Here is a 115,343-nt window from a genome sequence, read left to right on the forward strand (position 1 = left end):
GGACATCATCAATCCCCATCGGTTTGATAATGGGTTGGCTGATTCCCAGGTTTTGCGGAAACCAGTCATTGTTGCTGTGGACTTTGTTATAGAGGTTGATGATGGCCGTTTCTCGCGGAACACCAACCTTGAAGGCAACGGTCAGTATGGCCTGGCCTGGTTGGCTGATGGAGAAAATATCATCGACATCCTGAATCTCAGACAAGACTTGCTCAGCGGGGATGGCGACGAGTTGCTCGACTTCACGGGCACTGGCACCCGGGTAGCTGATAAAAACGTTGGCGAAGGTAACGTCGATTTGCGGCTCTTCTTCTTTCGGGGTGATCATCACCGCAAAAAAACCGAGCAGCAGGCCAACCAGTGCCAGCAATGGCGTAATGGCTGAATTCTGGAAAGCGTGGGCGGTTTTACCGGAAATTCCCAATGGGGTGGTGTCTGCAGACATGGTCATTATTCTCCAGCGTGGTTGGAGGAGGCTTCAGCCTGTTGGGCAATCATTGCCAGCGCTGCGTAGCCATCAATGGCAATGGTGTCACCGGCACTGAGTCCTGCCAGAACTTCAGTCTCACCGTTGCTGTTGTTGCCCAGCCGTACCTGACGCATGGACAGTTGCTGATCCTTCATAACGTACACCGAGGTGACTTCGGAATGTCTGACGACGGCATCTTGTGGAATCATCAGGCCTTCTCGTTCTCCCACTGGCACTCTCACTTGTGCCCACATTCCGGGGTACCGGCTGGCGGCGCCTTCTGAAGGGAGTTCGGCCCGTAGACGCAGACTGTGATGCTGGTCATCGGCGTAGGGGTAAAGGGTGATTTTGTCGGCGTTGATATGGATCTGCTGATCATCGACCAGAACCTCAACACTGCTTTCGGCTTGACGGCTACGGAAATAACGGGCGATACGCTGGGGCAAATTGGTGACCGCTCGCAGTGGTTGTAATGCCAGGCCAGTCATCATGGGTTGCCCGGGGCTGACCAGCTCACCCACTTGTACCATACGGGCTTTGACGATGCCGGAGTAGGGGGCGGTAACACGGGTGTAGGACAATTGGGTGCGGGCCTGACGGACATTGGCGTTGGCTGCTGCAACTGCCGCCGCGGCGCTTTTGGCCTGGGCGGAGGCGCTGTCGTACTGGCCTTGGGAAATGGACCGTTGCTTCAGTAGTTGCTGGTTACGTTTGAGTAGGATCTGGGCGTCTTCATTCTGGGCTTCTGCCTTTGCCAGTTCAGCCTGTGCTTGGGCGAGCTGGGCTTTTTGCTGGGTGTTGTCGATTTCGATAAGCAACGCCCCTTTTTTGACCTGGTCGTTTACATCCACATGGACGGCCAGAATCGAGCCGCTGGTTTGTGCGGAAATGGTACTTTCGTTAACCGCTTCCAACGAGGCTTCAAAATCGTAAAACACCGGGATGCGGCTGGTTTGTAACGTACGTGTCTCCAGCGCATGGGTCGGCAGGGTGAGCAGGATAGACAGGCCAAGGCTCAACATTAAACGAGAAGGCAGCATAAGGAGCATCCTTTATTTACTGGCTGGGTTTACTGGCAGGACTCACAGACTGGTGTGAATTCCAGATTATTTATATTCCTGTATTAGAATATACTAATATATGAAATGCAATAACCAGACGCGCCCGGATGAGCTTCATTTTATTGCTCTCCTGGCTTCTGTGCGAGAAAGTCCTGACTGCTGCCTGGGTGGCAGCGGTCTGGGTGGCAGGCTATAGCCTTTATAGTAAATATTGATTTAACAGAGGTTGAGCTATCGTTATAAGCTATGAGAATACTTACCCACTATGGCCTAGCCCTGAATCGCACTCCAGAGAGTAAATCAGAGTGGCGGTCATGCCCCTTACTGCGGAGAAGCTGTTTATGAAACGTGTCACTATTTTTGGACGAGAAGGTTGTGGCTACTGTCGGCGTGCCAAAGAATTGTGTGAAATCAAAGAGCTGGACTTTAAATACATTGATATCAATGTTGAAGGTATCAGCAAGGCTGACCTGGAAAAGACCGTTGGCAAACCGGTGGATACCGTGCCCCAAATCTTTATCGGCACTGAACACGTCGGCGGCTATACTGAATTTGCGGCCTTGATCAACGCCAAGTAAATGGTAAGTCGATAGATTGCGGGTATCATGCCCCCTGAGTTCTGGCACCCTGGAACACCACAAAAAAGCCTGGTCTGGATGACCGGGCTTTTTTGTGGCCGGAATACTTCAAGGCAGAGCCACATGCGCGATGTGAAGCCATCAGAATCCGGCAGCAGTCACCATAAATCACCGTATTGGTCGCGCTGACACAGGTATAACCGGACATCCAGTTCGAGCTGGAAATAGTCTGGCTCCATATGCTGACAAAGTTGGTAGAACGCCTTGTTGTGGGCTTTTTCGCGCAGGTGAGCCAGTTCATGGACGATGATCATGCGCAGGAAGGCTTCAGGGGTGTTGCGAAACAGGGTCGAAATACGGATTTCGTGCTTGGCCTTCAGCTTGCCGCCCTGTACCCGGCTGACAAAGGTATGTAGCCCCAGAGCGTGTTCCACTACGTGGATCTTGTCGTCGTAAATCACCTTGCTGATCGGAGGTGATTTACGCATATAGCGGTGCTTGAGATCCTGCGCGTAGTCATACAGTAATCCGGCCGACGCCAGGGTGTGTGCCTGAGGGTAACGGTGTTTGAGCAAGTCGCCCAGTTTGTTTGCCTGCAGCAGCTGGCTGGCCTGGTGTTGCAGATCGGCCGAGTAGGCCGACAGATAACGTAACGAGTGGGAGGTCATAAAGCAGCAGCCAGGGTCGGTGAGAGAGTAAGTCGAGGCGGGATTGTAACAGAGAGACCAAGGTGGTTGAAAAACCGTCAGGCTAGCGACATGATGCTGAAATAAATTCATCTTTCAGGATTGTTCATGCGTCGCCTGCCTCCCTTGAATGCCTTGCGTGTCTTTGAAGCATCGGCCCGAAAATCCAGCTTTGTTGCTGCCTCCGATGAGTTGGCTGTGACGGCTTCGGCGGTCAGCCATCAAATCAAGACACTTGAAGAATATCTGGGAGTACAGCTGTTCAGTCGCAACAAGCGCAAGGTGGCACTGACCTCCGCTGGAGAGCAGTATCTGAATGGCATCAAACACGCGCTGGATGAAATCGAGGTTGCTACCCAGCGGCTGACCAATGGCCACGAAAGCAATGTGGTGCAGATCAGTGTGGCGCCCAATTTTCTGACGCGCTGGCTGATGCCGCATATGTCGCAGTTTCAGGAGTTGTATCCGGATATTGAGTTGCAAATCAACGCCTCGCAGGGGCTGATTGATTTTAATCGTGTCAGTACGGATATCGCCATTTATTACGGTAATGGCGAGTGGGACGATATTGAAACCCATTTTCTCTGCAAGGTCATGCTGGTGCCGGTGTGTAGCCCAGCGCTGCTGTCCGGCAAATACCCGTTGGAAAAGCCCAGTGACTTGCGTCGTCATACGCTGATTTACGTCAGCAAGCGCAAGTGGGAATGGGAAAACTGGATGCATCAGGCCGGGGTCGACAATCTGGTGCCGAAGGGCAGCTTGCAGCTGTCGAGCAGTCAACTGGCGACGGCAGCGGCGCAGGAGAACCTGGGCGTGGCCTTGGCCGACAGTACGCTGACTTCCCGTGAAATTGCCTCTGGCCGCCTGATGATTCCGTTTAATATTCAGCTGGATACCAATAAGGCGTTTTACTTGGTGTACCGCAAAAACCGGCCCTTGACCACCGGGATGAAGGCCTTCAAGGAGTGGATGATGAGTGCCATGGCAGAGTCCGGTGACTCGGTTTCAACGGGGTTCTGATCGATAATGACGACGGACGCCGGGTACGCATTAATCGGCAATGTGGCTCTCTGGAGTGCTGGAGTGCATTGTGTTGGCCATATGATGCGAAGTTCGACTGCCGCCACGGTGCTGCCTATTCAAGATCTTGTTTTAAGATCTTGTTGCTAAACACCTGGCTGTCAGCCTTCAACCCATTATACCCATGACTGCGAATATGCCCTCGGAGCGATTCGCCACGTATACTGGCCCATCTTTTTATCTGCGGTCGGCCATTGACGGCTGGGCGTAACGGTTTTTGTTGCGGAAATTCAGGATTCTATGTCTTCAGCGTTATCAGTATCGTCAAACCAGGTTGTGCAGTTTTTTTTCAAGGACGGGGCCACCACCGCCATGTGTCGCTGGCTGGACTTCCGTTTGTTTGTGGCGCAAAAACCACTGTCATTAACAGCGTCCGACACCGCCAGTGGTGATGCCAGCAATACCCTGTCGCCAGTGGATTATTTGCGCCGTTGGGAACAACAAGCCTTGCAGCAGGGCAGCGACGACGGGCTGACAACCCCCGCCCGCTGGGTGTTGTTGCTGTTGGGGCTGGTTATTGCGGTGATCGGTTTTGCCAGTATGGCGGGGGTGTTGAACTACGCCAGTCAGCAGCCGGTGAATATCTGGGTGCCTCTGCTGCTGTTCGCTTTCTTGCCTTTGCTGTTTACCCTGAGCAGCGCCTATATGACGGTGTTGGCACCAGCGCGTGAACCCGCTCGCCTGGCCAGTGCCCATCCCTTGTTGCTGGCGTTGGCCAACAAGCTGCGGCTGACGCATTTTTTGCCGTATCAGAAGGTGTTGTTCCCCTGGATGCTTTGGCAAACCCAGTGGCTGGGGTTGGTTTTTTCAGTCGCTGCCTTGCTGGCCTTTTTTGCACTGGCGACCTTTCAGGATTATCAATTTGGCTGGTCGTCGACACTGATCAGTGACAATCGCACCATGGTACACATGATGGCGGTTGTCAGCTGGCCCTGGCACTGGCTGGTGGCATCACCGGGTCTTGAACTGATCAGTCAGAGTCGTTTCAGTGCCCAGGATGTGATGGGGTCCGGTGCCGGTATGGGAAGCCGCCAGAGTGGCTGGTGGCCGACACTGGTGATGGCGATCATGGTGTACGGTATCTTGCCTCGGGTTGCGCTGGCGCTGTTGTTACGCTGGCGTTTTATCCGGCAGCTGCGCTGGAGTATTGCCAATAGCGCCGATGTTGAGCAATTTGTACTGGCACAGCAGCATCGGCAAAGCCACGAACCCCTGGTATCAGACGCAGCATTGGTGCTGCCAGACGAGATTGATATCAGCACTACGCCAGCCGATCTGATCAGTTGGCAGCAGCCAGATACCGACTGGCCGGTGGTCAAAAACCTGGGCAGTGGTGATTGGCTGGAAGACGAACAGTGGTTGGCCTCTGCCGACAGCAAGCGGCCGCGTCCGGTACTGCTGGTGGTGGATCCGGCGCAGACACCCACCGGTGAACTGGCAGACTGTATCGAGTTATTGCAGCACAACAATACCCAGGTTGTGCTGGTGCTGGTGTCCTCTGAGGTCGAGGATGAGCGCTACCAGACCCTGCTTAAATCCTGGCAGTATTTTGCCAGTCGTCACCAGATTCCGTTAAAAAAGGGGTGTTAGCATGACGATGCCAGGATTTGCGGTCGTTGGTCATCCGAACAAGGGTAAATCAAGCATTGTCGCGACCTTGACGCGTCAGGATGCAATCCGGATATCGGAAATTTCCGGTACCACGACAACAGCACAAGCGTTTGAGTTGTGTGTTGATAGTGTCAGTCATTATCGGCTGATTGATACGCCGGGGTTTCAGCGCCCACGACAAGTATTGTCCTGGTTGCAGCAACGGGCTCCCAATGCCGCTGAACGCAAACAGACGGTACAGGATTTTGTGACCGAACAACGGCATGCAGCGAGCAGCCGGTTTCAGGATGAAATCGAGCTGCTGCAGCCTATTCTGGACGGTGCCGGTATTATCTATGTGGTTGATGGATCCTTGCCTTACAGCCCGGAATTTGAAGCCGAAATGACCATTTTGCAGTGGACCGGGCAGCCTCGCATGGCACTGATCAATCCGATTGGCGGTGCTGCACATGTGGAAGAATGGCAAAACGCCCTGAGCCAGTATTTCAGTGTGGTGCGGGTGTTTGATCCCATGACCGCGGATCGCCAAAAGCAGTTCGCGGTGCTGTCGGCCTTTGCTGAATTACACGAACCCTGGCGACCTGCAATCGAAGCCACCATGGCGGCACTGACGCGTTATTTTGACCGTCTGGCCAGTCAGGGAGCGATGATTGTGGCTGAGCATATGGTGCAGATGATCAGTCATGTCAGTGATGTTCGGGTCCCGGCCGATTTTGCCAAATCTGCCTTGGAGACCCAGTTGAAAAGCCAGTATCAGCGCCACTTGCGCGATATGGAATTCAGTATGCAGCGCCAGTTACAGTCCTTGTTTGCCCATTCCAATATGCGAGTGCAAGCGCAGTTGTTAAGCGCTGATTACCCGGATCTGTTTGATAACAGTCACTGGTATCTTTACGGTCTGGATCGGCAGAAAATCGTTGCGCTGGCGGCCTCTGCCGGAGCGGCGGCGGGTGCGGTGCTGGATGCTGGGGTGGGTGGCAGTTCGTTGATGGCCGGAGCACTGGCGGGCGGACTGTTGTCCGGGCTGGCCTCATTGGCAGCAACCTGGAAACCGGAAAAACTGAACATCAAAGGTGTGCCGGTTGCGGGCAAAACCCTGACCGCCGGGCCTGTGCGGGATCTAACGTTTGTGTTTGTCTTGCTGGGGCGGGCGGTGGATTTTCTGGAGCTGATGCTGCGACGGACCCATGCTGACCGTACCGTGGCAGAGCTGGCCTCGACCGGGTTGACTGAGCGCCTGGAGCGGTTGCCGAAACTGGAGCAGGTGCAGCTTACCCGCAGCTTGCAAAAAGCCGCCAAGGGGCTGAACGATAAAGAGCTGGTGCAACTGCGTGACTGGGTTTTGCAGCTGAGCCAGCCGGTGCCAGGGGACAGTCCGACTGGCAAGCCCGGTTAATCGGAACAGGCTTCTGAGCGCATATCAGCGATATATCCGCTGTGCCCATTCGGTCAGGCCGGAGACCACGCTGCCAAAATGATCACCGTCCAGCAATGGAATATCCCCCAGGGTGCGCGCCACCGCCTGACGAATGATTGGTGAGCGGGCACTGCCACCGGTGATAAATACCTGGTCTGGCTGCACACCGGCCTGGGCGACGGCTTCAGCCATCAGTTCACTGATTCGTTGCAGCGGGCGCTGGATTGCATTTTCCAGCCCGCTTCTGGAGACCTGGGTGTCCAGCCCGGCTTCGACAAAATCCAGCGCTACGCGGGTGCTGTCGGTATCGGACAGGGCAATCTTGGCGCTTTCAGCACAGCGTACCAGTTGCTGGTTCTGCTTGTTGGTTTGCAAATGTAACAGGCGGCTGATCAGCTCTGGTTGCAGGCAGTCCCGTTGCAGTTGCTGCAAGTGGAGGGTGGTTTCCAGGCTGCTGAAGCGCGACAACGCACCGACATCATTGGTACAGACGGCATCGAGAAAGGTTTTGGTGGGCATGGGTTTGCCGCTTTTAAGGCTGGCGTTCATGCCAAACAGCGGCATCAGCTGTCTGCCCGCCAGCGTGATATCGAGATCATTTCCCCCGATGCGTTCACCGGTGTGGCCGAGAAAGTCGGCGCTGCGGTCGTCGCGGTCGCGGTGATCCGGGCCCATTCTCACCATGGCACAGTCACTGGTACCACCACCGATATCCACCACCAACACCGTCTGGTTGCCGGTGAGATGACGCTCAAAGCTTAGCCCGGCGGCAATCGGCTCATAAAGAAACTCGACGGACTGAAAGCCGCTGCGTTTGGCCGCAATACTGAGGATATCCAGCGCCTGGCGGTTGCTGTGTTCGGCATTGACGCCCTGGAAGTTGACCGGTCGCCCGATTACCGTATGAGTCAGGGTCTGGCCAAGGGATAACTCGGCCCGCTGCTTCACCGTTTGCATCATGGCGGTCACGATGTCTTCAAAAAAATGCACAAACTCCGGTCGCAGGCCGCTGGCACCCAGGTAGGATTTGGGCGATTTGACGAAGTAGCCTTCTTCCGGGTCGGCAAAATAGTGTGCAAAGGCTTGCTGGCCGACCTGCATAACGGCATCGGTGTCTTCGGAGGCTGGCCCCAGGTCCAGCTCACGCCGCGCCCGCTGGGCCAGTTGTAATGGCCCCCGCCGGGTTTTGATGAAATCATCCCGTTGCGGTCCTTCGGTCATGGCCAGTCCGACCTGCTCACAGATCAATTCCCGGCCGAGGGTGTACAGCGCCGACGGCATAAAGCATTGGTCGCCATCAACGGCCAGCAGTTGCACGGCATCCTGTGATTTGACGCCCATGGCGCAGTTGGAAGTACCGTAGTCGAAGCCGCAAATCATGGAATTCCTCGTGAGCCGGACAGCGAAAAGCCGCGCACATTAGCACAGCGGTTTGCGGGGTCAAGCAGGGAGGGATAAGAAAACAATGGCGAACAGATACCCTGCTTAAGGAGGTCAAGACTCCATACAAAGCAGTATGTTTGACCGGCGTATGACTGCGCATGCTATGACAGGCCAATAACAAAAAACGTAGGCCTATATTTATGAACAAAACATTTTCTACCCTGGTGATCTGTGGTTCAGCATTAACCGCATCTTGTGCTCATATGGACAGCATGGACGGACAGGCGTCGGTGACTGAATCCGTCAAGGTGAATGCCCCTGTGGCAGAAGTCTGGGCATTGGTGGGGGAGTTTAATGATTTGAACCGCTGGCATCCGGCGGTAAAACTCAGCAAGCAGGTATCGGATCGACGTTATCTGACCTTGCAGGACGGTGCGGAAATTGTTGAAGAAGAGACCAGCCGCGACAACAACGGCATGAATTACAGCTATCGTATCCTCTCCGGGCCATTACCGGTCGAAGCGTATAACGCGACCATCAGTGTCACGTCGATGGGTGACAGTCAGTCGAAAGTCACCTGGCAATCGACCTTTGATGCCAAGGGTATGTCCCGACCGGAAGCCGAAGCCGTGATCAGTGGCGTCTATCGGGGTGGGCTGGATCAGCTACAACGGATGTATTAACAAAGAGATTCATGGGTTTTTCTTGTTCTCAGGAAATCAGGGCAAGAGCCGGGGTGATACACCGGCTCTTTGTCAGCTGTCTGTGTTTATTCTATTCGTCTTGTTCTTGTGTTCTCTCCCGTCCTCCCACCAGTACTGAAGATAACGGCTAACGGCGCGTTGTATTTTGCCAGCGCATTTGCCGCCAGATAGTCTGTTGTTCTGCGTTGAGAAAACTCCAGGCAATAAAACGACTGCTTTTTTGACCTTGCGTCATGGTAATTGTTTGCTGCTGCACCACACCGATCTCTCGCAAGACCTTTTTCAGCGCCGGTAGCGCTGCCTGTCGTGATACCAGTGACGTAAACCAGTACACCTGGCTGGCGTACTGTTGGCTTTCCCGCATCATCTGACTGATAAAGTGGACTTCGCCACCTTCACACCATAATTCATTATTTTGACCACCGAAGTTGAGCGGCTGGTTTTTGGGAGTGGACTCTGAGCTGTGGCTTTCTTGAGGGGTGTCCCATTTGCCCAGGTTTTTCCATTTACGCTGGTTGCCACGCGACATCTGCTCTGGCGACTCATGGAACGGCGGGTTACACAGGGTCAGGTCGAGAAATTCATTGTGCTGTAGCACGTGAGTGAAATAACAGTGCTTGTCGGGTTGCTGGCGCAGGCTAATGGCGGCCTGTTGTAACGGGTTGGCGGTCAGCACACGTTCGGCGGATGCCAGGGAGACCGGGTCGATATCTGCGGCAATAAAGCGCCAGCCATATTCGCTCTGGCCGATCAGCGGATAAATACAGTTGGCACCACAGCCAATGTCCAGGGCCTGAATACGCTTGCCCGCCGGTATTTTGCCACCATTGGCGGCCGCCAACAGGTCGGCCAGATTATGGATATAGTCTGCGCGTCCAGGGATGGGAGGGCAGAGGTAGCCGTCGGGAATATCCCAGTCATTGATTTGGTACCAGTTTTGTAACAAGGCCCGGTTTAATGCCTTGATGGCCACCGGGTCGGTAAAGTCGATGGAATGATTGCCACTTGGGGTGAGCCGAATAAAAGCGGCTAACTCAGGGCTGGTGGCCGTCAATGCGTCAAAGTCATAACGCTGCTGGTGGCGATTGCGCGGATGTAATACCGCTGCCTTGTTTGCCGCTGGGGTGGCAGATGGTTTGTGGCTGGATGAGCGGGGAAACGACTTTCGGGACATGATGACTCTGGTGGTGGGGTGGTTGAGACGGTGGCTGATCGTATGAATGCAGTGTCCGGAATCAGTAACCGGGCTGTGGCCACTGCAAGGCAAAACGAAAGGTCGCTTGCAGTATAAAGATCATTGGTGGCAGGGAACACTCAATTATTCCCCATTGGGTATTGCGGAGTTTTTATAAAAAAAGAAAATAGATCCAGGGGTGTTGGTTGTAAAAATTTAAATATTTAATCATATTGTCATCTTTGTTTTGATATTACATTTCTGATTTTTTAGATTGTCCGATTGTCGATAATTAAAAAACCAAGGTTTTATAATTTTTATATAACTAATTGGTTATATGTTATATGATGTGATTTATGTCATTATTTTTTTTCATATTTCGCGGCTACAATCACCGGCCTGTTGGTTGAGACCGTTTGGTCTGAATTCTATACGTGCTTATTTGAATGCAGATGTTTGGCGTTGAAGTAGCCATTGTATTTCTGCGATTAAAGGAGATGGTCGTGAGTTATTTTGTCTGGAATGCTTCGTATGATATTGGTGTTGACATTATTGATAGTCAGCATAGACGTATCGCAGACTATGTGAATGATTTGCACCATGCGATCGAGCATAATGACGTTAGTGAAGTCTATAGCGTGATGGATCGGTTGAAAGATTATACCGTTGATCACTTCAGCTTTGAGGAGCAGTTGATGGCGCGGGCAGGCTACCCGTTGCTGGATGATCACTTACTGATACATGAGAAGTTTTGTGAACATATGGAGTTGCTGAGAGAGCAGCTCCATGGTGGTACAGACCCGATGAATGTCGCCCGGAAAATGCGTACAGGGCTGATGCGCTGGCTGCTGCAGCACATCAAGGAAGAAGATCAGAACTATGCGTCTCTGGTGCGTAAGGCATTACGCAAGGAAAGCAGTTGGGTCAGCGCAACGCTGAAGCGAGTGTTTGGTTCCGTGGATCATCATGCTTGATGCAGAATAAAAAAACATACGATATTTAAAAGTATGAGCGACAATAAAATGTGATCTGGTTATCAAAATAAAAAAATCAAACGATGGCTTTATTGACAGCTATAAAAACAAGGCTGGCTTTGAATGGTTGTTTGTGGCTGGGTGCATTTTTTTTGAATGACATATTGCGCCACCAAGTGGTGCAATATGTCGTGGGTGTCATTTAAAAATTATTTCGCTGACTTTTTTCTGGCTGTGCTTGCCGCTGTTTCTTTCTGTTACCTATGGTAAGTAACTTGTTTCCAATGGTTACATGATTGTTTTATTTCCTGAATAATACGGTTTTTTATTGGTCAGTGGTTGCTGGAAAAGTCAATATTGACAATCGTAACCGTCAAAACTGTCGATATCCTTCTTCCATTAATACTTGTTGTACCGTTGGGCGTTGCGTCATTGCCTGGTAATGAATTTGGCAGGCACTGGGTAATGTCATACCCAGGCGGTTGGCCCAGAACTCGTTATAAAACAGCGCGGCATCCACAATTGACAAATGCTCATACAGTAATGCACCGGGAGATGCTTCCAGCCATTGGGCAACCTGGTGGAAGCCTTTTTGTACCAGAGTCCGGCCCTGGCGCTCGATGGCATCACGATCATCCGCATGCAGCAGGTAGCGATTGGGAGTAAAAATACGGGTAAAACCGTGTCCATGCAGGGTGCCGACCAGATAATTGAGCCGGTCGAGGGCAACAGCCTGGGCCGTCGGATCGCTTGGTAACAAGGCTTTTTTCGGCCAGCGCTGGGCCAGCCACCAGGCAATGGCAACAAAATCGGTCAACGCCGTGCCGTCATCAAGCACCAGGGTGGGAATGGTGCCCTTCGGGTTGATAGCCAGGTACTCCGGCTTTTGTCCATCGCCCGCGGGCAGGTTCAGAACAGTGGCACTGAATACCTGTTCCAGTTCTTCCAGCAGAATATGAATACCTGTCGAGCAGGAGCCGGGGGTCATATAAAACGTCATCATCAGGCGTTACCTCATTGGCAGGGAAGACGCTGATATTGCAAATACACAACCAATCTGTACGTGATGGCATTTTCTGCTCTGGACCCGGTGGGTGCTCTTGCCGGTTGGTCTGGCTGGTCGATTGGGGTCTGGCTGGCGCTGTCGCAAAGCCGACAAGCCGGGAACAGCGACCGGTTTTGTCACGTTTCTTCCGGGGGATGTAACGACCCGGAGCGCAAGGAATCCATGTGGTGATGGCATTTACAGGGGCTGCTTGGCCAGTCGTCGGTAGGAATGGAGATTGCACTCTGACCAGCTTACATTTATCGCGGGTTGGTATTGTTTATGACGGATTCTTCGACTTCTACAGCGTGCCTGTCACCGGAATCTGCCCCTCAGGATCTTGAACTGCAGCTGGATTGGTCTGCTTACCGTGATGCGGGGATGGGGGACGCGTATGCCGATATTCCCAAATACGGAGGCCATTACGCCAAGGCCATTGCCGCGTGTATCAATAGTCGCCAGTGCGAAGCCGCTGGCAAGCAGGTGATGTGCCCCAGTTATCGGGTCAGCGGTGATCCGAATCTGGCTACCGGTGGCCGGGTGCGTCTGCTCAAGGCGGCCTTGTCGACGCGTCAGGATTCAGCGCCGTTGCTGGACCCGGAATTGCAGCAGGCAATGGATCTGTGTGTCAGTTGCAAGGGCTGCAAGCGCGAGTGTGAAAGCAGTGTCGATATGCCGCTGATCAAGGCTGAATATCTGGCGCAAAAATATGCCCTTCAGCCTCGCAGTTGGCGTTCCCGGCTGATGGCTTCATTGCCGCAATGGCAGCATCAGCATCCCTGGCTGGATACCTTGATACAGCTGCGTAACCGCAGTGGCTGGCTGCGTCGGATGGTGGACCCTGTGATGGGTCTGAACCCGGCGGTGAAGCTGCCGGTCCGGTCCGCCAAGCGGCTTGAGGCACTGGCCAGTCCGGCGGTTGCTGGCAACCTTAATGGCCATAAAGTTGCGATGTTTGTGGATACCTTTACGCGTTATTACGAGCCGCATATTGTTGAGGCCGCCATTACGGTGCTGGAGGCCGGTGGATATCAGGTGCGGTTGCTGCAGCCGGATGCTCATGCCAGTGGTTCCAGCCAGAATGCACGACCATACTGTTGTGGTCGTACCTGGTTGGCACAGGGCATGATTGATCGGGCCCGGACGGAGGCCAGTCGGCTGATTCAGGCTATATTGCCGCTGGTTGAGCAGGGTTACAGTATTGTGGGGCTGGAAGCCTCTTGTGTGCTGGGCTTGCGCGATGACGCCCAGGCCTTGGGGCTGGGGGAGGCCGCGGTTACAGCAGCCAAACACAGTCTGTTGTTTGAAGAGTTTATTGCGCGTGAGAGCAAGTCCGGACGCTTGAATCTGCCGTTGTCGAGTCCGGTTTCTGGCACGCTGGTACATGGTCACTGCCATCAGAAAGCCGTTGGGGCGATGAAGTCCGTGCGGCGGGTGCTGAAGCTGATTCCGGAGCATTCGTTTGATTTTATCGAATCCAGCTGCTGCGGCATGGCTGGCAGTTTTGGGCTGGAAGCCGAGCATGCGCAGCACAGCCTGGCCATGGCACAGCAAGGCTTGCTGCCCGCGCTGAGTAACCGGGGCGACCGGCAGGTCCTGGCGAATGGGTTTTCCTGTCGTCAGCAAATACGCCAGCACAGCGATGCCCGGCCCATGCATCTGGCGGAGCTGCTGGCGGATTGTCTGGTGGAGACGGCTGGCCGTGAATAAAGCCGGTTTCGGGTAATATCGATGTCAGGTCGATGTCAGGTCGATGGCGGTGTAACCCAGCGAAACGTCAGGTTGATACGGGGCTGTTGTACGCCGGGTTCGGCGATCACTGCGTGCTCCCAGTGTTGCTGACATTGCGGCTGCATCAGCCAGAGATCACCACTATGCATCGGAACCGCTCGTTGCTGTTCTGGTGCGGCTTTAGGCCGCAAGCGGAATATCCGTGTAGCGCCCACCGACAGGGAAGCAATCACTGGTGCTGGTCCCAGCTCCGGTTCATCATCGGCATGCCAGCCAACAGAGTCTGACCCTGAACGATACAGGGTTGCCAGTACCGAGTTAAAACGCTGCCGGGATTGGGTTTCCACTTGCTGGCGCAGGTGCTGCAAAGGTTCTGGCCACGGTTGGGTGGGTAATAAATTATCAGAATAGCGATAACAAATACCCTCATCGGCAAACCAGGCCTGTCGTCGCGGGATCGGGAAGCGCCGCCCAAATGCTTCGTAGCCGTCATCACTCCAGGTAATATTGTTGAGAAGCCAGCCTTGCCAGGCATCGGCTTCTGCTGGTGTCATCAGGGGGCCAATATAATGTAGTCCAGCGTCGGTGAGGCTTTCAGCAGTGTTGGATGATGGTGTTTTGGTAACATGGCTCACGACGACGTTTCTCATTGTACGGTTTGTGGTGTGGTGTGCGGTCTTGGTATTTGTTGCTGCAGCATCAGTGCCATTCTTGATCCCGGTTGGATTTCACCTTGCTGTTATTGCTGCTCGTTGTAACCTGATCACCTGATCGTGTTCTTTGGTTATTATCAATCACGTTTTTTCTGCTCAATCTGTCGGATTCTGGATGTCTTCCCCTTTGTGCTTCCTTACTTGTTTGCGGCGCTGGCTGAATACTGGCGCCGGTACTCCCCCGTTAGCGGGCTGGCTGTTGTTATTGGCGTTGGTACTGGTGTTGACCAACGCGCTGTTGATCGATTTTCCAGCCTGGGTGGCTGGTGTACCGCTGTGGGTCGCAACGGCCTTGTTGATCCCTCAGATAAAAGCGTCCCAACGCCGACAGATTGGCGGGCTGATGCTGGTGGGTGTTGCCGGGCTGGTCTTTGCTGCCTGGCAGGGTTCCTCTGCCTCGTATTGGCTCAAGGCGGTTGAGGGTAATCAGATGTTGCTGGCGATGATCATTGGCGTCAGTTTTTTACGGCTGGTGGCGTTGGCGGGAATGAGTGCCACAGAACGGTTGCCACAAGGCGTCCAGGCGCTGCAAAAAACCTTGTTCAGTACTCATCTGATTGCATCGGTATTGAATATCTCTGCCGCACTGATTGTTGGTGACCGTCTGGCCCATGCTCGTCAGCATCAGCCCTTGCAACCCGAACAGGGCATGGTGCTGTTGCGAGCCTTTTCGGCCTGTGCTTTTTGGTCACCTTTCTTTGCAGCGATGGGATTGACGTTGCTGAGCGCTCCGGGGGCGCAATTAATAACACTGGTGCTGTTTGGTTTGCCGTTGGCATTGGTGGCGCTGCTGTTTTCTGCCTGGGAGATTCGCCGTAACCCGGCAGCAGAAAACGCCATAGGCTACCCTTTGCGCTGGTCGTCGCTCTGGATGCCGTTGGTGTTGGCGGTACTGGTGATCGTCAGCCACTGGATCTGGCCAGAACTGGCGGTACTGACGCTTGTTACCCTGATTGCCATTGTATTCTCGTTGATCTGGCTGCTGCTGACGCGAGGCGGAAAAGGTGCCAAAGACATTGTGCAACATATCCGGGTGGGGCTGCCTGGCATGTGCAGTGAAATTGCCTTGTTTCTCGGGGCGGCAGTCCTGGCGGCGGGGGTGTCAGCCAGTATGAATGCCTTGGATATATCCGTTGCTCCCGATCAGTTTGGTGCTTTAGAAGCCTGTGTCACCCTGTTGGTGCTGGTTATCGCCGCGATTGCGGGGATGCATCCAGTGACCAGTGTTGTGCTGGCGGGCAGTTTGTTGGCGGGTAGCGTGGATGACCCGAACCTGCTCGGTTTGACCTTTTTGATGGGGTGGGCCATTGGCGTAGGGATTTCGCCACTGTCGGGTATTCAACTGAGTTTGCAGGCGCGTTTTGGTATGAGCGCCCGTGCCATGATGTGGGCCAATCGTTATTACGCGTTGCTGATGTTGCCGCTGTGCTGCGCAACCTTGTATGGGTATGGGTATCTGATAACTCTATAAGGTTGTTAAGCGGTGATCTGATTGCTTGGAAAGCTGACTGGCAGCGTAAAAGGGTGGCAATTGCCCTGAGGGTTGAGGGAATTGCCAGCGCCTGGGATTGTATCAATCATGCAAAAAAGCGTTTCACCATACGGCCGACAAACCCGCCTTCGAGTGATTTGCGGACGTAAGGGACATAATCCTTATCGTCGCGCTGGATATGATTGGTGAGCCACAAACCGATGTCTGAGCGGACTTCTTTGGCAACCTTGAAACAGTCTTCGCCGTTTTCGATGCGTTGATTGTAGGACAAAGCGCGATCACGAAAGGCTTCGTGCACTTTGGCATGAGCTGCCAAAATAGGATAATTGGCGCGCTCCATCAAAGTCTCTTCAAAAGCATTGTGTGAGATGGAATAGTCGATCAATGACCCCGCAATCTGTTTTACGGCATCAGAGTCTTGCATCAAAATAGCTCTGTCAACTTCAAGAATATATTCGAATATCCGCTTGTGTTGAGAGTCAATGATATCAATACCTGTTTCAAATTCGGGTATCCACTGGAATTTCTGCATATATATTATTCCTTTAAAATTACAATAAATTCAAAATGAAATCTGACTCATCAAGGCAGCAGTTTTTTGTGACGTTTAATGTTCTTTGTTTGTAAATGTGACCTGGTTCTTGTTTTAACCACAGAAAATAAGACAAGTAGATCTTGTGGTTTATTTAGGCTCTAAATAAATTCAGACACATTTGTTGACACATAGAAAACCGGTTATTTATTCCATTGTGTTTGTGAGGGTTTTGTTACTCTAGCACCGAGGATTCTTTTGCGTAAATAACAAGATTTGTAAATTTTGTAAGTTTCGTAAGTATGATTGATATTGAGATTTTTTTGATGATCTCATGATCATTCTACTGGGGTATCATGACATATGGGGCGGTGATGAGTGTTATGACAATGGCTGTGACAGCAGGAGAGAGTGACGTTATTTGAATATATGAAATGGCGGCGTATTGAGATGAGCTGCAGACCTGTGTGGTTTGGCGGTTCACACAAGCCTACAGTCCTACAGCGTATCACCATGTGAATAGACATGCTGACCAAGAGGATCAGGCAAAAAAGCGTTTGACCATGCGGCTGACAAATCCCCCCTCGAGTGATTTACGGACGTAAGGGACATAATCCTTATCGTCGCGCTGGATATGATTGGTGAGCCACAAGCCGATATCCGAGCGGACTTCCTTGGCCACGTTAAAGCAGTCCTCACCCTCTTCGAGGCGCTTGTCGTAAGAAAGTACCCGTTTCCGGAAGGCTTCATGCACCTTGGCATGAGCATTCAGAATGGGGTAGTTGGCGCGTTCCATTAAGGTTTCTTCAAAGGAATTATGAGAAATTGAGTAATCAATCAATGCCTTGGCAATTTGTTTTACCGAATCCGGATTTCTCATCAGGATGGCTTTATCAACCTCAATTATGTATTCAAAGATTCGTTTGTGCTGAGAGTCAATGACATCAATACCGGTTTCAAATTCTGGTATCCATTGGAATTTTTGCATGTCTTAACCTTGTGGATTTTAATAAATCCAGGAAATTGAATTTTATTTAATCAATGAATATAAAGTATATTGTTGATATATTTATAATCATGGTTGCCGAAATAAAAATTTCAGAGTGGCCAGTGTTTTCGCAATTATGTTGTTTTTATGGGTATGCGATTTTTATATCTTTAAGGTCGTTTTTTATTGGGTGTTGCTTTCGACTCTGAAAATTGATTTTGATCGATTCTCGAACGAAAGCAAAAAATCTTGAATGGTTGATTTCGGTAAAAAATTGCTAAATGAGTCGGATATGAATGATTGTTTATTCATGTAAAATAAAGCCTTCCAACTACTGCTATGGTGCTAAAAATTTGATGCTAGCAGAAGAAATTATGGATCGCAAATAAAAAATATATTGTTATTTTTGTCAATAGTCAGGGTGGGTTTTCTAAGTTGATAAGCCTATCAATATAAAAGGCAAATCTCTGCCAGGTTGGATTTATATAGAATGGCGCATGGGTTGTTGGGGGCCAGAGTGCCTGGCAAGGCAGGCACTCTGGGGATTATGGCGAAGTGATCCGTATGCAGGTTGAACAAATCAGGCAAAAAAGCGTTTCACCATACGGCCGACAAACCCGCCTTCGAGTGATTTGCGGACGTAAGGGACATAATCCTTATCGTCGCGCTGGATATGATTGGTGAGCCACAAACCGATGTCTGAGCGGACTTCTTTGGCAACCTTGAAACAGTCTTCGCCGTTTTCTAGGCGTTGATTGTAGGACAAAGCGCGATCACGAAAGGCTTCGTGCACTTTGGCGTGAGCATCAAGGATGGGGTAGCCAGCGCGCTCCATCAGAGTCTCTTCAAAGGCATTGTGTGAGATGGAATAGTCGATCAGAGACCGGGCAATCTGTTTTACAGATTCCGGGTTTTTCATCTTTATCGCCTTGTCGACCTCGAGGATATACTCAAAAATTCGCTTGTGTTGAGAGTCAACTACATCGATTCCTGTTTCGAATCCGGGCACCCACTGGAACTGTTGCATGTGTATTCCTCCTTTAAGTATACGCTAGTACAGCAAAAGGCATTCCAATATTAAGTTCTTTTAAATCAATGGGTTGAAAATGAGAACAGGGTTTATTTGTCATATAGATGACAATAGAATGTAAGTTTTATGACACTGTCCAGATGGATGGAATTGTAGGCTTTATGACATAGCTCGCGTAAGCGTGATTGCATTGTTGGCAAAAATTTTGCTGTAAAACGAATTGGTTCATATTTAAAACATTGTGTTTGACCGTAAACAACCCAACCCGGTTGAAATACTTATGGGGAAGTCGTGGCAGGTATTGCAGCAAAAGTAGTAGTGATTTGGTCGGGCTAAAGGAGTGCGATTCAAGCCCTTAAGTATTATTCCTGTTATCCGCGGGTCGAGAGATGCTGGCTCTCTATGCCCAGATACGTCATCTGGCTGCAGGAACAGCAATAGCCAGAGGTTGCCGTAACACACCTAAAAGACGCTCCGGTGGACGGACGAAGATGCATGACTCTGGTGAACGAACGACCGCTCCACGTAATGGCATGGATCAGCAATGATAAAAATAATAACAAGGCAGCAACAGCACCGAACAATCATATTGGCACTGCTACTCATGGTCACGGCGACCAGCGCGGCTGCCGAGACCATTCGCTTTGGCATGATCACAACACCAGATCACGCCTGGTCCAGGCTGATGCAGCAGTTTAAAAATACCGTAGAAAGCAGCTCTGGCAATACTATTCGGGTGCGTGAATCCCGCTTCGCCAAAGTCCGTGGAGAGTCCAGCATTATCGAGCTGTTGGGGCGAGGACAGCTACAGGCGGCGATTGTTGCGGTTGGTTCACTGACCACGCTTGATCCTGCGTTGAATGGCTGGCTGATGCCATACCAGTTCGCCGATACCGGGCAGTTACGTCGGGCGGCGCAGCGGGATGATGCCAAAACCATGTTGGTCGGTCTGGAGCGCCACAATCTGGTGGCGTTGGGGTATGCCTTTTCCGGTATGCGGGTGATTATGTCGCCGGCGGCGATGGCCTCTGTCCAGGATTTGAAAGGTAAAAAAGTAGGCACCTTCCCCAACGACGTATTCTACAACTGGTATCGGCAATTGGGGGCCGATCCGCAACCGATCCAGATTCAGGATATACGTCTCTGGTTTGAACAGGAAAAAATCGACGCTATTGATATCGACCTGGCTACGGCGGTTGATTTGCAGCTGTCTACCCAGGCTCCCAACCTGATGTACACCAGGCATATGGCTTTTCCCGGAGTGTTTGTGGTGTCCAGAAGCTGGTGGGATGCGTTAACGCCAGAACAGCAGCAGGTCATCAGTGCGGCCTTTACCCAGGCAGAGCAGGCAACTTTTGCTGGCTTGGAAAAAGCGGAGCAAGCCGACCTGAAGCAACTGCGCGGGGAGGGCGTTAGCGTGAAAACCTACACCGAAGCCGACTTTAATAGCGTGCCCCAAAAGCTGCGAGACTTTTATTACGGCACTAATGAACGCCTGAAACGTTTTGGTATGGATCAGCCGTAACCGCCTGCTCTGATCGGGTTAAATGGCTGTGGCAGCAGAGCATCGTATCCTTGATACCAAATCAGGGGGAGTTGCCAAGTTTACCGGCCGGGGCAAGGTATTGCCCCATGATAACCTTCTTGCCTGCCAGCGGAATGGCTGTCTGGTGATCCGGGTCGCGGTTGTAATGCCTCGTTCCCTGGGTCAACAGGCTAGAAAGCCAATAACGAGCCTGTGACACCTTCTACGTACCAGTTCATCCGTAATAGCTGATCGTCAGATAATTCTTTACCTTCCTTGATGCGGGTGCTGCCACGATAGCTTTTAATCGGGCCAGCAAATACTGAGTATTGGCCGGACATTATTTCTTGTTGCTTATTGGCTACCAGCCGGCGTATATCCGCGGGAATTTCAGGGCTGATTGAAACCAGCTGAGAGGTAGATTCTGCCATGCCAGTCCATTCACTGTCGGGCTTCCAGGTGTTGTTTAACAGGGCTTGAATACGATTGATATAATAAGGCCCCCAGTTATGAACAACCGACGCCAGGTGTTTGCTGGGTGCAAATGGACGCATATCTGAGTGGTAGCCGATAACATAAACGTTTTTCTGCTCGGCGATTTCGGCAATGGCGGATGAGTCGGTATGGTGTGTTAATAAATCAACACCGGATTCAATCAACTGATTGGCCAGCTCAACATCTTTTTCCGGGTCGTACCATTTATAGGTCCAGAGTACTTCGACTTCAGCCGTTGGGTTAACTTCCCTGACTCCCATGGTGAATGCATTGATGCCACGGATAACTTCCGGTATTGGATGCGCAGCAACGTAACCAATTTTGCCATTTTTGGTCATGCTGCCAGCAATCAGGCCAGAGAGGTATCTGGGTTGATAGGCTCGAGTCGCGTAATTGCCCAGGTTTCCACCTTGGCGGGATCCAGTGGCGTGTTCAAAAATGACATTGGGATTATCGCGGGCAATGCTCTCGGTGGAAACCATATAACCAAACGAAGTAGCAAATACGATATCGTTTCGGTCTGCCAGGTCTTGTAATACCTCACGTGAAGAGCGTCCTTCCGGAACAAATTCAACGACTTCTGTTTCGACTTTATCGCCAAATGTTCTTTCTATCGCAAGACGTCCCTGGTTATGAGAATAGCTCCAGCCAACATGATCGGCTGGGCCGACCAATATGAAGGCAGCTTTGATGGGGGAGGCATAAGCGGTACTGGAAAGGATGATTGGCAATAAGCCAATGGCCAGTACGGCAGCGAAGAAGGCGAATCGGGTAGTGGCAGAACCAATATGGCTGAGCAGGGAAACGGGTTTGATATTCATCACGATTAATGACCTGAGAATGCTTGGTTGTAAAACCTGACCATGTGGTCAGCTTGCGGGGATTATCAATATCTCAACCATTCAGGTCAATAAACAATCAATTTGTTAATGGGTCTTATTCGACACAGCGGACAATCCCGCAGAAGGAGCAGTGATTGCGAATGGATGGATGCCTGGTGGTTCGGTTCTGGAAGGATTTGAATTTACGTGGGGAGCGGCCCTGTCCGTGGCCGTTGGATTCCGGGGTCGGCCCGGAATGACAGATTTTTATACGGCCCTGTTTGTGGCTGTCAGGCAGGAGAGGTGTTTGTGCATTTGCGTAGAGACCGTCGAGTGGCGTCCGTAGTCGTCGGCTAGCGTCCGTGCCCGACAGGCGGCATTCCGTGTCCGCCGGTCGGCATGTTGTATGTTCTGTTGGGTTACAGCGCCTTGATGGCTTCGATCTGTTCCTTGATCTTGCCCAGATCGCGTTCGTAACCGGTTAGCTTGTCTTTCTCTTTTTCAATCACGGCAGCCGGGGCCTTGGCGACAAAACCGGCGTTGTTCAGCTTGTTGCTGATGCGGCCAATTTCTTTGCCCAGGCGTTCTTCTTCTTTGCCTAAGCGGGCGATTTCCTTGTCTTTGTCGATCAGTCCGGCCATGGGCACCAGCACTTCCATATGGCCAACCAGTTGGGTGGTGGCCATGGGGACGGTGTCGCCGTCGTTGACCCAGGTGATGCTGCTGAGTTTGGCCAGCTTGGCAAGGAAGGTCTGGTTGTCGTCGGCGCGGCGGAAGTCGTCGTCATTGCCGTCTTTTAACAACAGGTCGAGTTCCTTGCTGGGGCCAATGTTCATTTCTGCACGAATGTTACGTACCGCTGTGATAACACCCTGTAGCCATTCGATATCGGCTTCGGCTTCGGTATCGATCAGGGCTTCCTGGGGGACCGGGTAGTCGGCCAGCATTATGGAGGCGCTGGAGTCAGGCCCGCCTTTGCCAGCGAGGTCTTTCACTTGCTGCCAGACGGCTTCGGTGATGAACGGAATAATGGGGTGGGCCAGACGCAGGGTGGCTTCCAGCACGCGTACAAGGGTGCCAAGGGTGCCGCGACGAATCTCGGCGCTGGCGTTTTTGTCCCACAGTACGGGTTTGGACAACTCCAGATACCAGTCGCAGTATTCGTTCCAGATAAATTCGTACAGTGTCTGGGCGGCCATATCGAAGCGGTACTGGTCCATATGGCGACGGACTTCGGCTTCGGTGCGTTGCAGGCGCGAGATAATCCAGCGGTCGGCGAGACTCAGGGCTGCGGCTTCGCCGGTGGCACCACAGGCGGCCAGCATGTCGTCGGTGATGGCAATGGCGGTGTTGTTGGCGGCCGCGGCTTCGACGGCTTCTTCGCCAGCGATGGAGAGCATTACGTAGCGCGAGGCATTCCACAGCTTGTTGCAGAAGTTACGATAACCTTCCAGGCGTTTCATGTCCCAGTTGATATCGCGGCCGGTGGAGGCCATGGCTGCCAGGGTGAAGCGCAGGGCATCAGTGCCGTGGGGGGCGATGCCATCGGGGAATTCTTTTTGGGTGCGCTTGCCGATTTTTTCCGCCAGCTTGGGCTGCATCATATTGCCGGTGCGTTTTTCCATCAGCTCATCGAGGCTGATGCCATCGATCATGTCCAGCGGGTCAAGGACGTTGCCCTTGGATTTGGACATTTTCTGGCCAACTTCGTCGCGGATCAGGCCGGTAACATAGACGGTCTTGAACGGCACCTGGGGCTTGTTGTCGTCGTCTTTACAGAAGTGCATGGTCATCATGATCATGCGGGCAACCCAGAAGAAGATGATATCGAAGCCGGTCACCAGCACATCGGTCGGGTGGAAGTCGGCCAGTCGACGAGCCACTTCCTTGTCGTCGATATTGGGCCAGCCAAGGGTGCCAAAGGTCCACAGGGCAGAGGAGAACCAGGTGTCGAGCACGTCGTTGTCTTGCGTCAGTTCAACATCGTCGGCGAGGTGGTTCTGGGCGCGCACTTCGGCTTCATCGTGACCAACAAAGACGTTGCCTTCGGTGTCGTACCAGGCCGGGATGCGATGGCCCCACCAGAGCTGGCGGGAGATGCACCAGTCCTGGATATCACGCATCCAGCTGAAGTACATGTTTTCGTAGTTTTTCGGTACAAACTGGATATCGCCATTTTCGACCGCTTTGATGGCCGGTTTGGCCAGGGTTTTGGCATCGACGTACCATTGGTCGGTGAGCATTGGCTCAATGACGACGCCGCCGCGGTCGCCGTAGGGCACAGTGAGGTCGTGGTCCTTGATGGCATCGAGCAGGCCCAGTTCGTCGAAGTCGGCAACGATGGCTTTGCGGGCGGCGAAGCGTTCCATGCCCCGGTATTTCTCCGGAATATGAGTGTCGACTTCGGTGTTGACCGAGCCGTCGCTGTTAAACGCCTGGGCTTCGTCGCGAATATCGGCGTTGAAGGTGAGGATGTTGATCATCGGCAAGCCGCAGCGCTTGCCCACTTCACAGTCATTAAAGTCGTGCGCCGGGGTGATTTTGACGCAACCGGTGCCCTTGGTCATATCGGCGTGTTCATCACCGACGATCGGGATGCGGCGACCCACCAGCGGCAGTTCAATAAATTTGCCAATCAGGTGCTGGTAGCGCGGGTCTTCCGGGTTAACCGCAACACCGGTGTCTCCGAGCATGGTTTCCGGACGTGTCGTGGCGACCACAATATAGTTCTGGGTGTTGCCATCGGCGTCGGTGCAGGTCTCGCCATCGGCCAGCGGGTAGCGCAGGTGCCACATGCTGCCTTTGGATTCCTTGTTCTCAACTTCGAGATCCGAAATGGCGGTGTGCAGTTTCGGGTCCCAGTTGACCAGACGTTTGCCGCGATAGATCAGGCCTTCTTTGTGCAAGCGGATAAACACTTCTTGCACGGCTTTGTAGAAGCCGTCGTCCATGGTGAAGCGTTCGGTATCCCAGTCGACGGAGTTGCCGAGGCGGCGCATTTGACGGGTGATGGTGCCACCGGACTGGTTTTTCCACTCCCAGACTTTTTCGAGGAATTTTTCACGGCCCAATTCGTGGCGATCTGGTTGGCCTTCAGCTGCCAGTTTGCGTTCAACCACCATCTGGGTGGCGATACCGGCGTGATCGGTACCGACCTGCCACAGGGCTTTTTTGCCCAGCATGCGGTGATAACGGGTGAGGGCATCCTGAATGGTGTGCTGGAACGCGTGGCCCATATGCAGGGAGCCGGTGACGTTCGGCGGTGGAATCATGATGGAGTAGCCTTCGCCATCCAGGCCGTCCTGATAGGGCTTGAAGTAGCCTTTGGCTTCCCATTCTTGGTACCAGGTTTGTTCGATGGCGTCGGGCTTGTAGGTCTTGTCCATGGCGGCGGTGTGATCTCAATGGTGGTGCGGCATGCCATCCGGGTAGCCGGGTAGATTGGCAAGCGACTGATTAAACGATAAAAAAATGGCGGCCAGTATAGCGGAATCGTGGCGCGTGTTCAGCCGCTGGATGGGCCGGATGTGTTTTCAGGGTGAGTTGCTGGGGGTGTGGTGGAATGGTTGGCCAGTGAAGTTCGTTCAGTGAAGCCCAGGCCACGCGCGGGTCTGGGCGTATGGCCTGGCCGTTCGGGAGCCAGAGTATCAGTCGCGAGGTTTGCTCATCAGGATATTACGCAGTTTTTCGCGCAGGCGGGCCTGGATCACTGGAGTCAGCTCATCGACAAGGGACTCGATCAGTTGCTTCTTCTCGGTGGCCCCCAGCAGGGCGATGGCATCGGAGTCACGCTGTTGTTTTTGCTCTGTCACCCGTTGCATGGTGCGGTGCGCTTCTTCGGCACTGTGTTGGGCCGCCAGACGCTCGGAGGTGAGGCGGTCCAGTATCGACTGCGGCAAAAACGGGTTGGACGATATCTTGGCAGCTATCTCCGGCACGTCAGCGTCAGCTGCTGGAGACTCAGGCAGGACTGGTGCTTCCGGTTCCGGTTCCGGTTCAAAATGCAGGGGCTCCAGAGTGGGGGATTCCGGTTGTTGTGGTGCCGGTGTGATGGCGTCTTGCGGGATATTGCTCTCGGTGAGCGTCGGGATGGTGTCCGTGCCGGAGGTGACGCTGGAGGTTGTGCTGGCCGGGTCTGGGGCAGCGGCGGGTTGGGCTGCTGGCTTGTGCGTCGGTGTATCAGACTGGACTGGCTTGAGGGCGACCGGCTCAATATGCAGGTTTTCAGGTGCCGGGTAGTTATCTTCGACCGGGCCAAAAATGGCGTCGAGGGTGTCGGAGCTGTGGTCGGATTCGTTCTTGCGTACCATTTCCTGACGCAAGTATTCCAGAATGTCGCTAGCGACAATTCGGGGTTGGCTATCCGCTTCCGGACTTTTGACAGCGGACAGATGAGGAGGACGCTTGTTTGGCGGATTGATATTGCGTAATACCGGCGGTTCATCCTGGCTGAACAGGTCGCTCAATACCGGGACATCGTCGACAGTATTCAGCTGAGTCAAGGCTTGCTCGAGGTCAATTTGCTCACCAGCGGCATCGTCGAGGACGCGCTGCAAGGTTTCCAGTTCGTCGAGTAAGTTACGCGAATCGTTGTCGGTACTCATGTGCGTAGTCTCATATCCTGGTGAGTAATGGGGTAGCCCCTGTCACGCAAAAAACGGAAATGGTCGCGGGTATGTCCCAGTACGTCATCCTGCTGGATAACAACTTCGACCAGTCGATCAAAACGGCCAAAAAAAGATGGCAGTTGGTCGTTCAGGTTAATCAGTACGTCATGCTGCTCTGTCGGCGCATCTTGCCAGCCTATATGTACCGGGCTTTGGCTTACGGGTCGTTGTTCATCGACCAGGCTGTGTGGCACAAAAGCGGTATGACGAAACGCCCACAGCTGCCGGTCCAGTTGCTCGGCATGGCTGCGAGAACCGGTATGGATATAAATATGCTTGCCCTGGGCCAGGACTTTTTCGGTCAAACGACAGACAAAGTGCTGTTGCTCGTCGATGGTGGTCGCGGCCAGTACATAAAAAAGAATATCGGTCATGCGAGGCGTGGCTGCCGTTGTTGCAGGTCATTAATAAACTGAATGCTACCCGGTTGATGGGGGGCTTTCAAACCGCTTGATGCTATTAAACGAGGATCTTTTATATGTTCTCTGCCGGTGCGGGTTGATCGTTTGATGAATGCGCTGAAAATTGCGAGATACGGACACTAATAGTCAGTTCCAGACCATTCAGGGCCAGTACCTGTTGGCGTTTTTCGGCGGTAATGCGCCAGCCATGTGGTGTCATGGTAAGCAGGTCGGGGAGGGCGGCGGCCGGAATAAATACCTGGCTGCTGTGCTCGCTGCTGCCAACCCGCTCAAATCCCTGTTTTATCATGTCATCAGTTGGATCGTAACTGTCGCTGCGAACGTCGGTATAAATGTGCTGCCGGAGTTCTTGCAGGTGTTGCTGTGCCGGTGTAACCAGCCAGACGGGTGCTTCGGGTTTGAGCAATTCCGCCCAGCGGTCGGCCATGGTCGGGGTAAACACACTGAGTATGGCGTCGAGGCTGCCAGGCTGGAACGGCAGGCGACTGCCACTGGCCACCAGCCAGTCAATCTGCTTGCTGCGTTGGCAGGCGGTACGGACTGCATCCCGTGAAATGTCGATGCCGTACAGATGGTGGTGGATATGGTTGGCGGTCAGTTGTTGCGCCAGTGAGGCGGTATAATAGCCTTCACCACAACCACTGTCGGCAATATGGAGTGTCTGGGAGGCAGACGTGTTTGCCCGGTCTGCCAATACCGGGATCAGGGCGGTGTTGATGGCATCAGCAATGGCTTGATAATAACCGCCGTTGAGAAACTGTTGTCTGGCCCTGACCATTTCAATATTGTCGCCGGGATTGAGCGAACGCTTCTGGTTGACCAGTAACAGGTTGAAATAGCCCTGGCGGGCGCGGTCAAAACTGTGGCCATTGGCACAGCCCCGGCTGCGGGCGGAACCGTGTTTGTCGGTAGCGCCTGCCAGTTCCGGTAAGGGTTGCTGGCAAACCGGGCAGATCAGAATATCGTTTGCCTGGGGGATGGTCTGTTCTGTGTCTGTGCTTGTCATCGGCTGGCTATCCTAGCAGGCGCTCAAGAATGCCTTCGTACAGGCTGGTGAGGGTGTCGAGGTCGGCGGCATTGATACATTCATTAACTTTGTGAATGGTGTCGTTGCGAGGGCCGAGTTCCACGACCTGTGCGCCGGTCGGGGCTATAAACCGGCCGTCGGAGGTGCCTCCGGCGGTTGACAGTTCGGTCTCGCGACCGGTCACTGCGCGGATGGTATCCACGCAGGCATCAACCAGCGGGCCGTGGTCGGTAAGGAATGGCAGGCCGCTGAGGTTCCATTCAATGTCGTAGTCGACCTGGTGCTTGTCGAGAATATCGCAGGTACGTTGTTTGAGAATGTCGGCTGTGAGCTCGGTGGAAAAACGGAAGTTGAACACCACGGTCATGCTGCCAGGGATAACATTGGTCGCACCGGTGCCGGCATTGATATTGGAAATCTGGAAGCTGGTGGCGGGGAAAAAGTCATTGCCCTGATCCCATTCTTCACTGGCCAGCTCAGCCAGCGCGGGTGCTGCCTGATGAACCGGGTTACTGGCCAGGTGCGGGTAAGCCACGTGTCCCTGAATCCCCTTGACTGTCAATACTGCGCCGAGTGAACCCCGGCGGCCATTCTTGATGGTGTCACCCACCAGATGGGTCGATGAGGGTTCACCAACAATGCAGGCATCGATTTTTTCGTGCCGGGCTTCCAGTGTTTCAATCACCTTGACGGTGCCGTTGTGGGCCGGGCCTTCTTCATCGCTGGTGATCAGAAAAGCAATCGAGCCTGTGTGGTCCGGGTGCTTGGCGGTGAAGTTTTCAACTGCGACCACCATGGCAGCCAGTGAACCTTTCATATCAGCAGCGCCGCGGCCATACAGCATGCCATCCACAATTTGGGGTTCAAATGGCGGATATTGCCAGTTCTGTTCCGGGCCGGTAGGCACAACATCGGTATGGCCGGCAAAGCAGACCAGCGGGCCGCTGTTGCCACGGCGGGACCAGAAGTTATCGACTTCACCAAAGCGCAATGGCTCATTGGTAAATCCGGCGTTGGCAAGACGTTCCATCATTAACGCCTGACAACCTTCGTCTTCCGGGGTGACGGAACGGCGGGCAATCAGGTCGCAAGCCAGTTGTAAAGTAGGGGACATGACAACTCCAGAGGTTGGTGCAGGGCGAAAACGGGCGCGGATAATACCATAGCCTTGAGCGGGATAAAGCGCGTCGCACTGCGCGGTGGTGAAACACCGGTATCGATCACTGATGGTAATGGCACCGGTGTTGTCCTCAGGGCGTGCTGGCTTTGGGGTGGGCGGGGTGTTTGGGGACAGGATGCTTGAGCGGTTTGGCACCGGTAATAACCGCGCTGCGGTAGGGATAGGGGTAGCCGTAATAGGGCCCTACTCCCCAGACAAAGTGATAGCGGACCTCAGGGGCTGATGTTTTGCGCCAAAGCTCGATGCCATCGGCCTGGATATGGGCAAAACGATAGGGGTGCTCACCAATATGCCCTTCATCCATACCGGTCAGCTGTCCCCGAACGGTAACTAACCGGCCGGACTGGTAGGTTTCCGGGTCAATAAAATAATCGAACTCGGCCCGAAAGCGGCCATCGGAACGGTCGCTGTCTGAACGCGGCTGGCCAGAATCCCACAGCGGGCGCTGCAATATCTCCAGCGTAGTGTGCTGATCACCATTGATAACACTGATAATTTGCCCGCCCAACACAACGGTTTGATGTTGGTATTGCTCCGGGTTGGCTTGTATCTGTTGCAATGACGGCAACATATCGGGGTCAGGTACTGCGACTGATGACGGGTAGCTGGCACAGCCGGATAGCAGCAGTGCCAATGCGCTGCATCGCAGGCCGGATTGCCAGTGGCGCAGAGAGTGAGGGTGGTGCTGTGAGGTATGACGAAAAAAGTACATAAGCCAAGTTCCCTGTTGTGCTGAATGACGTTGATAGCCAATGGTTTGATATCAGTGCCAGAAGAATAGATCGGCAGGTTTCGCCGTTCTGGCCGCGTGTTACTATGCCGGTTTTTTACTGACATGCCGAGAAGCCTCCATGAGTGAGACACTGACAAAAGATCAGCTGGATACTGTATTGCAAGAAGCGGACTTGCTGAAAACCCCGGAGCAAGTGGATGACGCGATCAATCAGCTCGCCGCTGATCTGACTGAGCGTCTGCAAGATACGGTTCCTGTGGTCTATACCATTATGAATGGTGGTCTGGTACTGGCCGGGCGGTTATTGCCCCGGCTGCCGTTTGCGCTCGAGGTTGGCTATATGCACGCTACCCGTTATCGCGGTGATGTGACAGGCAGTACCGAACTGCAGTGGCAAGCACCGCCATCGATACCAATGACGGATCGTACAGTACTGATTCTGGACGATATTTTTGATGAAGGTCATACCCTGGCGGCCGTCGTTGAAGCCTGTCGTCAACAGGGTGCCAAAGAGGTGCTCACCGCCGTTCTGGTCGATAAGCGGCATGATCGCAAAACCGATGAACTGACCGTTGATTACGCCGGTATGGAAGTTGAAGACCGTTATGTCTTTGGTTGTGGTATGGATTACCGTGGCTTCTGGCGTAATTTGCCGGGCATCTATGCGGTTAAGGGTCTGTAACCGGCTGTTGGCCTGCCATAACAAGGGGAATAACCGCTATTCGTTGTGATTGGCAAACGGCTGTTTGTACTGGTGATGTGTCAGATAGTTAACCGTTATTATTGACGGAACTTTTCAAAAAATAACTGTGTCTGAAGCGGCGTTTTACCTCACGGCGGTGATATCACTTCTGTCTGGTTATGCCCCATTTGCCGTTTAATTGCCAGGGAGATACTGGGTGAGGGATGTTGGATCGTATGTCACTGCGGGTTCCAAAAGCCGCAAGCGGTCGGGACTGCTGCTGTTGCTGGTCACTGCGGTGGCTGGCTGCAGTTCGATTGAGCCGGTTCAGCCTGAGCCGATGACCTTTTCCGGGCTGGCTGAACCTGTTGCCAGTTCCTCTCCCACGGCTGTTGCTGCCGGGCAGGCGGTCACGGACCGCTGGTGGCAATCCTTTGATGATCAGATGCTCAATCGTCTGATTGAAGACAGCCTGGCGAATAATTTTACCCTGCAATCCGCCTGGGCCCGGCTGCAACAAAGTCAGGCGTTGTCCCGGCAGGCCGGGGCGGAACAGTTTCCCACCCTGGATGCGAGTTTGTCGCGCAGCCGCTCATTTGGGCCGGATGCCGGTACCAATCGCTGGCAGGCCGGGTTATCGGCTGCCTATGAAGTGGATTTCTGGGGGCGGGTCAGTGCACTGGAACAGCAAGGTCAATTGGATGCCCTGGCCAGCGCAGCCAGTGTGCGGGTAGCAGCCAATACGCTTGCAGGAGAAGTCGCCCAGGCCTGGTTTGGCTGGTTGCGGCAACAAGGTCGTATCCAGTTGCTAAGCCAGCAACAACAGCGGGTTCGCTCGGCGTTGGCTATCACCGAAGTGCGATTCAATCGTGGGCAGGTGGCTATTTCAGATGTCTGGCAACAGCAGCAATTATTGGAAAATCTCTCCGCCAGTTTGAGTGCTGATCAGGCCCAGCAAATTATCTATCAGCAGCAACTGGCGGTCTGGCTGGGTCGCAGCGACTGGCTGCAGAGTGAGCTTGTTCCTGAATTGGCCGCCATGCCACCACGGCCGTTGCCACGACTGCCGTCTTCATCCCCCCGTGTTTCTCTGTCAGCCTTGCAACAACGGCCAGATGTGCAGCAATCCTGGTTTGCCTTGCAATCGGCGAATGCTGCGCTGGCGGCAGCCATTGCCAACCGCTATCCAAGGCTGACGCTGTCGGCGTCTTATTCGGCATCCGACGCCAACCTGGCCGATATCTTTGATAACTGGGTAGGGAATCTGGCGGCGGGTCTGGTCGCACCCCTGCTGGATGGTGGCCGTCGCCGCGCAGCGGTGACCGCGTCGGAAGCGGGAGTGCAGGCGACGGTGGCGGATTATCAGCAAACCTTGTTGGCGGCAGCCCAGACCGTGCAGCAACTCCTGGTACAGGAACAACAGGCCAGTGACCAGCTGGCCAGCCTGGTCAAACAATTACACCTGGCCCGTAAAACAGAAGCCTTCCAGCTGGCGCGCTATCGGCGCGGGGTGGGGGATTTTCTGGCGTTGCTCAACGTACAACAGGACGTACTGGCGCTGGAGCAAACAGTACTCGATGGCCAATGGCAGCAGTTGCAATACCGTATTCAATTGTATCGATCGGTCAGTCACGGCGATTTCACCGGGGCGGATGCTGGAGAATCACAACCGTGAAGGACAACCGGAAGATGAAACAACCCACAGGCTTGCACAAGCAAACCGGTAATGTCTGGCTGGTACTGCTGGTGCTTGTACTGGGAGGTGCGGCAGCCTGGATCGTGCTGACCACCGCCCCGGTGCCGGAGCGGGTAAAACCCGTGGTGCAGGCGCGGCTGGTTGAAGTGCAGCGCCCGGGCGCTGGCGGACGGCCAACCTGGACGGCGGGTGGTCAGGTGTCAGCGGCAGAGCGAATCCTGCTGCAGGCCCAGGTCAGCGGTCGGGTTGTCTCGGTGGCCAGCGAGGCATTGCCGGGAGCGACCCTGAAGGCCGGTGCGCGCCTGCTGACCATTGAACCACGGGATTATGAGCTGGCGTTGCAGCGATACGAAGCGGCTCGCATTCAGGCGCAAGCCGATCTGGATCTGGAGCTGGGGCAGTCCGCCCTGGCCGCCGACGAATACCAATTGGCGCAGCGAGAGCTGACCGGTGCCGACCGGGCGCTGGTGTTACGAGAACCGCAGCTGGCCAGTGCCAGGGCCAAGTTGCTCAGTGCCAGGGCGGAGACCGACCAGGCCCGACTGAACCTGGCGCGTACCCGTGTGACGATGCCGTTTAACGGTCAGATACTGTCACGCAATGTGGCGGTTGGCAGTCAGGTGAGCAGTTCAGTCGAGCTGTTTGAACTGGTGAATACCGATGAATTCTGGATCGAAGTCAAAGTGCCGCGCAATTTTCTGGCCTGGCTGGATGTGGATGCCCCGATCCGGCTTTATCACCCCAGCTGGGGTAAACAGAGCCGCGAAGCCCGCATTCTGAACCTGTTGGCCGACGTCGACGAGCGTGACCGCCAGGCCCGGCTAATGGTTGCCGTAAGTGATCCACTGAGCCTCAAGAACCCGGACCAGCCGGTGTTGATGCTGAATGATTTTGTCTCTGTCGAGCTGCAAGGCAAGGCCATTCCCAATAGCGTCACCGTGCCATTACAGCAGCTGAATGACGATGGCAGCCTCTGGGTCGTGAACAACAACCAAATGGTACGGCGCACCCCCGAGGTCTTGTACCGGGGCCGGACCCAGGCCTGGATTGGCGCAGGCCTGCAGCCGGATGATCAGTTGTTGGTTAACCGGCTGGACAGTGTAACGGAAGGCTTGCCGGTACGGCTGGCCAACCGGGCGGATACTGGCGCGGCTGTGGAAGCCGCCGACGGCACCTCCAGTCGTGAGCCAGAGGTGACACCATGAGTGCGGCGCAGGGGAATGGCCCGATCGCCTGGATGTCACGCCATGGCGTGGCGCCCAACCTGTTGATGGCCGTATTGATCATTGGCGGCTTTCTGATGTCGCTGACCATCCGCAAGGAATTTATTCCATCCTACGAAGCGGACATGATCATCGTTCAGGTGAGCTACCCCGGTGCAACGCCCACCGAGATGGAGCAAGGGGTGGTACTGCCAATTGAAAATGAACTGGCAGAAGTCGATGGCCTGAAAGAGATCAACTCAACCGCCTCCCAAAGCAGCGCCAGAGTCACGATTGAGCTGGATAACGGCACGGACCGTCAGCAGGCGTATCAGGATGTGCAGCAGGCTGTGAACCGGATTACCACCTTTCCGGGGCAAATGGAGACACCGAGCGTCAGTATTGCCAGCCGTAATATCAGCGTGGTGGAAATGGCGATTTTTGGCCCGCTGGACACCTTTGCCCTCAAACGTCTGGCCGAACGGGTCAAGGATGAGTTGTTATCGTCGGCAGAGATTTCCAAGGTCGAGCTGACCGGTACCCCCGACGAAGAAATCCATATCGAAATTCCCCAGTCTGCACTCCAGCGTTATGGTTTGTCGTTGCAAGATATCGCGGCAGCGGTGGGCAAAAATGCCATCGAACAAAGTGCCGGAACCGTGCAAACCCCGGGAGGCGATATTCTGGTGGCGCTCGACCAGCGGCGCTATTGGGCGGGAGAATTCAACGACATTCCGGTGATCGCCGATGCTGGCGGTGTACGGCTGCGGCTGGGGGATATCGCCCAGGTAAGCGAAGGTTTTGGCGACAGCCGCAGACTGGTGACGTATGACGGCCAGGAAGCCATCCGTTACGACATATACCGTTCTGAACAACAAACACCCCTGACCGTGGCCGCCGCCGTACACGAAAAACTCGACGAGATTCGTGGCTGGTTGCCCCCGGGGGTCAAGATTGTGGTCACCGATGACGATGGCAAAACCTACAACCAGCGGGTCGGGTTGCTGATCAAAAACGCCGCCATCGGGCTGACACTGGTACTGGTGTTGTTAAGCCTGTTTCTGGAATACCGGCTGGCGTTCTGGGTTACCATGGGGATTCCAACGGCGTTTTTAGGCGCCTTGCTGTTGCTGCCTGCGGTGGATATGTCGATCAATATGATCTCGATGTTCGCCTTTATTGTGGCCCTTGGCATTGTGGTGGATGACGCCATTATTGCCGGTGAAAATATTTACGAACACATGCAGAAAGGCATGCCGTTTGCCGATGCGGCGGTGGTGGGTGCCAAAGAAGTCGCCAGTCCGCTGGCCTTTGCCATTCTGACCAACGTGGCAGCCTTTCTGCCCTTGCTGGCACTGCCTGGCATGATGGGGAAATTGTTCCTGGCGATTCCGATCGTAGTGATCAGTTGTTTTCTGATTTCCTGGCTGGAGGCATTGTTTATCCTGCCGTCCCATCTGGCGCATTTGAAAGAAAAACCGGAGAGCCGCTTAGGGCAAAAAATGGATGCCTTGCAACTCAAGGTTGATGGCTGTCTGGGACGTTTTATCGACCGGGTTTATCGCCCGACCCTGAAAGTCAGTTTGCGCAACCCGGGGTTGACCCTGGCCATCGCGCTGGCACTGGGGCTGACGGTGTTGGCCTGGGCATTCAGCGGGCGGATGGGTTTCAGTATGTTTCCGCGCCTGGAAGGCGAGTTTACCGTTGCGGCGGTCGAGCTGCCCTCCAATGCGCCGTTTGAACAGGCGCTGGATGTCCGGTTACAGCTGGAAGCCCGGCTGCGCGATATCGTCGAGCCGGTTGAAGCTGCCGGAACGCCCTTGCTGCTGAGTATTGAAGGCAGTATCAATGGCTCAACCATCGAAGTGGAAGCGCGGCTGGTGGACTCTGAAATCCGTCCCATCAGCGCCCACGAAGTGGCCAAACGCTGGCGTGCCGCCATGGGAGAAATTCCCGGTATTCGCAGCATTACCTTCGATTCTGAACGCGGTGGCGGCCCGTCCGGTGGTCGCGGCCTGACGGTGGAGCTGCGCGGCAACGATATCGACCTGCTGGCGCAAGCCAGTGAAGACCTCAGTGTGTTTATGTCGCATCTGGGTAACGTCAAGGATGTTGCCAGCAGTTTTACCAGTGGCAAACCACAATGGGATGTGGCGATTAACGACCTCGGGCGCAGCCTTGGGCTGGAGTCGGATGATGTGGCCATGCAGGTGCGGGCGGCCTTGTACGGTGCCAGGGCCTTGCGGCAGCAACGCCAGCGTAACGAAGTCACCGTGCTGGTACGGTTGCCCCAGAACGAACGTCGCTACAGTGCCGATATCGAGCGCTTGATGATCCGTACGCCAGCCGGTGGTTATGTGCCATTGGCAGAAGTCGCGGTGCTGGAGAAAACCGTCTCGCCATCGAGTATTTCACGCCGGGCCGGGCGGCAAGTGGTGAACGTAACCGCCGATGTCGAACCGCGTACGCAAATCCCGGCCGTGATGACGGTGTTACAGGAAGAAGCCTTTGTCGACCTGAAAGCCAAATACCCCAGCCTCGACTTTGATTTTCGGGGGCGTCAGGCCGATACCCGTGAAAGCATGAGTGTGATGCAGCTGTACGGGTTGTTCTCGTTACTGCTGATTTACGTTTTGTTGGCGATTCCATTCCGCAGTTACGGCCAGCCATTGCTGGTGATGCTGGTGATTCCCTTTGGCGCGGCCGGAGCGATTCTGGGTCATATTATCCTGGGATACGGACTGTCGATTATCAGCCTGATGGGGATTGTGGCACTGGCCGGTGTGGTGGTGAACGACAGTCTGATTCTGGTGGACTACGCCAACCGCATCCGGGCAAAACGCCAGCTGACGGCACTGGAAGCCATCAGTGAAGCCGGAGTGCGACGCTTCCGGCCCATTTTGTTGACCACTCTGACCACCTTTGGTGGGTTGGCTCCCATGGTATTTGAAACCTCACGCCAGGCGCAGTTTATTACCCCCATGGCGGTATCACTCGGATTCGGGATTCTGTTTACCACCTTTATTTGCTTGCTGGTGTTGCCTGCCCTGTATGTATTGCTGGATCAGTTACTGAGCAAATTGTCGGGTACGGCGGAGCCATTGAATAGTTGATCGTCAGATGCGCAAAATGCCATTTGTTTGGTAGCGCCTTGTGCGGATTCAATACATAGCCCGGGAATATGACCACAGGCAGTGAGTTGTTGCCCTGTACTGAATAAGCCAGCTGGTGATTGCCAGACGCATCCGGGGTAGATGGTTGCAAACGCATGATTTTTTGGTTGTATCAATCCGATATCAGGTTGAGTGAATATTTATGTCTGTAACGTATGCAATATGGACTGTTGTGGTCGCTTTATTAACATGCCCTTTGACTGTCTCGGCCGCAGAGCCGGATATCGGTTCTTCTTTTAATGGCGGTGATTTCAGTCTGTCGAAGATTATAATAAATTTATTAAAGATAGCATGCAGCGCTGCTAACAATGCCATAAGCGCGAACGCACAAAAAGATGCACTCCGCTCCGCTTTTGGTGCCGGTTATGGCAGGCGTTAAATCTTTTTCGGATGTTGACACCTCGTACGTATAGACGTACGCTTTGAGTTCGGAGATGACTTATGACAATACTTAATGCGACTGAAGCACGCTCAAAACTGTACGCCTTGATAGATGAGGCTTCTGCTAGCCACCAACCTATCATCATTACCGGCAAGAGAGGGAATGCAGTCTTGTTGGCAGAAGAGGATTGGAACGCTATAAACGAATCACTTTACCTGCTTTCTTTACCTGGAATGCGGGAATCTATTCGTGAAGGATTGGATACTAAGCTCAGTGAATGTGACCAGGATCTTGATTGGTGAGCTGGAAGCTTTATTACACCAAGCAAGCTCAAAAGGATGCTCGGAAACTTGCATCTTCTGGCCTCAAGGCCAAAGCGAAAGAGCTGCTAGAGGTAATCGAAATTAATCCTTTCCAAAATCCTCCACCCTACGAAAAACTTGTTGGGGATCTAGCCGGTTCCTATTCAAGAAGAATAAATATACAGCATCGTCTCGTTTACCAAGTACTAGAAAAAGAAAACGCCATTAAAGTTATCAAGCTTTGGGCTCATTATGAATAGTAGCTTTATAAGGCCAGGCAATGCGACCTCCTTACTGTTGGCGCTTGTTGGCGGCGTTAGGCAATCAAAAGGAAATACATTATGTCAGATGCACCAGAAGGAATGATTCCGGTCGAGGAATTTGCAAAACTAAAAGGAATCACTGCATCAAAAGCAATTGATATGGTAAGAGATGGGTTTTACGTTGGTCGTAAAGTTGGTAATGATTGGTATGTCGACATATCTGAGCCAACTAACTCTGCAAGCAAACCAACCAGGATAAAAGGCTCCGTTGTTGTTTCAAATGGCGAGTCAGCCAATGAAGTTGTTGTTACCGACATACAAATGTCTTTTATTTTCATGGTGATTTTCATGGTCAAGTGGGTTACGGTGCAGTAGGTTGAGTGGTGGCGTTGCTCACACCTTAATTCGGTGTTATGTGTCTGCGACGAAGAAATATCAGTTAAAAACAACTTTAAAATGGTAGATATATGAATGTAGAAACTTGGTTTTACTATTCGCTAGCGGTATTAATATTAACTGCTTCTCCAGGTCCTAGCGTTCTATTATGTATGACTAAGGCTGTAACCGAAGGCTTTCGAAATTCTATGTTTACTGCTTTAGGCAGTCTTACAGCAATTGTTAGTATAATGACCTTGTCTTTTTCTGGTCTAGGGGTGGTTATTGCTACGTCAGAAGTGGCTTTTAATATTATAAAATGGTCCGGTGCAATTTATTTAATATATTTAGGATATAAATCTTTTGCTTCCGAGCAAGAGACTTATCAAATATCTGAACAAGAAAAAACAATGCCAGTGGTCACAAAAAAATCTCTTTATGTTGGTGGCTTCATTGTTGGGGCCAGTAACCCAAAAGCAATAGTGTTTTTTACTGCTTTATTTCCTCAATTTATTAACACATCTGAGTCGCTATTAATACAATATTGGGTGTTCGCAATTACTTTTGCAGTTATGGAGATTTCTTGGTTGACGATATATTCATACTTGGGTGCTAAGTCGTCAAATTGGTTGCTAAAAGAAGGTAGGGCTAAATATTTTAATAGAATAACTGGTGGTGTTTTTATCAGTGCAGGTGTGTTTCTCTCTACATCAAGTAAAGCTTCTACATGATAATTTGTTGCTCCCGGATAAGTTACTCGATTTCGTTCATGATTTGCCGGTGAGTAAAGCGTTCAGACTGTATAGTCCCCCCAAAAAAAGTCTTTGCATTCAGAGTCAGAGTGCATTCTGTTCACGGATGCAGGCTGGCTTTATTTGTATTTAAGCGAAAAAGCGTTTCACCATGCGTCGAACAAAGTTGCCCTCCAGCGTTTTTTTGACATAAGGGACATAATGCTTGTCATCGCGTTGGATGTGATTGGTCAGCCACAAGCCAATGTCTGAGCGCACTTCTTTGGCGACTTTGATGCTGTCTTCGCCATCTTCCAGTCTCTGGTCGTAGCTGAGCGCTCGCCGCCGAAAGGCTTCGTGCACTTTGGCATGGGCCTTTAATACTGGATAATTTGCTTGCTCCATGAGTTTTTCTTCGAAGGCGTTGTGTGAAATGGAATAGTCGATCAGTGCTTTGGCGACGGCTCGAATTTTCTGGTCATCCCGTTGCTTGATGGCAGTCTCAACTTCTTGTAGGTAGTCAAAAATACGCTTGTGCTGAGTGTCAATAATATCAATGCCGGTTTCAAATTCCGGGCTCCAACGAATCGGTTGCACAGGTTCCTTCCTTACCATTGGGTATAAAAATGCGCGGGTGACATGACTCGAATGCGAAATAATTGCCGGTGATTGGCTGCCGCATCTCTTCCGGCTGCCCTGTTATCAATTGGCTTTCACGGCGATCATATGAGTTCACAAACAAGACACAAAACCTCCTTGTTCCGCGAGGCTGCCGGGAAAGTGGCAGTTCGTGATAGGCTTTCGGGTTTGGGTTAATACTAACGAGTGGCTTCAACACTCACCCTAAATATTAGGGAATCCCTGGTGTTTAGGGAAATTCTGGTTTGGAATATGGAACTCGTTGAACGGATCAATCTTGTTATAAAACAAGAGGGATACACTCGTCCGATGCTTGAAAAAGCGACTGGGATCAAGGCAAAGCGTTGGGAAAACATGAGTAGCAAGATAGCCAAGCCCTATGCGGAAGAGCTGGAAGCCTTGGGAAAATTATGGCCAGAATACGCTTATTGGCTGATTACTGGTTCAGAAATACCGGAAGCCGGGCAAATCAGTCCCATGACCAAAAGATCCACCACCCAGGGGTAAATAGGTATCACTCCGTTTCGTCGGCTTTGGTGAGCTTTGGTGAAGGGGGGTAACGAATGGGGTTGTTGCCTTTTGATGGATTGTGTTGGAAATATTGGATTGTATGGCGCTTGATGCGCATATTACCTTTGGAGTGACACTCTTTGTTTGGCGACGATGGCTTCTGAATGGATATGAGCGCATTGCTGTCGATCGATCCTGAATTTGGCGCCTTGTGCTGGTATAGTGCGCGGCTTTCCGGTTCCTGGGGGTATCCAATACCATGTCTTTCTTTCGTGAGTTTGCTGAAACATTCTCTCCCAACATCAAAACGGATGTGTTATCCGGTCTGACGGTGGCTTTGGCGCTGGTGCCTGAAGCGGTGGCGTTTGCTTTTGTTGCCGGTGTTCATCCTCTGGTGGGGTTGTACGCCGCGTTTATGGTGGGTCTGATTACGGCTTGTATCGGTGGTCGTCCCGGGATGATTTCCGGTGCAACCGGTGCCTTGGCGGTGGTGATGGTGGCGCTGGTGGCCGATGCCGAACGCATGTATGGCGATGGCATGGGGCTGCAGTATTTGCTGGCAGCGGTGGTGCTGATGGGGGTTATCCAGATCGCGGCCGGGGCGTTGCGACTGGGCAAGTTTATCCGCCTGGTGCCTCATCCTGTCATGCTGGGGTTTGTGAATGGCCTGGCGATTGTGATTTTTCTGGCGCAGTTGCCACAGTTGCAAATCAGCACCCCCGAAGGTAAGTGGGGCTGGTTGAGCGGTGAATGGTTCAGTGGCATGCAGTTGTACGTGATGCTTGGCCTGATTGCGCTGACCATGTTTATTACCATCAATCTGCCCAAGTTGACCAAGGCCGTGCCGTCGGCGTTGGCCGGTATTCTGGTGGCCAGCCTGCTGGCGTTTGGTCTGGATCTGGATACCCGTACAGTGGGTGATCTGGCCAGTATTGCCGGGGGCTTGCCGCCGATCGGTGTACCGGATGTGCCGTTCAATCTGGAAACCCTGATGTTTATCCTGCCGTATTCGGCCATTTTTGCGGCCATTGGTTTGATTGAGTCGCTGCTGACCGTCACGGTGATCGATGAGATGACCAATACTCGCGGCCGGGGCAACAAGGAGTGTGTTGCCCAAGGGACAGCCAATGTTGTGACTGGCTTTATTGGCGGCATGGGTGGTTGTGCCATGATTGGCCAGTCGATTATCAATGTCAGTTCGGGTGGCCGTGGTCGTTTGTCGGGTATTGCGGCGGCGCTGTTTCTGCTGAGTTTTATTCTGTTCGCTTCTCCGCTGATCGAGCAAATCCCGATCGCCGCACTGGTGGGGGTCATGTTTATGGTGGTGATTGGCACGTTCGAGTGGGCCAGTTTCCGTATGGTTGGCAAGATCCCAAAACACGACCTGTTTGTACTGGTGCTGGTGACCGTGGTGACGGTACTGACGGATCTGGCCATTGCGGTGATTATTGGTGTCGTGGTGTCGGCGCTGGTGTTTGCCTGGCAGGGTGCCAAACGTATTCATGTGCTCAGCCAGAAACAGGCGGATGGCTCCAAGGTCTACAAGCTGTATGGGCCGCTGTTTTTTGGATCGGTGGCCTCGTTCAAGGATCTGTTTGACGTAAGCAATGATCCGACCAAGGTGATTATCGATTTTGCCGATAGTCGGGTAATGGATCATTCTGCGCTGGAAGCCATTGATACACTGGCGGAGCGTTATATCGCCGAGGGCAAGGAAATTCATTTGCTGCACCTGAGTCAGGAATGTCGCACCTTGCTGAAACAGGCTGGCAGCTTGTGTGAGGTCAACGTGATCGAAGACCCCAATTACAAGGTAGCGGTTGACGAGCTGGCTTAACCACCAGGGTAACTTGCACAAGCTGATCAGACGAGGCTGCCTCATGACGCTATCGCGACGTAATTTGCTTGGCTGGTTGGCAGCGGTGCCGGCCATGTCCTTGTCTGTCTCGGCCTTGTCGGTGATGGCCACCGGCTGCAGTCAGCGCCAAGGCGATTTGCTGCTGGGCGGTGGTCGTTTTATGAATCCGGATGGCAGCGGCCAGCGCTACGTGCTGGCGCTGGTGGATCTGCAGCAACAGCAGACGGATCTGATCGATCTGGATTTTTTCCCGCACGGTATTCACTGGCACCCTGACGCCCCTGACCGGCTGGCGGTGTTTGAGAAAAAAGGCCCACATGCCGCCGAGGTAGATCTGGGGGCGCGGCGTCTGAGCCGTAAAATCGATGCTCGTCCCGGGCGCTATTTTTACGGACACGGGGCTTATTCCGCTGACAATCAGCAGCTGTTCAGTACAGAAATCCGTCTGGATGGCCTGGAGGGTGTTATTGCGGTGCGTGATGCAGACTCGCTGGCGTATCTCGGGGAATTCCCCAGCTATGGCAAAGAGCCTCATGAGTGCACCCTGATTGATAACGGTAAGACACTGGTGATCACCAATGCCGGTGGGCCAATGGGGGGAGCAATACCCTGCGTCTGTTATGTGGATGTGGCCAGCCAGCAATTGCTTGAACGGGTGGTGTTGACCCGCACGGACCTCAATACCGGTCATGTGGCGATTGCGGAAGATGGCAGTCTGGTAGTGGTATCTGCGCCACGTACTGGCATGAGCCTCCGTGCAAACGGCGGTGTCAGTATTCGTCTGCAAGGGTTGCCGATGGCCTCGATGACACAACCGGAAGCCATTGTTAAACGCATGACAGGTGAAGCCCTCAGTGTCGCGATTGCCAACGGCATGGCGCTGGTAACACATCCTGATGCCGACCTGGTGACCTTCTGGTCGATTGTCGAACAGCGCATGGTGCATTCATTGACGCTGGTACGGCCGCGGGGAGTGACCTTGACGAAAGATGGTCGCTATTTTCTGGTGACGTATGACCGGGCACCCAAAATCCTCAAAATTGCCGTTGCCGATGTGTTTGCTACTCCGGAAGTCGTGGTGACAAGCACCTATGTTTCTGGCTCACACCTGTTTGCTTGGCCTGCCTGATATCGCCTGATGTCCACAATCATTGACGCCTGACTCTTCCTTGTGACTGATTGGCCGATGGCCAGGCCGGTTGTTCTGAAGCGCTTTGTCGCATTGCGGCAAGGCGTTTTTTTAATGTCATTATTGATACTGATTCGTATTAGCATTGTATTTTAATGAATGTTGTGGATAATGAGGATCATTCCCATTTGGGTTTTTTATCTCTCTGATGTGTTGTTAAAGGTACGGTAAAGCAAATGCGATGCAGTTGTCTGGCGGTTGGCCTGTTGGTGGTTGTGACATATACGCCTGTTGTTATCGCGGAAGACGTTGCGGCAGAAACGCCGCTTCAGGAAGACGCCGATGTCTTTTATCTGGATACCTTGGTGGTAACGGCAGCGCGTGGCCAGCGGCCCTTGGCTGATACCCCGGTCCGGACTCTGATTCTTGATGAAACCACGATCCAGCGCTTACACACCCGGGATATCCGTGATGCCTTGCGGGTGATACCGGGAGTGCAGATGCGGGAAATCCACGGCAAGACCGGTGAGTCGATTCAGGTGCAAGGGTTGGACGGCGAGCGGGTACTGATTCTGGTGGACGGTATGCCGGTATCGGCAACCACCGGTTCAATGGTGGATCTGTCGCAACTGTCTGCACTGGATATCGACCATATCGAAATGATACCGGGGGCTGCGTCGTCCCTGTATGGCAGTGCGGCAATGGGGGGTGTGGTGAATATCATCACTCGCGATATGACAGGCGAAACCCGTTACCGGTTGGCGATGGATGCTGGCAGTTATGGTGAGGAGCGGGAGTTGTCGGATGAGCTGTTGCCCCAGCGTCATTATCTGGCCACCGCCGATCTGGCCCTGAGCAGTCACCGTCAGCTGAGTCTGAGTGCCGATCAGCGCAAAAGCTCGGATATCGATCTGTACGACGACAGCTGGAGCAGTAACGGCTTTGACGGTACCAAAACCACGCTGGCGGCATCCTGGCAGGAACGCTGGGGGACTGCAGGGCCCGGAGCGGTGGATGGTCATGCGACGATACGACTAGAGCAATATAAAGAAGACCTGGTTAACCGACAGTTGACCAGCAGCAATCAAGAAGGCGCCAAGGAAGAGCAGCTGGAACGCTGGCGACTGGCCGCCAATGTTGATCAGGCGCTGCTGGCGGGGCGGCTGTCAGCCAGCGTGTTGTACGAACAGCAGACAGATGATACCGCCCAGCTGGTGGTGGATGACGCCATTCTGGCCGGTAATCTCTGGCGTTCAGCCGATTATAGCCAATACAAGTTGATGACCCAGTGGCAAGCGCCGCAATGGACGCTGGGAAGTACGTCACTGCAGATGGTGACCGGCCTTGAACATTTTGGCGAACAAATGGAACAGCAGAAGCAGGAGATCAAGCTGAGTTGCTCCGGTGTTGGCAGTACCTCGACCACCACCACTCTGGATAGTGGTTATTGCCTGGTGGATACCGTCGAAGTGCCGAACGAAACCCGCCACAGTGTCGAGGCTTTTATGCAGGGAACCTTGACGCAGCAATATTCAGGAAGCCAACAGGGTGCCGGTTTGGCTGAGCTGGAGCTGTCGCCGGGGTTGCGTTGGCAAAATGACAGTGATTTTGGCGGTTATCTGTCGCCGGCCCTGGCCAGTCGCCAGAAATGGCAATGGTCACTGGGAAAGGGTGACTGGCAGATCCAGACCCGACAATCGATCGGGATGGGTTACCGGGTGCCCAATCTGAAAAATCGCTATTACGTGTTTGATCACAGTGTGAACGGCTACAAAGTGCTGGGAGACGAAGACCTGCAGCCGGAGCAAAGCCGCAGTGTGCAACTGTCGGCGACAATAACGGATGGCAAACGGCTGCACCTGGAAGTGTCGGCATACCATAACCAGATCACGGATCTGATCGAAGCGGTTTCTACTGGCGAGACAGAACAGAGCGGCACCGTGGTGATTTATCGCTACAGCAATATTGCCAGTGCCATGACGCGAGGTGCTGATGTTGCCGTCCAGTGGCAGTTTTCTCCCCGTTTTCAGCAACGCCTGTCGTATTCCTTGCTGGATGCCCGCGATCTTGAACTGGGCGTCGCGCTGACAGAGCGTTCGCGGCATCACGCCAAAGGCTTGTGGATGTGGGATGTCAGCGACACGGTCGACCTGACGTTGATATCGGAGTACGTCGGTTCGTCTTATACCGAGGTGGAAGATGAAGACAGCGGCACGGAAAACCAGATGTCGGCGGGTTATTGGCAGTGGGATATCAAAGGCAACTGGCAGTTCAACCCGGCGTTACGCTGGTATGCCGGGGTCAATAATCTGACTGACAGCGTCCGCGACCCGAGTGACTCCTATGATCGCCGCCCGACAGAGGGCCGCTTTCCTTATGCCGGGTTTGAGCTGACCTTCTGATTCTGGTGGCTCAGGCCATGCCGGCAAGCCGTGCAGCTAATCCATGCAGTGAACGCATATCGATAATTTACATCGTGAACTTACATAGCTGGTTCACATGTTTAACAACAATAACGCTATTCAACGGAGTGTTTTATGAAACAGCGATACCAATCTTTTTCAGTACTGATGGCTGCCATGTTGCTGGCCAGTTGTGGCAGCAGCGATGACAGCGACAGTGATGACAGCGATTCCGGTGCGGAGGATGTCAGCTATAGCAGCTTGCAAATCAACGCCGCGGATTACGATGCCTGGGTCTACGTCAGTCTGACAACCGGGGCAACGCTGGATCTGACTGATGAAGAAGCCGCTACCTCGACGGACTGGCAGCTGGCTTTTCGTCGTACGGCCATCAAGTTGAATGGCGGGGTGTCTGGCAGTGGCAATGTGCAGGTGGCACTGGCGGATGCACAAGACGAATTCTACGATGACGACGGCGCAGCCGATGTCTCGGTCTTTACCAATGCGGTTGCCGATACCGAAGCAGCTGCTCTGGAGGTCAGTTACGATACCAGCGCCTTGACGTTCAGCACCGATGCCAACGAAGCGGCCTGGGCTGACTGGTATGAATACGATACCAGCACCCATCATATTGCGGCCAATACGACGGTGGGATGGTTGTTGCGCCATGCCGATGGCGAGACCTACAGCAAGGTCTTCCTGGATGTGGCCAGTTACACCGATATCACCGCCCGTTTTACAACGCAGGCAGCGGATACTGCGCAGTTTGCCGGGACAGAACAGAGTGTCAGCGCCACTTTTGCGGACGATGCAACCATGTTATGTCTGGATCTGGATAGCGCCAGCGAAGTGGATTGTGACGAAAACAGTGCCGACTGGGACCTGCTTTATGAAGTCGATACCAGCAACCGGGCAATTAATATCTGGACCAATGGCGGAGTGTATGGCGATGGTGATGGTGCCGTCTTTGGTTCCATTGATGCGACCGAGCTGGCGGATTACACCAGTGCCACGCTGGTTGATAGCTATGATATTTCCAGCCACTACAGTGAAGACAGCAGCTCCAACCCATTCTCGGATGACAGCTGGTACGCCTATAACCTCAATGGCGGACATCTGCTGTGGCCCAACTTCCGTACCTATCTGATTGATACCGACAGCACTGATGACAGTGCCAGCTACTTCACGCTGCAAGTGTCGGACTATTACAGCCTGGGAGCATCCGGCAGCCCGGAAATCCGCTTTCAAACAATGTCGACAGGAGAGTAATAATGACGAACGTTACTGATATTCACGTGTTGGCGGAGCAATGGCAATCGTTGCGGCAGCAAGAACCCAAAATGCGGATTCGGGACGCCGCGTTACGGCTGGGCGCCAGTGAGGGGGAGCTGTTGGCGACCCGCTTGCTTGATGGTGAGTCCGGGGGCGGTCGCGTCGTGCGGCTTGGCGGTGATTTCAAGCGCTTGCTGCGGGATATCGAATTGCTCGGTGAGGTTATGGCATTGACGCGTAATAACGCCATGGTTCATGAAAAGACCGGTCAATACAAAGGCCTGACCGTTAACGGCAATATGGGCCTGGCGCTGGGCGTTATAGACCTGCGGATTTTCTTTAGCCGTTTTGTTTATGGCTTTGCGGTGGAAGAGCCACTGCCGGGTGCCGACGGCATGCGACGCAGCCTGCAATTCTTTAATGGCCGTGGAGAGGCCGTACACAAGATCTATCTGACCGAGGCTTCGGATCAGGAGCAATACACCCAGCTGCTGGCACGTTTTCAATCCGAGGACCAAACCCCGGGGATGGTACTGGAGCCTTTGCCAGAGACAACGCCTGAAACCGCACCCGAAACCACACCTGCCGATCTGGATGTGGCAGCGCTGCGTCAGGACTGGTCGGCATTGAAGGATGTTCATCATTTTCAGGCGCTGCTGAAAAAGTACCACCTGAACCGGATAAATGCCTACGAAGTGATTGGTGAGGAATACGCGACCGAACTGGCTCCGGAGGTGTTTGTTGCCGCGCTGGAAGCGGCGCAGGCTTCGGGGTTGTCGATCATGCTGTTTGTTGGCAGTGAGGGCGTGATCCAGATTCATACTGGCCCGATCAGCAACCTGGTACGTACCGGCGACTGGTTTAATATCATGGATAAAGGCTTCAACCTGCATGCCAAAACCACCCTGATTGATCGCGCCTGGCTGGTGCGGAAACCCACCGTGGATGGCGTGGTCAGTTCATTGGAACTGTACGACGGCGATGGCAATCAGCTGGCCTTGATGTTTGGTGAACGTAAAAACGGCCAGCCAGAACTGGAAGGCTGGCGGTTGATTCTGGAAAACTTGCAACAGCACTATGCGCTGGAGCAAGAAGGAGTTGCCTGATGGATAACCTGCACCGGTCGTCAGCGGCACGTGGTGCCGAGAGTCGGTCAATCGCGGCTGAGTGCCCTGACCGGCTGGCGTCGTTGTTCGCCATATTGTCGCTGTTTGCCTTTATGTCGGCGGCGACGGTCTTTGCTGGTCTGCTGTTCCCCGTTACGGCGTGGGCGCAGGATGGGAAGGCGGCAGGGGCACCTCAGCGGGTGGTGAGTATCGACGGTTCGATTACTGAAATCATCTATCAGCTGGGTGCCCAGGATCGCCTGGTGGCGGTGGATACCACCAGCCGTTTTCCGCAAGCCGCGACTGAATTACCCGATGTCGGGTATATGCGGCAACTGTCCGCTGAAGGCATCTTGTCGATGCAACCCGATCTGGTGATCACGACCGAGGCCGCTGGGCCAGAGATGGTCTTTATCCAGCTGAAGCAGGCTGGCATACGGGTTGTGCGGGTAGCGAATCATTATTCGTTACAGGGGGTGCTCGATAAAATCACCGCCGTTGCCGGAGCGCTGGGTAAAGAGAGCGAAGGGCAGGCATTGGTTGAACGTATTCATCAGCGCAGCCAGGCACTGCTGCAGCAGATGCCGGCGGATGATGCCTCATCCGTTATGTTTCTGCTCGGCGCTGGTAGCCGGGGCATTATGGCGTCAGGCTCCGGTACGCAGGCCGATGCCATGCTGGCGCTGGTCGGAGCCAGCAATGCCATGGGTTACAGCGGCTATAAGCCGGTGAGCGCCGAAGGTGCCTTGCAGGCTGCACCGGACGTGGTGCTGGTGGCACAGCTTGATGATGAGGTGCCAGAATCACTGCAGCAGTCCCTGGCCATGACGCCTGCCAGTCAACAAGGTCGTATCCATACGGTGGATGTCAGCCTGATGTTGGGGTTTGGGCCGCGGTTACCCGATGCTATCCAGCAGTTACAGGCCATTCTGTACCCCCAGACCAATGAGCCGGTGAGTAAGCCGCGGGCGACGGGGATGTAACAATGATGCGTGCTCTGTTGTTCTCCCGGCGTCTGAGTGATGTTGTTTATGGTTGGCGTGAGTCGATTGTGGCGCAGGGCGCGACCGGTCAGCGATTGGTGTTATTGCTGATGGCTGTGGTGCTGGTACTGGTATTCCTTCTGGGATTGACGATTGGACCGGTGTCGGTGGCGGTTAATGACGTCTGGTCGAGTTTGCAACGAGCGATCACCTTTGCCCCGATCGGGTCAGCCAACGACTGGGTAGTGCGTGAACTGCGGTTGCCGCGGGCCTTGCTGGCGATGATTGTCGGCGCAGGATTGGCGGTGGCAGGCGTTATTACTCAAGGGGTGTTTCGTAACCCGCTGGCAGATCCTGGCCTGATTGGGGTATCCAGTGGCGCGGCGTTGGCCGCTGTGGCTGTTATTGTGCTGAACGAAACATTGCTCTCTGGCTGGGTGTCGCTGACCGGGCCATTGGCATTGCCACTGGCCGCCTTTATGGGTGGGCTGGGTGTGACGCTGGTGATTTATCGGCTGGGGACTCGCGGTGGCCAAACCCAGGTAGGAATGCTGCTGCTGGCGGGGGTCGCCATCAATGTACTGGCTGGCGCCGCAACCGGGGTGTTGACCTATGCCGCTGACGATCAGCAACTGCGGGATATGACGTTCTGGTCGATGGGCAGTCTGGCCAGTGGTCGCTGGCAGGATGTGGCCGCCCTGACCGGATTGATTGGTGTGCCGTTACTACTGAGCCTGCGTTATCGACGGGTTCTGAATGCGCTGTTGATGGGCGAACAAGTGGCGATTCATCTGGGTTTTGATGTGCAGCGTTCGAAACGCTGGTTGCTGGCTTTCGCAGCCTTGATGGTAGGAGCCGGAGTCGCGGTAGCCGGTATTATCGGTTTTGTTGGTCTGGTGGTGCCGCATCTGTTGCGCATGGTGATGGGCTCTGATCATCGTGGCCTGATTCCGGCGGCGGCGATGGGCGGAGCATTGCTGTTGCTGTTGGCTGATTCGCTGGCCCGCACCTGGATGGCCCCGGCCGATTTACCGGTCGGGCTGGTCATGGCGCTCCTGGGTGGGCCGGTTTTCCTGCTGTTGTTGATGCAGCAGAATGGAGGGCAGTCACGATGATCCGGGCTGATGCGGTATCGGTCGTTAAAGGGCGAAGTACGCTGCTGGACTCGGCTTCCATGGTGTTATGCACTGGTGAGCGGCTGGCGGTACTGGGTGCGAACGGTGCCGGAAAATCAACCTTGTTATCCTGTTTGTGTGGCGAGAATACCGACTACGACGGGCAAGTGTGGCTGGGTGCCGATAGTCTGAAGGAGCTGTTGCCAGAACAACGGGCGCAGCGTATCGCCGTGATGCCACAGCAGGTGGAATTGGTGTTTCCGTTCCGGGTCTGGCAAGTGGTGGCGATGGGGCGTTCTCCCTGGGGAGACGAACAGCAGACCCTGGAATGGCAACAAGAGGTTATGAAAGCCACAGAAGTGCATCATTTGCAGCATCGTCTTTATCCGCAATTATCCGGCGGGGAAAAGCAACGGGTGCAATTGGCGCGGGTGCTGTTACAACTCTGGCATTACCAGTACCAAAGTAATGGCCAGCAGGCTTATATCCTGCTGGATGAATGCACCTCGGCGCTGGACCCGGCCCATCAGCATGAGGTGATGGATCTGGTCAGCTCTATGGTTGGCCCGGCCATCGGGGCTTTGGCCGTGATGCACGATGTGGCGCTGGCGGCATCCTGGGCTGACCGGGTGATGTTGTTACGGGACGGTCGGGTGATGGCGGCCGGAGAGGCCAGCTTGTTGTGTGACGCGGAGGTGCTGGCGGCCTGTTACGATATGTCTTCGGCCTTGTCGCGCCAATATGCCCGCGTTAATCAACAGTGGCTCGAAAGCCGTTAAGAGCCGTTAAAAGTCGTTAAGGTAGCAAGGGGTCAAAGGATCAGGCGGTTTGCGTCAGCTGATTTTCTCTGGAGTATCGGCTGGTGCCACATATAGCAGGCCGTTGAAATTCGTATCTGATTCGCTGATAGAAGCTCTTCCGCCTTATAAAATCAACAGCCTGCTAGAGCCCCTTCAATCTCATCTATTCCTTTATTTGATAGTAGTTTCATACTCGGAAATTTAACGCTCGGCTCTGGGGCTGCATGGAACGCAGCTTAATGCAGTCCCTAGCAGCCGCTTGTTAAGTGCTTTATTCACGACCAAATACGACAATATCTTCATCATTCGAGTTTTTTATAACATCTGATTTATTTCTAAAATGCACTTTTTTCTTTTCTATCAGATTGCGAAGCTCAGGTTGCAGTTGCCCACCTATTACTTTGATGTTTGTGATGTAGTATTTTTTAAAATAGTTATAGGCATGCTTGAAAACTTCAAGGCTTTTAGACCCTGCTGGTGGATTCATTTCATGTGTGCGAGTAACCCCCACAAAAAGTGATTCATATGGGTTTAAACCTGCTGATTTCATTTTTTTTACGATTGCCTGCCGCTCAGATCCAATATGAACTTTATAGTCTAAAGGGGCTTTATCAGATATTTCTCCAATAAAACTGAGTCTGATTTCATCTTCAATATCTACATCACCGAACTGTTTTTTTAATGATGAAAATATTTCTTCTCCAGCAGCATCATCTTCGAATAAAAACCCTGCAATAGGAGCAGCTTGCAAACTTGGGTCGCTTACAAAGGCCATTCCTCTCCACTTCGCCTTATTCCACAAATCAACGTCTATTATGCTACTAAAAAACATTGATTTTCTTTCTTTCGGGTCAAGAGGTTTGACGGATACTTCAACTTCCGGCTCTGCACCCAGTTCTGGTCTTTTTGATTTTGAAAGACCCAATATTCTGTTCTTTAATTTTTCTAAGCTCTCTTGATTATTGAATTGATAATATGTATATGGTTGCAAAGGAAGAGGAATATGTTTCGAATCGGAATTATTCGCTATGACGGGAATGTATTTGTCGTTTTTTGAATTTAGATTATACAGTTGCTGAATAATTAAAGTTGTTTCCCATTTTACGCCAAGACCGCTCTCATCTCCTGAATGATCATTTGCTCTTTTATAAAACAACTCAGAGCAAACAACCAATACGTAATCGGCTTGTTGGATTTGTCTCGTCATCCATTTGGGCCACCCTTCCTGAGGAGCTTCTTCATATTGGTCAATTTCTGAATCAATGCCTTTGCTGCGCAGATAATTAGATAGAGCTAAAACAGAATCTGAGAGCTGCTCAGACTCGTGCGCATAACTAATAAATACCTTTTTTGTCATTTTATATCCCAGATTACTTATATAGCAGACTAGACACTTAACGCTGCAATCACGCGCTCGTCGCGTGCATTGCCTTGTTAGCTATCGGTCATATCTGACCAGCGGAGGAAAAAGAGCAAGTATGGATCACGTATGTCAAAAACATCGCTTCCTCCGTCCCATTCAACAATACGGTCTAATGCCGCATCGTTTACGATTCTAGCGGAATGTTCACAAGCACCAGTAATACTCGATCCACTTGGAGTCGATTCCCTGCACATACCTGTGATGCGCTCATTTAGCGGTCCGTATCGGAAAGTGAGCATTGGAGGATCAAGTGACAGCGCCTTGACAAGAAGACGATAAACATCACCACTCCATCCATAGGATGTGTTGTGAATTAGCCGGTCGGATCCTCGCGTTTTGGGGCCTTCCTTCATCTTTTCGACTATTGACCCATAATCAGTGGACAGCACAGTCCTTCGGCATATCTTTTGTAACAATGACGGATCATTGGCAATCTCTACGGCCTCACTGCCAGATTCACGAACTCCCAGCTCATAGCATGAATTCAGACAGAGGTACTGCATCAGTTGCGGAGAACCGGCGGCTTCGCTGGCCAGAACATCAACGGCCGTATTACGGTAGGAAATCCCTAACTCAGGAAAGCCTTTGTAGGCAATTTTTTGAAGAATATCCTTATTCCAATACTGAAAATCGATTGAAAAGACGCGGACTCGCAAATCAGGATTACTTCTTATTACGTCGTCAGAGTGGTAAGGCACAGAGGCGCAAATAAACTTCACGCCTTGACGAATGGCCTCCTTAATCTGTCTCGCAACTTCTTTTTGTGCCTCTTTCGATATGTAATGAAAGTCGTCGATAAAAATAACAAAGTCGGTGTTTGCCACTTCTCGAATTAGAAGTTGCAAGCAATCAATTGCCAAGCTTGACGAGGTAGTTTCACTATCCGAATGGGACGACTCAGTAGATACGCTTGCCTTAGCTTTAGCTATAACTATTTCTCCTTCGATCTGGCCGGAACCTCCCACTTTGCCACCGCTACCAGATGTAGAAGAAGTGGAGCGCGAAACAGGCGTGCCTATTATATCGAAAACCTTCAACCACAGGTCTTCAGGTTGATTTACACTAGCCCCAGTAACCTGGATTAAATTCTCCCGCCCTAGACATTGTTCAACGAAAACAGTCTTTCCCGACTTTGATGGCCCAGAAATGGAAATAAGCATCGATCCCATATCCAGAGTGTCAATTAACTGCTCCCTCTTCGCCTTTAGATGGTCGTCAATAAAAGTGTGTGTGGGGAAGGATCCTGGTGTGAATATTTGAGTAGCTTTTGTCATAAATTCCCTATGCACCTTTTTAGCTAACAGTTTATTAGTGCGCATGCGCGGTTTCTGGGCAAGCCGGTTCCTGGGAAATTACCGTAACTACTTGAATGATAGGAAGTAAAATCCATTTCCAGATCAGTCCATTCTGTGAAGGCGAGCATGCGCATTAACTCCTGTGTACCTTGTGCATTAATCTGTAATCCTGCGCAACAATTTTCCGTGTATCAATGCCTTGACGATAACAACGTCCGGGAAAGCGCGCAAGGCTTCTGAAAAAGCGCGCATTAATTTGGGCAAACGTTCAATTATACTGGATATGCATACACGTCAGATCAAGGAGTGATCCATGACTTCCAGCCCCTTTCTCAATGACATTCGCCGCTTTATGCGCACCCGCGGCTACAGCCTGCGAACCGAGAAAACCTGTGTTTACTGGATTCGGTTCTTTATTCGTTAGCAAAAGCGGAGACATCTCAAAGAGATGGGGCTTTATCAATGCTCAGGCCGACAAACCAGCGATAGAGCAGTTGTACTGAATCTGCTCGACCAGCTGCCGTTCGCTGCGAATACTGAAGAGGATTTGCAGCAGCAAGGCTCTCAATAAACGCTCCGGAGGAATGGATTGTCAGCGCCACGCATGGGAGTCCGGGAATTCATTGAAAAAGAGCATTTTACCGAAGCCAGTAGGCAGCAGGGATAAAATCAACAGCCTGCTGGATATAACATTGAAGCAACGATCAAAGGGATGCCCAGAGGAATGCTGATTGATCGTGAGGCGGTGGTTGCGCTGTTTTGGTCGTCCAATCTTCATTATACCGTTATCTTCTATTTGTTTGATGAATGGCAAGTATGTCCTTCATACCGGTTATCAGGGTGAGGGATGGACGGCTATACTGGCCGCTGTATTAATGATTAACATAAGCGGGCAATATAGCTCGCGAGTTCCTGAGTTACTCCGGTACCCAAGCTGTATTTTGCCGGAGCTATTATGACCATAGAGGCCCAAAAATGACTGGATACGTTCAGAAGGGTGGCATTCAGATTGCCCAAGCCCTGTATGACTTCGTAAATGAAAAAGCAATTCCTGGCACCGGCGTGGATGTCGATGCTTTCTGGGCCGGATTTGATGCAGTGGTCAACGACTTGGCCCCTAAAAACCGTCAGTTGCTGGCCAAGCGTGACGACCTGCAAGCCAGGATTGATCTGTACCACACCGAGCGTAAAGGTCAGCCTCACAACGCAGAAGAATACAAAGCATTCCTGCAAGAGATAGGCTATCTGCTGCCACAAGCGGATCAATTTGAAGCAGAAACCCAAAACGTCGAGCCGGAAATCGGCCAAATGGCAGGCCCGCAGCTGGTAGTTCCTGTGATGAACGCCCGTTTTGCGCTGAACGCCGCCAACGCCCGTTGGGGTTCGCTGTACGATGGGTTGTACGGCACCAATGTGATTGCTGAAGATGGTGGCGCCGAAAAAGGCAAAGGCTATAACGAAGTACGTGGTAACAAGGTAATTGCTTATGCCCGTGATTTCCTGAACCAGGCGATTCCGCTGGCGACCGGCTCACACGTTGGCAGCACCGCGTATACCATTGTTGACGGTCAGTTGCAGGTTACACTGGCAGACGGTTCGACCACTGGTTTGGCCGATGCGGCGCAATTGCAAGGTTTCCTGGGCGATGCGGCGGCACCGACGGCGATTCTGTTTGTTAACAACGGCTTGCACTTTGAACTGCAAATCGACGCCAGCAGCATGGTTGGCGCCACTGATTCTGCCGGAGTCAAAGATATCCTGATGGAATCGGCTCTGACCACCATTATGGATTGTGAAGACTCGGTTGCGGCGGTAGACGCGGAAGATAAAGTCATCACCTATGGCAACTGGCTTGGTCTGATGCAAGGTAACCTGGAAGAACAGGTCACCAAAGGCGGCAAGACCTTTACCCGTCGTATGAATCCGGATCGTGAATACACCGGTCTGAATGGCGCCAGCGTGAAGCTGAAAGGCCGCTCGATGTTGTTTATTCGTAACGTTGGCCATCTGATGACCAACCCGGCGATGCTCGACAAAGACGGTAACGAAGTGCCGGAAGGTATTATGGACGCCATGGTCACGACCTTGTGCGCCATGCATGACCTGAACGGCAATGCCCCGTTCCAGAACAGCACCACGGGTTCGGTCAATATCGTAAAACCGAAAATGCACGGCCCGGAAGAAGTGGCATTTGCCAACGAACTGTTTGGCCGGGTAGAAGATACTCTGGGTCTGCCACGGTTTACCGTGAAAATGGGCATCATGGACGAAGAGCGTCGCACCACGGTTAACCTGGCCGAATGTATTCGTTCTGCCAAAGACCGGGTTGTCTTTATCAACACTGGCTTCCTGGATCGCACCGGTGATGAAATCCACACGTCCATGCTGGCAGGGGCTTTTGTACCCAAAACCACCATGAAGCAGCAGTTGTGGATCAACAGCTATGAAAACTGGAACGTTGATACTGGTCTGAAATACGGTCTGCAAGGTCGTGCCCAGATCGGTAAAGGCATGTGGGCCATTCCGGATGAAATGGGCCAGATGATGGAGCAGAAGATCGGCCATCCAAAAGCCGGTGCCAACACCGCCTGGGTGCCTTCGCCAACAGCCGCTACCCTGCATGCGTTGCATTACCATCAAGTGGATGTCTTTGCGGTACAGGAAGAGCTGAAGAAGCGTGATTTCGCATCGGTTGACGATATCCTGACCATCCCGTTGATGAGTGGAGAGCAGCAAGCTGCACTGACGGAAGAACAGATCCAGCGTGAAATCGACAATAACTGTCAGGGTATTCTGGGTTATGTTGTGCGTTGGGTTAACCAGGGGGTTGGTTGTTCCAAAGTGCCTGATATCAATAACGTTGGCCTGATGGAAGACCGCGCAACCTTGCGTATCTCTTCCCAGCACGTTGCCAACTGGCTGGAACACGGCGTCTGTACCAAAGAGCAGGTTGAAGACAGCCTCAAGCGTATGGCCGCTATCGTGGATGGCCAGAACGAGGGCGATGCGGAATACACCGCCATGACTCCGGCGCTGGACGGCATTGCCTTCCAGGCTGCGTCTGACCTGATCTTCAAAGGTAAAGAGCAACCGAGCGGTTATACCGAGCCTCTGCTGCACGCTTACCGTCTGAAGTACAAGGCTGCCCTGTAGTCTGTAGCCTGTAGTCTGTTGACCCGGAATGCCGGGTGATACGGTGACACAAACAAACCCCGATTGGCGTAGCTGATCGGGGTTTTGTTTTTTGGGGTTGTCCAAATGACTGGTAAAGCAAGACCCATTGATCGAAACCCAAAAGGCCTCTCGTGACCGATGATATCCGCATGGCATGGGGGTAGAGCACGCCCGCACGTGTAGACGTATCAAGAATGCGTTGCCGGTTTTTGTGTCTGTCTGCGCGCAAGCTCATTTCGTCTTTCTCGTCTTTCTCGTCTTTCTTCGTCTTTCCTTGTCTTTCCTCCGGTCCGTCGGATTACGTGATGATAGCCGCAGTCTCGCAGGATGGGATATGGATACAGATAGTATGCAGGCGTAAAATATCACTGGATCTGACAGTTTTTACTGTGGTTTGGCTGCAGTTCCGACCTTGTTTGGAAGAACAGGGTCATGACGTGCCTTCAAGTAGAAAACACCGCGGCTGGCGATCCGGACCGTCGGTGCAAAGGCGCCGAGAACCGAGGTAAAACGTGCGGAAAGGGGAGTTCCAGGCCCTTGCGCTGCATGAGGCTTCCGGAACCTGATGAGGGTCAAGGTGGCCACACCGCCGCATGTATTTGCCAATATCTCAACCAAAGGAGTATTCAAGATGGGTAAGTTGACTGGCAAGGTTGTTGTGGTAACGGGGGCCGTTTCGGTCATTCCCGGGTTCGATTCCATCGGCTCGGCAACAGTCCGCGAAGCCTTGGCCGAAGGGGCCGAGGGAGTCGTCATTTCCGATATCAACGACGAGCTGGGCGAGGTGTTTGCCAAGACCCTGAACGAGGAATATGGTGCCGGGCATGCGCTCTACGTGCATACCGACGTGTCCAATCCAAAGGATGTTGAGCAGCTTTTCGAGATTACCGAGAATACCTATGGCCGGGTTGATGCCATCATGGCCAATGCCGGTGTGGCGACGGCCGAGGATTTTGACAAGGACCCCGAGGCGGTTCTGAAGTCGAAAAAATTCATCCAGAGCATCAACGAGGATGGGGTGTTCAATACCGCGCTCTACGGCTCACGGCTGATGATGAAACATGGGACCAAGGGCTCAATCGTGCTGGTATCGAGCATCCACGGTGTTGCCGGCCGCCCGAAGGTGGTGAACGCAGAGACAGGCGAGGTGCTGATCGAACGCTTCAACCTGATCCAGTACACGATGGGAAAACACGGCGTTGTCGGCCTGTCGAAAGCTCTCGCACTGCAGTTTGCGGAATACGGGATTCGGGTGAATACCGTGAATCCGGGCTATATCATGACGCCGTTGTTCCAGGCTGCTGTCACGACCGACAAAGAGAAGTTGTCGCACGAGAAGACTTTGGAAACCGATGCCTTTGATTTCACCCAGCTGGCGGCACTGCACCCGCTGTGTAACGACCCGGTGAAAGATGCAGATATCGTCCCGCGCGGGAAATTCGGCGGTCGCATGGGGGTTCCGGCTGAAATCGCCAAGCCGGCGGTGTTCCTGATGTCGGACGAGGCTTCCTTTATTACTGGCCAGAAGCTGGTTATCGACGGCGGGTATACCGCAAGTTGAGGATTGGCGGATAGACCGCGTGCCCCGTCCTGCTGTGCAGGAGGGGGCACGCGTAAAGCTCATCCGACCTTCTGGCGCATATCTCACCCTTCGGATGGGCCCATATTCTGCTCACTGGCGAATACAAATGACCCAATGTGATCAAACCACCCTGGTGTAGGATTGACGCAGGATTCTGCGCTCTCTGGCATCAGAATCCTGTCTGGCTGCGTCGCCTGTTTCTAACCAGAGTTTACTTCAGATCATAGCGGTCGGCGTTCATGACCTTGACCCAGGCATTGGCGAAGTCTTTGACAAACTTCTGCTGGTTGTCGTCCTGGGCATACACTTCCGCGTAGGCACGCAGGATGGAGTTGGAGCCAAACACCAGATCGACGCGGGTGGCTGTCCATTTTACTTCGCCGGTTTCGCGATCCACCATGTGGTACAGGTTTTTACCGGCAGGTTTCCACTGGTATGCCATATCGGTCAGGTTAACAAAAAAGTCGTTGCTCAAGACGCCTTTGCGGTCGGTGAATACACCGTGGCTGGTGCCCGCGTAATTGGTGTCCAGTACTCTCATGCCGCCAATCAATACCGTCATCTCCGGTGCTGTAAGCCCCATTAACTGGCTGCGGTCGAGCATCAGTTCTTCGACACTGACGGTGTAGTCTTTTTTCACCCAGTTACGGAAACCATCGTGGATCGGCTCCAGTACGTCGAACGATGCCGCGTCGGTCATGTCGTCGGTGGCATCACCACGACCTGGAGCAAAGGGTACCGTGATATCGACTCCGGCGTCCTGTGCTGCTTTTTCAACCGCTGCCGTGCCGCCCAGTACAATCAGGTCTGCCAGGCTGACGGGGTGGCTGAATTGCGCCTGAATGCCGGTCAGAACATCGAGGACTTTCTGTAAACGATCCGGTTCGTTACCTTCCCAGTCTTTTTGGGGGGCGAGGCGGATACGGGCACCGTTGGCTCCACCGCGGTAGTCAGATCCACGGTAGGTGCGGGCGCTGTCCCAGGCGGTTGCCACCAGCTCCGATACGCTCAGGCCACTGGACAGAATCGTGGTTTTCAGTTCGGCGATATCGGCATCTGACAAAATGTAGTCGGCGGCAGGAATCGGGTCTTGCCAGACCAGGTCTTCTGCCGGTACATCCGGGCCGATATAGCGGCTTTTGGGGCCCAGGTCGCGGTGCGTCAGCTTGAACCAGGCGCGGGCAAAGCAATCAGCGAAGTACTCTGGGTCTTGCATGAACTTCTGACAGATCTTGCGGTAAGTCGGGTCGACTTTCATGGCCATGTCGGCATCGGTCATGATCGGGTTAAGACGAATGGAGGCATCTTCCACGTCAACCGGCATATCGGCGGTATCGATGGCGGAAGGTTCCCATTGCCAGGCACCTGCCGGGCTTTTTTTCAGTTCCCATTCATGGCCAAACAGCATTTCGAACCAGCCCATGTCCCATTGTGTCGGGTTGGCGGTCCAGGCACCTTCGATACCACTGACAACGGTATCCCGGCCAATGCCCCGGCCTTTGGTGTTCGTCCAGCCCATGCCCTGGGCTTCAATGTCGGAAGCTTCCGGGTCCGGGCTGAGGTCTTCGGCGCGGCCGTTACCGTGACACTTGCCAAGGGTGTGGCCACCGGCGGTAAGGGCGGCGGTTTCTTCGTCGTCCATGGCCATACGTGCGAAGGTTTCACGGATCTGGGCGGCGGTCTTGAGTGGATCGGGCTGGCCATTAACCCCTTCCGGGTTAACGTAGATCAGGCCCATTTGTACCGCGGCCAGCGGGTTTTCCATGGTGTCGGGCTGGTCGAGATCGCCATAACGGCCATCACTGGGGGCCAGCCATTCTTTTTCAGCACCCCAATAGGTGTCTTTTTCCGGGTGCCAGATGTCTTTGCGACCAAAGGCAAAACCATAGGTTTTTAGCCCGGCGACTTCGTAGGCAATGGTACCGGCCAGCAGCATCAGGTCGGCCCAGGAAATTTTGTTGCCGTATTTCTTTTTGATTGGCCACAACAAGCGGCGGCCCTTGTCTGTATTGACGTTGTCTGGCCAGGAGTTTAATGGCGCAAAACGCTGGTTGCCGGCGCCGCCACCACCACGACCATCGGACAGGCGATAAGAACCGGCAGAGTGCCAGGCAACACGGGCAAACAAGCCGACGTAGCTGCCCCAGTCGGCGGGCCACCAGGGTTGGCTGTCGGTCATCAGTGTGCGCAGGTCATTTTTCAGGGCATCAACGTCCAGTTGCTTGACCGCTTCGGCGTAATCGAAGTCGTCACCCAGTGGATTGGTCTTGCTGTCGTGCTGGTGGAGGATGTCGAGATTCAGGGCATTCGGCCACCAGTCGGTGTTGGTCTGACCGCTGGATGTCATTGCGCCATGCATGACCGGGCATTTGCCCGCGGATGATTGCGTATTGTCCATGATGAAGCTCCGGTTCTGCTGGTGGGTGGTTGCAACGGTGTATGGCAACCACGCCGGATGAAAGAAATCAGGCTCACGACGATTGGTCTGTTGCTGCTCAGAAAGGTTCGCCGCAAAGGACGTTCTGGGCACAATAAATATCGGCTCGTTGCGCTTGCTGATGTCGTTACTATAGTTGAGCCATTTATAACTTCATTCAATTAAAATAAATTCAATTGATAGCTAATGCTAATCGGTTGGGCCTTTGCTGGTGTCGTGGCAGAGGGCCGGTATAGTGTGATGATATGTGATGGAATAACCGATTATTGGGATGACGATGAAAATACTGATCGTAGGAGCCGGGGCCGTTGGAGGCTTGTTCGGTGGGCTGTTGCAGCGCCAGGGTGTGGATGTAACGTATCTGGTTCGCCAGCAGCGTCAGCTGGAATTGGCCAGTGGTTTGACGGTACGACTGCCTGATCAGACCTTCGATTTTCAGCCGCGTGGCTGCACGGCGGCTCAATTGGCCACATCGGCGGCGACGTTCGATCTGATTGTACTGACCAACAAGGCCTATTCGCTAGCGGAGGTGATCAAAGATATCCGACCGCTGGTCAGTGCGCAGACGATGATTTTGCCGTTGCTGAATGGCTTGCGGCAGCTGGACGATCTGGATGCCAGTTTTGGTGCCGGGCAGGTGCTGGGCGGGATCGCCAAAACCGTGGCGACATTGGCCGACACCCATACCGTTGTGGTGCGTAGTCCGGGCAGTCAGGTCACGGTTGGTGCCCGTACAGCAGCGCAAGACAAGGCGGTTGCTGAGATTCGGGCCTTGTTTGCGGATGCCGGTATTACGCTGGGAGATGGTCATCATATCCTGCAGTCCATGTGGGATAAATTCTGCCTGATGGCTCCGTTGGGAGCCTTGAACTGCCTGCTGCAAGGGTCGGTAGGTGACTATATGCAAAGTGAGGCCGGTGGCGCGATTGCGTTGGCGACCATCCGGGAGTGCACCGATACCGCAGCGGCCAGTGGTTATCCGTTGGCGGCGGAAGGCATTACGGCCATTGAGCGGATGCTGACCAATCCCAAGTCATCGTTTACGGCGTCGATGTACCGGGATATGCAACAAGGTTTGCCGATAGAAGGGGAGCACGTGGTGGGTGACATGCTACATCGGGCCGAGGCCATGGGTGTGGCGGCACCGAATCTGACTTTGGCTCATGCTGTCTTGCAGACCTACAGTTATAAAATCGCTGCACGGCAGGCGGGCTGAGTTGGTTATCGGTTGAGCACACCCTTGTAGTGATCGGGCAGAGAGGCAGACCTTGCAATTGGTCACTGCGACTGGTTACGGCGGAACGTTGTAAAACATCATGAAAGCACACGCTGTGTAAACGGCGTTTTCAAATCAGTCGCGGTTTGTTCCAATGAGCGGCTTTTCCTCTCCTTCCACGAATAGGGTTTGGTTCTTTCATGCGCGTTACCTCGTTTGTCCCGGTGGCTGTCTCGGTTTTGACCACAACGGGGCTGTTACTGGGCCCTTGCTTTGCTGTCGCCGATTCTGTGTATTCCTCTGTTGATCTGGTTTCCAGTTCGGAGCCGGTACCTGTGTTGGATATGGTGAACGGCTGGGATGGGCCATTTAGCGCCGGTGAATACGCTTATGCCGATGCCCGGTCGCAGGTCGGGGTGAGCTGGAGCTCTGGCCAGAGTGAAGCCGACCTCGGTGTGCAGCGTTATTTTGTCGAATGGCAGCAGCGCTGGCATTACGACTTGTCTTTCTCCAAGGGGATGTCCCGTTATTATTATTCGCTGGAGCAAGGGAGTGATCTGGCGGCAGATGAAGTCTTGGCGCTTGATGCCCGAATGCTGGTGGCCCGCGGGATACGCAGTGGTGCGCAATGGCAGCTGGACAGTGCAGCACTGGGGCTGGCAGGGCAGTGGTCAGTGACTCCGGCACTCACCGTGTATCGGGTATCGGAATGGCAATTTGGCTCACTGTCGGGGGTTGCCGAAGGCGGTGAGAGTGAAACCGCCTCGGCTTCTCTGGATTATCATTTCAGCGAAGACAAGATTCTGGATTATGACGTCGATCCCAACAATGGCTGGGGTATCAGCCTGGATCTGGCCAGTGAATGGAGTGATGGCGAATACTGGCGAGTGGCGGTACAGCTGCACGATATTCTGAACCGCTGGCAATTGGCGGACTCCGGTTATACCGATGCCTGCATTAACTTTAATTCACCATCGCAGCAGGTTTGCAGCAGCACGGCGACAGCATCGGGCAAGTCGGGGCAGGAAGATTATGTTGCCCGGTTACGTTCGACTGTCGAAGTAGCGGTAGAGTATCTGCCCTGGCAGGGGCAGATACTGGCCTACCATCATGGCGACTATGATCGGCTCGGGCTTGAGAAACGCTGGCAGCCGCTGGCGGGCATTGAACTCGGAGCGGCGGTTTACAGCACCGCGCAAGTGGGCGTTTCGCTAAACAGCCGCTGGATGCGGCTGGCCGTGGCGACTGATGATATTCGCTCCAGCCTGGCCCGGGATATGGATGTTTCCCTGGGTTGGCAGTTCCACTGGTAATCCCTGGTGATTCAAGCCATTGTCGCTGGTTCAGAAGGCGGCAGACAGAGGCTGACAATTCGCCAGCCGGGTTTGGGACGCAAGGTTTTACCGGCCAGTTTCATACGTACTTTGCCTTCCGGAGTGATTGCCAGCAAAACATGAGACCGGTCGGCATGATTCGCTTTGAAATCCGCATAGGTAAAACGTTGGCTCAGCCGGGTGGTTTTTAATCGGGCTCCCTTGGCCAACAGGTTGATAAACTGGCTGTAACTCAGGTCGGCATCAAACAGCGGCAGGCCGCGCTGGTCTTCACCGCTGTAATGTTTGGTTTTATGGCGCCGCTTGCTGGAGCTGATTTCCTTGTGCGCCAATATCCGGCTGTGCAGGGCAAAGACCCGATCAAGGCCAAACTCATCGCGAAAGTGCATGCAGGCAATGGTGTTCAGATGGTTGTCGGTCGACAGCGCCATCAGTTTGCCAAGCCCGGTGAGTGGGAGGCGGGAGCTGGCATAGTCCGACATTGGACTGCCGTAAAATATCGGTAACCCCGCCATACGGGCGCGGCGAACATTGTCGTAAACGGAATCCGCCAGCAAAACCTGGATATTCTGCCGGGCCAGTTCTTTGGCAATGGCACAGGCTACCGGATTGGCTCCCAGTATCAGGATGCCATCCGGTGGCGGTTCGACCACTCCCAGCCAACGGGCAACCGGGCGCGCCGTCGCACTCTGGAAAATCACCGTACCGAAGATTACACAAAACATCAGCGGAACAAGCATGGCAGCCCCTTCCGCACCTTGTTGTTGCAGCTTGATGGCAAACAACGCAGAAACCGCCGCGGCAACAATCCCTCGTGGTGCGATCCAGGCCAGCAGGGCTTTGTCTTTCCAGCTCAGGTCACTGCCAAAAGCGGACACCCAGATGGTGAGTGGTCGGGCGACAAACTGCATCAGGGCCAGCAATATCAATGGTGCCCAGCCCAATTGGGTGACTTCTGCCAGATCCAGTCGTGCCGCCAGCAGAATAAATAATCCACTGATCAACAGCAGCGAAAGGTCTTCCTTGAAATGCAGGATTTCTGCCAGTCGCAAATGTTTCTGGTTGGCGAGCCACATGCCCATCAGAGTGACGGCCAATAGCCCGGATTCATGGGCCAGGTAATTGGCAACAGAGAACGCCAGCAGTACCGCGGCCAATACCGCCAGGTTCTGTAAATACTCCGGGAGCCAGCGGCGGGCAAGGGCAATGCCGGTCAGCCAGCCTGCCAACAAGCCCAGGCTGGTACCGGAAACCAGCACCTTGATAAAGGTCAGTGCGACGCTGGTGGCCTGATTCTGGGCGGTAATAAATTCATACACCACCACCACGAGCAAGGCTCCGATCGGATCAATCAGGATGCCTTCCCAGCGCAAGATCTTGCCCAGTTCAGCCTTGGGTCTGACAGTGCGCAGCATGGGAGCAATAACGGTGGGGCCTGTTACTACCGTCAGGGCACCAAACAGCACCGCAAGCGACCAGTCGAGGGCAAACAGCCAGCGGCTGGCGCAGGCGACCAAAATCCAGGTGACCAGTGCGCCAAGAGTAATCAGGCGGCGGACGACCGTGCGTTGGGAGCGTATTTCAGCCAGATCGAGGGTCAGGCTGCCTTCAAACAGGATGATGGCGACACAGACCGAAACCAGTGGAAACAGCAATTCGCCAAACATGGCGTCCGGTACCAGCACGCCACTCACCGGGCCTGCAAACAACCCCGCCAGCAACAGAAACAGAATGGCGGGCAGATTGCTGCGCCAGGCGAGCCATTGGCATGCCAGAGCCGTCAGTGCAATCAGCGCCAGTATCAGGCTGGTACCCATGGAAGACTCCTTGTGCGGCTCTGATAACACCGTCCATATTGGGGAAAAGAAAAGTCTTATGGTGCCTGCGGGGCAGGGTAAGTACCATGATTAATCGCAGCATTGGCGAGCAATCTTTTATGGGTGTTGGCCGTATCTGTTATACCGTTATCTTTTGATAAATTATGGCAATCTTTGCTGCAACTGCATTACATCATCAAAAGAGAAACAGGTTGTGTCTGCACTGGGGCCGTCGTGATTATCTGAATGAACAAGAGCTGATTATTATTGTTAGTTGTCGGTAGAGGTCAGATTTGAGGAGGATTTTTTCTGGGCGTTTTTTTCAGACTTTTCAGACATGAAGCTGGCTTCTGCCTGGGATTGGTTCACGGCTTCTGATTCTTGTGCCTGGGTGGATACGTTCAGATACGCGGCAGAAATAAACAGGAAAGAGTTGATGGCAATTTTGAACTTGGGGGTCATGGTGTCCTCGTTATTTGGCCAGTGGGTTGATTGTCAGTATTGAGTTATCAACCGTTGCGACAGGGTTACTGAGTGCCTGGCGTGAAAAAAGTTTACGACTATCGGGAAGATAAGCAGATTGTCTTGTTTTTGCTTGGATGTCTTTTGTTTTTCTTTTAATTGATTGCAATTATGGAACTATAATGCACGAATCCGGCTGATTAATCAAACCGCGTCAAGATTGGGTCATGGCTGACGCTGGTACGCTTGTTGGGGCGATTCCGGTATCATGCGCGCTTTTATTGTTCCTCGGGCGTTGCATGTACCTTGACCATTTCAGCCTAGATCGTTTCCCGTTCACCATTGCCCCAGACCCGGCTTTTCTGTTCCCGTCGGCCGGGCATCAGGAGGCGCTGGCGCATTTGCATTATGCGCTGACCGGGCACGGCGGACTGATCTGTCTGACCGGGGATGTAGGAACCGGAAAAACAACCTTGTGTCGCGCATTTCTGGAACAGACTCCCGACAATATCAAAACGGCTTATCTGTTTAATCCGCAGTTGTCCCAACGGGAGTTGTTGCAGGCCTTGTGCGACGAGCTGGATATTACTTATGCCGCCGAAGCCAGTCAGCAGGCCCTGTACCAACAGCTGAATCATTCGTTGCTGGCCTGGTATGCCGAGGGCAAGCGGGTTATCTGTGTTGTTGATGAGGCACAGGCCATGCCGGTGCCATCGTTGGAGCAGATTCGGTTGTTAACCAATCTGGAAACCAGCGACAACAAATTACTGACGCTGATTCTGGTAGGGCAGCCGGAGTTGCGCGACGTCTTGCAGCGACATGAATTGCGACAGCTGAACCAGCGAATTACCGCCCGTTATCACCTCAAGCATCTGAGCCAGACCGAAACCTATGCTTATCTGCGCCATCGGCTGGCAACGGCGGGGTGTGAGCGTCAGGTGTTTGATGAAGCCGCGGCGAGCATTATCTGCCGGGGTTGCGGCGGTATTCCTCGTCTGATCAACAGTGTTGCTGACCGCGCTTTGCTGGGAGCCTATGCCCGGGGTGATAACGACGTTCATGCTCCGGTTGCACGTCAGGCGCTGGTCGAGGTGTTGGGGGATACAAGCCAAGCCGCGATACCCAAAGTCCGTACCCGCAGATTGCCCGGTGCTGCGCTGGCAGGGGCTCTGGGTGTGATGATCGTGCTCCTGATTGCTATCGGATTACTGGTTGTTGAGCCGTCCTGGCGTACCACGCTGGCGCGCTGGATAACCCCGGTCGGGACAGCGGATGGAACACGGGATTCGGCCGGTAACGGCAACAATAGCGATAAAACACTTGAAGCAGCGCCTGTGCTGGCCAAGTCGGTTGCAGATCCAGCAGCTGCGGAGAGCACGGTCGCCTCGCTTCCGTTGATCGATAATCCCCCGATTGATCCGCGCCAGGCCGCCGCCGAACATCTGAGTCAGGCGATGGGGCTGGAGGCCGGAAACTGCGATCAGTTACAAGGTCGCGGCTGGCAATGTTTATGGGTCGCCTGGCCTTACTCCCAGTTACAGCCATTGCAGTATCAGGTGGCGGTGTCTTATGACGATCAATGGCAGTTGTTGACCGACCTTGAAAGCGCCCGGATACGCCCGGACCGGGTACTGAAGGCCTTGCTGATCTGGCAGGCACCGGCGGGTTATCATGGCTTGGTCCGTCAGGGCACTAGTGCCGAGGTGGTTGCCTGGGTGAGAGCGCAGCTGGGGGTGGAATGGCACGGTGACTGGCAAAGAATTGGCCCGTCAGGCAGTGATACCCAGGCCGCTGGGCCGGACAAAACCTTTTATGATCCTCTGTTGGGTCACGCGGTCGCCCGGTTTCAGGCATCCCAAGGACTGACGGCCGACCGGATTATTGGCCCACAAACCCTGCTGTATCTGCAACGGCGAGCCTATCAGGCTCAGCAGGAGGCGCAATAATGTCGTACATTCTGGATGCGCTGAAAAAATCACAGCAGCAGCGCGCCGACAGTATCGACGATGCCATGCTGGCGCCGTTGTTGGTAACGCCCGAGGCGACGCCGGTTGTTGAGGCCCGTTTGCCCTTGAGTCTGGTGCTGATTGTTCTGTTGGCCGTAGTGGGCGCGTTTGCCCTGTATTTTATGGGTGCGGAGCCTGTGCCAGCTCCCGGAATGGAGCCTGTGGTGGCGGAGATTAACGTTAAGGAAAACGTTAAGGAAAGGGTTGCCGTGCCTGCGACTGCGGAAGCAACAGGCTCTGTATCGGAACCCAGCGTCGTAGCCGCTATCAATAATGAGACGCCGTTGGCAGTTCCTCCAGTGGAATCAGCGCAACAATTACGCCCGGAAGTCATTCGTGCCACCGATTTTGTTCCGGCAAAAGCCAGGGAGATGGCTGAAACAACCACTGTTAGTGTCACACCACAGCCACCACCGGTCGTGGTAGAGGCGGCGACACCGCCAGAGAAGGCTTCGGTGCAGAGCGCAGCACCAGAATCCACGCAAGTCAGTACGCAAGCCAATACCTCGGAGCCACCGGCAGTGGCAGACTCCTCAGCGCTTGAACGCCGCCATTTGCCGCCGCTGTCATCGCTACGCAAAGTCCCTGATCTGGTGATTACCGGGCATATTTATAGTCAGGATGGCAGCACTCGCACGGTATCGATGAACGGTCGGCAGTGGTACGAAGGCGACATGATTGTGCCAGGGGTGTTTTTGCAATCCATAACGTCATCCGGCCTGGTGCTCGATGTTGATGGTTATCCATTTCCGATTAACCGTAACAGCGGCTGGCAGTCCATTGGGGAGTAATACGCAGTGTTAAGCCAAGAAAGCAAAGAGCGTATTCAGGCCCTGTATCGCGAGTGCATCAAAAAGCTCGATCTGACCCCCCGTTATGGCCAGCGGGTGATGATTGCCGAAATTGCCAAATCGTTGGGGGCAATCACCATCGATGACAAGGGTGAGCGTAACAACGAGTCTGGCATTGTGGTGGTGGAAGCGGGCACCGGCACCGGTAAAACCCTGGCGTATTTGCTGGCAACCTTGCCGGTAGCCATTGAGCAGGAAAAGAAACTGCTGATTTCGACTGCCACCGTAGCGTTGCAGGAGCAGATTCTCGACAAGGATCTGCCCAATCTGAAAGAAACCATTTCCATGCCGTTTCAGTACGCCCTGGCCAAAGGGCGTGGTCGTTATCTGTGTTTGCTGAAACTCGATAAATCCCTGCAACAGCTGTCCGGCATTCTGTCGACGGTTGATCTGTTTGAACAAACCCCGGAAGAACAGGATCGCGAGCTGTACGAGCTGATGCTGAGCCAGTACGCCAGCGGCGGCTGGGATGGCGACCGGGATCGTTGGGATGACGAGGTGGCCGATAACCAATGGAGTCACCTTACTGCAACGCATCGTGAATGCTCCAACCGTCGTTGTCCGCACTTCGATAATTGCGCCTTTTTCAAAGCCCGGGGGGCGATGGAAGATGCCGATATTATTGTTGCCAACCACGATCTGGTGTTGTCCGACCTCAGCCTGGGTGGTGGTGCGGTGCTGCCAGCCCCGGAAAAAACCATTTATGTTTTTGATGAAGGCCATCACCTGGCCGACAAGGCCTTGAATCACTTCCGGCTGGAATTTGGTGTGCGCGCCCAGCGCCAATGGCTGAAGCAGCTGGAGCAGGGGATTGAGCAATTTGTGGCGGCCACCGGTTTGCCACCTTCGATCATGCATTCCTTGCAGGCTGCCCCGGAGCAGTGTCGTGAGTTGAACAACCATTTGAATCTGCTGTGGCCGCTGGCTTTTGATCTGTTGGGAGAACGGGACCGGCAGCGGTTTGAGTTCGGCCGTATACCGGACAACCTGCGGGACCTGCTGAATAACATCAAGGCACCCTTGCAGCCGCTGTTGCAAGGACTCGACAAGCTCAACGATATGTTGCAAGCCTCGCTGGATACCAAGGGTGAAGGTGAGTTCAGTCTGGATATTGCTGAAAGCTGGCAAGCGCCCATGGGCATGATGCTGGCGCGGGCGGAATCCTTATGGGAAGCCGTCACCTGGTTGGCGGCAGAAGAGAAGGAAGGCGAGATCCCGGTGGCGCGCTGGCTGTCGAAAACGCCGTTTGGGGAAGACTGGGATATCAAACTCAGTGCCTCACCGATTGCGGTGGCTGATCAGTTGCGCAAAAACCTCTGGTCTCGCTGTCATGGGGCTGTCGTTACGTCGGCGACGCTGACGGCGCTAAACAGCTTCGGCAAGTTGAGCTGGGAAACCGGCTTGCCGGACTGGGCCGGGTATCACCGGGTCGCCAGTCCGTTTGATTATCCGAATCTGGGCCAGCTGGAAGTGGTGCAGTTGGGGTCTGATCCCAAAAGTGATCAGTTTCAGACGGATATAGAGCAATGGATGAAAGCGCAGCTGGATTTGGGGCAGGGGACGCTGGTGTTGTTCAGCTCCCGTGCCCAGCTCGAAGCCACGCGGGATACTTTTATTCGGGACTGGTATGAAACCTTGTTGTGTCAGGGTTTTTTACCCAAAAGTGAAATCGTACGCCGTCACAAGGAACGGCTCGACAAGGGCGAAGGCAGTATTATTTTTGGTTTGGCCAGCTTTGCCGAAGGCATCGATTTGCCCGGTCACTACGTGACCCATGTGGTGATTGTCAAAATTCCTTTTGCGGTGCCGGATGATCCGATTCAGGCGGCCACCAGTGAATGGCTGGAAAGCCGCGGCCGTAATCCGTTTATGGACCTGACCTTGCCTGCGGCGTCGATCCGGCTGGTGCAGGCCTGTGGCCGACTGATTCGCAAGGAAACCGACAGTGGCCGTATCAGTATTCTGGACCGACGCCTTACGACCACCCGTTATGGCAAGCTGTTGCTGGATTCGTTACCGCCGTTACGGCGAATGTGAGCCGCTGTGTCTGTTGGATCGATAGTGGGCTGATAATGGACTGATAAGCGAGCGAATGGTCAGTTGAGCGGCAAGCTGCCAACGTAGGTCAACTGGTCGCGGGTGTTGAAGTTCATCACCTGCATATGCTGCGGCTCAGGTATCTGGCCACTGATTGCTGCCATGATATCGGGGTGCGTCACCAGAACCAGCAGGTTTTTGCGGTTGTACTCCAACCTGGTGATCCAGTTTTTCAGCTGGATCGTTTGCAGGGTGCTGATAACCTGGACGTCATCCGGAAATTCATTCAGCAACGCCAGCTCATGTACATAGCCCAGTCCCAGGCGTGTGGCGGTCTCCAATGCAGGGCACCATTGGCTCGAGTAGGTCAGCGCCTTGTGAATGCCGTTACGGCGCAGGGTGTTATAAAAACGTCGGGCAAGTACCTCACCATGTTCAGTCAGATTAAAGCGCTGGTAACACTCGGCTGTATTCGTGCTGCCTGGGCGTTGATCGCCATGTGCTTCGGCCGTCGGTATCAGCAAAACAAATCCTGGTGACTGCTTCAGGCTGTCCCACAGCAGCTGGTTGATCAGCTTTTGTTCATATTGATCCGCTGCTTCCACTTCTTCCGCCGCCGCTGCTTGTTGACCCAGGGCACCCCAAAGTACCAGAGCCAGCAATGCCAGCAGTGAGGCAAGGCGTTGCTGTGAATAAAAAGAAACGGATATAAACGGACAAATATGGCTCGGGGTCATAACGGACTTTTCGTTGCTCGGACAGTCCTGCTACTTTATGCGGATGCAGCGATGACGTCACCCGACTTTTTCATGTGTGGGCTATTAGCGATGACGCTGGCAACGATTGTTGGCCGTTATCCCACTGCCGGTGGGGTGTTGTTCAATGGATATACAGTTTGCCCGCCACTACCAGGCTGCCATTCGAATTTTTTCTGATAACAACCAGATCGCCAGAGCGAGTGTGTATGCCCGTTATGGCGGTGATATTAGCCTGATGTGTTACCAGCAGTACCGGCGTGGTGAGCGGCTGTTGCTGAATCCATTGCTCCAGAGCATCTGGTTGTGATGACTGGGCGTCGTGGCTGTGAGGGCGTTTGTCGAGTGCTGCCAACGGCGTGGGAGTGCCCAGATCAAGCAGCCGGGCGGTTTCCTGGGTCCGGCACCAGTGGCTGCTATAAAGCTGTACGTCGGTGATATGGTGCTGGCGCAAGGCGTCACCAATGCGGCGGGCATGATCTTTCCCCTCGTTGGAGAGGTTCCTTTGGGTGCTGCAATCGGTCAGGTCAAAGTTGGCTGGGTCACCAAATCCGGGGGCACGAGCGGAGCGCATCATCAACAGATAGCCGGGCTGCTGTAATTGCTGCCACAGTTGGTCGGGGCTCAAGGACGGTTCTGCCTGCAGTTTGAGCGGCAAGCAGAACAGTAGCACCAGTACCAGTATGGCGACTTGTGGTGTGCTGAGATTGAGGTGTTGGCGCGGAGAGATACAGTAGAGTCTGTTCAGAAAGGTCATGGTTGATTCCTTGCCAGTGCAGCGTCAGTGAATAAGCCAACGACGCTGCCCGCAAGAACGTTGCGTTGATCAGCGGCGGTAGCGTTTGGTCAGATCGCCATAGGCATCTACTCGACGATCGCGAAAGTAGGGCCAAATGCGTCTGAGTTGTTCGGTACGATCCAGGTCGATGCTGGCCATCAATACTTGTTCGGTACTGGCGTCTGCCTGGGCCAGAAACTCCCCCTGGCCACCACAGATAAAGCTGTTGCCCCAGAACTGGATGCCATCGGTTACCGCTGTCGGATCGGCTTCGTGGCCAACCCGGTTGATTGCGACCACCGGCAGGTTGTTGGCCACCGCATGGCCGCGTTGTACCGTGATCCAGGCGTCGGTCTGACGGGTGTTTTCATCGGCCTGTTCCGTCGGGTCCCAGCCAATGGCCGTGGGGTAGATCAGGATGTCGGCATCGGCCAGAGCCATCAGTCGGGCCGCTTCCGGATACCATTGATCCCAACACACCAGTACTCCCAGTTTACCGATAGACGTTGCAATAGGATGAAAACCCGGTTCATCGGCATCGCCGGGGATAAAATAATATTTTTCGTAAAAGCCGGGGTCATCGGGAATGTGCATCTTGCGGTAAAAACCAGCCAGCTCGGCCGAGCCATCAAAAACCAGTGCGGTGTTGTGGTAAACGCCCTTGCCACGGCGCTCAAAAATGGAGCCAACGATCACCAGTTGCAGTTCGGCTGCCAGAGCGCCGAGTCGTTGGGCGGTTGGGCCGTCGATGGTTTCTGCAAGGTCAAAGACGTCGGCGGCCTGGTGCTGGCAGAAATACGGCCCGGCATGCAGTTCTTGCAGGCACACCAGTTGTGCCTGTTGGGCGGCGGCGTCACGGATCAGTTGCTCGGTGCGGTCCAGGGTGGCGGCTTTGCTGCCGTGCCAGGCTTGCTGGATGGCAGCTACCGCGAGCAGGGATGAATCAGACATGGCTGGTCTCCTGATGAAGTTGCATGGTCAGGCAGTGTAACGAACCGTACTGCTCAACAATGGGACGACAGTTGATCGGGTGCACCCAGTGATTGGGAAAAGCCTGCATGATACGTTCAACCGCGATGGTGTCTTCTGCGACGCCGTACACGGGCAGCAAAACAGCGTGGTTGATAATCAGGAAGTTGGCGTAGGTGGCGGGCAGGCGCTCGCCATCGGTGTTGCGTATCGGACTGGGGAGCGGCAAGGGAATCAGCTGGTAAGGCTTGCCATTGCGTTGGCGCAGAGCCTGTAGTTCCTGCTCCATGGCGTGCAGGGATTGATAATGGTCATCGGACTGCCGAGCCTGACAGTAGGCGATGCTGGAAGGGGTGCAGAAGCGTGCCAGGGTATCGATATGGGCATCGGTGTCATCACCCTCCAGGTGGCCATGCTTGAGCCACAATACCCGGTCAATGCCGAGATCTTCAGCCAGTCGTGACTCGATCATGCCTTTGGTCAGGGTCGGATTGCGGTTCGGGTTCAGCAGGCAGTTTTCTGTCGTCAGCAGAGTACCCAGACCATCGGTTTCGAGGCTGCCACCTTCCAGAATCCAGTCGCTGGCGGTCAGCGGTGTCTCGCCATAAGCGCCCAGTTGCTGCAGTGTGGCGCTGATCTGGTTGTCGTGGTGGTGGTCGTATTTGCCACCCCAGCCATTAAACAGGAAATCCACCAGCGTCAGCTGGTCGTTATGGTAGACGCTGACCGGGCCGTGGTCCCTTGCCCACGTGTCGTTGTTGTCAGCTCGAAATACCTGTACCGGGGCGTGGTTCTGGTAAAGATGGCGCAGGCGACTGGCATCCTGATCCGAGCCACAGCTGATGATGACCTGTTGCTGCTGGCTGATACAGGCCACCAGCGCGTGGAAAACCGGTTCAATACGGGGCAAAAAGGGTGCCCAGTCACTGCTTTTGGTGGGCCAGGTCAGTTGTACGGCAGATTGTGGTTCCCATTCGGCGGGCATGCGTTTCTTCAATGACGGATTCTCTTGGGTGACTGCCACGGCGGGCAACAAGCAAACAGGGCTGAACTCTGGCGGTTGGCCGGGTTCTCAGTGGCGCGATTATCGCAACTTTTGCGGTCGGGTACAGGGTGAGATTCGCCTTTGTCGTCGGTCTCGGGCAAACTTGCGCCTCTCTGAGTGGCAGCCGCGCCTTCAGATGTCTTTCGGGTTACAGGAACAGATTAATTATGTCGTTGTCTCCGGGCAGTTTGCCACTGGGCATTGGGTTGCGTTATTTGTCGGCCAAGCGCCGCAATCACTTTATTTCGTTTATTTCGGCGTCTTCCATGGTCGGTATGACCCTGGGGGTGGCGGTGTTGATTCTGGTGCTGTCGGTGATGAACGGTTTTGATCGGGAGTTACGGCAACGCATTCTGGGGATGGTGCCTCATGGCGTGCTGTATGAGGCCGGTGGTATTCAGGACTGGCAAGCGCTGGCGGCTCGGGTCGAGCAATTCCCCGGTGTTGAAGCGAGCGCACCGCTGACACGACTGCAGGGCATGATGGGAGTGAATGGTCGGGTCAAGGGGGTGATGGTCACAGGTGTGGCCCCGGAGGCTGAGTCACGAGTATCGATTTTGCCTGATCATATGACCGCTGGCTCAATCACCGATTTGCAGCCCGGTGAGTATGGGGTGCTGCTGGGTGATTTGCTGGCTCGCAGCCTCGGTGTGGTGGTCGGTGACAAGCTGACCTTGATGCTGCCGGAAGCGACCTTTAGCCCGGCGGGGGTGATTCCACGGGTGCGGCGATTAACGGTCGTTGGTTTGTTTTCTGTGGGCGCGGAACTGGATTCCAATCTGGCGGTGGTGCATTTGCAGGATGCTGCCAAACTGGGGCGTTTGGACGGTGAGGCCAAGTCGTTACGCATCAAGTTTACCAACTTGTTTGATGCCCCGGATTTGATTTGGCAACTGGTCAATAATCTTGACGGCCGTTATTCCGGCAGTGACTGGACCCGCACCCAGGGGAATCTGTTTTCAGCCATCCGCATGGAAAAGACCATGATTGGTTTGCTGCTGCTGATTATTGTGGCAGTGGCCGCGTTTAATATTATTTCGACACTGGTGATGGTAGTGACTGACAAGCAAGCCGACATTGCCATTTTACGTACCATGGGTGCCAAGCCGCGTACCGTTATGGCGATCTTTATGGTGCAGGGGTTATCGATCGGTATTGTGGGGGTGTTGCTTGGCACCGTGTTGGGTGTGATGGCGGCGTTGTCTATTTCGGATCTGGTCGCTTGGGCAGAAAAATTATTTGGTTTTCAGATTCTCAGCTCCGATGTGTATTTCATCTCATATTTGCCGTCCCAGTTGCTGTTGAGTGATGTTGCGGTGGTGGTATCGGCATCGTTACTGTTGAGTTTTCTGGCCACTCTCTATCCATCCTGGCGCGCGTCCCGGATTCAGCCTGCGGAGGCGTTACGTTATGAATAATCCGATTCTGGTGGCGAAGGGGTTACGCAAGACTTACACCAGTGGCCCGCAGTCGGTCACCGTCTGGAAACAGGTGGATATTGAGCTGGCCGCCGGTGAAACCCTGGCGATTGTGGGGTCGTCCGGCTCTGGCAAAACCACCTTGTTGAATGTATTGGGTGGGCTGGATTCCCTGGATGAAGGGCAGGTACTGTTGGGGGGAGAAGATGTTCATGCGCTGGGTGAAGCAGCCCGTACCCGTTTGCGTAACCAGAGCATTGGTTTTGTGTATCAGTTTCACCACCTGTTGCCGGAGTTTTCGGCGCTGGAAAACGTGATGTTGCCGCAGCTGCTGGCTGGCGTGGCGACGGCGGCTGCGGAACAACGGGCGCGGGAGTGTCTGGAGCGTTTGGGAATGGCGTCGCGCTGTGATCACAAGCCGTCGGAATTGTCCGGTGGTGAGCGTCAGCGAACTGCTATTGCCCGGGCGATTGTCAATCGGCCAAAGCTGGTGTTGATGGATGAGCCGACAGGAAATCTTGATCAGCAGACCGCGGCCCAGGTTGAAGCCGTGATGTTGGAGTTGATTAAACAGGTGGATACCGCGTTTGTGCTGGTAACCCACGACGAATCATTGGCGCGGCGTATGGACCTGTGTTTGCGGCTGAAAGAGCAGACGCTGGTATCCGTGGACCCGGTGATGGGCTGATATCAAGACTGATCGTTGCTGTTGCGGCGATCGTCGCTGTCCTGTTCCGGAGGCTGGTTGTGATGCTCGTGGTGGCCGGTTACCACCTCTTTGACCACTTTTGGTACTCGGGCGGCGCGTTTTTTCCAGTTGTCCCAAACATGCTTGCGCCAACTCCAGTCAACAATAAAATAACTGGCGACACCCAGCACGATCCCGGTGGTCAGTGACCCAACGATCAGCGGTTCCCAGACCTGGGTCAGCTCAGTAAGCACCCAGTCCAGTGATAGCTCAATATGAAATTCTCGTGAGGGTGTGTTGAGAATCCAGGTGCCAAAGAGATAGGTCGTGTAAAAAATAGGGGGAATGGTCAGCGGATTACTGATCCACACCAGCCCCACAGAAATCGGCATATTGGCATTGGCATAAAAAGCAATCAGGGCGGCAATGCCCATTTGAAATGGTAACGGCAGAAACGCAGCAAACAGCCCGACCAAAAAAGCTCTGGCCACTGAACGACGATTCAGGTGCCATAAATTCGGTTTGGCGAATAGCGGGGACAGGAACTGCAGTGACTTGTTGGTCTGGACCTGTTCCGGTGTCGGAAAAATGCGTTTGAGAAGTTTCTTTGGCATGAGAGCCGCCGTTGCTTGAATGCGCGGCGATTATGCCGATTCTGCCAGGGAGTGGCAATGCAACATCTATGTGTCGCGGCGGGTGCCGGCATCATTCTTGGGGTTATGGTTCCCTGGAGTGGTCTTTTTTTCGCGATAATCTGGATTCTTCTATGGCTTCTGCAGCGGACGAGTCATTCGTGTCGTACTGGAATAACGGTTCGCTGGCTGGTTGCGCTGGCCGTGATGTCATTCGCCAGTATCTATGGCCAACTCTGGTTGTCTTTGCAGCTCCAGCACCGCTTGCCTGCGTCTTTGGATCGTACCGATGTCGAGCTGGTGCTGGAGGTGATCGCCCGGGAAGGCGATAGTCTGCAAACGGTATCGAGCCATGCTTCCACGTCACCAGCCGCCGATAAAAACAGACATGACAAACCGGCTGATGGTTATCAGAAAGTTACCGTTGCTGTAATACAGCAGCATCCGCTGGATGGCTTGGCTGGAGATCAGCAGTTGCCGCCATTACGACGTCTGGTCCTAGGTTATTACCAGGCCGAGCCTGTGTTGCAGGTAGGCGATACGCTGCGCGCCCAGGTCCGTTTACGAGCCATTCGGGGGTTTGCCAATGGCTTGCCCTTTGATTATGAAGCCTGGATGTTGCGCCAGGGCATTGATGGCCGTGGTTATATCCGCTCGATTGCGGCCTCTGGTACAGCGATAGATAACGCGGCACCAGAGGTGCCTTTGCTGACACAATGGCGGCAGTACGGTCTGGAGCGACTGCAGCATATTCCCTCAGCGTCTGGCCGCCGCTGGGTAGCAGGCTTGGTATTTGGTATTCAGGATGCGTTCAGTCCGCGACACTGGCAATTGGCCCGGGATACCGGCACCTTGCATCTGTTGGTGGTGAGTGGTCTGCATTTGGGTTTGGTCGCTGGCGTGTGTGGTTTGCTGATGGGTCTGGTTGTCCGCTTGTTGGCACCAGTGTATGAAATAAATGCCGGGCGACGCTTGTGGGGCAGCGGCATATGGATCGCTACGGTGTGTCTTGTGTATGCGCTGTTGGCCGGGGCGGGCATCGCGCTGCAGCGGGCCTGGATTATGTTGCTGGTTGTGTTGCTGGTGATGGGCTTGCGCCGTCGACTGGCACCGGTGGCCGCGCTGTCTTATGCCTTTGTTATTGTGCTGCTGGTCAATCCCCTGATGTTTACCTCCGCAGGTTTCGGTTTTTCGATGATGGCAGTGGCGTCCTTATTGTTATTTCTGGGTGGCCGACGGGTTAATCTGTGGCAGGGATTATGGCTGCCACAATGGCTGGTATTTCTGGGCTTGTTACCCTTGATGCTGTGGTGGGGGCAGGCGGTGGGGTGGGTGCATTTACTGTGTAACGCAATTGCTATCCCTGTACTGGGGCTGGTGATGTTGCCACTGTCATTTTTGTTGCTGGTTTGGCCTGTGGACTGGGCTGTCGCTGCAATGGAACAGCTGGATGCTATCTGGTGGCTCGGATTGGAGCAGGCGCTTGAGTGGCCCTTGCCAGTTGTAACGTTTCTGCCTGACACGATATTGGCTGCAGTGCTGTTGTTGATGCTGCTGGTGTATTTGGGGTTGCGGCCCGGGTTGTCCTTTCTAGTCATAAGTGTGGCGCTGGCGGTGGTGTTTTCTCCCCCGGGGTGGCATGCACCGGCCCCGCCGCAGGTACGCTTGCTGGATGTGGGGCAAGGGCAGAGCTTGGTGGTCAGTGCCGGCGGCAAGGCATTGGTGTATGACCTGGGTGCTTCATTTGGTCCTGAATTCAGTGCTGCCGAATTTATGCTGTTGCCATCTTTGCGGCGTCTGGGGAATCCTGCAGTAACCGACCTGGTGCTGAGCCACAGCGATTCGGATCATGCTGGCGGTCTGAATATCTGGTTACAACAGCGAGCCAACAAGGTCAGTGGCTTTAATGGCCATAACGCGCGTATCTGGCTGGGTCAGCCGCCAGCCGCTTATCGTCCCTTGATTCGGGATGACGGGCTGACGTGGCCCCTGGCGTCGGTGCAAACCTGTCATGGGGATGATCGCTGGCGTTTATGGTCTGTGGATGTTCCCACCACCGCGTCGACAGGTTTTGTCGAGCCGATGGCTGTGCGTTTTCGTTTCTTGCGTACGGCTGAACATCTTCACGATAACGACAATGATGCCTCTTGTGTGCTGCAGCTTGAGTGGTTCGGGCGGCGGGTTCTGGTACCCGGGGATATTTCCCGGCTGGCGGAGCAGGCATTGGTCGCACGTTATGGCAGCGAGTTGCGCTCCGATGTGCTGGTTGCGTCCCACCATGGCAGTGCCAGTTCCTCCTCCCGGTTGTTTTTGCAGCAGGTTGCGCCAGGGCAGGTGTGGATTTCTGCCGGATTCAACAACCGTTACCGGCATCCATCGACCAGCGTGATTGAGCGCCTGGAGCGTCTGGGTATCCCCTGGCTATCCACCATTGATCGTGGCGCAATCCGTATGGATCAGACCGGTACGGTGACGGCTGTCCGGGATGGCTGGGCACCGCCCTGGCGTCAACTCTGATGCCGGTGTTGCCGGTGATATCCGCTGGTTGGATAAAAACTGTTCGATTCGGCTGTGGGCAATGCTCTGTCGGAGATGTGACAGGGGTTTCAGGCTGTTGTGATGGTGGTGGCGATGGTCTTATGCAAGCTCTGGGCTTGTGCTAGAGTAGCGCGCAAATTGACTTATGGAGAGACTGTGCATGTTTGAGATCATCCAGAGCGGTGGTTGGATGATGGTACCAATCATTCTGTGTTCGGTACTGGCATTAGGCATCAGCGTTGAGCGTTTCTGGACGCTGCGTGTAGTACAGGTTGCGCCTCCTGACTTGTTGGCCAAAATCTGGTCATGGATGAAAAACAAGCAGTTGAATGCCGAGCGTATTCGCGAATTGCAGGAGTCTTGCCCGCTGGGACGGGTGTTGGCTGCCGGGCTGGTAAATTCTCGCCATGGTCGTCAAATCATGAAAGAGAGCATTGAGGAAGTGGCTTCCCAGGAAATCCATATTCTGGAACGCTATCTGAATGCCCTGGGCACAGTGGCCGCGGTTGCACCGCTGCTGGGTTTGCTGGGTACGGTGATCGGTATGATCAAGGTGTTTTCGGAAATCATGATCCAGGGTACCGGGCAAGCCAGTGTACTGGCCGGTGGTATCTCCGAGGCGCTGGTGACAACCGCGGCCGGGCTGATGATTGCGATACCCGCGCTGGTGTGTCATCGCATGTTGCAGCGTCGAATCGATGACATTGTGGTGTTTATGGAGCAGGAATCCATCAAGCTGGTCGATGTTCTTCATGGTGATCGGGAAGTGGTAGATAATTCAGAGGCCAGTCAGTGAATTTCAAACGCCAGCAGCGAGAAGAGGTGGCGGTTAACCTGACGCCTCTGATCGACATTGTTTTTTTGTTGCTGATCTTTTTTATGGTGTCGACCACCTTTACCCAGGAAAGCCACCTGAGTATCGATTTGCCTGAAGCCGCTGCCAGTGACAAGGCTGTACCAGCGGCATCGATCGAGGTCGTGGTCTCTGCCACCGGCGAATATTCCGTCAATGAACAGCAGCTGATCAATCAGCAGCTGGAAACCTTGAAACGGGCGATTTTCAAGGTGCTTGATGGCCGCAAGACCGCACCACTGATTATTACTGCCGATGCCAACGCGACACATGCATCGGTCGTCAAGGCGATGGATGCAGCGGGGCAGTTGGGATTGGTTAATATCAGTATTACCACCAGGCAGCCAAGCAATGGCAGTTGATCCCGAGCGTAATCCGGCGGACAAGGCACTGAAACAGCAAGACGTCAAAACACTCTACAAGCGCCTGTTACGTTATGTCTGGCCTCACAAGGGCGCATTTCTGATCAGTGTGCTGGGGCTGGCATTATACGCCTCGGCACAACCGGTACTGGCACATTTGATGGGCCTGGTTGAAGAAACCTTACGTGACCCGACCGAGCAGAAAATCCTGCTGTTGATCGGCTTGCTGATGGGGACGTTTTTTTATCGGGGTGTCGGTACGTTTCTGGGCAAGTATTTTATCGCCATTGTCGGCCGTAACGTTGTTCACTCCTTGCGGGTCGAACTGTTTGGTAAAATGACGCGGCTGCCAAGCGCCTTTTATGATGGTGAATCCAGTGGCCGCCTGATCTCCAGGGTCACCTTTGATGTGGATCAGGTGTCGGGGGCTTCAACCAGAGCCCTGACGACATTGATCCAGGAAGGTCTGACGGTCATTTTCCTGATGGGCTACCTGATTTATCTGGATTACACCCTGACACTGGTGTTTCTGGTGCTGGTACCGTTTATTGTTGCGGTGGTCGGGCTGGCGAGCCGGTTTTTCCGCCGTTACAGCCGCCGGGTGCAGCAGTCGGTAGGGGATGTCACCCAGGTCACTAACGACAGCATCAAGGGCTATCGCGAAGTGCGTACCTTTGGTGGCGTTGACTATGAACGCAGCCGGTTTACTGCCGCCAGCGAATACAATCGCAAGCAGGCGCTCAAGTTTGAGCTGACCAACGCCATCAGTGTGCCGTTGACCCAACAGATCGTATCAATCGGGTTGGGGGTGATGATTTTTGTCATGTTCCAGCGCGTGGCTGCCGGCTCCATGACCAGTGCAGACTTTTTCCAGTTTATTACTGCTGCTTCCCTGATTGCCAAACCATTGCGGGCGTTGACCGATATCAATGCCATGGTGCAGCGCGGCCTGGCTGCCGCAGAGTCCATCTTCACGGTGCTGGATGCGGATGAAGAGCGCGATGCCGGCACCCAGACAATCGATCGGGCCAATGGCACCATGTCGCTGGAAAACGTGGTCTTGCAATATGCCGGAGCGGCGGAACCTGCGGTTAAATCGGTGAGTCTCGATATCACAGCGGGCACCTCGGTGGCGATTGTTGGTAAATCGGGCAGTGGCAAAACCAGTTTGGTGAACATGCTGCCTCGTTTCTATGATGTCAGTGACGGCGTTATTCGTCTGGATGGTATTGATCTGCGGGATCTGACTCTGGACAGCTTGCGGCGGCAAATCGCCATTGTCGGCCAACAGGTCACTTTGTTTGACGGCTCGGTGCGTGACAATATTGCCTATGGCCGGGCCGGGCAGTATACCGATGAGCAGGTGCTGGCGGCGGCGCGAGCTGCCCATGCGGATGAGTTTATCGAGCAATTGCCCAACGGGTACGATACCCGCCTGGGTGAAAATGGCGTATTGCTGTCCGGCGGCCAGCGTCAACGTATTGCAATCGCCCGGGCGATTCTGAAGGATGCTCCCGTGCTGATTCTGGATGAAGCCACCTCGGCACTGGATACCGGTTCCGAGCGCCATATCCAGGCCGCCATGGAAGAGGTCATGAAAGGGCGCACCACCTTTGTTATTGCCCATCGCCTCAGTACGATTGAACATGTCGACCGGATTCTGGTAATGGACAGCGGGCGGGTGGTTGAAGACGGTACGCATCTGGAGCTGTTGGAGCAGGGCGGCATCTACTCGCAGCTGTATCTGATGCAGTTCGGCTCGGAAGGCAAGCATGTCTGACGGCGTAAAGCAGACCAATGGCCTGGCGCGCTGGATCGAGCGCCACTGGTACCGGTCGCCGTTATTCAATATCTGGCTGTTGCCACTGCAAGGGCTGTTCTGGCTGGCCGTTACGTTGCGGCGCTTTTTCTATGCGCTGTTGCCACCCCTGTCATCGGCGGTCCCTGTGATCGTGGTGGGCAATATCAGTGTGGGTGGTACTGGCAAAACCCCTCTGATCATCTGGTTGGCTAATCGCGCCCAGGAAATGAATATGCGTGTTGGCATTGTCAGTCGTGGTTATGGCGGTGAGACGGACAACTACCCTTTGGAAGTGCGGCAAGATACCCCGGCCAGTGAATGCGGCGATGAGCCAAAATTACTGTTTGAGCGCCTGGGATGCCCCGTGGTGGTTGATCCCCAGCGCAAACGGGCGGTTGACTATCTGGCTGGCAAGGTCGACCTGGTATTGAGTGATGATGGCCTGCAGCATTACGCCATGGCACGAGTCGCCGAGCTGGTTGTTGTTGATGGCGAACGGGGTTTTGGTAACGGCTGGTTATTACCTATCGGGCCATTACGTGAACCTGAAACCCGGCTCGACAGTGTCGATCGGGTGATTGTGAACGGCAAGGATTTCGTGCTGCAACCGTTGGCGATGATTAATGCGATCACGGCTGAGCGTATGGATCTGCTAACCTTGGCGAATGAAGAGGTTCACGCCGTCGCGGGGATTGGCCACCCGGAACGGTTTTTCAATACTTTGCGACAGCTGGGCCTGACACCCCTTGAACACCCGTTTGCGGATCATCATCCTTTTACTGCGAATGATCTGGCTTTTGACGATAACAAGCCGGTGGTGATGACCGAAAAGGACTGGGTAAAATGCCGGTCCTTTGTAACTGAAAATTGCTGGTACGTACCGGTGGATGCAGTGCCTGACCGTTCTACCCGGCAGGCTCTGGATACCTTGCTGACAACCTGGGGAGAGAAATACCATGGATAAACAACTACTGGCGATGCTGGTATGCCCACTGTGCAAGGGCAAGCTGAAATACGATGCTGAAGCACAAGAATTGTTATGCACCTTCGATGGCCTGGCTTTCCCTATTGTTGATGGTGTGCCGGTTATGCTGGAAGGTGAAGCCCGCCGTCTGTCGGTTGACGAAAAGCTCGACAAATCCCAATCAGCCACGACTGTCCAGCCATAATGACCGTGACGGCTACACCACAACTGTCGGTGTTATTTGTTTGCCTGGGTAATATTTGTCGTTCACCGACCGCCCACGGCGTTTTCCAGAAAATGGTGGATAACGCCGGATTATCCGATCGAGTGCGCATAGACTCAGCTGGTACGGCTGCCTGGCATATCGGCAAGTGTCCGGATTCGCGGGCAATCAGTGCCGCGGCTGGCCGCGGGTATAACCTGTCGGTACTGAAAGCACGGCAAGTGATCGCTGAAGACCTGCAGGTGTTTGACTATGTGTTGGCGATGGACAGTGCCAACCTGGTCGAATTGCAACAGCTCGCCAGGGAACAACAAGGCTTACAGACTGATGGCGCTATAGTGACAACGCCATCCCGGTTTTTACAGTTTGCGCACAATACTCCATTGCTGGATGTGCCGGATCCGTATTATGGCGGAGATGATGGCTTCGACCAGGTGCTGGACATGGTTGAAGATGGCTGTCGAGGCTTGCTGGCAGAGATTCGACGGCAGTCAGGGCTTGTCTCTTGATTTGCGCCAACGTGGATATGTCGGCCATGAACACCTTGGCTTTACCGGGGCGCAGCGAATTTTTTGCTCGTTTTGGCGATCTTTCCGATCTGTTGGAGCACATGGAATGGGCGGCTAGCCACCAGCTCCCCATTCGCATGATTGGCGGCGGCAGTAATGTACTGATGCCGGCTCAAGTTAATGGACTGGTATTACAATCGGCGATGACCGCTGTCACGGTTCGTACGTGTACTCAAGAGACACTGACCGTCGCCGTTGATGCTGGCATGAATTGGCATGACTGGGTATTAAACAGTACGACGTTTGGCCATGGGCTGGAAAATCTGGCACTGATTCCCGGTACTGTTGGTGCCGCGCCGGTACAGAATATTGGTGCTTATGGCGTGGAAGTCGCTGAATTGATCGAGCAGGTTGAAGGCTTTCAGATCAGTACGCGGCAGTGGCGTATTCTCTCCCGTCAGGCCTGCCGGTTTGATTATCGGGATTCCATTTTTCGCCATGAACTGGCCAATGATTTTATTGTTGTACGGGTGGTGTTTGCACTCAAGCGACAGTTTTCGCCCAACCTTTCTTATGCGCCGTTGGCCCAGTGGGCAGCAGAGCAGGCTTGTGTTGCTGGTCGAATGACGCCAGAGAGCCTGATTGCTGCAGTATGTGCTATTCGACAATCCCGCTTGCCCGACCCGGCGCAGCTACCCAATGCCGGATCTTTTTTCAAAAATCCACTGGTATCGACCGCTGTCGCTGATGGTCTGAAATCCCGTTACCCAGACTTGCCGGTTTATTCCGCTCGCTTGCCACAACAACGAAAACTGGCGGCGGGGTGGCTGGTTGATCAGTGTGGCTGGAGAGGGAAATCATTGGGGCCGGTCCGTATGCATCAGCAGCAAGCACTGGTATTGACTGCCCCGGAAACCGCCACCCTGGTACAGGTGCAGGCATTGCAGCAGGCCGTGGTTGATTCGGTATGGCGGCGTTTTGGGGTCAGGTTGGAACCCGAGCCGCAGATCTTCGGCGCGTGAGGTCTGGACTGGGCAAAGTGTACCGCTGTTGGGTATGTTCCGTTACTGGATAGCAAGCCGTAGCGGAAACTGTTTTAGCACCAGGCCATCGTCCTCGCTCCAGCGGATCATCCAGCCATCTTGTTCACTCCAGTCTCCCAGTACCCAGCGTTGTCGCCATTTGCCCTGGTGTTGCCACTCATGGGTGGCGGGGCGGTGGGTATGGCCATGAATCATGATATCGACTCCGGCATCGTCCAGCGCCTTGTCTACTTCGGAGAGGGTGACATCCATAATGTCATTGTCTTTCATTTGGCCGCTTTTCTGGCTCTGCTCGCGCGCCTGGCGGGCGAAGGCGATACGCTCATCGATGCTCTGGCTGAGGAATTGCTGTTGCCATTGCGGGTTGCGGAACATGTGCCGCACCTGTTGGTATTCCAGATCACGGGTACAGAGACTGTCACCATGAAGTAACAGGATGGGTGCATTGCCCAGTGTGATGGTGGCGTACTCATCCAGCAGCTGACTACCGGTGCGCTGGCAGAAGTCAGCACCAATGAGGAAGTCGCGATTACCATGCATGATATAAACGGCGCAATGGCGCTGGCTTAATGCCGCCAGCGCCTGCTCTACCTGGCGAGTCAGCCCGGTAGCAATATCATCCCCGATCCAGACCTCAAAAAAATCTCCCAGAATATACAAGGCCTCGGCATCGACCAACTGGTTGATAAACGACAAAAAACCGGCAGTAATGGCGGGTTTTTCTGATGTCAGGTGCAGGTCGGAGATGAAATAGACAGCCATTAGTCGATAATTTCCATTTTCTCGATCAAAACGTCTTCGACTGGTACATCACCATGGCCCAGCTTGTTGGTGGTCTCAACCGCCTTGATACGGTTGACCACTTCCATGCCTTCGACGACTTCGCCGAATACGCAATAACCCCAGCCCTGCATGTTTTTGCCAGTATGGTTCAGGAAGTCATTGTCCTTGACGTTGATAAAGAACTGGCTGCTGGCGGAGTGAGGATCCATGGTGCGAGCCATGGCCAGTGTGCCAGTGGTATTTTTCAGGCCGTTGTCTGCTTCGTTCTTGATTGGTTCCTTGCCTTCCGGTTTTTCGGTCATGCCGGGCGTAAAGCCACCGCCCTGAACCATAAAGTTATCGATGACACGGTGGAAAATCAGGCCGTCATAAAAACCGTCTTTGACATAGCTTTCAAAGTTGGCTGCTGTTATCGGGGCTTTTTCGTGGTTCAGCTCAATCTTGATATCGCCGAAGTTGGTTTTAAGCAGAATCATATAACTGTCTTCCGGTTGTTGAATCACTGGAGCGTGATACGTATGAATTCGTGTAACACATGCGTGTTCGGGTGCGTATAATAGCGCCTTTTTTACGGGCTTACAGCGTTGCAAATGCTTGTCTGGCATGAGGAAATGCCATTCTGGTGGCTGCAGCGCCCTGCGAGCCAATTATTTTTTGCTTTAAGGTGGTTATGACAGACGCTCCTGCTCGTGGTAACAACTTCGTTGCCAAAATCATTGAAGAAGATCTCGCCGGTGGCAAAGTACAACGGGTGGTTACCCGTTTTCCACCCGAGCCCAACGGCTATTTGCATGTTGGTCATGCAAAATCCATCTGCCTGAATTTCGGCGTAGCGGAGCAGTTTGGCGGTGGTTGCAATTTGCGTTTTGATGACACCAACCCGGAAAAGGAAAGCCAGGAGTTTATCGATGCCATCAAGGCTGATGTGCAATGGCTTGGCTTTCAATGGCAGGGCGACATTCACTACGCTTCAGATTATTTTGATCAGCTGCACGAGTGGGCGCTGCATCTGATTCGCACCGGCAATGCCTATGTGTGTGACTTGAGCGCAGAAGAGGCTCGCCAGTACCGCGGCACCCTGACAGAGGCGGGTAAAAACAGCCCGTACCGGGAGCGCAGTGTGGATGAAAACCTGGCGCTGTTCGAAAAAATGCGGCTGGGGGAATTTGACGAAGGCGCCTGTGTGTTACGTGCCAAAATAGATATGGCCTCGGGCAATATGAACTTGCGCGACCCGATCATCTACCGTATTCGCAAGGTGTCCCATCATCAGACCGGGGACAAGTGGTGTATTTATCCGACCTACGACTTTACCCATGGTCAGTCGGACGCCATTGAAGGCGTGACGCATTCCGTCTGTACGCTGGAGTTTGAAGATCACCGGCCATTGTACGAGTGGTTTATTGCCCATCTGCCGGTGCCGGTAGAGCCAAAACAGTATGAATTTGGTCGCCTGAATCTTGATTATACCGTTACCTCGAAGCGTAAACTGAAAGCACTTGTTGATAACCAGATCGTTAGTGGCTGGGATGACCCACGCATGCCAACCATTTCAGGTATGCGTCGCCGTGGCTTTACCCCGCGTTCCATCCGTAATTTCTGCGATATGATCGGTGTTACCCGCTCCGATGGTCTGGTCGACGTCGCCATGCTGGAACATGCCGTGCGTGATGACCTGAATCGTCATGCGCCGCGAGCCATGTGTGTGATCAACCCACTCAAGGTGGTAATTGAGAATCTTGCCGAAGATCATCTGGAAATGCTGAGTGCGGACTACCACCAGGAGCTGGATCTTGGCAGTCGCGCAATGCCCTTTACCCGTGAGTTGTTTATTGATCAAGACGACTTCAAGGAAGAGTACAGCAAGAAGTTCAAGAAGAAATTCACCCCCGGTAAGCGCATTCGCCTGCGTCATGGCTATGTAATTGAAGCCACGGATTACGAGAAAAACGACGCAGGACAGGTTGTATTGGTACGCGCCCAACTGATTGAAAACACCTTGGGTGTGGACCCTGAAGACGGCAACAAGCCCAAGGGGGTCGTGCACTGGGTCTCGGCGAGTCACGGCGTACAAGCTGAATTGCGCCTGTACCAGCGGCTGTTTACCCATGTAACGCCAGACAAGGCTGAAGGCGACCTGATGGAGCTGATCAATCCGGAATCACTGACGGTTGTGCATGGCTGGATTGAGCCGGCATTGGCATCCATTGCCCCTGAAACGCACTTCCAGTTTGAACGTGAAGGGTATTACGTTTCTGACCAGAAAGATCATACCGCTGCAGCGCCTGTGTTTAACTTGACGATTGGCCTGCGTGAAGACAAAGAACTGAAAAAGGATTAAACCCTGTTATGACATTGTCCGTTTACAACACCCTGACCCGTCAAAAAGAGGTGTTTACACCCCTGGTGCCCGGAAAGGTTGGCATGTACGTCTGTGGCATGACAGTTTACGACTACTGTCACCTGGGCCATGCCCGGGTGATGATTGCCTTTGATGTGATTGCGCGGTATTTGCGCCATCGTGGCTTTGAAGTCAACTATGTTCGCAACATCACCGACATTGATGACAAGATCATCACTCGGGCCAATGAAAATGGCGAAGCATTCAATGTGCTGACTGAGCGGTTTATTGATGAGATGCACAAGGACTCCGCATCACTCGGGATCGAAATGCCCGATGCGGAGCCACGTGCAACAGCCCATATCGACGATATTGTTGCCCTGATTGAGACCCTGATTGACAAAGGCTTTGCCTATCCTGCAGCCAATGGCGATGTGTATTACTCGGTGCGCAAGTTCGACGGCTATGGCAAGTTGTCGGGCAAGGTACTGGATGAACTGGAAGCGGGTGCGCGGATCGGTGTTGACGAACACAAGCAGGATCCTCTCGACTTTGTGTTGTGGAAGTCAGCCAAACCGGACGAGCCACATTGGGAATCACCCTGGGGAATCGGCCGCCCTGGCTGGCATGTCGAGTGTTCTGCCATGTCCAAATGCTGCCTGGGGGATACTTTCGATATTCATGGTGGTGGGCCAGATCTGAAATTCCCACACCATGAAAACGAAATTGCCCAGTCCGAGGCCGCCAATGGAGCGCATTACGTCAATACCTGGATGCATGCCGGGGCGGTGCGGGTTGATGGTGAAAAGATGTCCAAGTCATTGGGTAACTTTTTTACCATCCGCGAAATTCTCGACAAGTATCCTGCTGAAGTTGTGCGTTTTTTGCTGCTGTCGAGCCAGTATCGCAGTGCGATCAACTACAGCGAAGAGAGCCTGAAGGAATCACACACTCGTCTGGAGCGATTCTATAATGCCCTGGATGGAGTTGAGGTTGGTGCTATCGAAGATGTGGAAAATGATTTTTCTGCACGTTTTCATGCAGCAATGGATGATGACTTCAACACCCCGGAGGCAATTGCTGTGCTGTTTGAGTTGGCGCGAGCCATTAACAAGGCCGAGGGGGCAGAGCAGGCAGCACTGGCCGGGCAATTACGTTATCTGGGGTCGGTTTTGGGGTGCTTGCAGTCGGAGCCGAAAGATTTTTTCCAGGCTGGTGCTGGAGATGAAGCCGACTGGATTGAAACCATGATCCAGCAGCGACTGGATGCCAAGAAAGCCAAGGACTTTGCCGCGGCTGATGCGGTGCGGGATACGCTGGCAGCCAAGGGAATCGTATTGAAAGATGGGCCGGAAGGAACGACCTGGATCAAGCAGTAGTCGACCACAGCCTGATCTGTTGATCCTTCACGTCTGATAGCGATCCTGATGAACACAACAGCCCGGCATGTCCGGGCTGTTGTGTTTCTTGTTTACTGTATGGACTGGACTGTCCGGCAGGGAGTGCCTGTAACGGTTTCAGGTGTGCAGGTTTTCGCAGGCAAACAAGGTGTTTTCCAGTAGTTTGGCGCGTGTCATTGGCCCCACACCGCCCGGAACCGGGGTGATGTATGATGCACGGCTGGCGGCCTCGGCAAATTCAATATCACCAATCAAGCGGCCTTCTGGTGTGCGATTGATGCCCACATCAATCACGATTGCCCCTTCCTTGATCCATTCGCTATCGACAATACCGGGCTTGCCAACGGCAACCACCAACAAGTCGGCCTGGCGTACGTGTTGCTCCAGGTTTTGGGTAAAACGATGGCAAGTAGTGACGGTGCAGCCACGTAATAATAATTCAAGCCCCATTGGTCGCCCAACGATATTGGATGCCCCCACGACAACCGCGTGCATGCCCGCCAGTTTTTTGCCAGTGCTGTCGAGCAAGTCAATGATACCCGCTGGAGTACAAGGGCGGAGCAGGGGGATGCGCTGGGCAAGGCGACCCATATTAAACGGATGAAAGCCGTCGACATCCTTGGTTGGGTCGATCCGTTCAAGAATCTCGTCGGCTCGCAAACCATCGGGGAGGGGGAGTTGCACCAGAATGCCATCGATGGTGGCATCGTCATTCAGCTGCTCAATCAGTGTCAGCAGTTCCTGTTGCGTGGTGCTTGCTGGCAGGTCATAGGCCTTGCTGGCAATACCAACCTGCTCGCAGTCCCGGCGTTTGTGGGCGACATACACTTGAGAAGCGGGATCTTCTCCTACCAGGATAACAGCCAGCCCTGGCAGGCGTTTGCCTTGCTGTTGGCGCTCGGTAACCTGTTGCTGAATGTGCGTGCGGATAGCTTCCGCTCTGGCGTTACCGTCAATCAGTTGTGCGGTCATGAAATGAAAAACCTGTTGTAGAGATGTATCTGTTGCAATTTTCTCACGCCCGCGAAGGAAAACAAAGCGACAGCTAAATGACTGATCAGTTATCAGACAGTTTCTCGCCAAAAGCAGTGAAGTATTTGTTTTATCGAAATATTTTCAAATTCTGGTTGACCTGCTGGCAGGTCATCTATAATATGCGCAGCCACTTGGGAGGGTCAGCAAAACACTGACTGTTGCAAGTAGTGTGACGGGGTATAGCGCAGTCTGGTAGCGCGCCTGGTTTGGGACCAGGATGTCGGGAGTTCGAATCTCTCTACCCCGACCATTTAATCTCGAAGGTTAGATGGACATGCGCCCGTAGCTCAATTGGATAGAGCACCGGCCTTCTAAGCCGGGGGTTGCAGGTTCAAGCCCTGCCGGGTGCGCCAATAGCATCCCGAGCATGATATGGTGGCCGTAGCTCAGTTGGTAGAGTCCAGGATTGTGATTCCTGTTGTCGCGGGTTCGATCCCCGTCGGCCACCCCATTTTCAAGTCTTGTTTGTCTTTTCTTCTTCCTGTCAGCTTCTTCGTATCGACACCTTTGGGTCAGTTGCTCTTCGCTGCTTTCTGCCTTCAGGCACTTTCTCTGTATTTTTATTGTCCAGCACTCTTGCTGATTGCTTTTTTTGTTTCTGCAATTTGCAGTGGTTTGTTTTCTCTCGTTTATTCGTCCTCTGGCTTGCGTTATACTCCGCGGCTTTCTGAATCGGCGACCGGTATTTTCCGGTAGTGATCGTAAAAAACACTTTATCTGAGAGGCATCTATGCAAGTGTCCATCGAGACAACCAGTGGTCTTCAGCGTTGTATGACCATTGGCGTTCCTGCTGCGGAAGTAGAACCAAAAGTAACAGCAGAGCTGAAAAAGCTGGCCAAAGGTCGTCGCATTGATGGTTTTCGTCCGGGCAAGGTTCCTCTTGCAGTGATCAAACGTATGTTTGGTCAGCAAGCGCGTTATGAAGCTGTCTACCAGCAAATGCAGCAGTCTTTCTTTCAGGCTGTGCAGGAGCAAGCGCTCAAGCTGGCAGGAATGCCCAGTTTTGAACCTGTGGTAAACGAAGACGGCAAGGATCTTGAGTTCAAGGCAACCTTCGAAGTGTATCCAGAAGTTGCTCTGGGTGATTTTGCTGAGCTGTCCATTGAGCAAAAGACAGCCACCGTATCCGATGACGATATGGAAAAAATGGTGGAGACCCTGCGTCAACAAAACACCACCTGGACAGAAACCGATGCCGCTGCTGAAGATGGCGATCGTGTTGTTATCGATTTTGAAGGCTTTGTCGATGGTGAAGCATTCGAGGGTGGCAAAGCTGAAGGCCACACCCTGACTTTGGGATCTGGCTCCATGATTCCAGGTTTTGAGGCTGCAATTGTCGGCTTTGTCGCTGGCGATGAAAAAACCATTGATGTGAACTTCCCTGACGATTACCACAAGGAAGAGCTCAAGGGTAAGCCAGCACAATTCAAGATCACTGTGCAAAAAGTCGAGAAGGGCGAACTGCCTGAAATGAACGAAGCCTTCTTCAATACCTTCGGCGTAGAAACCGCTGATGAAGCCGAGTTCCGCGCTGAAATTCGCACCAATATGGATCGCGAATTGAAACGTGCCCTGCGTACTCTGACCAAGCAACAAGTGATCGATGCATTGGTTGCCAGCAACGAAGTTGAAGCACCAACCCCTCTGATTGACCAGGAAATTGATCGTCTGCGCCAGCAGGCAGTCAAGCAGTTTGGCGGTCAAATGGATGCCTCACAACTGCCTGCCGAGATTTTCAAAGGCCAGGCTGAGCAACGCGTCAAGGTTGGTCTGTTGATGAATGCTGCTATTGAAGCAGCCGACATGAAGCCATCCGATGAAAAAGTCGCTGAGCTGATTGAAGAAATTGCTTCTACTTACCAGGACCCTGAACAGGTTCGTGAGTATTACTCCAGCAATGCCGAACAAAAATCACAGATCCAATCATTGGCTCTGGAAGATCAATTGATCGAAAAAGTGTTAGCGGCTGCTACCGTTTCCGTGGTTGAAACCTCGTACGAAGACGTTATTCGCGCTGCCAATGCCAACCAAGCAATGTAATAGTTGGTATCTTGGGGACTGACAGATTCGTCTCCAATGGCTACACTCAAAAACAGCCGCTACATAGCGGCTGTTTTTGTAATGATGGTTCGATACTGGTTTTGTATGGGAGTAATTTTATGAATGACCAATTCACTCAGGGATCGGAAGTGATCCAGAATGCCCTGGTTCCTATGGTAGTAGAGCAGTCTGCTCGCGGTGAGCGCTCTTACGATATCTACTCCCGTTTGCTGAAGGAGCGGGTGATTTTTCTGGTAGGGCCTGTGGAAGATCACATGGCCAATCTGGTCGTGGCTCAACTGCTGTTTCTTGAGTCTGAAAATCCGGACAAAGATATTCACCTGTATATCAACTCACCGGGTGGTTCGGTTTCTGCTGGCATGTCGATTTATGACACCATGCAGTTTATCAAGCCGGACGTCAGCACCATGGTTATTGGCCAGGCCTGTAGCATGGGAGCCTTTCTGTTGGCTGCCGGGGCAGCAGGCAAGCGCTACAGTGTGCCGAACTCACGGGTAATGATCCACCAGCCAAGCGGTGGTGCCCAGGGGCAGGCAACGGATATTCAAATTCATGCTCGCAATATCCAGCATACCAAGGAACGTCTCAATAGCATTCTGGCGCATCATACTGGCCAGAAGTACGAGACAGTTGCGGCGGATACCGAGCGCGACAACTTTATGACTGCCGATATGGCACTTGAATATGGCCTTATTGACAAGGTTTTGACCCATCGAGGTCAATAAAATTGACCAAACGATGGCCGACAGGCTTGAAACTCGACCATTGTGCACCTATATATGAATGCTATGTACCAGAATGAGGCAGTCGAATGACCGACGATACTAAAGGCAAAGGCGAAGACGGCGGCAAGCTGCTCTACTGTTCGTTTTGCGGTAAGAGTCAGCATGAAGTGCGCAAGCTGATTGCCGGGCCTTCGGTGTTTATTTGCGATGAATGTGTTGATTTGTGTAATGACATTATTCGTGAAGAAGTCCAGGAGACCGATAACAAGGGCGGTTCTGACACCCTGCCTACGCCACAGGAAATTCGTCTGACTCTGGATGAATACGTTATTGGTCAAGATAAAGCCAAGGTGGTTTTGGCTGTGGCGGTTTACAATCACTACAAGCGTCTGCGCTTTGGTGAAGGTAAAGGCAAAGGGAAGGGCGATGTTGAGCTATCCAAGAGTAATATCCTGCTGATTGGCCCAACGGGCAGCGGCAAGACATTGCTGGCAGAAACACTGGCTCGCTTGCTGAATGTACCATTTACCATTGCTGATGCCACTACACTGACAGAAGCGGGTTATGTGGGCGAAGATGTAGAAAACATCATTCAGAAATTACTGCAGAAGTGTGACTACGATGTTGAGCGCGCCCAGCGAGGCATTGTGTATATCGATGAGATTGACAAGATTTCACGTAAATCCGACAACCCGTCAATCACACGTGATGTATCAGGCGAGGGGGTTCAGCAAGCATTACTGAAGCTCGTCGAGGGGACTGTTGCATCCGTGCCGCCACAAGGTGGTCGAAAACACCCGCAGCAAGAATTTCTACAGGTGGACACCTCCAATATCCTGTTTATTTGCGGAGGAGCCTTTGCCGGACTGGATCAAATTATTCGGGATCGGTCTGAGCGTAGTTCCATTGGCTTTGTGGCTACCGTTAAAGGCAAGGAAGACCAGAAATCAATTGGTGCAGCATTACGCGAAGTAGAACCCGTTGATCTGGTTAAATTTGGTTTGATTCCTGAGTTTATTGGCCGTTTGCCGGTTGTGGCAACGCTGGATGAACTCGACAAGGATGCCTTGATCCGGATTCTGACCGAACCAAAAAATTCACTGGTTCGTCAATTCCAGAAGTTGTTTGAGATGGAATCAGTAGAGCTTGATATTCGCGACTCGGCTCTCGATGCCATTGCCAATTGCGCAATGGAAAGAAAGACCGGCGCGCGAGGATTGCGCTCGATTCTGGAAGGAGCCTTGTTGCAGACCATGTATCGAGTGCCTTCTGAACCGGATATCAGCAAGATTGTTATCGAAGATAGCGTTATTAATGGTATCGCTGAACCCATCATGATTTATGAGAGTGGCGATGTCGCCATGGCCTCTTCAGAAAGCGATTAACACTTTCCTGAAAAACAATAAAAAGGAGCCATTGGCTCCTTTTTATTTGTTTGTTGCTTGTTTTTAACGGGCACAACCCCCACTCTCAGAATATTGCTTTGTAGCAGAGACCTAATCTGATGAATCAAGAAGTATTACCTCTCTTGCCACTGCGTGACGTAGTGGTCTTTCCCGCCATGGTTATTCCCTTGTTTGTGGGGCGGGAAAAATCAATCAATGCTCTGGAAGAAGCGATGGCGGGCGACAAACGCATCATGCTTATTGCCCAGAAGGACGCCTCTGATGATGCCCCTGGCATTGAAGGGCTCCATAGCGTTGGAACAGTAGCCACCATCCTGCAGCTACTTCGCCTCCCTGACGGCACTGTCAAAGTGCTGGTTGAAGGTGAAGAGCGTGCCTCACTGGAACGTCTGATCGATGAGAGTGACTTGTTCCGTGGCCAGGTTGTACCAGCCGGAACACGCATCCCGGATGAACGCGAGAACGAAGTACTGACCCGCTCCTTGACCGGGCACTTTGAGCAGTATGTACAGCTGTCCAAAAAAGTACCCAGTGAAGTGCTTTCCACCATTTCTGGTGTTGAGGATGTCAGCCGTCTGAGTGACACCATTGCCGCCCATATCTCTCTCAAACTGGAAGAGAAACAGGCTGTACTGGAAATGTTCGACCCCAAAGAGCGGGTTGAGCACCTGATGGAATTGATGGAATCTGAAATCGACCTGCTCAAGGTCGAGAAGCGGATTCGTGGTCGCGTTAAAAAACAGATGGAAAAAAGCCAGCGCGAGTACTATCTGAATGAGCAAATGAAAGCCATCCAGAAAGAACTCGGTGATCTGGAAGACGGCAGCAATGAGTTTGATGAGCTGACCGAAAAAATTGAAAAGGTTGGCTTGACCACAGAAGCCAAGGAAAAGGCCGAAGCAGAATTACGCAAACTGCGCATGATGTCACCGATGTCGGCTGAAGCTTCCGTTGTCCGGGGCTACCTGGACTGGTTGCTGAATCTGCCGTGGAAAAAACGTTCACGACTGAATCATGACCTGGTTCGCGCCCGGGATATCCTCGATGCCGATCATTACGGTCTGGAAGAAGTCAAAGAACGCATCCTTGAATACCTGGCGGTCCAGAATCGCGTCAAAAAGGTCAAAGGTGCAGTCCTGTGTCTGGTGGGCCCGCCGGGTGTTGGTAAAACCTCGTTGGGCAAGTCCATTGCCCGGGCGACCAACCGGCAGTTTACCCGCATGTCTTTGGGTGGTGTTCGGGATGAAGCTGAAATTCGTGGCCATCGCCGTACCTATATCGGCTCCATGCCAGGCAAGCTGGTCCAGCGCATGACCAAGGTTGGTGTGCGCAACCCCTTGTTCCTGCTGGATGAAATCGACAAAATGGGGATGGACAACCGCGGTGACCCGGCTTCTGCCTTGCTGGAAGTGCTGGACCCAGAACAAAACAACACATTTGCAGATCACTACCTTGAGGTGGATTATGATCTGTCGGATGTCATGTTTGTCTGCACATCCAACAGCATGAATATTCCCGGGCCTTTGCTGGATCGTATGGAAGTCATTCGTATTCCAGGGTACACCGAGGCTGAGAAGGTGAATATTGCCCAGCGCTACCTGTTGCCAAAGCAGATCAAGCAAAACGGCCTTAAAGCCGATGAGATTGAGCTGCCAGAATCACAGTTGCGCAGCATTATCCGGCACTACACCCGTGAGGCGGGTGTGCGAGGGCTTGAACGTGAACTGGCCAAGCTTTGTCGCCGTGTAGTCAAGACCAATATGCTGAGCCAGACAACCGCTACCTGCGTGATTACCGAAGAGTTGCTGGAAGAATTCCTCGGTGTTACCAAATACAGCTACGGCCTGGCTGGAGCCAGTAACGAAGTTGGACAAGTAACCGGACTGGCCTGGACATCGGTCGGTGGCGAATTATTGACACTGGAAGCGGCGGCCACTCCTGGCAAGGGACGGATCATCAAGACCGGCTCGCTGGGTGACGTGATGCAGGAATCCATTCAGGCGGCCCTTACAGTCGTCAGAAGTCGCGCCCCAGGCATGAAAGCGGATGTCGAGTTTTTTGAAAAGAACGATATCCATGTTCACGTACCGGAAGGCGCTACTCCGAAAGACGGCCCCAGTGCCGGGATCGGCATGGCAACCGCACTGGCATCCGTATTGACCGGCATTCCGGTTAAGGCTGAAGTTGCCATGACAGGGGAGATCACCCTGCGCGGCAAGGTGCTGGCGATTGGTGGCTTGAAAGAGAAGCTGCTGGCCGCGCATCGTGGAGGCATCAAAACGGTTATTATTCCTCGAGAGAATGAAAAAGACCTCAGGGATATACCGGAAAATATCAAGCAAGACCTGACGGTTGTTGCTGTAGACTGGATCGACGAGGTTCTGGATTTGGCGCTTGAGTCAAGCCCTGATGGTGTTTCGGCACCAATTGTTCCGACAGATGATGCAAGCGTCAGCAAGGACGAGGGTTCTCGCCCAAAGACGCACTGAGTCTGCTTGACGGTGCATAACCCAGTTGGTATAAATCGACGCTCTTTAATTTCCTGTAGCGATCGCCCAGTCGCATAACAAGAATCTAATATTGCACACAGAGTGAGGGGAAAAGTGTGAATAAGTCCGAATTAATCGACGCCATTGCCGCATCAGCTGATATTCCAAAGGCAGCTGCTGGTCGCGCACTGGATGCCATGATAGAAAGTGTTGGTACTGCGCTAAAAGACGGTGATCAGGTTGCCCTGGTTGGATTCGGTACATTTTCGGTGAAAGAGCGCGCAGAACGTACAGGCCGCAACCCTCAAACCGGTGAACCAATTCAGATCAAGGCTGCCAAAGTGCCTGGATTCAAGCCAGGGAAAGCGCTTAAGGATGCCGTTAACTAAGCTGTCAGAATGATTTGACACACTGACTGGCAAGGCGGTCTGGCATGCCGGACAGGGTAGTTACAGCAGGTTTTTACCTTGTTGTACTACCTACCCAGATAAAAGAGCGCATCCTGGATGCGCTTTTTTTATGTTGCTGTAGCGAATACCCGGAGGAAGCATGCTACAAACAATGCGTAATAGTGCCCAAGGCATTATTGCCAAGGTCATCGTATTTTTTATTATTCTTGTCTTCGCCCTGTGGGGTGTTGAAGGCATTGTCAATATTGGTTCTGGCGAAACGCCAGTCGCCGAAGTCGGTGGTGTCGAGATACTGGAGCCTGATATCCAGCGACTGATTGAGCAGCAAAAGGCCAACTTGCGCCGCCAGTTTGGCGAGCAATTTGATGAAAACCTGTTTAATGACCAGTTGTTACGTGAATCAGCGCTTGATCAGCTGATCCAGCAGCGAGTTGACGCCGTACAGGCTGATCGCTTTGGTCTGTATGCCTCCACCAGTGTGGTTGATCAGGCTATTGTCAATATTCCGGCTTTTCAACTGGACGGCCGTTTCAACAAGGAACAGTTTCTCAGCGTATTGCGTATGAACGGCTGGACGCCGCTGACATTTCGAGCCAGCTTGGGCGAAGATCTGAAAGTAAACCAGGCACAGCAAGCATTGACCATGACGTCCATTCCGACGCCATATCAAACTCGCCTTAGCGCCATGCTGAACGGAGAGCTGCGCACGGTTTCCTATGTTGAAATTCGTGCCCAGGATTTGATGGATGACATCGAACTCTCTGATGAAGACGTGCAAACCTACTACGATGACAACAGTTCCCGCTTCCAATCGCCAGAGCAGGCCCGTATTCGTTATGTCGGTTTTGACCGCGCAGCACTGGCCGCCGCAGAAGAGGTCTCTGAGGATGAAATCAAGGCCGCTTACGATGATTACCTGAATGAGCTATCCGCCAAGGAACAACGCAGTTCCCGTCATATTCTGGTTGAAGTCAGTGATGAGCGTTCCAGTGAAGAAGCCTTGGCCAAGGCAAATGAACTGAAAGCAGAACTGGATGCTGGTGCTGATTTTGCCGAACTGGCACAAACCAGTTCCGATGATATTGCCAGTGGCAGCAGTGGGGGTGATCTGGGTTATATCAGTCACGGTACCTTTGTGCCGGAGTTTGAAACGGCTCTGTTTGCGATGCAGCAAGGGGATATTTCCGAGCCGGTAAAAACTGAGTTTGGTTACCATATTATCCAGTTGCTTGATGTCAAGGCGTCGGAATCGGACACGTTTGAACAGCAGCACGATGAACTGGCCGAGTACATTCGTAACGAAAAAGCCGGGCTGCGTATCGCTGAGCAAACGCAAGAATTAAGCAATCTGGCGTTTTCATCAGACTCTGTGGATGAGATTGCCGCGGTACTGGGTCTGACAGTTCAGGAATCGGGCTTGTTTACTCGTGATTTTGGTGAAGGACTGGCCGCTAATGATGCTGTGCGCCAACAGGCGTTTGCAGAAAACCTGCTGCTGGATCGGGAGTTGAGTGAGCTGGTTGAAACAGAGCAGGGAGTCTATGTGTTTGCTGTATCTGAACATGAAGAACCCCGAACATTGCCTCTGGAAATTGTCCGCCAGCAAGTTGAAAACCTGCTCAAGCGTGATAGAGCCTCAGAACTGGCCGACACCATTGCCGCTCAAATTGCCGCAGGAGAGCAAGAATCCGATGCCTGGACTTCTGTCGAAGTCACTTATGACCAGACGACCGATCTTCCTCGCGAAGCCCAGTCCAGAGCATTTGCCTTGCAGCAAGGTGTCGTAGCAGTAGTGGACGTACAGGGCGGTGCTGCCGTTGTGCGGGTCGATGATATACAGGTAGATGATCTGGCCGATCTGACGGTCAGCGCTGAAGAGAAGGGCCTGCTTGAAAATCGGGCAGCTCGTGCCAATATCGCCAGCTACCGCAAATGGGCACAAGACAACATTGAGATCAAACGTCCCGGTGCCTGATTGGCTATTTGATTAGCCATTTGGTTGTTGATAAAAAAGCCCGCATTGATTGCGGGCTTTTTTTGTTTTTCATCCAGGATGGATTACATATTGGGATAGTTCGGACCACCACTCCCTTCTGGAGTCACCCATTCAATATTCTGGGACGGATCCTTGATATCGCAGGTTTTGCAGTGAACACAATTTTGCGAATTGATCTGGAAGTGCTTGCCTTGCTCGTCTTCCGTGATTTCGTAAACACCCGCCGGGCAGTAACGTTGAGCCGGCTCATCCCACTGCACCAGATTGATCTCCAGAGGAATTTCAGCATCGGCCAGCTTCAGGTGGCAAGGCTGGTCTTCGGCGTGGTTAACATTGCCGATAAACACGGAATCCAGTTTGCTGAAGCTTAATTTGCCATCTGGCTTGGGGTAAATGATCGGTTTGCATTCAGAGGCAGCCCGCAGAGTGTCGTAGTCTGGCGTGGTGTCGTGCAGTGTGACCGGCATGGCCAGAATATTCTGATCAATAAAGTTGAAAGCAGCCCCGCCCAGAGTCCCCAGCTTGTGAAGCGCGGGGCCAAAGTTGCGGCTGCGTTGCAGCTCTTGCCAGGCCCAGCTGCTCTCAAAAGCGGTGGTGAATTCCGTCAGCTCGTCGTGACAACGATCAGCCGCGATAGCGGCAATCACCGTCTCGGCAGCAATCATGCCGCTTTTCATAGCAGTATGAACGCCTTTGATTTTGGCAAAATTCAGCGTTCCGGCGTCACAGCCGATCAGCAAACCACCAGGAAAGGTCATTTTGGGCAGGCAGTTCAGTCCTCCCTTGGTGATGGCCCGGGCACCATAAGACACCCGTTTGCCACCTTCCAGATACTGTGCGATGGCAGGGTGGTGTTTCAGGCGCTGGAATTCATCATAAGGGCTGACATAAGGGTTGGAATAGGAAAGATCGGTAATCAGCCCAACCATGACCTGACCGTTATCCCCATGGTAGAGAAAAAAACCACCCGATGAAGATGATTCGTTCAATGGCCAGCCAGTACCGTGCATCACCAGTCCAGGCTGGTGCCTGGCAGGATCGATATCCCACAATTCCTTGATGCCGATTCCGTAATGCTGAGGGTCCTTGCCAGCATCCAGTTGATATTCATTGATCAGGCGCTTGCCCAAATGGCCACGACACCCCTCTGCAAACAGGGTGTAGCGGGCCCGTAGTTCCATTCCGGGGGTGTAACTGTCCTTGGGATTGCCCTCGGCATCCACTCCCATATCCCCGGTAATCACACCCTTGACCACGCCATCTTCAAGCAATACTTCTGCCGCCGGGAAGCCCGGATAGATTTCAACGCCGAGTTCTTCTGCCTGCTGACCCAGCCAGCGACACAAATTGCCAACGCTACCTATATAGTTGCCGTGGTTATGCATCGGTTTGGGCACAGCCCAGCCAGGGGCCTGTATCGACTTGCTGTCGCCAAGCAGAAAATACACTTCATCCCTGGCAACCCGGGTCGTGAGAGGGGCATTGTTTTCCTTCCAGTCCGGGAACAACTCCGTCAGCGCCCGGTCTTCAATAACCGCACCAGACAAGATATGGGCACCGACTTCGGAACCTTTTTCAACCAGGCAGACCGAAATCTCGTTGCCTGCTTCGTTGGCGACTTGCTTGATGCGGCAAGCCGCTGCGAGGCCCGCTGGGCCTGCGCCGACAATTACAACGTCATACTCCATTACATCACGGTCCATACGGATCTCTCCTGTTAACGGTTAGAGTTATTGGCCACGGCTGTGCTATTCGGGTTTGATTTTTTGGTGATAATCAGCAAACTACTAAGAAAGCGCTTTATAGAGGTGCAGCATTATACGTTCGTGCCTGTTTCAGGCAACCGCATCGCTCGGGAATGCTGCCGTTTTGGAAACAAACAAGCCTCACTATTGACGTAAAGGTAAAAGTCCAGAATAATTCTTCTGGTCTGAAGCCCCCGAAAAGTAGCGCCGAATCACCGCGCCACTGGGTAAATCGGGGTAAAATTTCAATCATTTGAAGATAAGAGGAATCTATGAAGGTTCTCGTCGCTGTAAAGCGCGTCATCGACTATAACGTCAAGGTACGCGTCAAGCCGGATAATACGGATGTTGATCTGAATAACGTCAAAATGGCCATGAACCCGTTCTGCGAAATCGCTGTTGAAGAAGCGGTACGTCTGAAAGAAAAGGGCATCGCCAGCGAAATTGTCGTTGTTTCCATTGGCCCTAAAGTAGCACAAGAGCAGATTCGTACTTCCATGGCTCTCGGTGCTGATCGCGGCATTCTTATAGAAACTGAAGACAAACTGGAATCACTGACTGTTGCTCGCTTGCTGCAAGCGGTAGTCGAAAAAGAAGAGCCTCAACTGATATTGATGGGCAAGCAAACCATCGACAGCGATAACAATCAGACTGGCCAGATGCTGGGTGCTCTGACCGGTATGGCACAAGGTACTTTTGCTTCTGATGTTGCGATTGACGGCGACAAGGTCAAGGTAACCCGGGAAGTTGACGGTGGCTTGCGTATTGTCACTCTTGAATTGCCCGCCATTGTTACCACCGATCTGCGTCTGAACGAACCCCGTTATGCGACCCTGCCAAACATTATGAAAGCCAAGCGTAAGCCGTTGGCCATCATGACACCGGCAGATCTCGGCGTCACCATGGAGTCAACCCAGACGTTGCTGAAGGTGGTTCCACCAGCAGAGCGTCAGGCAGGTATCAAGGTGGCCGATGTTGCAGAGCTGGTCGAAAAACTGAAGAACGAAGCGAAAGTGCTGTAAACAGGAGTCAATGAAATGAGTATTCTGGTAATAGCGGAACATGATAACGCTACCCTGAAAGGCGCTACGCTGAACGTTCTCGCCGCCGCTGCTGAAATTGGCGGTGATGTTGACGTACTGGTTGCAGGTTCTGGTTGTCAGGCTGTCGTGGATGCTGCAGCGGCAGTCGCTGGGGTCGCCAAGGTGCTGGTTGCGGACAACGCCGTATATGAACACCAGCTGGGCGAAGTCATGGGGGATCTGGTTGCCAACATAGGCACAGGTTACAGCCATATTCTGGCACCCGCCACGACCACAGGCAAAGACCTGTTGCCTCGTGCTGCAGCGCTGCTGGGCGTCAATATGTTGTCCGACGTGATTGAAGTGGTTGCTGCTGATACATTCTCACGCCCGGTGTATGCCGGTAACGCTGTGGCAACGTATCAGAGCAACGATGCCATCAAGGTACTGACGATTCGTGCGACTGGCTTCGATGCGGTTGCCGCAACCGGTGGCTCAGCAACTATCGAAGCTGTTGATTTTGTCAGCGCCTACGGCAAAAGCGTATTTTTGAGTGAAGAGTTGGCCAAATCCGATCGTCCGGAACTGACAGCTGCCAAGGTTGTGGTTGCCGGTGGTCGCGGTATGCAAAATGGCGATAATTTTGCCATGCTGTTTGATATGGCAGACAAGATGGGAGCGGCAGTCGGCGCTTCCCGTGCAGCGGTAGATGCCGGTTTTGTTCCTAATGACCTGCAAGTTGGTCAAACAGGTAAAATCGTTGCGCCAGAGCTGTATATTGCTGTTGGTATCTCCGGTGCAATCCAGCATCTGGCTGGCATGAAAGACTCCAAGGTGATTGTGGCCATCAACAAGGACGAAGAAGCACCGATTTTCCAGGTAGCGGATTACGGACTGGTTGCGGACCTCTTTGATGCTGTTCCAGAGCTGGACAAACTCGTTTAACATCAAGGCGTTAAAAAGGCCCGGCTCAGTCCGGGCTTTTTTGTGTCACCGATTTGTCATTAAATAGACATAAGCTGCGCCCCAGTGTCGTATTGTCGAAAAGAAGTGCATTTACGGACGGTTTTGTCGCAATACTTTACCGATGGAGTGTCGGAGCCACCGAACCATCAGTATGATGCATGGGTCGATAGTGATGTGCCGGGTGACCAGCGAGTCTGTATTGTTGACCGTCAGGTATTATTGTTATCAGAAAGCTGTGCAGACAGCCGGTTATTATTGACGGCCATTGTCGGTGTGTGATCCAGGTGCTCCGTTTTACGGAGTCTTGGGTCCACTTATCTTGGTCGCAACGTTGGATAATTCATGAGTTCTACCCTTGTACAAGATCAACCCGAAGACCGTGCTGAAACGATATTGATTGACCCGTCGACCCCGACGGCAAATGACCAGAACAATAGCTCCACCGGGCTGGCTACTCGCGTGCCTTTCGGTTTTGCCAAGCGTTTTGGTGTGCTGGTTGAAGGGGCTGCCGATGGGCTCAAGGTGGTACACCGGGTGCCGGTCAGTGCAGAAGCCATTATGGAAGTGCAGCGCTTCCTGTCTTTGCCATTCCGGCTCGAAGGTGTGGCCGACGACGAATTTGATCGCCGCCTGGGGCTGTCTTATCAGACCGACTCATCAGAAGCCATGGAAATGGTGGAAGGCCTCGGCGATGAAATGGATCTCGCCAGTCTGGCTGATTCCGTTCCTGAAACCGAAGATTTGCTGGAGCAGGACGGTGACGCGCCGATTATCCGTCTGATCAATGCCTTGCTGACCGAAGCAATCAAGGAAAATGCTTCGGATATCCATGTCGAAACCTACGAAAAACGCCTGGTGGTGCGCTTTCGCATTGATGGCGTGTTACGCGAAGTGGTGCAGCCCAAGCGGGCTCTGGCCGCCTTGCTTGTCTCTCGAATCAAGGTCATGGCCAAGCTGGATATCGCGGAAAAACGGGTGCCACAAGATGGCCGTATCGCCCTGCGGATCGGTGGACGGGAAGTGGATGTTCGGGTATCGACCATGCCATCCAGCCACGGCGAACGGGTGGTGATGCGTTTGCTCGATAAAAAAGCCGGGCGCTTGAGTCTTTCTCAGCTCGGCATGTCGGAACGTGATTTACGCACCATGCGTAATATCATCAGCCGACCTCACGGAATTATTCTGGTGACCGGCCCAACCGGTTCCGGTAAAACCACCACGCTGTATGGCGCCCTCAGTGACCTTAACGACACCAGTCGTAACATCCTGACCGTAGAAGATCCGATCGAATACAGCTTGCCCGGTATTGGTCAGACCCAGGTTAATGCCAAGGTTGAAATGACCTTTGCCAAAGGCTTGCGGGCCATTTTGCGTCAAGACCCCGACGTGGTCATGATTGGTGAGATCCGGGATCTCGAGACCGTTGAGATTGCCATTCAGGCTTCTCTGACCGGTCACTTGGTGTTGTCCACACTGCACACCAATACGGCTATTGGTGCGATTACCCGCTTGCAAGACATGGGGGTTGAGTCATTCCTGTTATCCTCCAGTCTGGTGGGCGTATTGGCCCAGCGACTGGTCCGGGTGCTTTGTGATGACTGCAAGGTACCGGCAATTGCCAATGCCAGTGAATGCGAGTTGCTCGGCGTCGATCCTGATCAGCCTCCGGAAATATTCCACGCCAAAGGCTGTGACAAATGCAACCAGCTGGGTTATCGCGGTCGTCAGGGGATTTACGAAATCATTGAAGTTGATGAAGGCCTGAAAACCCTGATCCATGACCGGGCAGGGGAGCAGGCCATGACCGCTCACGCCCGTCGTCTTGGTCCCAGCATCACCCAGGATGGCATTCGCAAGGTACTGGGCGGCAGCACAACCATTGAAGAGCTGCTGCGGGTTGCCAAGGGATAATTATGGCTGCATTTCTTTACCAGGCGCTTGATGCCAAGGGCAAGCAGCTGAAAGGTGTGCTGGAAGCTGACAGTGCCCGACAGGTGCGGCAGAAGCTGCGCGACAAAGGCTGGATGCCGTTATCGGTGGAATCCACCAGCGTCAAACAGAAGCACAGCTCCGGTGGTCGCGGCCCCGGCATGTCCGTACCAGACCTGGCACTGCTTACACGCCAACTGGCAACCCTGATTGGTGCCGGCCTGCCTATCGATGAAGCCTTGCGGGCGTTGTCTGAGCAAACCGGCAAAGCCAAGATCAAGGCCATGATCCTCGCCATCAGGGCCAAGGTTCTGGAAGGTTACACGCTGGCCAAGGCCTTGGCCGAATACCCGCGAGCCTTTCCGCACCTGTACCGCTCGACGGTCAGTGCCGGTGAACATGCCGGGCATCTGGACGGCGTGTTAAACCGGCTGGCAGATTACACGGAAGCGCGGCAGTCGGCAGATCAGAAGATCAAGCTGGCCGCCATGTATCCGATCATTCTCAGTATCGTGGCAATCGGGATTGTGGTTGGCCTGCTGACATACGTCGTACCTGATATTGTTGATGTATTTGTTAAAAACGGTCAGGAACTGCCTGGACTGACCCAGTTCATGCTCGATCTCAGTCATTTGATTACCGACTTCGGACTGTATATTTTACTGGCGGTAGTGGCGGTGGCGGTACTGTTTGGCCAGGCCATGAGAAGTCCGGCATTCCGTGAAAAATATCACCGTTTCATGCTTGCCGTACCGGGCATCGGTGGTTTTGCCAAGGACGCCAATACCGCCCGTTTTGGCAGCACGCTGGCGATTCTGACCAGCTCCGGGGTTCCCCTGGTTGACGCCATGCGTATTGCCAGTCAGGTCGTCGACAATATACCGATCAAAAAAGCATTGACCGAAGCCACGCTGGAAGTCAGCGAAGGCGGGAGCCTGCACAAGTCGCTGGATCACACCGGCTACTTTGCCCCCATCATGCTGCATATGATCGCCAGCGGTGAAAACAGTGGTGAACTCGATGCCATGCTGGCAAAAACAGCGCAGCAGCAGGAAACTACGCTGGAAAATACAGTCTCAGCGATGGTCAAAATCTTTGAGCCCATGATGCTGCTTACCATGGGGGCGATTGTTGCCCTGATTGTTGCCGCTATCATGATGCCCATTCTTGAATTGCAAAACATGGTTCGTTAGGAGAAACACATGCAAACCCGCAAGCGCGTACAAGGCTTTACCCTGTTGGAAGTGATGGTTGTACTGGCCATTATTGGTAGCATCATGGCGCTGGTCGCCACCAATATTATTGGTTCCGCTACCGATGCCCAGGTCAAGACCACCAAAAGCCAGATGAAGCTGATAGAAGGCGCGCTGGATATGTACAAACTCGATAATTTCACCTACCCAACCACCGAACAGGGCCTCGAGGCCCTGATCAGCAAGCCGTCATCGTCTCCAGTACCCAAAAACTACCGCAGCAGTGGTTACCTGAAAGGCAACAGCGTACCAACCGATGCCTGGGGTAATGAGTTTCTGTACTACCTGGAAAAAGGGCAGTACGAAATTGTTTCGCTGGGCGCTGATGGCCAGGAAGGCGGCGAAGCTGAATACGCCGACATTTCCTACCCCGAATAACAAGCTACTGACTGCCGGGGTGACCCGGCAGATGGACATCTGTGTTGACATCCTTTCGCCCCATGACATTACCAGCCCAGCGCCCGCTCCCGCAAAGAGGATTCACTCTGCTCGAATTGCTGGTTGTGCTGATGATTATTGGCGGCTTGTTGTCGCTGGTTAACCTGAATGCCAGCGACACCCAGATTCAGGATGAAACCGGGCGTTTTGCCACAACTCTGGTAATCGCCATGAATCTCTACCGTGAAGAAGCCGCCTATCGCAACCTGGACCTTGGCCTGGCCATGGACCGGGACGAGCTGATGCTGTTGTCGTGGCAAGATGTTCGTCAGCAGGCCGCCAAGGGCACGCTGTCAGTGGAAGAGCTCAGTGATATCGATAAAAACCCCTGGCAAGCGTATTCCAGTGCATCCCTGAATGCGCCAACCGTGCCGGAAGGTATGGTCATGGCGTTGGTGATAGATGATGACGATGTCGACTTTGAAGAGCTGCTGGACAACGACGAAGGCCCATTACCCGCATTGCAATTTCTGTCATCAGAAGAGTACACCGCCTTTGAACTCACCATTACCCATGACGCCGACAACAGCTTTGCCTTTGTGATTCATGGCGATGGCTTCAATCCGGTGTGGAAAGAGGTGGTTCGATATGAGCAATAATACCTTCAATGCCTGCCGGCGGGCCGATGGTTTTACGCTGCTCGAAGTGATGATCGCACTGACTATTTTTGCTTCCATTGCCATCGTTATCAGTGGCACCACCAGTCAGGCCGCCGACACCTTGCTGACGCTGGAAAACAAGACCATGGCATCCTGGGTGGCTGAAAATCGCCTCGCCGAAATTCGCCTCAGTCACGAAACCCCCAAGGTTGGTACCACTCGGGACACCGTTGATATGGCATCCCGCGAATGGCAAACCCTGACGACCGTGATATCAACCAGCTGGCCCGGAGTTGTACGGGTAACCGTTGATGTATCACTCGAAAGTGAACCCGACTATATCCTCGTCAGCCTGGCAACCATTATGGGTGAACACGGATGACGCGCTATCAGGGCTTCACCCTGCTGGAGGTTATTGTCGCCGTCGCCATTACGGCATCCATCAGTGTTGGCTCCGTGCAATTGCTGCACACCATTATTGTTGCCCGTGATTCAACCGAAGTCCGGTCGGACCAGATGATTGCACTGCAGCGGCTGAATGCCATTGTCAGTCGTGATATTGAGCAGTTTATCAATCGTCCCATTCTGGATGCCTATGGCGATGAACAGGATGCTCTCCTGCTGGATGACGGGGATTACCTGCTCGAATTAACCCGTACCGGCTGGCGTAATCGCCCCGGTGTTGAAGACCCGCGTTCAGAGCTGCAGCGTATCGCCTATCAACTGGAAAGCATCGACAGTGATGCCTGCGAAGCCGCCCGGCGGCGTCTGTCCGACTGGGGGATAGAAGAACCAGAAGGCGAGTGTCTGGTGCGCTATGTCTGGTCGGTACTGGATCGCAGTTATGACAGCGAGCCAAGAAGCATGGTGGTACTCGACCAGATTGAGGAGCTGGACATATCGCTACTGGCCGACACCGTCAACAGCGACGATGAAGTCACGGATTCAACCTGGTACGACAGCTGGCCCATTGTACAAGGTAGTGATGAATCGGTTATCCCCCAGGGGATGCGTTGGAAAATGACCTTGCCGATCATCGGTGAAGCAACCCGGCTCTGGACGTTGGCACATGATGGTGAGGAACTGTGATGCGCCGCCAGCAATCCGGACTTGCCCTGTTGATTGTCTTGCTGATTTTCGCTGTGGTCAGCGTTTTGGCCACCGTACTGATTGAGCGTCAGGCCAAGGATATCCAACGAACCACGGCCCAGTTGGCACGCCAGCAGGCACAAGCGTTTTTGCATGGCATCGATAGTGTGGTGCGCAGCGGCCTGTATATGGACTGGGACAACGACCCGGATATCGATCATGGCTTGGAAGAGTGGGCCATTGACCGCACGTTTCCGATGGACGAAGGCCAGGTATTTATTCGGATGGTGGATGCCCAGGGCAAATTCAATCTCAACTGGCTGGCTCCGGCTGCCAGTAATCAGAGCGTGTGGCAACAGCGGCTGTATAACTTGCTTAACGACCTGGGGCTGGATGTCACGATTGCAGAGCGACTGGCCGATTGGATGGACGCCGAAAGCCAGGTAGAAAATGACTATATGAGTCTGGAGCCGCCTTATCGTCCTGCTTATCAAATCTGTAAGCACACCTCTGATCTGATGCTGCTCGAAGGGGTCGATACCGACACTTATTACGCCCTGGAGCCTTATGTCACCTGCTTGCCGGTGACGACCCAGCTGAATATCAACACGGCCTCTGAACTGGTAATGTCAGCCCTCGATGCCAACTTTTCCATAACGGACGCACAAGCGGTTGTATCTGCCCGAGGTGATAGCGGGCTGGCCAGTGTCAGTGATTTTCTGGACCTGGATGAAGTGAAAGGTTTTGTGTCGGGCAGCAGTAACAGCAACGACAGCAAATGGACCGAAAGCGATTTCACCGTCAAATCGGAATATTTTGAAGTATTTGGGCGAGTGGATATCGGCACCAGTGGAGACTGGTTTGGTACCAATGAGTTTTTACTCAAGCGCGATGCCGATAGCGGTAATTTCCGTACCTTGTATCGGGACTATTCCCGCCGGGAAGCCAGGCGTTTGCCTGAGCTGCCCAATACCACCCCTTGATTTATTAAATTCAACCAGCGTAAGTGATATGCAGCGAGAAACAGCATGAACACAATCAAAGTGACCTGGCAGGGGCACGATGCCCAATGGCTGGTGAGCGATCCCAGCAATGATGCTGTCCCGCCCTGCAACCTGGAAGACTGGGCTGCTGACCAACCCGACCTGACTCCAGTACGGATGATTCTGTCAGCGGCCAATTACAGCTGCCACTGGATCGAATTGCCGGGCGTTTCAGGCCGTCATCTGGCCCAGGCATTGCCTTTTGCGCTGGAAGAGAACCTGATCAACGATATCAGTGAATACCTGATTGTACCGGCAGGCAAAGTGGGGGTCCGGGCTCGGGCTTACGTAACGGCCTGTGATCTGGTCGAGCGCCTGCTGGAACAGGCAGGGCATTTACATCTGACAGTGCGGGAACTGATTCCGGAAACCCAACTGCTACCGGAAGCAGCCATTGCCGTTTGGCAGGATCAAGGCTGGCTGGTCAAGCTGCCGGGAGTATTCGAAGGCTGGGTCAATGAGTTTGCCATAATGCCGGTGCTGGAATCCGTACTGGAAGACCAGCAAGGCCTGGGTGTATTAACCATTCATGCATCGGGGCTGGATCAAGCCAACCTGTTGCGCACTACGATTGAGACCGGATTTGCAGATGCCTTCGAGCGCATCGATATTTCTTCGGCGACCAGCGACTCACCAGCGTTACCCACCCATGCCCGCCCGGTCAATATGCTGATTGGCCAGTTTCAGGTACGTCATGGCCAGGCAGACAAGCCACGCTCCTGGTGGCGGCCTCTGGCATCACTGGCGACTGCTTGCCTGCTGATCATGGCGGTTACGCTGTATGTGCAAAACCGGCAGCTGGCCAATCAGAGCCAATATGTTTATCAGCAAAGTCTGGCGCTGTACAAACAGCTATTCCCCGGGGTGCGGATACGGGCACTGGAGCGGGAATTTCGCGGCCGACTGGCCGAAGGCAGTCATGGCAACAATCATGGTTTTGCGTATCTGATCAATACCACCGCCAGTGCGTTTCAATCCGTCAACCTCAAAACCATCAAGCTGGACTCAGCGCGTTATAACGAACGCCAGCAAGAGCTGATTATAGAGGTGCAAGCCAGCAACCTCAGTGAGTTACAGACTCTGCGCCAGGCCCTGTCGGAGCGCGGTCTCGATGCCGAAGTGGCCTCTGCCAGCAATGAGGATAAAAAGGTCAAGGGTCGTCTTAAAATAGGGGAGTCCGCATGAATACGGAGATACTGACCGAAATGCGCCAGCGCCTGACAGCCATCCCTCAGGTGCAAGCTGCCAGCAACTGGTACGGTGCCTTGCCTGCCAGAGACCGACTGGTCGTGCGAGGTCTGGCCTGGCTATTAGGGGCTGCGCTGGTGTACGTCCTGATATTTGCTCCGCTGTTACGGGAAAACCAGCGCGTACAGCGTGATCTGGACAAAAAACTGGACGTTTACAACCTGATTGCAGAGAACGCAGGTAAATTTGGTGGCGCCTCACTGGAAAAATCCTCCGGCCCCATTCTGACCCTGGTCACGCAAGCGGCACGGTCTGACCGCATCCAACTGGATCGCTATGAACAGGACGGGCAGGGGGTTCGAATCTGGCTTGATAATATTGAATTCGATATGTTCATCGCCTGGGTCGAATCCCTGCAAATCCGTCACGGCATTCGCGTGAGTCAGATTACCGTCGACAGTTCCGACTTGCCAGGCCGGGTTGATGTGCGGGCAACGCTGGAAAACGAGTAGTCGAGGGGCTGGCAGTGGCGGATGACTATTCTATTGCTGCTTTATAGCGTATCACTATGGCCGTTTCGCAATCCGGGCCAAACAGGCTAGCATATAGCCCAAATTTTATTGCGGAAGAGCCGCTCAGACGCTAATACTCAGAGCATCGACCGCAGTTATTCGACCAGCGCTGGAATAAGCGGGTCACTCACGGAGAAGCGTTATGTCATTTGATTTTGATTTGTTGGTTATTGGTGCCGGTTCTGGTGGCGTACGCGCCTCACGCATGGCGGCCGCCAAGGGGGCAAAAGTCGCCGTGGTAGAAAACCGTTACCTGGGTGGTACTTGTGTCAATGTCGGTTGTGTACCCAAAAAACTGTTTGTTTATGCCTCCGAATACGCTGATAAATTCGCTGAAGCCAAAGGCTTTGGTATCGAAGGAGAACTCAAGAGCTTCGACTGGCCAACACTGCGTGACAACAAAACCCGTGAAATTGAACGATTGAACGGTATCTACGGCAATATGCTCGGTAATGCTGGTGTTACAACAATCAACGGCACCGCCAGCATCAAGGATGCCAATACCGTCAGCGTCGATGGTCAGGACTACCGCGCAGAGCGCATCCTGATTGCCACCGGCGGCTGGCCGTTCAAACCCGAAGTCCCCGGTGCTGAACTGGCGATCACTTCAAACGAAGCCTTCTTTCTGGAAACATTTCCCAAGCGAGTGGTTGTCGTTGGCGGTGGTTATATCGCCGTGGAATTTGCCGGTATTTTTAACGGTCTGGGTGCCGAGACCGAACTGCTGTATCGCGGCGAGCAAATCCTGCGAGGCTTTGACTCCGGGGTGCAAGAGTTTGCCGCAGAGCAGATTGCCAGCAAGGGAGTTCATATTCGCACCCAGACCGATATTCAATCGATCAGCAAAAACGAGCAGGGCGAACTGGTCTGCACACTCAACAACGGTGACTCACTGATTACCGATTGCGTGATGTACGCCACCGGCCGCCGCCCGATGACCGACGGCTTGAACCTGGAAGCCCTCGGCGTGGAAACCCGCCGCAACGGTACCATTGTTGCCGATGACTTTTTCCGCACCACAGTGCCCAGCATTTACGCACTGGGCGACGTGATCGGCACACCGGCTCTGACGCCGGTAGCGCTGGCGCAAGGCATGAAGTTTGTTAACCAGCAGTTTGATGGCGACACCCAGCCACTGTCTTACGACAATATCGCCACCGCTGTTTTCTGCCAGCCCAATATCGCCACTGTTGGCATGACCGAAGACGACGCAGCAGAGCAATTTGCGGGTGATCTCAGCGTGTTTGAATCCAGCTTTCGACCGATGAAACACACCATCAGTGGCATGCCAGAGCGCTCATTCATGAAACTGCTGGTACAAACCAGTACCGACAAGGTATTGGGCGTACATATGGTAGGGCCGGATGCCGGTGAAATCATGCAAGGGTTGTCCGTCGCAATCAACGCAGGTGCCACCAAGTCTGTGTTTGACAGCACCATCGGGATTCACCCGACAGCGGCAGAAGAGTTTGTCACCATGCGTTCACGGGCACGTTAATCCGGCAGTCTGTACCCGCAGAATCGGCACCGCCTGAAGGCGGTGCAGACCGCAGGGGCCGGTGGCACTGTCCGTGCCCACCGGTTCCGACCATTTAGCCGCAGAACACCAATCGCACGCTGTCCATTTGTAGCTGGGCTGTTTCAATAGCGGCCAATACCGCTTGCCGTTCCTGCTGGACATCGCTGATCAGCTGTTCCGGGATGTTGGGGTTATGCTGCGCCAGTGCCTGCAATCGCTGCAGGCGATCATCAAAGGCTTCGTTGGCCTTGTTGGTGGCACGCTGGATCATTTTGTTCAGCTGACCGCCGCCGAGTTTCTCCAGCTTGTAGATCAGCGGTTTGACCTCGTTCATCTTTTGTTCCGCCAGACCTTTGGCGGTTCCGCGTTTTAGCGGCAAGACAAATCCGGCCAAATCCGGCTCATTCACTTTCAGTTCACCGGTGGGGGTAAAAGTCAGGTGCATGGCATCCGCAGGCAAATAACGTTCGATCTGTAAATGCTTGGGCGCCGGGCAGGAAGCCACAAACTGCAGCTGTATAAAACAGTCGCCGGTTTTATAGTCATGTTGCTCAACGTAGCCGACGGAGGCGTTGCCAATCGGGCCACTGGTAACCAGCTCCAGAGCCTGATCGATAAATGGATGTTCCCAGCTGAGGAACTGGACATCATCCCGAGTCAGTGCCACTTCGCGGCGAGTAGTGGCCATAAAGCCATCTTCTGGCAGGTACGGTAAATCTGGCACCAGCATATGGTCCCCAGGGGCAAGGGCAATGCAGTCGTTGTCCAGGTCGGCCACTTCCACACCAAACGCATCGGCAAACAGCTCAATAAAATCATTCAGCTCTGCTTCATCTTCGATATGGGTAATGGTCATATCCCGAGCCAGCGAACGTGAACGTTTGGGGTGGCAGGAATGTAATTCCAGCAAGCGGTCACGGCCTTGTTCAAGCTGTTGTTGCAGTTCCAGTCGTTCACTGCTGAGAGTGGCGACCAGCGCTTCCATGCCGTCACCGGTCAATACGGCGTTGTGCACGGCTTCGCGATGACGTTCCAGCAGTGTCTGGGCCGCCGGGTTGGGCTGGGTAAATACATCCAGCCCTTGATGCAACAGCTGTTGCCAACGACCAGTGGCATGTTGCTCAAAGGCCAGGCTGTGAATCTGGATTTCATTGGCCTGACCAATACGGTCAAGACGGCCAATGCGCTGTTCAATCAGGTCGCAGTTAAACGGCAAGTCAAACAACACCAACTGATGGGCAAACTGGAAGTTGCGGCCTTCGCTGCCGATTTCCGAGCATAACAGCAAGCGGGCGCCTTGTTCCGGATCGGCGAAGTAGGCAGCGGCACGGTCACGTTCAACCAGATCCATATGTTCATGGAATACCGCCACCTGCATGCCGTGCTTTTCCCACAGATAGGCTTCCAGGTCGAGCACTGTGCTGGCGTGATGGCAAATCAGTACCATTTTGGCCTTGCCCGTTTGTTTTAACAGCTCCAGCAGGTGACTGACCCGGGGGTCATCCAGCCACCAGAATGCCTGGCCCCGTTCGGGGAACAGTACGGCATTGATATCATCCGGCGCGGCTTCATAATCCGGTATCGCCAGCTGATTCAGGTGGGGGACGCGAGCCGGGAAGCCAGAGACACCATGACGGGTATTCCGGAACATGGCTCGGCCGGGGCCGCGACGATCAATCAGGGCATCCAGCAAACGGTTGTTGCCCTTGTCTTCTTCCAGTGCTGTTGCCAGGTCTGGCAAGAGTTGTTGCAACTGGCCTTGTTGCTCGGCACTCAGCGGCTCGTTTTCTGCCAGGGCACCGGCCAATTCAGCAATGGGCTGGTAGGCCTGTTGCTCGGCAAGGAACTGATCCAGGGAAGGGTAACGATCAGGGTCCAGCAGGCGCAAACGGGCAAAGTGCCCTTCAATACCAAGCTGTTCCGGTGTTGCTGTCAACAACAGGATGCCGGCACTGGCTTCGGCCAGATCTTCGACCAGCTGATACGCCGGGTCCTGATGTTCCGGTGTCCAGGTCAGGTGATGCGCTTCGTCAACAACAATCATGTCCCAATCGGTGTTCATCATGGCCACGGCGACATCTGGTTCATCGGCCATCGACATCGGACACAAATGCAGCTGGGAGTTACCAAACAAATCGGTATTGCCCGTTTCAATGGCTTCATCAATGTCGTCTTGCTGCAGGATGCTGAAGCGCAAGTTGAAGCGTCGAATCATTTCGACCAGCCACTGGTGCAGCAAGTGATCCGGCACCAGTATCAATACTCGCTGGATCCGTTGCTGCAGCAATAACCGGTGCAAGATCAAACCGGCTTCGATGGTTTTGCCCAGACCAACTTCATCGGCAAGCAATACCCGCGGAATGGAATCCTGGGTGACTTGTTGAGCGATATACAACTGATGTGGCAACAGGCTGGTACGAGCACCCAGCAAACCATAGAAAGGCCGCTGGCGTAATTTGGTGATTTGCTGGAAGCAAAGCTGACGCAATTCGTAGAGGCTATTGTTATCGATCTGGCCGGAAAACAGGCGATCGGCCGGCTGGTTTAGCTGAATGGCGCCACTGAGCTGGATTTCAGAAACCGAACGACCCTTGGTGAAATAGAAAGCGATATCGTCCATCACCTCCACATCATCCACTTCGATAACAGAGCCATCCTGAAGTGGAACGACATCACCGACCTTGAAGATTACCCGGGTAAGCGGCGCATTGTGGCTTGCGTAAGTGCGAACATCGTCAATGGAGGGGAAATAGAGAGTAACAGAACGAAAATCGACGCTTTGAACAAGACCCAAACCGAGATCGGTTTCAGCTTCGCTGATCCAACGCTGGCCAACTGCATACATAGTGATATTTATCCCGAGCTTTTAAACAAGACAGACGTCAGAGCGTGTGATATTCAGATGCTATCAAACACTCGCGAGCGGCGCGAAGTCTACCGCATGCTTGCTTGTGAGGCCATGA

General features: G+C 53.6%; 98 protein-coding genes, 3 tRNA genes and 1 pseudogene (1 of these 102 cut by a window edge). 68 read left to right on the forward strand and 34 right to left on the reverse strand.

Annotation, left to right across the window (positions count from 1 at the left end; translation table 11 throughout):
* Both Q8W24_RS02210 and Q8W24_RS02215 read right to left on the reverse strand, forming a co-directional pair.
* A protein-coding gene (locus Q8W24_RS02210) for an efflux RND transporter permease subunit (RefSeq protein WP_305474241.1) crosses the window boundary here: on the reverse strand, positions 1 to 451 show its beginning. It extends 2,801 nt beyond the left edge of the window; 451 of the gene's 3,252 nt are visible here — the first part of the coding sequence; it begins with the start codon at positions 449 to 451; the stop codon falls past the left edge of the window.
* Complete coding sequence (locus tag Q8W24_RS02215; RefSeq protein WP_303434320.1) at positions 451 to 1,509, reverse strand: efflux RND transporter periplasmic adaptor subunit; 1,059 nt, start codon at positions 1,507 to 1,509, stop codon at positions 451 to 453. The genes Q8W24_RS02210 and Q8W24_RS02215 overlap by 1 nt, the downstream gene beginning before the upstream one ends.
* A gap of 362 nt (positions 1,510 to 1,871) precedes the next feature.
* Here Q8W24_RS02215 and Q8W24_RS02220 point away from each other — a divergent pair, with 362 nt between their 5' ends.
* Positions 1,872 to 2,108 carry a GrxA family glutaredoxin gene (locus tag Q8W24_RS02220; protein WP_303434319.1) on the forward strand — a complete coding sequence of 79 codons (237 nt, stop codon included), beginning with the start codon at positions 1,872 to 1,874 and terminating at the stop codon, positions 2,106 to 2,108.
* 158 nt (positions 2,109 to 2,266) lie between these two features.
* Here the strand turns inward: Q8W24_RS02220 and Q8W24_RS02225 are convergent, their stop codons facing one another.
* The gene (locus tag Q8W24_RS02225) at positions 2,267 to 2,776 is read right to left on the reverse strand and encodes a M48 family metallopeptidase (RefSeq protein WP_303434318.1); all 510 of its coding nucleotides are present in this window, start codon (positions 2,774 to 2,776) and stop codon (positions 2,267 to 2,269) included.
* Positions 2,777 to 2,902: 126 nt separating this feature from the next.
* Here Q8W24_RS02225 and gcvA point away from each other — a divergent pair, with 126 nt between their 5' ends.
* The 3 genes from gcvA (at position 2,903) to Q8W24_RS02240 (ending at position 6,881) form a co-directional block, all read left to right on the forward strand.
* Positions 2,903 to 3,814: a transcriptional regulator GcvA gene (gcvA, locus tag Q8W24_RS02230; RefSeq protein WP_303434317.1), complete on the forward strand. Its 912-nt coding sequence runs from the start codon at positions 2,903 to 2,905 to the stop codon at positions 3,812 to 3,814.
* Between the two features lie 300 nt (positions 3,815 to 4,114).
* Complete coding sequence (locus Q8W24_RS02235) at positions 4,115 to 5,464, forward strand: DUF2868 domain-containing protein (RefSeq protein WP_305474243.1); 1,350 nt, start codon at positions 4,115 to 4,117, stop codon at positions 5,462 to 5,464.
* A 1-nt stretch (position 5,465) separates the two neighbouring features.
* Positions 5,466 to 6,881 carry a DUF3482 domain-containing protein gene (locus Q8W24_RS02240; RefSeq protein WP_305474245.1) on the forward strand — a complete coding sequence of 472 codons (1,416 nt, stop codon included), beginning with the start codon at positions 5,466 to 5,468 and terminating at the stop codon, positions 6,879 to 6,881.
* Between the two features lie 24 nt (positions 6,882 to 6,905).
* Here the strand turns inward: Q8W24_RS02240 and yegD are convergent, their stop codons facing one another.
* A complete protein-coding gene (gene yegD, locus Q8W24_RS02245) occupies positions 6,906 to 8,282 on the reverse strand; it encodes a molecular chaperone (protein ID WP_305474247.1) in 1,377 nt (458 codons plus the stop codon).
* A gap of 203 nt (positions 8,283 to 8,485) precedes the next feature.
* Here yegD and Q8W24_RS02250 point away from each other — a divergent pair, with 203 nt between their 5' ends.
* Positions 8,486 to 8,968: an SRPBCC family protein gene (locus Q8W24_RS02250; RefSeq protein ID WP_305474249.1), complete on the forward strand. Its 483-nt coding sequence runs from the start codon at positions 8,486 to 8,488 to the stop codon at positions 8,966 to 8,968.
* Positions 8,969 to 9,116: 148 nt separating this feature from the next.
* Here Q8W24_RS02250 and rlmF read toward each other — a convergent pair whose 3' ends face one another.
* Positions 9,117 to 10,163, reverse strand: a complete 1,047-nt coding sequence (gene rlmF / locus Q8W24_RS02255) for a 23S rRNA (adenine(1618)-N(6))-methyltransferase RlmF (protein ID WP_305474250.1) — start codon at positions 10,161 to 10,163, stop codon at positions 9,117 to 9,119.
* A gap of 503 nt (positions 10,164 to 10,666) precedes the next feature.
* On the opposite strand from rlmF, the gene Q8W24_RS02260 reads away from it, so the two are divergent.
* Entirely contained in the window at positions 10,667 to 11,137 is a 471-nt protein-coding gene (locus Q8W24_RS02260; RefSeq protein WP_303434311.1) for a bacteriohemerythrin, read from the forward strand.
* Between the two features lie 373 nt (positions 11,138 to 11,510).
* On the opposite strand, the gene Q8W24_RS02265 is transcribed toward Q8W24_RS02260, so the two are convergent.
* Positions 11,511 to 12,140 (reverse strand): glutathione S-transferase family protein, encoded by a 630-nt coding sequence (locus Q8W24_RS02265; RefSeq protein WP_305474252.1) that lies wholly within the window; start codon positions 12,138 to 12,140, stop codon positions 11,511 to 11,513.
* 63 nt (positions 12,141 to 12,203) lie between these two features.
* Here Q8W24_RS02265 and Q8W24_RS02270 point away from each other — a divergent pair, with 63 nt between their 5' ends.
* Together Q8W24_RS02270 and Q8W24_RS02275 are read left to right on the forward strand one after the other, a co-directional pair.
* The gene (locus Q8W24_RS02270; protein ID WP_305474253.1) at positions 12,204 to 12,374 is read left to right on the forward strand and encodes a hypothetical protein; all 171 of its coding nucleotides are present in this window, start codon (positions 12,204 to 12,206) and stop codon (positions 12,372 to 12,374) included.
* Positions 12,375 to 12,464: 90 nt separating this feature from the next.
* The gene (locus Q8W24_RS02275; RefSeq protein ID WP_305474254.1) at positions 12,465 to 13,892 is read left to right on the forward strand and encodes a (Fe-S)-binding protein; all 1,428 of its coding nucleotides are present in this window, start codon (positions 12,465 to 12,467) and stop codon (positions 13,890 to 13,892) included.
* A gap of 35 nt (positions 13,893 to 13,927) precedes the next feature.
* Here the strand turns inward: Q8W24_RS02275 and Q8W24_RS02280 are convergent, their stop codons facing one another.
* Positions 13,928 to 14,548: an alpha-ketoglutarate-dependent dioxygenase AlkB gene (locus tag Q8W24_RS02280; protein WP_305474255.1), complete on the reverse strand. Its 621-nt coding sequence runs from the start codon at positions 14,546 to 14,548 to the stop codon at positions 13,928 to 13,930.
* 193 nt (positions 14,549 to 14,741) lie between these two features.
* On the opposite strand from Q8W24_RS02280, the gene Q8W24_RS02285 reads away from it, so the two are divergent.
* Positions 14,742 to 16,097 carry a hypothetical protein gene (locus Q8W24_RS02285; RefSeq protein ID WP_305474257.1) on the forward strand — a complete coding sequence of 452 codons (1,356 nt, stop codon included), beginning with the start codon at positions 14,742 to 14,744 and terminating at the stop codon, positions 16,095 to 16,097.
* 106 nt (positions 16,098 to 16,203) lie between these two features.
* Here the strand turns inward: Q8W24_RS02285 and Q8W24_RS02290 are convergent, their stop codons facing one another.
* From Q8W24_RS02290 to Q8W24_RS02300, 3 genes are all read right to left on the reverse strand, one after another.
* Entirely contained in the window at positions 16,204 to 16,650 is a 447-nt protein-coding gene (locus Q8W24_RS02290; RefSeq protein WP_305413214.1) for a bacteriohemerythrin, read from the reverse strand.
* 541 nt (positions 16,651 to 17,191) lie between these two features.
* Positions 17,192 to 17,638: a bacteriohemerythrin gene (locus Q8W24_RS02295; RefSeq protein WP_303431710.1), complete on the reverse strand. Its 447-nt coding sequence runs from the start codon at positions 17,636 to 17,638 to the stop codon at positions 17,192 to 17,194.
* A gap of 580 nt (positions 17,639 to 18,218) precedes the next feature.
* Positions 18,219 to 18,665: a bacteriohemerythrin gene (locus Q8W24_RS02300; protein ID WP_303431709.1), complete on the reverse strand. Its 447-nt coding sequence runs from the start codon at positions 18,663 to 18,665 to the stop codon at positions 18,219 to 18,221.
* Positions 18,666 to 19,272: 607 nt separating this feature from the next.
* Here Q8W24_RS02300 and Q8W24_RS02305 point away from each other — a divergent pair.
* Positions 19,273 to 20,193 carry a TRAP transporter substrate-binding protein gene (locus Q8W24_RS02305; RefSeq protein ID WP_305474259.1) on the forward strand — a complete coding sequence of 307 codons (921 nt, stop codon included), beginning with the start codon at positions 19,273 to 19,275 and terminating at the stop codon, positions 20,191 to 20,193.
* Positions 20,194 to 20,384: 191 nt separating this feature from the next.
* Here the strand turns inward: Q8W24_RS02305 and Q8W24_RS02310 are convergent, their stop codons facing one another.
* From Q8W24_RS02310 to Q8W24_RS02340, 7 genes are all read right to left on the reverse strand, one after another.
* On the reverse strand, positions 20,385 to 21,509 hold the full coding sequence (locus tag Q8W24_RS02310; RefSeq protein WP_303431707.1) for a BMP family ABC transporter substrate-binding protein: 1,125 nt from the start codon (positions 21,507 to 21,509) through the stop codon (positions 20,385 to 20,387).
* A 419-nt stretch (positions 21,510 to 21,928) separates the two neighbouring features.
* The gene (locus Q8W24_RS02315) at positions 21,929 to 24,895 is read right to left on the reverse strand and encodes a valine--tRNA ligase (protein WP_305474260.1); all 2,967 of its coding nucleotides are present in this window, start codon (positions 24,893 to 24,895) and stop codon (positions 21,929 to 21,931) included.
* Positions 24,896 to 25,156: 261 nt separating this feature from the next.
* Positions 25,157 to 26,113, reverse strand: coding sequence for a hypothetical protein (locus Q8W24_RS02320; protein ID WP_303431704.1), 957 nt, complete (start codon positions 26,111 to 26,113; stop codon positions 25,157 to 25,159).
* Positions 26,110 to 26,550, reverse strand: a complete 441-nt coding sequence (locus tag Q8W24_RS02325; protein ID WP_303431703.1) for a DNA polymerase III subunit chi — start codon at positions 26,548 to 26,550, stop codon at positions 26,110 to 26,112. The genes Q8W24_RS02320 and Q8W24_RS02325 overlap by 4 nt, the downstream gene beginning before the upstream one ends.
* A 100-nt stretch (positions 26,551 to 26,650) precedes the next feature.
* Entirely contained in the window at positions 26,651 to 27,604 is a 954-nt protein-coding gene (locus Q8W24_RS02330) for a putative RNA methyltransferase (protein WP_305474262.1), read from the reverse strand.
* A 7-nt stretch (positions 27,605 to 27,611) separates the two neighbouring features.
* Positions 27,612 to 28,739 (reverse strand): succinyl-diaminopimelate desuccinylase, encoded by a 1,128-nt coding sequence (gene dapE, locus Q8W24_RS02335; protein WP_303431701.1) that lies wholly within the window; start codon positions 28,737 to 28,739, stop codon positions 27,612 to 27,614.
* A gap of 136 nt (positions 28,740 to 28,875) precedes the next feature.
* Complete coding sequence (locus Q8W24_RS02340) at positions 28,876 to 29,517, reverse strand: Slp family lipoprotein (RefSeq protein WP_303431700.1); 642 nt, start codon at positions 29,515 to 29,517, stop codon at positions 28,876 to 28,878.
* A 139-nt stretch (positions 29,518 to 29,656) separates the two neighbouring features.
* Here Q8W24_RS02340 and Q8W24_RS02345 point away from each other — a divergent pair, with 139 nt between their 5' ends.
* The 8 genes from Q8W24_RS02345 (at position 29,657) to Q8W24_RS02380 (ending at position 38,344) form a co-directional block, all read left to right on the forward strand.
* A complete protein-coding gene (locus Q8W24_RS02345; protein WP_303431699.1) occupies positions 29,657 to 30,220 on the forward strand; it encodes a hypoxanthine-guanine phosphoribosyltransferase in 564 nt (187 codons plus the stop codon).
* Positions 30,221 to 30,437: 217 nt separating this feature from the next.
* A complete protein-coding gene (locus Q8W24_RS02350) occupies positions 30,438 to 31,895 on the forward strand; it encodes a TolC family protein (protein ID WP_305474264.1) in 1,458 nt (485 codons plus the stop codon).
* Between the two features lie 14 nt (positions 31,896 to 31,909).
* Positions 31,910 to 33,121 carry an efflux RND transporter periplasmic adaptor subunit gene (locus Q8W24_RS02355; protein ID WP_305474266.1) on the forward strand — a complete coding sequence of 404 codons (1,212 nt, stop codon included), beginning with the start codon at positions 31,910 to 31,912 and terminating at the stop codon, positions 33,119 to 33,121.
* Positions 33,118 to 36,231: an efflux RND transporter permease subunit gene (locus tag Q8W24_RS02360; protein WP_305474267.1), complete on the forward strand. Its 3,114-nt coding sequence runs from the start codon at positions 33,118 to 33,120 to the stop codon at positions 36,229 to 36,231. The genes Q8W24_RS02355 and Q8W24_RS02360 overlap by 4 nt, the downstream gene beginning before the upstream one ends.
* Positions 36,232 to 36,732: 501 nt before the next feature.
* Positions 36,733 to 36,975, forward strand: coding sequence for a type II toxin-antitoxin system Phd/YefM family antitoxin (locus Q8W24_RS02365; RefSeq protein WP_305474269.1), 243 nt, complete (start codon positions 36,733 to 36,735; stop codon positions 36,973 to 36,975).
* Positions 36,972 to 37,235, forward strand: coding sequence for a Txe/YoeB family addiction module toxin (locus tag Q8W24_RS02370; protein ID WP_305474270.1), 264 nt, complete (start codon positions 36,972 to 36,974; stop codon positions 37,233 to 37,235). Before Q8W24_RS02365 ends, Q8W24_RS02370 begins: the two co-directional genes overlap by 4 nt.
* Positions 37,236 to 37,316: 81 nt before the next feature.
* Complete coding sequence (locus Q8W24_RS02375) at positions 37,317 to 37,613, forward strand: hypothetical protein (protein ID WP_305474271.1); 297 nt, start codon at positions 37,317 to 37,319, stop codon at positions 37,611 to 37,613.
* A 92-nt stretch (positions 37,614 to 37,705) separates the two neighbouring features.
* Complete coding sequence (locus tag Q8W24_RS02380; RefSeq protein WP_305474273.1) at positions 37,706 to 38,344, forward strand: LysE family translocator; 639 nt, start codon at positions 37,706 to 37,708, stop codon at positions 38,342 to 38,344.
* Positions 38,345 to 38,494: 150 nt separating this feature from the next.
* On the opposite strand, the gene Q8W24_RS02385 is transcribed toward Q8W24_RS02380, so the two are convergent.
* Positions 38,495 to 38,941, reverse strand: coding sequence for a bacteriohemerythrin (locus tag Q8W24_RS02385; RefSeq protein ID WP_303431685.1), 447 nt, complete (start codon positions 38,939 to 38,941; stop codon positions 38,495 to 38,497).
* A gap of 294 nt (positions 38,942 to 39,235) precedes the next feature.
* Here Q8W24_RS02385 and Q8W24_RS02390 point away from each other — a divergent pair, with 294 nt between their 5' ends.
* From Q8W24_RS02390 to Q8W24_RS02430, 9 genes are all read left to right on the forward strand, one after another.
* Complete coding sequence (locus tag Q8W24_RS02390; protein ID WP_303431684.1) at positions 39,236 to 39,490, forward strand: hypothetical protein; 255 nt, start codon at positions 39,236 to 39,238, stop codon at positions 39,488 to 39,490.
* Between the two features lie 262 nt (positions 39,491 to 39,752).
* The gene (locus Q8W24_RS02395) at positions 39,753 to 41,330 is read left to right on the forward strand and encodes a SulP family inorganic anion transporter (protein WP_305474274.1); all 1,578 of its coding nucleotides are present in this window, start codon (positions 39,753 to 39,755) and stop codon (positions 41,328 to 41,330) included.
* 43 nt (positions 41,331 to 41,373) lie between these two features.
* Positions 41,374 to 42,480 (forward strand): YncE family protein, encoded by a 1,107-nt coding sequence (locus Q8W24_RS02400; protein ID WP_305474276.1) that lies wholly within the window; start codon positions 41,374 to 41,376, stop codon positions 42,478 to 42,480.
* Positions 42,481 to 42,755: 275 nt separating this feature from the next.
* Positions 42,756 to 44,882 (forward strand): TonB-dependent siderophore receptor, encoded by a 2,127-nt coding sequence (locus tag Q8W24_RS02405; protein WP_305474278.1) that lies wholly within the window; start codon positions 42,756 to 42,758, stop codon positions 44,880 to 44,882.
* 135 nt (positions 44,883 to 45,017) lie between these two features.
* The gene (locus Q8W24_RS02410; RefSeq protein ID WP_305474280.1) at positions 45,018 to 46,151 is read left to right on the forward strand and encodes an HmuY family protein; all 1,134 of its coding nucleotides are present in this window, start codon (positions 45,018 to 45,020) and stop codon (positions 46,149 to 46,151) included.
* Positions 46,152 to 46,153: 2 nt separating this feature from the next.
* On the forward strand, positions 46,154 to 47,260 hold the full coding sequence (locus tag Q8W24_RS02415; RefSeq protein WP_305474281.1) for a hemin-degrading factor: 1,107 nt from the start codon (positions 46,154 to 46,156) through the stop codon (positions 47,258 to 47,260).
* Positions 47,260 to 48,243, forward strand: a complete 984-nt coding sequence (locus Q8W24_RS02420) for a hemin ABC transporter substrate-binding protein (protein WP_305474283.1) — start codon at positions 47,260 to 47,262, stop codon at positions 48,241 to 48,243. The genes Q8W24_RS02415 and Q8W24_RS02420 overlap by 1 nt, the downstream gene beginning before the upstream one ends.
* A 2-nt stretch (positions 48,244 to 48,245) precedes the next feature.
* Complete coding sequence (locus tag Q8W24_RS02425; RefSeq protein ID WP_305451830.1) at positions 48,246 to 49,358, forward strand: iron ABC transporter permease; 1,113 nt, start codon at positions 48,246 to 48,248, stop codon at positions 49,356 to 49,358.
* Positions 49,355 to 50,137 (forward strand): heme ABC transporter ATP-binding protein, encoded by a 783-nt coding sequence (locus Q8W24_RS02430; protein WP_305413239.1) that lies wholly within the window; start codon positions 49,355 to 49,357, stop codon positions 50,135 to 50,137. Before Q8W24_RS02425 ends, Q8W24_RS02430 begins: the two co-directional genes overlap by 4 nt.
* A 292-nt stretch (positions 50,138 to 50,429) precedes the next feature.
* Here the strand turns inward: Q8W24_RS02430 and Q8W24_RS02435 are convergent, their stop codons facing one another.
* From Q8W24_RS02435 to Q8W24_RS02445, 3 genes and pseudogenes are all read right to left on the reverse strand, one after another.
* Positions 50,430 to 51,515, reverse strand: a complete 1,086-nt coding sequence (locus tag Q8W24_RS02435) for an SEFIR domain-containing protein (RefSeq protein WP_305413240.1) — start codon at positions 51,513 to 51,515, stop codon at positions 50,430 to 50,432.
* A 77-nt stretch (positions 51,516 to 51,592) separates the two neighbouring features.
* Positions 51,593 to 52,900: a hypothetical protein gene (locus Q8W24_RS02440; protein ID WP_305413241.1), complete on the reverse strand. Its 1,308-nt coding sequence runs from the start codon at positions 52,898 to 52,900 to the stop codon at positions 51,593 to 51,595.
* A gap of 434 nt (positions 52,901 to 53,334) precedes the next feature.
* A pseudogene (locus tag Q8W24_RS02445) lies at positions 53,335 to 53,465 on the reverse strand (transposase); the annotation flags it as partial.
* Between the two features lie 386 nt (positions 53,466 to 53,851).
* Between Q8W24_RS02445 and Q8W24_RS02450 the strand changes: the two are divergent.
* Both Q8W24_RS02450 and Q8W24_RS02455 read left to right on the forward strand, forming a co-directional pair.
* Entirely contained in the window at positions 53,852 to 56,029 is a 2,178-nt protein-coding gene (locus Q8W24_RS02450) for a malate synthase G (protein WP_305474286.1), read from the forward strand.
* A gap of 652 nt (positions 56,030 to 56,681) precedes the next feature.
* The gene (locus tag Q8W24_RS02455; protein ID WP_305413244.1) at positions 56,682 to 57,611 is read left to right on the forward strand and encodes an SDR family NAD(P)-dependent oxidoreductase; all 930 of its coding nucleotides are present in this window, start codon (positions 56,682 to 56,684) and stop codon (positions 57,609 to 57,611) included.
* A gap of 232 nt (positions 57,612 to 57,843) precedes the next feature.
* Here the strand turns inward: Q8W24_RS02455 and katG are convergent, their stop codons facing one another.
* Positions 57,844 to 60,030: a catalase/peroxidase HPI gene (gene katG / locus Q8W24_RS02460; protein ID WP_305474287.1), complete on the reverse strand. Its 2,187-nt coding sequence runs from the start codon at positions 60,028 to 60,030 to the stop codon at positions 57,844 to 57,846.
* A 316-nt stretch (positions 60,031 to 60,346) separates the two neighbouring features.
* Here katG and Q8W24_RS02465 point away from each other — a divergent pair, with 316 nt between their 5' ends.
* Both Q8W24_RS02465 and Q8W24_RS02470 read left to right on the forward strand, forming a co-directional pair.
* A complete protein-coding gene (locus tag Q8W24_RS02465) occupies positions 60,347 to 61,285 on the forward strand; it encodes a 2-dehydropantoate 2-reductase (RefSeq protein ID WP_305413246.1) in 939 nt (312 codons plus the stop codon).
* A gap of 200 nt (positions 61,286 to 61,485) precedes the next feature.
* Complete coding sequence (locus tag Q8W24_RS02470) at positions 61,486 to 62,598, forward strand: hypothetical protein (RefSeq protein ID WP_305474289.1); 1,113 nt, start codon at positions 61,486 to 61,488, stop codon at positions 62,596 to 62,598.
* A gap of 11 nt (positions 62,599 to 62,609) precedes the next feature.
* Here the strand turns inward: Q8W24_RS02470 and Q8W24_RS02475 are convergent, their stop codons facing one another.
* Together Q8W24_RS02475 and Q8W24_RS02480 are read right to left on the reverse strand one after the other, a co-directional pair.
* Positions 62,610 to 64,436 carry a sodium:proton antiporter gene (locus tag Q8W24_RS02475; RefSeq protein WP_303431657.1) on the reverse strand — a complete coding sequence of 609 codons (1,827 nt, stop codon included), beginning with the start codon at positions 64,434 to 64,436 and terminating at the stop codon, positions 62,610 to 62,612.
* A 270-nt stretch (positions 64,437 to 64,706) separates the two neighbouring features.
* Positions 64,707 to 64,898, reverse strand: a complete 192-nt coding sequence (locus Q8W24_RS02480) for a hypothetical protein (RefSeq protein WP_303431656.1) — start codon at positions 64,896 to 64,898, stop codon at positions 64,707 to 64,709.
* Between the two features lie 299 nt (positions 64,899 to 65,197).
* On the opposite strand from Q8W24_RS02480, the gene Q8W24_RS02485 reads away from it, so the two are divergent.
* From Q8W24_RS02485 to dinG, 3 genes are read left to right on the forward strand one after another with little or no spacing between them, the layout of a single operon-like run.
* Positions 65,198 to 66,844: an ExeA family protein gene (locus Q8W24_RS02485; protein WP_305474291.1), complete on the forward strand. Its 1,647-nt coding sequence runs from the start codon at positions 65,198 to 65,200 to the stop codon at positions 66,842 to 66,844.
* Complete coding sequence (locus Q8W24_RS02490) at positions 66,844 to 67,695, forward strand: general secretion pathway protein GspB (protein WP_305474293.1); 852 nt, start codon at positions 66,844 to 66,846, stop codon at positions 67,693 to 67,695. The genes Q8W24_RS02485 and Q8W24_RS02490 overlap by 1 nt, the downstream gene beginning before the upstream one ends.
* 6 nt (positions 67,696 to 67,701) lie before the next feature.
* Positions 67,702 to 69,792, forward strand: a complete 2,091-nt coding sequence (gene dinG, locus Q8W24_RS02495) for an ATP-dependent DNA helicase DinG (RefSeq protein WP_303431652.1) — start codon at positions 67,702 to 67,704, stop codon at positions 69,790 to 69,792.
* 59 nt (positions 69,793 to 69,851) lie between these two features.
* Here dinG and Q8W24_RS02500 read toward each other — a convergent pair whose 3' ends face one another.
* From Q8W24_RS02500 to Q8W24_RS02515, 4 genes are all read right to left on the reverse strand, one after another.
* Positions 69,852 to 70,529 (reverse strand): hypothetical protein, encoded by a 678-nt coding sequence (locus Q8W24_RS02500; protein WP_305413254.1) that lies wholly within the window; start codon positions 70,527 to 70,529, stop codon positions 69,852 to 69,854.
* A 142-nt stretch (positions 70,530 to 70,671) separates the two neighbouring features.
* The gene (locus Q8W24_RS02505) at positions 70,672 to 71,304 is read right to left on the reverse strand and encodes a histidine phosphatase family protein (protein WP_303431649.1); all 633 of its coding nucleotides are present in this window, start codon (positions 71,302 to 71,304) and stop codon (positions 70,672 to 70,674) included.
* 69 nt (positions 71,305 to 71,373) lie between these two features.
* Positions 71,374 to 72,276: a carbon-nitrogen hydrolase gene (locus Q8W24_RS02510; protein WP_303431648.1), complete on the reverse strand. Its 903-nt coding sequence runs from the start codon at positions 72,274 to 72,276 to the stop codon at positions 71,374 to 71,376.
* A complete protein-coding gene (locus tag Q8W24_RS02515) occupies positions 72,269 to 73,291 on the reverse strand; it encodes an agmatine deiminase family protein (RefSeq protein WP_303431647.1) in 1,023 nt (340 codons plus the stop codon). The genes Q8W24_RS02510 and Q8W24_RS02515 overlap by 8 nt, the downstream gene beginning before the upstream one ends.
* Before the next feature lie 215 nt (positions 73,292 to 73,506).
* On the opposite strand from Q8W24_RS02515, the gene Q8W24_RS02520 reads away from it, so the two are divergent.
* Positions 73,507 to 74,757, forward strand: a complete 1,251-nt coding sequence (locus tag Q8W24_RS02520; protein ID WP_303431646.1) for a lipoprotein-releasing ABC transporter permease subunit — start codon at positions 73,507 to 73,509, stop codon at positions 74,755 to 74,757.
* A complete protein-coding gene (locus Q8W24_RS02525) occupies positions 74,750 to 75,445 on the forward strand; it encodes an ABC transporter ATP-binding protein (RefSeq protein ID WP_305474297.1) in 696 nt (231 codons plus the stop codon). The genes Q8W24_RS02520 and Q8W24_RS02525 overlap by 8 nt, the downstream gene beginning before the upstream one ends.
* A 2-nt stretch (positions 75,446 to 75,447) precedes the next feature.
* On the opposite strand, the gene Q8W24_RS02530 is transcribed toward Q8W24_RS02525, so the two are convergent.
* The gene (locus Q8W24_RS02530) at positions 75,448 to 76,059 is read right to left on the reverse strand and encodes a DUF2062 domain-containing protein (RefSeq protein ID WP_305413261.1); all 612 of its coding nucleotides are present in this window, start codon (positions 76,057 to 76,059) and stop codon (positions 75,448 to 75,450) included.
* Between the two features lie 105 nt (positions 76,060 to 76,164).
* Between Q8W24_RS02530 and Q8W24_RS02535 the strand changes: the two genes are divergently transcribed.
* From Q8W24_RS02535 to murB, 8 genes are all read left to right on the forward strand, one after another.
* Entirely contained in the window at positions 76,165 to 78,594 is a 2,430-nt protein-coding gene (locus Q8W24_RS02535) for a DNA internalization-related competence protein ComEC/Rec2 (protein ID WP_305474370.1), read from the forward strand.
* A gap of 181 nt (positions 78,595 to 78,775) precedes the next feature.
* Entirely contained in the window at positions 78,776 to 79,411 is a 636-nt protein-coding gene (locus tag Q8W24_RS02540) for a MotA/TolQ/ExbB proton channel family protein (protein WP_303431643.1), read from the forward strand.
* Complete coding sequence (locus Q8W24_RS02545) at positions 79,408 to 79,830, forward strand: biopolymer transporter ExbD (protein WP_303431641.1); 423 nt, start codon at positions 79,408 to 79,410, stop codon at positions 79,828 to 79,830. Before Q8W24_RS02540 ends, Q8W24_RS02545 begins: the two co-directional genes overlap by 4 nt.
* Positions 79,820 to 81,610 carry a lipid A export permease/ATP-binding protein MsbA gene (msbA, locus tag Q8W24_RS02550; protein ID WP_305474299.1) on the forward strand — a complete coding sequence of 597 codons (1,791 nt, stop codon included), beginning with the start codon at positions 79,820 to 79,822 and terminating at the stop codon, positions 81,608 to 81,610. The genes Q8W24_RS02545 and msbA overlap by 11 nt, the downstream gene beginning before the upstream one ends.
* Positions 81,603 to 82,595, forward strand: coding sequence for a tetraacyldisaccharide 4'-kinase (gene lpxK, locus Q8W24_RS02555; protein ID WP_305474302.1), 993 nt, complete (start codon positions 81,603 to 81,605; stop codon positions 82,593 to 82,595). The genes msbA and lpxK overlap by 8 nt, the downstream gene beginning before the upstream one ends.
* Positions 82,588 to 82,800: a Trm112 family protein gene (locus tag Q8W24_RS02560; RefSeq protein ID WP_305474304.1), complete on the forward strand. Its 213-nt coding sequence runs from the start codon at positions 82,588 to 82,590 to the stop codon at positions 82,798 to 82,800. The genes lpxK and Q8W24_RS02560 overlap by 8 nt, the downstream gene beginning before the upstream one ends.
* Entirely contained in the window at positions 82,800 to 83,327 is a 528-nt protein-coding gene (locus Q8W24_RS02565) for a low molecular weight protein-tyrosine-phosphatase (protein WP_303431636.1), read from the forward strand. Before Q8W24_RS02560 ends, Q8W24_RS02565 begins: the two co-directional genes overlap by 1 nt.
* A gap of 17 nt (positions 83,328 to 83,344) precedes the next feature.
* Positions 83,345 to 84,349, forward strand: a complete 1,005-nt coding sequence (gene murB / locus Q8W24_RS02570) for a UDP-N-acetylmuramate dehydrogenase (protein WP_305474372.1) — start codon at positions 83,345 to 83,347, stop codon at positions 84,347 to 84,349.
* 42 nt (positions 84,350 to 84,391) lie between these two features.
* Here murB and Q8W24_RS02575 read toward each other — a convergent pair whose 3' ends face one another.
* Together Q8W24_RS02575 and Q8W24_RS02580 are read right to left on the reverse strand one after the other, a co-directional pair.
* On the reverse strand, positions 84,392 to 85,132 hold the full coding sequence (locus tag Q8W24_RS02575; protein WP_303431635.1) for a UDP-2,3-diacylglucosamine diphosphatase: 741 nt from the start codon (positions 85,130 to 85,132) through the stop codon (positions 84,392 to 84,394).
* Positions 85,132 to 85,629, reverse strand: coding sequence for a peptidylprolyl isomerase (locus Q8W24_RS02580; RefSeq protein ID WP_303431634.1), 498 nt, complete (start codon positions 85,627 to 85,629; stop codon positions 85,132 to 85,134). Before Q8W24_RS02580 ends, Q8W24_RS02575 begins: the two co-directional genes overlap by 1 nt.
* A gap of 194 nt (positions 85,630 to 85,823) precedes the next feature.
* Between Q8W24_RS02580 and Q8W24_RS02585 the strand changes: the two genes are divergently transcribed.
* The gene (locus Q8W24_RS02585; protein ID WP_303431633.1) at positions 85,824 to 87,494 is read left to right on the forward strand and encodes a glutamine--tRNA ligase/YqeY domain fusion protein; all 1,671 of its coding nucleotides are present in this window, start codon (positions 85,824 to 85,826) and stop codon (positions 87,492 to 87,494) included.
* Positions 87,495 to 87,502: 8 nt separating this feature from the next.
* The gene (gene cysS, locus Q8W24_RS02590) at positions 87,503 to 88,873 is read left to right on the forward strand and encodes a cysteine--tRNA ligase (RefSeq protein ID WP_305474306.1); all 1,371 of its coding nucleotides are present in this window, start codon (positions 87,503 to 87,505) and stop codon (positions 88,871 to 88,873) included.
* Positions 88,874 to 89,011: 138 nt separating this feature from the next.
* Here the strand turns inward: cysS and folD are convergent, their stop codons facing one another.
* On the reverse strand, positions 89,012 to 89,866 hold the full coding sequence (gene folD / locus Q8W24_RS02595) for a bifunctional methylenetetrahydrofolate dehydrogenase/methenyltetrahydrofolate cyclohydrolase FolD (RefSeq protein WP_303431631.1): 855 nt from the start codon (positions 89,864 to 89,866) through the stop codon (positions 89,012 to 89,014).
* A 236-nt stretch (positions 89,867 to 90,102) separates the two neighbouring features.
* Between folD and Q8W24_RS02600 the strand changes: the two genes are divergently transcribed.
* The 9 genes from Q8W24_RS02600 to Q8W24_RS02640 all read left to right on the forward strand — a co-directional run bounded on the left by Q8W24_RS02600 (position 90,103) and on the right by Q8W24_RS02640 (position 98,996).
* Positions 90,103 to 90,179: transfer RNA gene (locus tag Q8W24_RS02600), tRNA-Pro, on the forward strand.
* 26 nt (positions 90,180 to 90,205) lie between these two features.
* Positions 90,206 to 90,282: transfer RNA gene (locus tag Q8W24_RS02605), tRNA-Arg, on the forward strand.
* A 22-nt stretch (positions 90,283 to 90,304) separates the two neighbouring features.
* Positions 90,305 to 90,380, forward strand: a tRNA-His gene (locus Q8W24_RS02610).
* A gap of 279 nt (positions 90,381 to 90,659) precedes the next feature.
* Positions 90,660 to 91,970, forward strand: a complete 1,311-nt coding sequence (gene tig, locus Q8W24_RS02615; protein ID WP_303431630.1) for a trigger factor — start codon at positions 90,660 to 90,662, stop codon at positions 91,968 to 91,970.
* Between the two features lie 119 nt (positions 91,971 to 92,089).
* Positions 92,090 to 92,716, forward strand: a complete 627-nt coding sequence (gene clpP, locus Q8W24_RS02620) for an ATP-dependent Clp endopeptidase proteolytic subunit ClpP (RefSeq protein ID WP_303431627.1) — start codon at positions 92,090 to 92,092, stop codon at positions 92,714 to 92,716.
* A gap of 86 nt (positions 92,717 to 92,802) precedes the next feature.
* Entirely contained in the window at positions 92,803 to 94,101 is a 1,299-nt protein-coding gene (gene clpX, locus Q8W24_RS02625) for an ATP-dependent Clp protease ATP-binding subunit ClpX (RefSeq protein ID WP_303431625.1), read from the forward strand.
* A 119-nt stretch (positions 94,102 to 94,220) separates the two neighbouring features.
* The gene (gene lon / locus Q8W24_RS02630) at positions 94,221 to 96,611 is read left to right on the forward strand and encodes an endopeptidase La (RefSeq protein ID WP_303431623.1); all 2,391 of its coding nucleotides are present in this window, start codon (positions 94,221 to 94,223) and stop codon (positions 96,609 to 96,611) included.
* Between the two features lie 116 nt (positions 96,612 to 96,727).
* Positions 96,728 to 97,000 (forward strand): HU family DNA-binding protein, encoded by a 273-nt coding sequence (locus tag Q8W24_RS02635; protein ID WP_303431622.1) that lies wholly within the window; start codon positions 96,728 to 96,730, stop codon positions 96,998 to 97,000.
* A 160-nt stretch (positions 97,001 to 97,160) separates the two neighbouring features.
* Positions 97,161 to 98,996: a SurA N-terminal domain-containing protein gene (locus Q8W24_RS02640; protein WP_305451813.1), complete on the forward strand. Its 1,836-nt coding sequence runs from the start codon at positions 97,161 to 97,163 to the stop codon at positions 98,994 to 98,996.
* Between the two features lie 83 nt (positions 98,997 to 99,079).
* Here the strand turns inward: Q8W24_RS02640 and Q8W24_RS02645 are convergent, their stop codons facing one another.
* Complete coding sequence (locus Q8W24_RS02645) at positions 99,080 to 100,720, reverse strand: electron transfer flavoprotein-ubiquinone oxidoreductase (protein ID WP_305474309.1); 1,641 nt, start codon at positions 100,718 to 100,720, stop codon at positions 99,080 to 99,082.
* 314 nt (positions 100,721 to 101,034) lie between these two features.
* Here Q8W24_RS02645 and Q8W24_RS02650 point away from each other — a divergent pair, with 314 nt between their 5' ends.
* From Q8W24_RS02650 to gorA, 13 genes are all read left to right on the forward strand, one after another.
* Positions 101,035 to 101,784 (forward strand): electron transfer flavoprotein subunit beta/FixA family protein, encoded by a 750-nt coding sequence (locus tag Q8W24_RS02650; RefSeq protein ID WP_303431618.1) that lies wholly within the window; start codon positions 101,035 to 101,037, stop codon positions 101,782 to 101,784.
* A gap of 15 nt (positions 101,785 to 101,799) precedes the next feature.
* A complete protein-coding gene (locus Q8W24_RS02655) occupies positions 101,800 to 102,729 on the forward strand; it encodes an FAD-binding protein (protein WP_303431617.1) in 930 nt (309 codons plus the stop codon).
* 84 nt (positions 102,730 to 102,813) lie between these two features.
* The gene (locus Q8W24_RS02660) at positions 102,814 to 103,029 is read left to right on the forward strand and encodes a hypothetical protein (protein ID WP_303431616.1); all 216 of its coding nucleotides are present in this window, start codon (positions 102,814 to 102,816) and stop codon (positions 103,027 to 103,029) included.
* 63 nt (positions 103,030 to 103,092) lie between these two features.
* Positions 103,093 to 104,661 (forward strand): type II secretion system ATPase GspE, encoded by a 1,569-nt coding sequence (gspE, locus tag Q8W24_RS02665; protein ID WP_305474311.1) that lies wholly within the window; start codon positions 103,093 to 103,095, stop codon positions 104,659 to 104,661.
* Positions 104,662 to 104,663: 2 nt separating this feature from the next.
* Positions 104,664 to 105,872 (forward strand): type II secretion system inner membrane protein GspF, encoded by a 1,209-nt coding sequence (gspF, locus tag Q8W24_RS02670; protein ID WP_303431614.1) that lies wholly within the window; start codon positions 104,664 to 104,666, stop codon positions 105,870 to 105,872.
* A gap of 9 nt (positions 105,873 to 105,881) precedes the next feature.
* A complete protein-coding gene (gspG, locus tag Q8W24_RS02675) occupies positions 105,882 to 106,310 on the forward strand; it encodes a type II secretion system major pseudopilin GspG (RefSeq protein ID WP_303431612.1) in 429 nt (142 codons plus the stop codon).
* Between the two features lie 44 nt (positions 106,311 to 106,354).
* Positions 106,355 to 106,969: a type II secretion system minor pseudopilin GspH gene (gene gspH / locus Q8W24_RS02680; protein ID WP_305451811.1), complete on the forward strand. Its 615-nt coding sequence runs from the start codon at positions 106,355 to 106,357 to the stop codon at positions 106,967 to 106,969.
* Positions 106,959 to 107,351 carry a type II secretion system minor pseudopilin GspI gene (gene gspI, locus Q8W24_RS02685; protein ID WP_303431609.1) on the forward strand — a complete coding sequence of 131 codons (393 nt, stop codon included), beginning with the start codon at positions 106,959 to 106,961 and terminating at the stop codon, positions 107,349 to 107,351. The genes gspH and gspI overlap by 11 nt, the downstream gene beginning before the upstream one ends.
* The gene (gene gspJ / locus Q8W24_RS02690; RefSeq protein WP_305474313.1) at positions 107,348 to 108,058 is read left to right on the forward strand and encodes a type II secretion system minor pseudopilin GspJ; all 711 of its coding nucleotides are present in this window, start codon (positions 107,348 to 107,350) and stop codon (positions 108,056 to 108,058) included. The genes gspI and gspJ overlap by 4 nt, the downstream gene beginning before the upstream one ends.
* Positions 108,058 to 109,041 (forward strand): type II secretion system minor pseudopilin GspK, encoded by a 984-nt coding sequence (gspK, locus tag Q8W24_RS02695; RefSeq protein WP_303431607.1) that lies wholly within the window; start codon positions 108,058 to 108,060, stop codon positions 109,039 to 109,041. The genes gspJ and gspK overlap by 1 nt, the downstream gene beginning before the upstream one ends.
* A gap of 45 nt (positions 109,042 to 109,086) precedes the next feature.
* On the forward strand, positions 109,087 to 110,286 hold the full coding sequence (gspL, locus tag Q8W24_RS02700; RefSeq protein WP_305474315.1) for a type II secretion system protein GspL: 1,200 nt from the start codon (positions 109,087 to 109,089) through the stop codon (positions 110,284 to 110,286).
* Entirely contained in the window at positions 110,283 to 110,801 is a 519-nt protein-coding gene (gene gspM / locus Q8W24_RS02705) for a type II secretion system protein GspM (protein ID WP_303431605.1), read from the forward strand. The genes gspL and gspM overlap by 4 nt, the downstream gene beginning before the upstream one ends.
* A 202-nt stretch (positions 110,802 to 111,003) precedes the next feature.
* A complete protein-coding gene (gene gorA / locus Q8W24_RS02710) occupies positions 111,004 to 112,359 on the forward strand; it encodes a glutathione-disulfide reductase (protein ID WP_303431604.1) in 1,356 nt (451 codons plus the stop codon).
* A 94-nt stretch (positions 112,360 to 112,453) separates the two neighbouring features.
* On the opposite strand, the gene rapA is transcribed toward gorA, so the two are convergent.
* Positions 112,454 to 115,225: an RNA polymerase-associated protein RapA gene (gene rapA, locus Q8W24_RS02715; protein ID WP_305451806.1), complete on the reverse strand. Its 2,772-nt coding sequence runs from the start codon at positions 115,223 to 115,225 to the stop codon at positions 112,454 to 112,456.
* Positions 115,226 to 115,343: the final 118 nt, after the last annotated feature.

The organism is Oceanobacter sp. 4_MG-2023 (assembly GCF_030689165.1).
GTDB lineage: Bacteria > Pseudomonadota > Gammaproteobacteria > Pseudomonadales > Oceanobacteraceae > Oceanobacter.

Bases quoted from the DNA above. Each gene is read 5' to 3' on its own strand.
- Q8W24_RS02315 (WP_305474260.1), bottom strand. From the start codon at position 24,895: ATGGACAAGACCTACAAGCCCGACGCCATCGAACAAACCTGGTACCAA.
- Q8W24_RS02250 (WP_305474249.1), top strand. From the start codon at position 8,486: ATGAACAAAACATTTTCTACCCTGGTGATCTGTGGTTCAGCATTAACC.
- Q8W24_RS02340 (WP_303431700.1), bottom strand. From the start codon at position 29,517: ATGTACTTTTTTCGTCATACCTCACAGCACCACCCTCACTCTCTGCGC.
- rapA (WP_305451806.1), bottom strand. From the start codon at position 115,225: ATGTATGCAGTTGGCCAGCGTTGGATCAGCGAAGCTGAAACCGATCTC.
- Q8W24_RS02235 (WP_305474243.1), top strand. From the start codon at position 4,115: ATGTCTTCAGCGTTATCAGTATCGTCAAACCAGGTTGTGCAGTTTTTT.
- Q8W24_RS02510 (WP_303431648.1), bottom strand. From the start codon at position 72,276: ATGTCTGATTCATCCCTGCTCGCGGTAGCTGCCATCCAGCAAGCCTGG.
- Q8W24_RS02395 (WP_305474274.1), top strand. From the start codon at position 39,753: ATGTCTTTCTTTCGTGAGTTTGCTGAAACATTCTCTCCCAACATCAAA.
- Q8W24_RS02485 (WP_305474291.1), top strand. From the start codon at position 65,198: ATGTACCTTGACCATTTCAGCCTAGATCGTTTCCCGTTCACCATTGCC.
- gspE (WP_305474311.1), top strand. From the start codon at position 103,093: ATGAGTTCTACCCTTGTACAAGATCAACCCGAAGACCGTGCTGAAACG.
- Q8W24_RS02430 (WP_305413239.1), top strand. From the start codon at position 49,355: ATGATCCGGGCTGATGCGGTATCGGTCGTTAAAGGGCGAAGTACGCTG.
- Q8W24_RS02400 (WP_305474276.1), top strand. From the start codon at position 41,374: ATGACGCTATCGCGACGTAATTTGCTTGGCTGGTTGGCAGCGGTGCCG.
- Q8W24_RS02525 (WP_305474297.1), top strand. From the start codon at position 74,750: ATGAATAATCCGATTCTGGTGGCGAAGGGGTTACGCAAGACTTACACC.
- Q8W24_RS02435 (WP_305413240.1), bottom strand. From the start codon at position 51,515: ATGACAAAAAAGGTATTTATTAGTTATGCGCACGAGTCTGAGCAGCTC.
- Q8W24_RS02360 (WP_305474267.1), top strand. From the start codon at position 33,118: ATGAGTGCGGCGCAGGGGAATGGCCCGATCGCCTGGATGTCACGCCAT.
- Q8W24_RS02655 (WP_303431617.1), top strand. From the start codon at position 101,800: ATGAGTATTCTGGTAATAGCGGAACATGATAACGCTACCCTGAAAGGC.
- Q8W24_RS02325 (WP_303431703.1), bottom strand. From the start codon at position 26,550: ATGACCGATATTCTTTTTTATGTACTGGCCGCGACCACCATCGACGAG.
- Q8W24_RS02490 (WP_305474293.1), top strand. From the start codon at position 66,844: ATGTCGTACATTCTGGATGCGCTGAAAAAATCACAGCAGCAGCGCGCC.
- Q8W24_RS02365 (WP_305474269.1), top strand. From the start codon at position 36,733: ATGACAATACTTAATGCGACTGAAGCACGCTCAAAACTGTACGCCTTG.
- Q8W24_RS02320 (WP_303431704.1), bottom strand. From the start codon at position 26,113: ATGAGTACCGACAACGATTCGCGTAACTTACTCGACGAACTGGAAACC.
- Q8W24_RS02575 (WP_303431635.1), bottom strand. From the start codon at position 85,132: ATGGCTGTCTATTTCATCTCCGACCTGCACCTGACATCAGAAAAACCC.
- Q8W24_RS02240 (WP_305474245.1), top strand. From the start codon at position 5,466: ATGACGATGCCAGGATTTGCGGTCGTTGGTCATCCGAACAAGGGTAAA.
- Q8W24_RS02560 (WP_305474304.1), top strand. From the start codon at position 82,588: ATGGATAAACAACTACTGGCGATGCTGGTATGCCCACTGTGCAAGGGC.
- Q8W24_RS02225 (WP_303434318.1), bottom strand. From the start codon at position 2,776: ATGACCTCCCACTCGTTACGTTATCTGTCGGCCTACTCGGCCGATCTG.
- gorA (WP_303431604.1), top strand. From the start codon at position 111,004: ATGTCATTTGATTTTGATTTGTTGGTTATTGGTGCCGGTTCTGGTGGC.
- gspJ (WP_305474313.1), top strand. From the start codon at position 107,348: ATGACGCGCTATCAGGGCTTCACCCTGCTGGAGGTTATTGTCGCCGTC.
- Q8W24_RS02650 (WP_303431618.1), top strand. From the start codon at position 101,035: ATGAAGGTTCTCGTCGCTGTAAAGCGCGTCATCGACTATAACGTCAAG.
- Q8W24_RS02480 (WP_303431656.1), bottom strand. From the start codon at position 64,898: ATGACCCCCAAGTTCAAAATTGCCATCAACTCTTTCCTGTTTATTTCT.
- Q8W24_RS02475 (WP_303431657.1), bottom strand. From the start codon at position 64,436: ATGGGTACCAGCCTGATACTGGCGCTGATTGCACTGACGGCTCTGGCA.
- Q8W24_RS02265 (WP_305474252.1), bottom strand. From the start codon at position 12,140: ATGATGACGTTTTATATGACCCCCGGCTCCTGCTCGACAGGTATTCAT.
- Q8W24_RS02505 (WP_303431649.1), bottom strand. From the start codon at position 71,304: ATGACCTTTCTGAACAGACTCTACTGTATCTCTCCGCGCCAACACCTC.
- Q8W24_RS02585 (WP_303431633.1), top strand. From the start codon at position 85,824: ATGACAGACGCTCCTGCTCGTGGTAACAACTTCGTTGCCAAAATCATT.
- Q8W24_RS02390 (WP_303431684.1), top strand. From the start codon at position 39,236: ATGGAACTCGTTGAACGGATCAATCTTGTTATAAAACAAGAGGGATAC.
- Q8W24_RS02290 (WP_305413214.1), bottom strand. From the start codon at position 16,650: ATGCAGAAATTCCAGTGGATACCCGAATTTGAAACAGGTATTGATATC.
- Q8W24_RS02215 (WP_303434320.1), bottom strand. From the start codon at position 1,509: ATGCTGCCTTCTCGTTTAATGTTGAGCCTTGGCCTGTCTATCCTGCTC.
- Q8W24_RS02465 (WP_305413246.1), top strand. From the start codon at position 60,347: ATGAAAATACTGATCGTAGGAGCCGGGGCCGTTGGAGGCTTGTTCGGT.
- Q8W24_RS02270 (WP_305474253.1), top strand. From the start codon at position 12,204: ATGGCATTTTCTGCTCTGGACCCGGTGGGTGCTCTTGCCGGTTGGTCT.
- Q8W24_RS02425 (WP_305451830.1), top strand. From the start codon at position 48,246: ATGATGCGTGCTCTGTTGTTCTCCCGGCGTCTGAGTGATGTTGTTTAT.
- Q8W24_RS02530 (WP_305413261.1), bottom strand. From the start codon at position 76,059: ATGCCAAAGAAACTTCTCAAACGCATTTTTCCGACACCGGAACAGGTC.
- Q8W24_RS02540 (WP_303431643.1), top strand. From the start codon at position 78,776: ATGTTTGAGATCATCCAGAGCGGTGGTTGGATGATGGTACCAATCATT.
- yegD (WP_305474247.1), bottom strand. From the start codon at position 8,282: ATGATTTGCGGCTTCGACTACGGTACTTCCAACTGCGCCATGGGCGTC.
- rlmF (WP_305474250.1), bottom strand. From the start codon at position 10,163: ATGTCCCGAAAGTCGTTTCCCCGCTCATCCAGCCACAAACCATCTGCC.
- lpxK (WP_305474302.1), top strand. From the start codon at position 81,603: ATGTCTGACGGCGTAAAGCAGACCAATGGCCTGGCGCGCTGGATCGAG.
- Q8W24_RS02415 (WP_305474281.1), top strand. From the start codon at position 46,154: ATGACGAACGTTACTGATATTCACGTGTTGGCGGAGCAATGGCAATCG.
- Q8W24_RS02565 (WP_303431636.1), top strand. From the start codon at position 82,800: ATGACCGTGACGGCTACACCACAACTGTCGGTGTTATTTGTTTGCCTG.
- Q8W24_RS02220 (WP_303434319.1), top strand. From the start codon at position 1,872: ATGAAACGTGTCACTATTTTTGGACGAGAAGGTTGTGGCTACTGTCGG.
- gspI (WP_303431609.1), top strand. From the start codon at position 106,959: ATGAGCAATAATACCTTCAATGCCTGCCGGCGGGCCGATGGTTTTACG.
- tig (WP_303431630.1), top strand. From the start codon at position 90,660: ATGCAAGTGTCCATCGAGACAACCAGTGGTCTTCAGCGTTGTATGACC.
- Q8W24_RS02580 (WP_303431634.1), bottom strand. From the start codon at position 85,629: ATGATTCTGCTTAAAACCAACTTCGGCGATATCAAGATTGAGCTGAAC.
- murB (WP_305474372.1), top strand. From the start codon at position 83,345: ATGTCGGCCATGAACACCTTGGCTTTACCGGGGCGCAGCGAATTTTTT.
- folD (WP_303431631.1), bottom strand. From the start codon at position 89,866: ATGACCGCACAACTGATTGACGGTAACGCCAGAGCGGAAGCTATCCGC.
- Q8W24_RS02410 (WP_305474280.1), top strand. From the start codon at position 45,018: ATGAAACAGCGATACCAATCTTTTTCAGTACTGATGGCTGCCATGTTG.
- gspG (WP_303431612.1), top strand. From the start codon at position 105,882: ATGCAAACCCGCAAGCGCGTACAAGGCTTTACCCTGTTGGAAGTGATG.
- Q8W24_RS02380 (WP_305474273.1), top strand. From the start codon at position 37,706: ATGAATGTAGAAACTTGGTTTTACTATTCGCTAGCGGTATTAATATTA.
- gcvA (WP_303434317.1), top strand. From the start codon at position 2,903: ATGCGTCGCCTGCCTCCCTTGAATGCCTTGCGTGTCTTTGAAGCATCG.
- Q8W24_RS02375 (WP_305474271.1), top strand. From the start codon at position 37,317: ATGTCAGATGCACCAGAAGGAATGATTCCGGTCGAGGAATTTGCAAAA.
- dapE (WP_303431701.1), bottom strand. From the start codon at position 28,739: ATGTCCCCTACTTTACAACTGGCTTGCGACCTGATTGCCCGCCGTTCC.
- clpP (WP_303431627.1), top strand. From the start codon at position 92,090: ATGAATGACCAATTCACTCAGGGATCGGAAGTGATCCAGAATGCCCTG.
- gspL (WP_305474315.1), top strand. From the start codon at position 109,087: ATGAACACAATCAAAGTGACCTGGCAGGGGCACGATGCCCAATGGCTG.
- Q8W24_RS02345 (WP_303431699.1), top strand. From the start codon at position 29,657: ATGAGTGAGACACTGACAAAAGATCAGCTGGATACTGTATTGCAAGAA.
- Q8W24_RS02645 (WP_305474309.1), bottom strand. From the start codon at position 100,720: ATGGACCGTGATGTAATGGAGTATGACGTTGTAATTGTCGGCGCAGGC.
- gspF (WP_303431614.1), top strand. From the start codon at position 104,664: ATGGCTGCATTTCTTTACCAGGCGCTTGATGCCAAGGGCAAGCAGCTG.
- Q8W24_RS02310 (WP_303431707.1), bottom strand. From the start codon at position 21,509: ATGAATATCAAACCCGTTTCCCTGCTCAGCCATATTGGTTCTGCCACT.
- Q8W24_RS02640 (WP_305451813.1), top strand. From the start codon at position 97,161: ATGCTACAAACAATGCGTAATAGTGCCCAAGGCATTATTGCCAAGGTC.
- msbA (WP_305474299.1), top strand. From the start codon at position 79,820: ATGGCAGTTGATCCCGAGCGTAATCCGGCGGACAAGGCACTGAAACAG.
- Q8W24_RS02330 (WP_305474262.1), bottom strand. From the start codon at position 27,604: ATGACAAGCACAGACACAGAACAGACCATCCCCCAGGCAAACGATATT.
- Q8W24_RS02295 (WP_303431710.1), bottom strand. From the start codon at position 17,638: ATGCAAAAATTCCAATGGATACCAGAATTTGAAACCGGTATTGATGTC.
- gspM (WP_303431605.1), top strand. From the start codon at position 110,283: ATGAATACGGAGATACTGACCGAAATGCGCCAGCGCCTGACAGCCATC.
- Q8W24_RS02520 (WP_303431646.1), top strand. From the start codon at position 73,507: ATGTCGTTGTCTCCGGGCAGTTTGCCACTGGGCATTGGGTTGCGTTAT.
- gspK (WP_303431607.1), top strand. From the start codon at position 108,058: ATGCGCCGCCAGCAATCCGGACTTGCCCTGTTGATTGTCTTGCTGATT.
- Q8W24_RS02450 (WP_305474286.1), top strand. From the start codon at position 53,852: ATGACTGGATACGTTCAGAAGGGTGGCATTCAGATTGCCCAAGCCCTG.
- Q8W24_RS02275 (WP_305474254.1), top strand. From the start codon at position 12,465: ATGACGGATTCTTCGACTTCTACAGCGTGCCTGTCACCGGAATCTGCC.
- lon (WP_303431623.1), top strand. From the start codon at position 94,221: ATGAATCAAGAAGTATTACCTCTCTTGCCACTGCGTGACGTAGTGGTC.
- katG (WP_305474287.1), bottom strand. From the start codon at position 60,030: ATGGACAATACGCAATCATCCGCGGGCAAATGCCCGGTCATGCATGGC.
- Q8W24_RS02300 (WP_303431709.1), bottom strand. From the start codon at position 18,665: ATGCAACAGTTCCAGTGGGTGCCCGGATTCGAAACAGGAATCGATGTA.
- Q8W24_RS02420 (WP_305474283.1), top strand. From the start codon at position 47,260: ATGGATAACCTGCACCGGTCGTCAGCGGCACGTGGTGCCGAGAGTCGG.
- clpX (WP_303431625.1), top strand. From the start codon at position 92,803: ATGACCGACGATACTAAAGGCAAAGGCGAAGACGGCGGCAAGCTGCTC.
- Q8W24_RS02355 (WP_305474266.1), top strand. From the start codon at position 31,910: ATGAAACAACCCACAGGCTTGCACAAGCAAACCGGTAATGTCTGGCTG.
- Q8W24_RS02455 (WP_305413244.1), top strand. From the start codon at position 56,682: ATGGGTAAGTTGACTGGCAAGGTTGTTGTGGTAACGGGGGCCGTTTCG.
- Q8W24_RS02305 (WP_305474259.1), top strand. From the start codon at position 19,273: ATGGTCACGGCGACCAGCGCGGCTGCCGAGACCATTCGCTTTGGCATG.
- Q8W24_RS02500 (WP_305413254.1), bottom strand. From the start codon at position 70,529: ATGACCCCGAGCCATATTTGTCCGTTTATATCCGTTTCTTTTTATTCA.
- Q8W24_RS02440 (WP_305413241.1), bottom strand. From the start codon at position 52,900: ATGCGCACTAATAAACTGTTAGCTAAAAAGGTGCATAGGGAATTTATG.
- Q8W24_RS02470 (WP_305474289.1), top strand. From the start codon at position 61,486: ATGCGCGTTACCTCGTTTGTCCCGGTGGCTGTCTCGGTTTTGACCACA.
- cysS (WP_305474306.1), top strand. From the start codon at position 87,503: ATGACATTGTCCGTTTACAACACCCTGACCCGTCAAAAAGAGGTGTTT.
- Q8W24_RS02535 (WP_305474370.1), top strand. From the start codon at position 76,165: ATGGTTCCCTGGAGTGGTCTTTTTTTCGCGATAATCTGGATTCTTCTA.
- Q8W24_RS02285 (WP_305474257.1), top strand. From the start codon at position 14,742: ATGTCTTCCCCTTTGTGCTTCCTTACTTGTTTGCGGCGCTGGCTGAAT.